Genomic DNA, 115,343 nt, shown 5'->3' on the forward strand with positions numbered 1-115,343 from the left:
GCCTGCACGTTCTGCGATACGGATTTCATCGGCATGGACGGCGAGGGCGGCGGGCGCTTTTCGACGCCGGAGGCGCTCGCCGACGCCATCGCCGCCACCTGGGAGGGCGGCGCGTCTCACCATTACGTGGTCTTCACCGGCGGCGAGCCACTGCTGCAGCTCGACCCCGCACTGATCGCGGCGGTGCACGCGCGCGGCTTCGAGATCGCGGTGGAGACAAACGGTACCCTGGCGGCCCCCGAGGGGATCGACTGGATCTGCGTGAGCCCGAAGGCCGGCAATGCCCTGGTCCAGACCACCGGGCACGAGTTGAAGCTCGTCTACCCCCAGGACGACGCGCGTCCCGAGCGCTTCGCCACCCTCGACTTCCGCCACCACTGGCTCCAGCCCATGGACGGGCTGGACCGCCTTGCCCATACCCGAGCGGCGGTGGAGTATTGCCGCCGCGACGCGCGCTGGCGGCTCTCGCTGCAAACCCACAAGATCATCGGTATCCCGTGACCCCCTTCCGTGACCTTGTGCCGGTCAGTTCGGCGCGCGGAGAACCTCAGAGTCGACTCTCATGAAGATCACCCAGGCCTTCACCTTCGAGGCGGCGCATCGCCTGCCCAACGTGCCCGAGACGCATCGCTGCCACCGGATGCATGGGCATTCCTACCGGGTCGAGCTGACGATCTCCGGCGCCGTGGACCCGGCGACGGGCTGGGTGGTGGACTTCTTCGACGTGGAGCACGCCTTCGCGCCGATCCTGGCCCAGCTCGACCATTACTGCCTCAACGAGGTCGAGGGGCTGGAGAACCCCACCGCCGAGCATATCGCGGCCTGGATCTGGCATCGGACGAAGCCCGCCCTGCCCGGCCTGTCCTCGGTGAAGGTCATGGAGACTCCGATGTCCTGGGCCGAATACGAAGGCGAAGCCTGACCATGAGCGACGACGGTGCCCTGGTCCTGTTCTCCGGCGGACAGGATTCCACCACCTGCCTCGCCTGGGCGCTGGAGCGCTTTCCCAGGGTGGAGACCCTTGGCTTCGACTACAATCAGCGCCACCGGGTCGAGCTCGACGGGCGGGCGCCCCTGCGCGAGACGATGGCGGCCATGAACCCGGCCTGGTTCCGGCGTCTGGGCCGCGACCACACCATCGCCCTCGATGCCCTGGGCAAGGTCTCCGAGACCGCGCTCACCCGCAGCACCGAGATCGCCTTCGAGGCGGGCGGCCTGCCCAACACCTTCGTGCCCGGCCGCAACATCATCTTCCTGACCTTCGCCGCGGCCCTGGCCTACCGCCGGTCGCTGGGCCACATCGTCGGCGGCATGTGCGAGACGGATTACTCCGGTTATCCCGATTGCCGGGACGATACGATCAAGGCGCTCCAGGTGGCGCTGAACCTCGGCATGGACCGCCGCTTCGTCCTCCACACGCCGCTCATGTGGATCGACAAGGCCGAGACATGGAAGATGGCCAAGGACCTCGGCGGCCAGACCCTGGTGGACCTCATCGTCGAGGGCACCCACACCTGCTACCTCGGCACACGTGGGGAACGCCACGCCTGGGGTTACGGCTGCGGCACCTGCCCCGCCTGCGACCTGCGGGCGAAGGGCCATGCGAAGTTCGTGGCCGAGGCGGTGACGGAGTAGAGTGGGCGTCTGCGCCGTCGCGGACAGCGGGACCCCCTTCGCCGTGCCGGGCTCCCCACGCCATTTCTCGCACGAGACGATCAGCGACATCCGTCCTGTTTCAGGACTGGATTCAGGTTCAGCTCAAATATTCAATCAATAGATCGTAGAAGTCGTGGGATAATTGACAGCCGATTCTTCGTCGGCGAAAAAGGATTCGGCGCCATTGCACGACCGGAGGGTGCCGTGCTGGAAATCATATTTTGGATCTCTGCATTTGTTTCGATTTTTGGCAGCATAGGATTGATCGTTATATTCTTATGGCCTGAGAAGCGGCAGCATATCGAGTGGGACGACAATTCGATCGATTGAATGAAAACCATAAGAATGCTTGTCCCGTAGGATGGATCTTCGGGACAAGCACATCGATTCGGACGCCCGATTTCGTCGAATGGGTCTCGGTTCCAAGCGGACGCGTTGGTCGAGTGCGCCTGGGGCGCGATGTCCGCCTCGGTGACATCGGCCCATAGGATATCGCTGGTATTGCCCGTATCCTCGCTGGGCGAGTTGGTGACCGGCCCGCCGGCGGATCGGCTTGGCGAATGCGTCGACAATCATCCCTCGTCGCCCCGGATTGCCGGAGGTTACCGGGCGCCCTTGGCGCCCAGGACCGCCGAGACCGTTCCCATCAGGATGTAGAGGTCGAGCCACGGCGACCAGTTGCGGATATAGTAGGTGTCCTGGCTGCGTTGGACGTGGAGATCGCCGTCGCTTCTCGACGAGATCTGCCAAAGGCCGGTCAGGCCGGGCGGCACGCTGGTGCGAAGCGCACGGAAATCGGGATCGAACCCGTCCATGTGATAGGCCGGAAACGGCCTCGGGCCGACGAGGCTCATGTCGCCGCGCAGGACGTTCCAGAGCTGGGGCAGCTCGTCCAGGCTCGTGCGCCGGATGAAATGCCCGACCTTCGGCAGGATTCGCGGATCGGCGGAGAGCTTGAAGAAGCGCTGCCATTCCTCGCGGGCCGCCGGGCAGGATTCGAGGTGGGCGTGCAGCCGGCGCTCCGCGTCGGAATACATCGTCCGCAACTTCAGGACCCGGATCGGCCGTCCATGCCGCCCGACGCGGATCTGGACATAGAACGGGCTGCCCGGATCGAGGCTGCGGATCGTTACGGCGAGGATCGCGATCACCGGAAGGGCCACGATCAGGCCGAGGCCTGCGAAGGTGCAGTCGATCACGCGCTTGAGGGCGAGGTTGCGCGGCCGGTACAGTTCTCGCCGGATCTCGAGGCCGATGGCGCTGCCGAGGGGTTGCACCTGCACCCACATGTTCTGCAACTCGTGGATCTGCTGGGCGAGGACCGTGCGTGGAGCGGGAGCCCCGCCCGCCCCCTTGCCGTCATACAGGGCGAGGGTGGCGCAGGACGAGAACAGCAGCACCTCCACCGGCACCGCCGGCATCTCGTCGATCATGCCGAGGATGGGCAGTCCCTCTATCCGCACCGGCTCCTGCCCGCGCTCGGCGAGGAAGCCTACCGGCCGAAACCCGAGTTCCGGCTGGGCGAGGAGCGTGTCGGCCAGGCTGCGCCCGGCGGTGTCGGTCCCCACGATCACGGTGAGAGCCCCCCAGAGCCTCCACCGGATCAGGGCGCTTCGCAGCGCGGATTCGCCATAGAAGCCGATCACCACCAGGAGCGCCGATACCACCCCGATCTCGGCAACGCCCCGCGCCGACGGCCCTTGAGCGCTCACCACCAGCAGGCAACTGATCGCGTAGATGCAGACCCCGAGGACGCGCAATCGCAACCGCTCCGGGGGGCTCGGCCCATAGCTGGAATAGAGCCCGAACACCGCCAGGATGAGCACGACGCCGACAGGGGGAATCGGCACCGAGGTGGAGGGTCCCAACCAATCCGTCAGTGGCGGCCAGCCGGTCAGCAGCCAGGGCACGACGCCGGCAATGCCCGAGAAGAACAGGTCCCCCCCGACCAGAACCGTCGTGACGATGGCCCGCCGCCGTCCGGGCCGGAGTTCGACCTCCACCGGTTTGATCCGCTCGACCGCAGGGCTCGCGAGAATGATGCTGTCGGTGGTGCTCATGGGAAGCCATTCCGAAAGTTCGAGGCCATACCGGCCCTGGAACGAGAGAAGGCGGGACACCGTGGCCACGGGGGCGAGGCCCGGCACGGCCCGGGAGCGGGAATCACCCGGGCCGATGAGGCGGCGGGGCCGGCATCGCCGGAGAGGCCCCACCCCTGATGCGGGAGGCGAACCAGGTCCTGAGAAGCTGCCCGGCAGCGAGCAGCAGGAACAGGGGGACGATCTTCATGTAGCGGGCGAAGAGCCGTTTCGGTTCGCTCACGAGGCGGAACAGCCATTCGAGGCCTCGCTTCTGCATCCAGACCGGGGCCTGCCGCTTGGTGCCCGCCAGGAAATCGAAGGCTGCCCCGACGCCGATCATGACCGGCGCATCGATGCGTCCGAGATGGGAGGCCATCCAGTTTTCCTGCTTGGGGGTACTGAGGCCGACCCAGACGATGTCCGGCCGCGCGGCATTGATCTGTGCCACCACCGCCTCGTCCTCCTCCCGCGACAGGCTCCGGAACGGAGGGCAGCAGGTGCCGACCACGGACAGTCCCGGATTTGCATTCCGGAGGCTGGCGCTCAGCGCCTCGGCCACACCGGGCGCTCCGCCGTAGTAGAAATGGCGATAGCCGCGGGACGGCGACAGGCGCGTGATCGCGCGCATCAGGTCGGGGCCATAGACCCGCTCGGTCGAAGTGTGGCCAAGGAGCCGCGACATCCAGACGAGGGGCATGCCGTCCGGCGTCACGAGATCCGCCGCGTTGTGGATCGCGAGCAAGTGCGGATCGCTTCTGCTCTCGATCACCCCATGGGCCCCGGTGATGCAGACGTAATGCGGCTTGCCCGAGCGGACGAAGGCATCGATGGCCGCAATGGCGTCCGCGAAGGTGATGGCGCTGACGTCGAGCCCGAGAATCTCGGCGCGCGGCAGTTCCCAGCCCCCGGCAGGGGCAGGGGAAGCCCCCGCCGTTTCCGCGCCCGTCAGCTCGACCGCGTGGCGGCGGCGGGTTTCCGGGCGCACGGATCGCGCCCGGCGATTGAGATCGGCGCCACTCGGCGTGAGATCGTCGGTCATCCCGCGACCTGCGTCAGGGGTTCGGAGCGGGCCAGTTCGCGCAGGGCATGAATCGGCGAGCCCTTCTGGATGAGCCGCGCTTCGAAATACGCGATCGTCCGCACCAGACCGGTGTCGAGATCGACCCGCGGCGACCATCTCAGTTTCTCCCGGGCGCGGGAGATGTCGGGGCAGCGCCGCCTCGGGTCGTCCTGGGGCAAGGGCCGGCATTCGATGGTCGAGCGCGAATTGCACAACTGCACGATGCGTTCGGCCAGGGCGAGGACGTTGATCTCGGACGGGTTGCCGAGGTTGACCACGTCGCCGGGCTCCTCCTCCACCGCCATCAGCCGGAGCAAGCCTTCGACGAGATCGTCCACGTAGCAGAACGACCGGGTCTGGGAGCCGTCGCCGTAGATCGTGATCGGCTGATGCGTCAGCGCCTGGACGATGAAGTTCGAAATCACCCGGCCGTCCTGCGGATGCATGTTCGGCCCGTAGGTATTGAAGATCCGCGCCACGCGCACCGACATCCGATGCTGGCGGCGGTAGTCGTGGAACAGCGTCTCGGCGCAGCGCTTGCCCTCGTCGTAGCAGGCGCGCGGCCCGACGATGCTGACATGGCCGCAATAGCTCTCGGGCTGCGGGTGAACGTCCGGATCGCCATAGACCTCGCTGGTCGAGGCCTGGAGGATGCGGGCGTGAAGGCGCTTGGACAGGCCGAGCATGTTGATCGCCCCCATCACGCTGGTCTTCGTCGTCTGGACGGGGTCCCGCTGATAGTGAACTGGAGAGGCCGGGCAGGCGAGATTGTAGATCTCGTCGACCTCCACGTAGAGCGGGAACGTCACGTCGTGGCGAAGGAGCTCGAAGGATTGGTGCGTGAGCAGCTTATCCAGGTTCGAGCGCGCACCTGTCAGGAAATTGTCGACGCAGAGAACTTCGTTTCCCTGCTTGATCAGCCGTCCACAGAGATGAGACCCGATGAACCCGGCCCCACCCGTTACGAGGATGCGCTTCATTGTCGGTGCCCCTCCGGCTCATTCCCAGGACCGACGATCGTCGCGTCCGAGACTGGAACGAGCGTTCCGTCGGTGATCTCGCTCGACCGTCCCCTCGGGGAGGAACTCGGAGCGCCGCCGAACCATGGAGGACAATCATTGCACGCTACAAGTGGCGCATCCGGTGCATAGGGCAGGCTTCATGACCCAATAAGGAATAGTACCATCGAATATTACCGCGACTCGACGCCAAAAATCATCGATTAGATTTTATAGTATGGCCGATATTCGGAAGGATTAACTCCTTGTAGGGCCGGGATCGTCCGAAAGGCGATGCCGGAGCCGGAATTTCCGCGGTTTAGACTATTGGCAATCCTGCGAGATAGGCCTCACCAGACAAGCGGTCGGTTGATCCATGATGAGACAGCATCGACGGACGCGCCTGGCGCGCGTGCCCCACCGCATCGCGGCACTCGCCCTGTGGGTCGCCCTCGGCGGGGCGGCCGGCGCCCAGGATTCCGATTATCGACTCGCGCCCGGAGACCGGCTCGGCTTGTCGGTCTACGGCCAGGCCGAACTCTCGGGCGAGTTCGTGGTCAATGGCAGCGGCGCGTTGTTCCTGCCCCTAATCGGCGAAGTCTCCGTCTCGGCCATGACCTTGCCGGAGGCCCAGAAGCAGATCGTCAGCCATCTGGCCGACGGCTTTCTGCAGCAGCCGGTGGTGAGCCTGCGTATCACGGAGATGCGGCCGATCTACCTCCTGGGCGACGTGCGCGTCGCGGGGAGTTACCCGTTCCGCTACGGGGCCTCGGTTCTCAGCGGCATCGCCCTGGCCGGCGGCTTCGCCTTGCCCGAACAGGCGCAGATCTCCCAGCGCACGGAGTTCCTCAGTGCCGACGAACGGGTCCGGGTCCTGGAGGCGACCCTGCGCCTGCTCACGGTCCGGCGCGAGAGGCTGGAAGCGCAGCGGCAAGACCGTGAGGATTTCACCCCGCCGCGCGGCAGCGAACGCGACGAGGGCTTCACCCGTCTCCTCGCGGAGGAACGCGGGATCCTGAAGGCGCAGCGGAGCGCCTTCGCACAATCCGCCGAGATGCTCCGTGCGCAGAAGCCGCGGATCGAGGCGGAGATCGCCGGCGTCGAGGCGCAGCGCAAGGCGGAGGAGACGCAGCTCCGGCTGATCCAGTCCCATCTCGAGGATTACGAGAAGCTCATCAGCAACGGTCTGGCGCGACGGTACCAGGGGATCGAACTGCAGCGCGAGGAGGCCCGGAACAAGGGGACCATCGCGCGGCTGAACTCCGAACTCGCCCGGCTCGATCTGGCGATCGGCGACCTCGCCCTGCGCGCCCAGGAACTCACCGACACCTATCATCGCCGCCTCCTCGCCGAACTGCAGGACGTGACCACGCGCCTGACGGAAGTGGAGATGCAGTTGCCGAGCGCCCGCGAGATCCGGGAGGCGCGCCTCCAGTCCGGCGGCATGCTCGGTGCAGCCAGCCCCGGCACCCCGGCGCGGAAAGTCTTCATCACGCGCGCCGTGGGCGAGCGGACGGAGACCTTCGAGGCGAACGAGCGTGCGCTCCTCCAGCCGGGCGACATCATCGACGTCCGTCGCGAGCCGCCGACGAGTCCGATCCGGACAAGCCTGGCCCTGCCGGAACCGGGCTCCCTCCCGGCGCGCTGATACGGGAACCGGCACCTCTCCCACGGCCGGCCGCGGCAGACGCCGACGCGGCCCCGGCGTCGCGAGCCCGTCGACGTCCCAACGATCATCCGCCTCGCACTTGCAGGACGCATGTAGGCGCAGGCTCGCCCCCTTCCCCCGCCACGGGCGGACGCGGGAGCCGATCGCCTTGGACACGCCGCTCGGCCTCGGCACCCGGATCGCTCGGGCACATCGCGGAGGTTCAAATGTTACGAATTAAAATACACATCGAAGCCCAAGCTAGTACTTAATATTGTTCTATTTTACTGGAATTTTAATCAATATTCTGCAGAATGCGGCTCTTCGCCACTGTTAATTCCGAGTTCCTTGAAAGTATAGGCGAGATGCTTGCCGGAGCGTCACTAATGAACTCACGACTCCAGCCGCTCCAGGCGCCGTTGGTCGAGAACCGCCTCCTGCGGGCGCTTCCCATCGAAGTCTTCAGCCAGATGCTGCCGCAGCTCGAAGAGGTGGTGCTGACCGTCGGCGAGCGGATCGTCATGGCCAACGAGCCCATCCCGCACGCGTATTTCATCGAGAGTGGACTGGCCTCCGTGACCATGGCGATCGCCGAACGCGGCACCGTCGAGATCGCTGTCGTCGGGCGCGACGGAATGGTCAGCACCGCCCTCGTGCTCGGCATCGAGCACACGCCCCTCACCGTGGAGGTCCGCGTGGCGGGCCGGGCCCTCCGCATGGGCGCGGGCGCCCTGCGTCAGGCGATGGCCCAGAGCAGCGCCCTGCGCGACATCCTCCTGCGCTACGTCCAGGTCGTCATCCTCTGGACCAGCCAGATGGCCCTGGCCAACCGGCACCATTCGGTGGAGGAGCGCCTGGCGCTCTGCCTCCTCCTGGCCAGCGACAGGCTCGACGAGGGCCGCGTGGTCATGACCCACGAGATGCTGGCGCTGATGCTCGGCATGCATCGCCCGCGCGTCACCGTCGCCCTGCACGAGTTGGAGCGCACGCGGATGATCGTGATGCGGCGCGGGCAGATCACGATCCGTGACCGGCTCAAGCTCGTCGAACTTGCCGGCGACAGCTATGGCCTCGCCGAGGCCGAGTACGAGCGGCTGATCGGCCCCTTCATCTGAGACCGTACGGAGGTGAGGGAAACCCATCACCCTTCGCCCGTGCCATGGCGGGTGTCCGCCGAACGCGCCGAGGACGCATGAGTCGGACCCGATTGAAATCGAACCTTCGCGTAAGCGCGGACCCTGGACGACGCTATTCATAAAGCCGTCGAAACCATGAATTTCGAACAACCTCACAATCCATTGGCCAGCCGGAGAATCCCTGCTTAGGTGAAGCGAGGCCGCGTCCCATCGGTGCGCCCATCGACAAGGTAAGAGAGCGGTGCGCAGGCGCGGAGAGCGGGGGCAACACTCGGCGGTGGCGGCCATGATGGTCTTCGCCCTCGCCATCGCGCTTCCCCTCGTGGTGCTCGCCGTCGTTACCACCGACTGGTACGTGACGGCCGAGCGAGCCCGTCTGCAGACCATGGGACAGCTCACCGGAGACCATCTCCGCGAGCGCCTCGACCGCGATCTCTCCGAGATGAGCGCGATGGCCAGGACCCTGGCGACCTCGCCCTCCATCGATGCCGAGGACTGGGCGCGGTTCGATGCCCAGGGGCGGGCACTCGTGGACACCACCGAATTCACGGTGTCCCTCGTCCATGTCGATGGCCGCCAGATCGTCAACACGCGCGTGCCCGTCGGCACGGCCATGCCGTCCTCCCCCCGTCCCGCGCTCGCCGCGTCCCTGATCGCGACCCGGCGCCCGGTCATCTCTCCGGTGATCAAGAGCGTGGTCACCGGGGCCGATATCGTCCTGATCTGCGCGCCGGTCCTGCGCGGCGGCGTGCCGGAGATGTTCGTCTCCATCGCCGTGCGCACGGATCACTTCGCCCGCCTGATTGCACAGGCCGAGATCGACGACCCGTTCTCCGCCGTCTTCGTCGATGGCGCGAAGCGCATCGTCGCACAAACCGACGATGCGCCCGACTCGTCCGGCCTCTCCACGAAAGAGCCCTCCTCGTCTCCGCCCAGGCTCCAGCGTCTGGAGGATTGGGAGAAGGCGGAGGCCAGCGTCATGGAATTCCACCATCGCTCCGGCGTCTCCGACTGGACGGTGGTCACCGGCCTCGACCGGAATGCCTTCGAGGCCTCGCTCTATCGTTCGCTCGCGGTCCTGGCCTTCCTCGCCGTGACGCTGCTGGGCAGCGGCGGGATCGTCGCCTGGATCTATGCCCGGCAGGTGGCCAGGGCGGTGCGGAACCTGAAGCGGGCCGCCGGCGCGGTCGGGCGCGGCGACCCCGTCCACCTTCCCGCCAGCGAGATCCGCGAGGTGGAGCAGATCGGCCGGGCGCTCGTGACGGCGTCCCGCGTCTCGGCCGAGCACCACGCCGCCATCGCGGAGGCCAATGCCAACCTGGAGGTCCGGGTGGCCGAGCGCGGCCGCGAACTCGCGGCGAGCCAGGCGCATTACCAGCTCCTCGCCGAGACCATGACCGACGTGGTGATCCTGCGCCATGCCGACTGGCGCATCGCCTATGTCTCGCCTTCCGGCGCGGCGCTGTTCGGCACGGAAGGGTCGGATTTCGATCCGCGCACGCGCATCCACCTCGACGATCTCGCCGCCTTCTCCGCCGCGGATGCCCGCCTCGCCCCCGACCGGCCGAGCATCGTGTCCCTGTTCCGGATGCGCCATGCGGATGGCCGCTGCATCTGGATCGAGGCGGTCAACGACCTCCTGACCTCCGCCGCGCCTGGGGCGCCCAACGTGATATCGACCCTGCGGGACGTGACGAAGCGGCAGGATCAGGCCGACGAATTGCGCATGGCCCGCGACGCCGCCGAACTGGCCCAGGCCAAGGCCGAGAATGCGAGCCGGGCGAAATCGGAGTTCATGAACCTCATGAGCCACGAGATCCGGACGCCGCTGACGACGATCAAGGGCTTCACCGACCTCCTCGCGCACACGACCGGGCTCTCACCCGATCAGGTCCGCTATCTCGCCCTGGTGGGGGCGGCCACCGACACGCTTCTTGGCACGGTGGACGACGTCCTCGATTATGCCCGGGCCGGGGAGGGCAATCTGCGCCTCGATAGCATCCCCCTCGACCTGCCCGCCCTGGTGAGCGGGACGGCCGATCTCGTGAGGCCCATGGCCGAGGCGAGGGGGGTCGCCATCGACGTGGCCGTTCCCGGCGACGGCTCCCGCCATGTCCTGGGCGACGAGCGCCGCCTGAGGCAGATCCTCCTCAACCTGCTCAACGACGCCATCGGCACGTTGCGCCGGGGCACCGTCACCCTCGCGCTGCAGGGGCCGCGCGGCGCCGAGTCCGCCGAGCGCTGGCGCGTCTTCGTCACCGCCCATGCCGGCGAAGACCCGGAGCAGTCCGCAGCCCGCACCGTCGCCCTCGACGGCAGCGGCCTCGGCTTCATCATCGCCCAGCGCCTCGTCGGACTCATGGGGGGCGGGCGCATCGACCGGAGCACGCCGCTGGGCGAGACGGCGGCCTACCGGTTCTCCCTCTCCCTGGCGCCGGCGCCGGTGCTGACATGCGCGGCGCCGGCTCCGAGCCCGGACGCGCCCGGGGCCGGCCGCATCCTCGTGGTGGAGGACAACCCGATCAACCGGGAGGTCGTCCAGGCGATGCTGAAGCGCCTGGGTTACGGCGTCGACATGGTCACCGACGGAGAGGCGGCCATCCTGGCGGTGCAGGCCAGCGCCTACGACCTCGTCCTCATGGATGTGTCGATGCCCGGAATGGACGGGACCACGGCCATCCGGCGCATCCGCTCCCTCCAGCACCCGGCGCGCCGGGTGCCGATCGTGGCCATGAGCGCCAGCATGATGCCGGACCGGGTCCGGGCCCTCACGGAGGCCGGCGCCAACGGCCATCTCGGCAAGCCGTTCGATCTCCCGACCCTGTCGCGGGTGGTCGGCGACCAGATCTCCTCCATCGTCCTGCGGGAGAGCGACGCGGACGCGCCGATGCCGGAACGGCCGCCGATCTTCGACCGGAGCGCCTTCGATGCCCTGATCGCCCGGATGGGCGAGGAGGCGGCCCGCGAGGACGTGCGTGCCTTCGTCAGGCTCGTCGACCGTTTCGGACCCGACACGGACGGGGCGAGCGCGGAAACCCTCGCCGCCCGGGCCGACAGGACGGGATTCCGCGACCTCGCCAAGGCCTGCCGGACCTTCGGCGCGCTGCCCGCCGGTGCCGCGCGGGACGAGGCCCGCGGGCGCTGCCTCATCGCCCGCGACCTGATGAACCGCATGGTCCACGAGATCACGGGGCCGACCATGCCCGAAATCCGCCAGACTGTGGCCCTGCTCTGAGAGCCATCGCGCCCGGAACCGAGGGGCGCGACCACGTGCGGACGCGGCTCCGCTTGGCGTGCCGGTGCCGCACTGCTATCTCCCGACACGCGTCCACACACCGAAAAGCCGTGCGCCGGGCCCGTCCTTACGCCGACGGACCGCGACCGCGCCGGAGACAGACCCCTCGATGACCACCGTCCCCATCGACAACATCCGTAATTTCTCCATCGTCGCGCATATCGACCATGGCAAGTCGACGCTGGCCGACCGGCTGATCCAGACCACCGGCACGGTGGCGCTCCGCGACATGAGCGAGCAGATGCTCGACTCGATGGACATCGAGAAGGAGCGCGGGATCACCATCAAGGCCCAGACCGTGCGCCTCGAATACCGCGCAGAGGACGGCAAGGACTACATCCTCAACCTGATGGACACCCCCGGCCACGTGGACTTCGCCTACGAGGTGTCGCGCTCGCTCGCGGCCTGCGAGGGATCGCTCCTCGTGGTCGACGCCTCCCAGGGCGTGGAGGCGCAGACGCTCGCCAACGTCTACCAGGCGCTCGACGCCAACCACGAGATCGTCCCCGTCCTCAACAAGATCGACCTGCCGGCCGCCGAGCCCGAGCGCATCCGCGCCCAGATCGAGGAGGTGATCGGCATCGACGCCTCCGAGGCGGTGGCGATTTCGGCGAAAAGCGGCCTCAACATCGAGGCGGTGCTGGAGGCCATCGTCAAGCGTCTGCCGCCGCCCAAGGGAGACCGCGACGCGCCCCTCAAGGCCCTGCTGGTGGACAGCTGGTACGACGTCTATCTCGGCGTCGTCGTGCTGGTGCGCATCGTCGACGGCGTGCTCAAGAAGGGCATGAACATCCGCATGATGCGGGCCGACGCCGTGCACGGGGTCGACAAGATCGGCGTGTTCCGGCCGAAGATGGCCGATATCGGCGAGCTCGGCCCCGGCGAGGTCGGCTTCTTCACCGGCTCGATCAAGGAGGTCGCCGATACCCGCGTGGGCGACACGCTCACCGAGGACAAGCGCCCCTGCAAGGAGATGCTTCCGGGCTTCAAGGACGTGCAGTCGGTGGTGTTCTGCGGGCTCTTCCCCGTGGATGCCGCCGAGTTCGAGACCCTGCGTAGCGCCATGAGCAAGCTCCGGCTCAACGACGCCTCGTTCTCGTATGAAATGGAGACGAGCGCGGCGCTCGGCTTCGGCTTCCGCTGCGGCTTCCTCGGGCTGCTGCACCTCGAGATCATCCAGGAGCGCCTGGAGCGCGAGTTCAACCTCGACCTGATCTCCACCGCTCCTTCCGTGGTCTACCGCCTGCAGATGACGGACGGGACGTTGAAGGAGTTGCACAACCCGGCCGACATGCCGGACGTGATGAAGATCACCGCCATCGAGGAGCCGTGGATCCGCGCCACCATCCTCACCCCCGACGAGTATCTCGGCGGCGTCCTGAAGCTCTGCCAGGACCGGCGCGGCACCCAGGTCGACCTCAACTACGTCGGCAAGCGCGCCATGGTGGTCTACGACCTGCCGCTCAACGAGGTGGTGTTCGACTTCTACGACCGCCTGAAATCGATCTCGAAGGGCTACGCCTCGTTCGACTACCACATCTCGGATTACCGGGAGGGCGACCTCGTGAAGATGTCGATCCTCGTCAATGCCGAGCCCGTGGATGCCCTCTCCATGCTGGTCCACCGCAGCCGCGCCGAGCATCGCGGCCGGGCCATGTGCGAGAAGCTGAAGGACCTGATCCCCCGCCACCTGTTTCAGATCCCGGTCCAGGCGGCGTTGGGGGGCAAGATCATTGCCCGCGAGACCATCAAGGCCCTCTCCAAGGACGTGACCGCCAAGTGCTACGGCGGCGACATCTCTCGTAAGCGCAAACTCCTCGACAAGCAGAAGGAGGGCAAGAAGAAGATGCGCCAGTTCGGCCGCGTGGAAATCCCGCAGGAGGCGTTCATCGCCGCGCTGAAGATGGACGATTGAGCCGGAGCCGGAGCGGGAGCCTCCGTCTCCACCTCCGGTTGTGCTGCGGCATGTTTAACCCTGCATTAAGGCTTGTGGCTTAGACTCCGTGACATGCCCTGTCCCGGCCGGAGAGGCGGGCAACATGGTCTGAACCAGGCACCTCCGGGTGACCTGGGAGGAGATGCCGATGGTCCTGCCGCGCCGATTCGCTCGCAGGTTCCGCTCGGCGCGCACGTGGATCCTCTTCGGAATCCTGGCACCGGTGGGCATGCTCGTCGTGTCCGCCATCATGCTGCTCGACTTGCGCAAGGACGCTTGGGACAAGGCGGAGCAGACCTCGCAGAACTTGCTCCAGATCATCGAACGTGACATCGCCCGCAATATCGAGATCATCGATCTGTCGCTGCAGGGCGTCACCGAGAACCTGAAACTTCCCGCTCTCGCCGATCTGTCGCCGGAGCTGCGCCAGCTGATCCTGTTCGATCGGGCGATCTCGGCACAGGACATGGGCGTGATCCTCGTCCTCGACGAGCGAGGCGACAGCATTCTCGACGGCCATGCCATCCCGGCGCGCCGCACCAACAATGTCGACCGCGACTACTTCAAGGCCCACAAGGCCCGGGGCGGCGGTGGCTTGCTGATCAGCCAGCCGCTGATGTCGCGTCTGACGGGCGCACGCGTCATGGTGCTGAGCCGACGCGTCGACAAGCCGGACGGGTCGTTCGGCGGGGTGGTCCTGGGCACCCTGAAGCTGTCGTACTTCACGCGGTTGTTCGACCGCCTGGGCCTCGGGCGCGACGGCGCGATCAACTTGTACCTGCACGATGGGACGCGCGTCATGCGCTACCCGAACCGGGACTCCGATTTCGGGACGAGCCTCGCCGGAACGGCCAATTTCGAGCGGTTCGTCCGAGAGGGCAGCGGTAGCTTCGTCGGGACCTCCAGCCTTGACGGGGTGGACCGGCACTATGCCTTCACGCAGGTCGGGACCTTGCCGTTGATCCTCAACGTCGCCCTGGCGGTGAACGAGATCGAGGCCGAATGGCGCGCGAAGGCGATCGTCATCAGCGCCATCGTGGTGGTGCTGTGCGGCCTGACCATCGGCCTCTTGCTCCTGTTCGGACGGGAGCTGGAGCGGCGCGGCGCGATGCAGGTCGAACTCGCCCGGCAGTCGCTCACCGATGCGTTGACCGGCCTGCCGAATCGCCGCCGGTTCGAGGAGGCCCTGACCGCCCTGCGGGGGGATGCCGACCAGGCGGCCCGCCCCTTCGCGCTGCTGGTCATCGATGCCGATCACTTCAAGCGTTTCAACGACCGCTATGGGCATGCGGTGGGCGACGAGGTGCTGCGCGGCCTCGCCCGCTGCCTGTTGGAGAGCGTTCACCGTCCCGTCGATCTCGTCTGCCGGGTGGGCGGCGAGGAATTCGCGATCCTGATCCCGGATGGCGACGAGACGGCGGCCCTGCTCATCGCCGAGAGGGTTCATGCCAGGGTGGCGCTCCTGTCGGTGGACTCGGCCGGGATCGAACCCGGATCGGTCACGGTGAGCATCGGCGTCGCGACCATGGGCGCGCCGGGAGCCGACCCCCTCACGCCGTCGGACCTGTTCAGTCTCGCGGACGCCGCGCTCTACGAGGCCAAGGCCAACGGCCGCAATCAGACCCGGTTCGTCGAGCGCCGTCGCGGCGTGGTGGACCGGCGCCAGGCGAGCTTTCGTCTGGCGGGCGCCTGAAGGGCGCGCACCCACGCCTCGCGTACAACCTGTGCGTGGTCGCGTTCCGTGCTTGATGGGCAACCTCAGGTATATATAGTTCGCAGCCTCATGTGAGGGCTGGCGATGGCGATCGATGACGATGCTCTGACTGCGATCATCGCGGAACTCTCGATCCGTCCGGGACATGAGAAGGTCAGGGCGCTGCTCTATCGCCTGCTGATCGAGGCGCTGGGCGCCAAGAGCGAGCAGATCTTCTTCGAGAGAAAGATACCTGAGGTTAGAGGGCGCCTCGATGCCCTGCTCGGCAGGACGATCATCGAGATCAAGTCCGACCTGCGCCGGGAGGCCAGGGACGCCGAGGCTCAGCTCACCCGCTACCTGCCCGAACGCGAGAGTGCCACCGGCCAGCGTTACGTGGGGCTCGCCACAGACGGCGCCAGCTTCGTCGCCTACGAGATGCGGGACGGCGTCCTGGTGCGGCTCACCGAGCACGAGGTGAGGCTGGCGGACGCCCGTGGCCTCACCGCCTGGCTCGAAGGGGTCATCGCGGTCCTCGACTGGCTGCCGGCGGACGCGGCCGGGATCACCAACGAACTCGGCCGCCAGAGCGCCGCCTTCGCGCGGACCCTCGGCCTCCTCGCCAAGGCCTGGGAGGCGCTGGCGGCGGACCCGGAGGCGGTCCTGAAGCGGCAGCTATGGTCGCGCCATCTCGGCTTCGTCTACGGCAAGGCCATCGACGACGACACGCTCTGGCTCCAGCACACCTATCTCGTTATCCTCGCCAAGGCGATTGCCGCCGGAACCATGGGCGCCACCGGGCGCTCGCCCGAGGATCTGCTGTCGGGGCGCGCCTTCCACGAGGCGGGGGTCCACGGAGCGGTGGAGACGGATTTCTTCGGCTGGGTGATCCAGGCGCCGGGCGGGGAGTCCATCGTCGCCAGCCTGGCCGCGCATGCCGCCCGGTTCGACCTCGGCAGCGTCGATGTCGACCTTCTGAAAGTGCTCTACGAATCCCTCATCGATCCGGCGCAACGGCACGATCTCGGTGAATATTACACGCCCGATTGGCTCGCCCGGAAGGTGGTGCGGCGCGCCCTCGACCGGCCGGCCGAGCAGACCTGCCTCGATCCCGCCTGCGGCTCGGGCAGCTTCCTGTTCCACGCCGTGCGCCTCAAGCGTGAGGCCCTGATCGCGGCGGGCGTGCCGCTCACGGAGATCGCGTCGCGCTGCTGCGCTTCCGTCACGGGGCTGGACGTCCATCCGGTGGCCGTGATCTTCGCCCGCGTCACATACTTGTTGGCGCTCGGCGACGCCCTGCCGGGGCGAGGCGGCGACATCTCCCTGCCGGTCTATCTCGGCGATGCGCTGCAATGGAACGTGAAGCGCGACGCGTTCGAGAGCGACCTCGTGGTCGAGGTGCCGCGCGACCCCCGCGAGGGCCGCAAAGGCGCGCCGACCCTGCGTTTTCCCCTCGGCCTCTGTGCCGATCCGCCCCTGTTCGACCGCGTCGTCACCGCCATGCACGATGCCAGCGAGGCCGGCCGCACGGCGGACGCCTTCGCGCGTGGGCTCGCGGGGCTTGGCGTCGCGGCGGAGCAGCACGCGACGCTCGTCACCACCTTCACGATCTACGACCGCCTGCGCCGGGCCGGTCGCGACCATGTCTGGGGTTTCTTCGCCCGCAACCTCAGCCGCCCGGTGGCGCTCTCGGACGGCGCCAGGGTCGATGTCGTCATCGGCAACCCGCCCTGGCTGTCCTACCGCTACATGGCGCCCGCCCTGCAGGCCCTGTTCCGTGATACCGCGCGCCGGCTCGGCATCTGGGTCGGCCCCGACGAGGCGCGGCTGGTAACGCAGACCGATCTGTCGGGCCTGTTCTTCGCACGGGCGGCGGAACTCTATGTCCGGCCGCCGGAGGGCGACCGGCCGGGCGGGCGAGTCGCCATGGTGCTGCCGCTCGCCGCCCTGAGCCGGGGCCAGTTCCGAGCCTTCCGCACCGGGGACTGGACCGAGGTCCGTGTCGCGTTCTCGGACGCCTGGGTTCTCGACAATCAGGCCGTCTCGCCCCTGTTCAGGGTGCCCACCTGCGTCCTGTTCGCCGATGTCACGGCGGGGGAGGCCCGGCCGACGCCCATGCGGGTCACGGCTTTCGCCGGGCGGCTCCCCTTCAAGGACGTGCCCGAGGAGGTGGCGGATCGCTGCCTGCGGCTGGATCGGGCCGATGCACCGGTGCCTGCGAACTTCGAGGCCGGGTCGCCCTATCGCCCGCTCTTCCATCAAGGGGCGACCCTCGTTCCGCGCATGCTGTGTCTGGTGGATCGCGTTCAGTCAGGCCGTCTCGGCGGCAACGCCGCAGCACCTCTCTTGAGAAGCAGGAGGTCCCCACAGGAGAAAGTCCCCTGGCGAGACCTGCCCGCTCAGCAGGGGGCTGTCGAAAGCGAATACGTCCGGCCGGTCTATCTCGGCGAATCCATCGCGTCGTTTCGCGTTTTGAATCCGTTCGAGGGCATCGTGCCCATGACACCCGATGGGAATGTTCTCGACGCGAAACAGGCGAGCGATCATGGTGCGACCCGCCTCGGAGCCTGGATGCGACAGGCCGAGGCAAGCTGGGCGCAACACAGCGCCGGACGCATCACCCTAAAGCAGCGTTGGAATTTTCAACGCGGATTGTCCGCGCAGTTTCCGGTGCAGCCCATTCGCGTGGTCTTCACCAAGACAGGCTCCCGACTGGCTTCGTGCCTCCTCGGTCCCGAAGGAATCATCGACCACAGCCTTTATTGGGCAGCGGTCGAGTCGATGGCGGAAGCACGCTATCTGGAGGCTCTCTTCAACAGCGAAGCCGTGCGTCGCCGCATCGCTCACATGCAGGCACGAGGCGAGCAGGGGCCGCGACATTTCGACAAGCTGATGTTCACGCTTCCGATCCCCCGCTTCGACCCGCGCGAGGCTGTTCATGCGGGGCTGGCGGCGGAAGGCGCGGTGGCGGAGGAGGTGGCGGCCGCCGTCGCGCTGCCCATGGGGGTCTCGTTCCAAAAGGCGAGGGCCCTGGTGCGGGACGCCTTGCGGGAGGAGGGCGTGTCGGCCCGCATCGACGCTTTGGTGGAGACGCTCCTCGGGCCTGATCCGCGCCTCGCCCTGCCGGACGACGAAGCCGTTCCTGCCCGCGACGAGGAAGAGACCGTCGACGCCTGATACCAAGGCCCGGCGGACGAATACCGCCGCGCGGTCGCGCGGACAGGTCTTAGTGAGCCGGACCCGGCGAAGCTCGGTTCGAAGTCGCTACTCGGCCTTGTCGCCGGTTTCCGGGGCGGTCCTATCGGCGGCCGGTTCGGCGGTCGCCACGGCCGTGCGTTCCAGCATCGGCTGAAGGCGGATGGCGAGTTCGCCGCCGAGATGACGGGTATAGGCGACCTTGAAGTAGCGCTGGCCGGTGCCGTTGCCGAAGAGTTGGTCATGGGTGCGGATCATCGCATCCACCTCGGGGCGGCAGAGGAAGCCGATGATCCCCGCCGCCTCGTACCAGCGGCCCGCCCGGGCATGGCGCATGGCCGCTGGGTTGGCCATCACCGTCTCGGCGAAACACTCCGTGGCGGCGCGCTCCAGTGGCGCCATGGCCGCATGGGCGTGTCCGGGTGTGCGGGGCGCCGCGTTCGCGGCACCCGCCGTCGCGACAAGGATCAAGAAAGCGCCAAGCAGCCGAGCTTTCATCGCGCACATACCTCGAGGTCGATCGAAATCGATTCGCCCCAAGTATTCATCGAAGACTTGGACAGGAACAGGGCACGATGCGCCCCGAAACCTGCGATGCGCGATTTCGTGAGCCGACTGTGCCCGGCCGATCACAGAAGCCGGATCAGCCCCGCTTCTCGGCGTTCCAGCGGCCGGAACAGCGGATCATGCCGTTGCTCGACCAGGTGCCGCTGCCGTAGCCGCCGCGATCGAGTTGGCCGACCACGGTGGCACCATCGGAACCGCGCATGATCGTCGCCCGCACGGAGCCGTTGCCGGAGACGCGTCCCCGGATGTCGAAATCGCCGCCGGGATAACTCGCTTCGCCCTTGGCGATCCGGACGCCGTAGCGATAGGCGCGGTCGCAGGGGCCGTCCTGGGTGATGACCTCGATGCTCCAGGCGCCGTCGTAGCGGTTGGGCACCGAGACCTTCCGCGTGGCCGCGTCGGTGGTTCCGAGGGACGTCGTGAGGAGAGCGAGGGAGCCGGCGGCAAGGAGGAAGCGTCGCATCGTAGCCTGTTCTGCAAGGACGTGATCGGGGCTGGAAACGCCCCTGATCGCGTATCGGTTGCGGTTCACGCTCGTGTGGCTTCGCCCAAGGCGGCCTGAAGCAGCGTGAGGAGATCACCTCCCGCGTGCAGATAGGCATCGACCCCCGCGGCTTTGAGCCCCTCCGCGAGATCGCCGGGCTTGCCCGCGAGGTACACGGTGGTCGCGCCCGCTTTCTTCAGAGCCTCGGCCGCCGCGACGGCGTGGGTGGCGTAGAGGGCGTCCGACGAACAGAGGCAGGCGATGCGCGCGCCGGATGCGGCGAAAGCCTTGGCCAGCGCGTCGCTCTCCGAAAAACCCTCTTCGTTCACCGCCTCGATGCCGCCGGCCGCGAAGGCGTTGGCGGCGAAGGTCGAGCGGGCGTTGAAGACCGCGACCGTCCCGAGATTGGCCAGGAACACCCGTGGGCGCCGCCCGGTCTTGGCGAGATGGGCGTCGGACGCATCGCGCAGGGCCTCGTAGGGCTCGGCGAGGCGGAAGGAGGGCAGGGCCTCGCAGGTGGTCGTCCCGGCCCCGTCGAGGGCGAAGGCGGGCGCCACGACATCGGAGGGCGGCAGGTCGAGGACCGTCACCGGCTTCTCGGCGAGGAAGGGGAACTCGCTCGCCCCGGTGAGCGGCTCGCGGCGCGTGGCGACGTTCTTTGCGCGGGTGGCGCGGGTCTCGCCGATCCGGGCCTGGATCGCGCCGGCCTGCAGGCTGGCGACGATGCCGCCCTCCCGCTCGATCGCCTGGAAGGCGGCCCAGGCCGTGGTGGTGAGTTCCTCGGTGAGCGCCTCGAACCCGCCGGCCCCTGCCGCCGGGTCGGCGACACGGGCGAGGTTGGATTCCTCGATCAGGACGATCTGGCTGTTGCGGGCGACGCGCCGGGCGAAGGCGTCGGCGAGGCCCAGCGAGGCGGTGTAGGGGATGACGGTGACGGAATCGGCGCCGCCGAGCCCGGCCGAACAGGCGGCCATGCCGGTGCGCAGGATGTTCACGAACGGGTCGTTCCGGTTCATCATCCGCCACGCGGTCTCGGCATGCAGGCGCAGGGGCTTCGGGTCGAGCCCGCAGGCGGCCTCCACCCGCGCCCAGAGGCGGCGCATGGCGCGGAACTTGGCGATGGTCAGGAACTCGTCGGCATCGGCTACGAGGAGAATGGCGACGGCATCGCGGGCGCGGGCGAGGTCGTGCCCGCCGGCCTCCAGCATGCGCAGATAGGCGACGGCCGTGGCGAGGGTGGCGGCGAGTTCCGCCGCCTCGCTGGCGCCGGCCTCGTGATAGGGGCGCCCGTCGGCGAGCATCGCGCGGCCCGTGAAGCCGGCCCCGTCGAACTCCGACAGAAGCGCCGAGACCGCTGCGCCGATCTCAGGGATCGTCGCGTCGAGGCGGCCGGTGGCGGCGAGCGTCCCGATCGGGTCGAGGCCGAGATCGAGGTCGAGGCTGCCCAGATCCTCGTTGCGGTGCGCCGCCAAAGCCTTGACCAGACGGGCGGCCTCCAGCCCGCGCCCGCCGGCATCGAGCCGTGTCGCGATGAGGGACAGCATCACGCCCGACAGGGCGGTGTCGAGGGCCGGGACGTCGTCGACGGCGAGGCCGAAGCCGCGCGCCGAGACCGCGCCCGCGAAGACGAGGTTCAGCGCATCGGCGCCGCCTTCGAGATCGGCCATGGCGAGATCGTGGGCGGCCTGCGCGTCCGGGTGGTCCACCCGCTGGGCGATGCGCCAGGGGCCGGGCGCGCGCATGGGCTGCGCCACCGGCGCGGCGGGCTCATAGAGCGGTTCGATCCGGATGCCGTCCGCCGTCTTCGAGACCAGGCGCTTCTCGAAATCGCCGCCCTTGAGCACGCCCTCGACCAGGCCGAGCCACCGCTCGCGCGTGGGCGTGGGGAACAGGTCGGCGAGGGGGCGATTGTCCATCGTCAGGGCCTTGGCGCACGCTTCCGCCGGCCGCGCATGGCCGGACGCTGTCGGCGACAGCCCTCGCACGGCGAGGCTTGCCGGGCAACACGCCGGACTCATCAAAGAAATCAGCGCGGACTCAAAGAAAAACGAAGGCCGCCGCCGCGTCGCGAGCCCCGGCGTGCGAGGCGGGTCCGGGGCCGCGAGGCGGGTGCGTCAGCCGAACAGGATCAACCCCGCGAAGCCGAGCGAGCCGACGATGATGCGCCACCACGCGAACAGCCGGAAGCCGTGGGAGGAGACGTAGTCGAGCACGGTGCGGACCACGACGAAGGCCGAGAGGAAGGCCACGACGAAGCCGATGGCGATCAGGCCAAAATCGTCCTGCGAGAGGTTCTTGTAATTGTCGAGGAGGTCTTTGGCGAAGGCCCCGGCCATGGTGGGGATCGCGAGGTAGAACGAGAACTCGGTGGCCGAGCGCTTGTCCGCCCCCATCAGCATCGCGCCGACGATGGTGGCGCCGGAGCGCGACACGCCCGGGATCATCGCGATGCACTGGAACAGGCCGATCCTGAAATCCATCGGCAGGGTGAAGTCGAAGACGTCACGCTTCTTCACCTCGAGGTCGGTCTCGTCGAGGACGAGGAGGACGAGGCCGCCGGCCACCAGGGTGGCGCAGACGATCCACGGGTTGAACAGGTAGAACTTGATGTATTTCGAGAACAGGCCGCCGATGATCGCCGCCGGCAGGAAGGCGAGGAGGATGCCCAGGACGAAGCGTCTCGCGTTCGGATCGCTCGGAAACGCCACGGCGATTCCGAGGAGGCGGCGGAAATAGACGGCCAGGATCGCCAGGATCGCGCCGAGCTGGATCAGCACCTCGAACGTGTTGTTGGGCGATTGAAAGCCGATGAAGTGGCCGACCAGGAGCTGGTGGCCGGTGGAGGAGACCGGGATGAACTCGGTGGCGCCCTCGACGACGGCGAGCACGACCGCCTTCACGATGCTCATGGCATCCATCATGTCTCGCCTCGGTTGTTGTGGGGTGGGAGCGCGGGTCGCCGCACGGTGTCGGCGATCAGAGTTGACGAGCGGTTACCGGAACATGTCCAGCGTGTTAATGAGGCGGCAATGATCGGGCAATAAGTCTCGACCGGCGACCCTCACCCACCGGCGGTCCCGATACGGCGCGTCCCGCGGTTCCATCCCCTTCGAAACGGCCTCTATGGCGACGCTTCACCACTCCCCCTTCTGTCCGCATTCGCGCTTCATCCGTCTCGTGCTCAGCGAGATGGGCATGGAGCCCGCGCTCGTGGAAGAGCGGGTCTGGGACCGGCGCGAGGCCTTCCTCCTCATCAATCCGGCCGGGACGACGCCGGTCCTGGTGGAGGAGACCGGGCTCGCCGTGCCGGGGGCCGGCATCATCGCCGAGTATCTGGACGAGACCCGCGGCCTCGGCCTGTCCGGGCGCCGGCTGCTGCCGGAGGCCACCGCCGATCGCGTGGAGGTCCGCCGCCTGCTCGACTGGTTCCTGGTGAAGTTCGACGCAGAGGTGACCGGCTATCTCGTCACCGAGAAGATCTCGAAGCGCTTCATGACCAGCGCCAATGGCGGCGGTCCGCCGGACATGCATGCCATTCGTGCGGCGCGCACCAATGTGCGCTACCATATGAAGTATATCGGCTACCTGATGTCCCGCCGGAAATGGATCGCCGGCGACCATCTGACCTATGCGGATCTCGCGGCCGCGGCTCACCTCTCCTGCGTGGATTATCTCGGCGACGTGCCATGGGACGAGGACGAGACGGCGAGGGACTGGTACGCGCGGCTGAAATCGCGCCCCTCCTTCCGGACGCTGCTGGCGGACCGGGTTCCGGGCATGGCCCCGGCGGATCATTACGCGGATCTCGATTTCTGAACGCCCCTTCGGGCCAGTTCCGGGCAGAGGGCAAGCAGGCCGCCGGCCGCCGGGAGCAGCGCAAAATTCTCTCCGGCGATGCCCTGAGGCAGGCGCTCGAGGCCCGCGCCCGGCATCTCGGCTTCGACGCGGTGCGGGTGACCACCCCCGATGCGGTGCCGGCCCTGCGCGAGCGGCTGCCGGCCTGGCTCGCCGCCGGGCATCACGGCGAGATGGAGTGGATGGTGGAGCGCGCGGACCAGCGCGCCGATCCGTCGGTTCTCTGGCCGGGCGTTCGCAGCATCGTGATGCTGGGCATGAATTACGGCCCCGAGGCCGATCCGCTCTCGCTGCTGGCCCTGAAGGGTCGCGGCGCCATCGCGGCCTATGCCCAGCGCCGCGACTATCACGATGTGGTGAAGGGCAAGCTGAAGGAGCTCGGCGGCTACCTCTCCGCCAAGGGCGACGTGCGTGTGAAGGTCTTCGTCGATACCGCGCCGGTGATGGAGAAGCCGCTCGCCGCCGCCGCCGGCCTCGGCTGGCAGGGCAAGCACACGGTCCTCGTCTCGCGCGAGCACGGCAACTGGCTCCTGCTCGGGGCGATCTACACCTCCGCCGATCTCGTGCCGGACCTGCCCGAGGCCGACCGTTGCGGCTCGTGCCGGCGCTGCCTCGACATCTGCCCGACCGCCGCGTTTCCCGCCCCCTACCAGCTCGATGCGCGGCGCTGCATCTCCTACCTCACCATCGAGCATGAGGGGCCGATCGCGCCCGAATTCCGCGAGGCCATCGGCAACCGCGTCTTCGGCTGCGACGATTGCCTCGCGGTCTGCCCCTGGAACAAGTTCGCCGTCGCCGCCTCGGAGGCGCGCCTCGGCGCGCGGGCCGACCTCGCCGCGCCTCCCCTCGCCGAACTGGCGCGCCTCGACGATGCGGCCTTCCGGGCGCGGTTCGCCGGAACCCCGGTGAAGCGGACCGGGCGCGACCACTTCCTGCGCAACGTCCTCATCGCCATCGGCAATTCCGGCGATCCGGCGCTCGCTCGGGAAGCCGAACGCTGCCTCTCCGATCCGTCGCCCCTGGTGCGGGGCATGGCGGTCTGGGCATCGAGCCGCCTCACCGACGGGGCGGCGATGCGCGGCCTTTTCAACAGCCACGCCATCGGCGAAACCGATGCCGAGGTCGGCGCCGAATGGCGCGCGGCACTCGATCACGCGGGAAACACGTCGGCATGAACCTCTTCGTCTTCGGTCTGGGCTTCACGGCGCGCCGCTTCGTCGAACGCGCGGCGGAGCGGTTCGGCGAGATCCGCGCCACCGTCACCGACCCGGCCCGGCCGGGTGCCGGCCTCGGCGATGTCGCCCTGCGCGGCTTCGGTCCCGAGACGGATGACGCGCGGATCGCGGGCGACCTCGCCGATACGGACGTGCTGCTGGTGTCCGCCCCGCCGTCTCGCAATGGCGACACGGTGCTCGCCCGCTACCGGGACGCCATCGCCGACAGCCGGATCGGCTGGATCGGCTATCTCTCCACCATCGGCATCTACGGCGACCAGCAGGGCGCCTGGATCGACGAGACGACGCCGCCCAACCCCGCGAGCGGGCGCTCGCATGGCCGCATCGCCGTGGAGAAGGCCTGGCTCGCCTTCGGGCAGGAGACCGGCAAGGCCGTGCAGGTGTTCCGCCTGTCCGGCATCTACGGGCCGGGCCGCAACCCCATCGTGAAGCTGCGCGAAGGCAAGTCGCAGCGCATCATCAAGCCGGGTCAGGTGTTCAACCGCATCCATGTGGACGACATCGCCACGACCCTGCTCGCCTCCATCGACAGGCCGAGGGCGCAGGCGATCTACAACGTCACCGACGACGAGCCGACGCCGCCGCAGGTGGTGACCGAATACGCCGCCGGCCTCGCCAACCTGCCGCTGCCGCCCGAGATCGATTTCGAGACGGCGGATCTGAGCCCAATGGCGCGCAGCTTCTACGGCGAGAACAAGCGCGTGCGGAACCGCCTGATCCGCGAGGAGCTCGGCGTCGATCTCGCCTATCCGACCTACCGCGAGGGGCTGGCGGCGCTGGTGGCCGACGCCAGGGCCTGAGGCTCTGGCCCAGTCCCTTGGCGCGAAAAACGGCTTTTCGGTCTCTTCTTTCAGCTGCGATAGACGTGATGTGGCGGGATGCCGGTTATGTCAGTGGCATTTATACTTAAAACCATAAGTGATCTGAGTCGATAAAAGTTATTTTATAGTGATCGAGTGATTTTTTTGATCGCCAAAAAATGCGTTTCGGCGGAGATAGGCTATCGATTTCGGATGGATAGTGGCGAATGTTGTCAATAAGGGTAAAAAATAACTTATATGAATTTTAAAAACTGTATTTATACTAACTATAATTGAAACTACGTAGTGGAATCGTTCTGTTCGTGTCTTTGATTTCTCGGAGCCACATGTGCGTCTAGTCTGCGATCGATTCCGACGACATCGTCGCTGTACCAGCATACTTTCATCGTCGATGGATGGTGTCTCGACGATCTGGCCGGGAGACAAGGGTTAAAGGTCAAAAATGGTATATATGTACCGGTAAAATGCTGGTTTGTTGCGGTATCTCGCCATAAAGCGCGGTGCGGCAATTTGAATGCAGTTCGATCCGGTTTGCGCCTCTCACTCATTGACTTTCCATTAACGGACGCTTCGCATAACGATGCTTGAAGTCTGAGGTGTGCCGGCTGATTCTGGCGGTCTGCGCAAGTATCGCCATTCGAATGGGAAAGCGGGTCGTGACGGCAAACGGTTCACGGTCACTGCGGAATCCACTCAACCTGCAAGATCGCTGGCGATTGCAGCGCCCGCGTCGAGCCTGCCGATTATGAGCTGGGCGAGGTCGTCACTGAAGGTGGCCGCGTGGCTTCGAACGATCGTCAGGCGGATGGGCCTCGCCGCAACCGATGCCGGGGATCCGCGGACAGACATGCCCGGCCGGACTCAATCCAGCTTCCGTGTCTTCTCCGGCGCGGGTGCCGGACGAACCGGCGTCCGCATCGATCCGGGGGGCTGGTTGAAATCCGTGCGGGCGTCGCGCACGAGCGAGTCGAGAATGCGGCTGAGCGAGGAGCGTCTGACGCTCGCCCTCGATAGCGGCGTCGAGGGGGTCTGGGACTGCAACTTCGCCGACCGATCGATCTGGATCTCCGAGCGCTGGCTCGCCCGTCTCGGCTATGCCACCGACGCCATCGAGGCCAGGCAGCCGATGGATCACATCGTCGACGCGGAGCACCGCGAGCGCCTGACCCTCGCCATGGTCGCGCACGTCAAGGGCCTCGCCCCTTCTTACGAGTGCGAGCATCGCGTCGTCTGCCGCGACGGCACGTCGTTCTGGGTTCTGACCCGTGGGCGAGTCGTGGAACGAGACGGCGCGGGCCGGGCCGTGCGCGCGGTGGGGACCCAGATCGATATCACTCACCGCCGGGAAGCCGAGGCCCGTGTCGAGTACTTGGCCCTGCACGACGACCTGACGGGCCTGCCCAATCGCCGCTTGCTTCGCCAGCGCCTCGACCGGGCCGTGATGCGCGCTCGGGACGGCCGGTTCACCGCGGCGGTGCTCGCCTGCGACCTCGACGGCTTCAAGGCCGTCAACGATACGCTCGGCCATAGCGCCGGCGACCGTCTCCTTCGCATCGTCGCCGGTCGCCTGCTCGATGCCGTGGACGCCGGCGATACCGTGGCCCGGCTCGGGGGCGACGAGTTCGCGCTCGTGCTCGAAGGACTCGAGGGGCCGCACCAAGCGGACGCGGTAGCCAAGCTTGTGATCGCGGTTCTCGGTGCGCCCATCGAGATCGACGGCATGGTGGTCGAGATCGGTGTCGGTATCGGCGCGGTGATGGTGCCGAACGAAGGGATCACCGCCGACGACCTGCTCCGGCGTGCGGACATCGCGCTCTACGAGGCCAAGACGACCGGCCGTGACACGTATCGCCGGTTCGAGCCTGCTCTGGCCGCGCGCCATTCCGCGCGCCACCTCCTCGCCTTCGACATGAAGGACGCGATCCGGCGGGGCGACTTCTACCTCGTTTACCAGCCGGTCATCGACCTGGCGGCGGAGACGGTCACGAGCTTCGAGGCGCTGATGCGATGGCATCACCCCGAACGGGGCCTCATCTCGCCCATGGAATTCATTCCGGTGGCGGAGGAGACCGGGTTGATCGTGGCCCTCGGCGCCTGGGCCCTGGCCGAGGCGTGCCGCGAGGCGATGGCGTGGCCCGGCGAGATCCGCGTCGCCGTCAACGTCTCGACGTTGCAGTTCCAGCACGACCTCGAACGCTCGGTGTCGAGCGCACTCGACGGGGCGGGCCTGTCGGCGGATCGGCTCAAGCTCGAAGTGACCGAGAGCGCACTGATGCGGGACCCGGAGGGCGTCGTGGCGACGTTGCACCGCCTGCGGGCGCTGGGCGTCAAGATCGCGCTCGACGATTTCGGCACCGGATACTCGTCGCTGAGCTATCTCCGGCGGTTTCCCTTCGACAAGATCAAGATCGACCGCGCCTTCATCAAGGACATCGCCGAGCCGGATGCGGCGGCCATCGTGCGGGCGGTGGTGGGCCTCGGCGAGCGGCTCGGGATGGGCATCGTGGCCGAGGGTGTCGAGACCGCGGAACAGCTCGATCTCGTCAGGAGCGAGGGCTGCGACGAGGTCCAGGGGTTCCTGTTCAGCCGGCCGCTCCCCGCCCATGAGGTCCAGGCGTTCCTGCGCTCCCGCCGAGCGAGCGCGGCGGCATAAACGGGATCAGGCCGCGCGCTTGTTCGCGGCCGGGCCGAAATGGCCGATGTAACGGGCGGCGATGGCCGAGACCGGCAGGACCACGAACACGTCCGTGGTGCCGAACTGGTGGTCGATGACCGCGCCGTCGCCGAAAGTGGCGCCCACCCGCAGGTAGCCCTTGATCAGCGGCGGGAGCGACTGGAGCGCGGCCTTGGCATCCACCACCTCGCGCGGCAGACGGTCCATGGCCACGTGCCGTCCCGGCAGAGCCCTGGCGCACCAGGGCTCGGGCGCGCGGGCATGGTGGTGCAGGAAGCTTAAGCCCAGGGCGAGCCTGTCCGGGTCGGTTCCCTCCAGGCTGGCGCAGCCCAGCATCGCGTCGATGCGGTGGTGCTGGACATAGGCCCAAATCCCCGCCCAGAGCAGCTCCACCGTGCGCTTGGTCCGGTAGGGTTTCAGCACGCAGGACCGGCCGAGTTCGAGGAAGCGCTTGCCGGGATGCGCGGCGAGCAGGGGCGCGATGTCGTATTCGCCGGCGGTGTAGAAGCCGAAATTGCGGTCGGCCGCGTCCTGGCGCAGCAGGCGGTAGGTGCCCACCACCTTCGGCCTCGGGCGGCGGAAGGGTTTCGCCTCCGTCGCCGCATGGTCGATCACCAGGAGATGGTCGCAGACCGTGTCGTAATCGTCGATGTCCCGCCGGGACAGCAGGGACATGCCCGAGGCCACCGCCGACATCTCCTGGTAGAACACCCGGTAGCGCAGGCGCTGGGCGCGGCGGATCTCCGAGACGGTGGTGGCGAGGCGCACTTCGAGGTCGCCGATGCGGCCGAGCACCGGGTCGAGCCCCGGAGCGGCCAGGGGCTTCTTCAGGCGCGGCTTGAACCGGATCGGCGTTCCGCCCGGCGGGATCAGGGACCGGCCACCGGCGCCGGGAAGGCTCGCGAAGCCCGGCAGGCCGGAGAAGCCGGCATGTCCCGCCTCGAGGCGCTTCTGCTTGAACCGGGCGAAGGGCGCGTGGACATGGGCCTCCCAGCCGTTGAGCCAGGCCGTGGACGCATCACGCGCGAAGTTCGGGACCATCGTCCATTCCGCTCTGCCGGACCCGCGAGGCCGGCTCCCGATGGAGCCTGGAGCCTCATATCCGCGAGGCCACATCATCACGAAGCCCGAACGCTTTTATGACAGGCTTTTGCGTGAATCCAGAGACGGTTAGTGTCACGCCAAAATGGTTCGCCGGCGACCTGTCCATGGGTAGCCGCCGAACCTTTCCCATTCTCCTCTTTTCCGGCTCAGGCAACGGGGAAGAGAGGGCAGCCGGACCGGTCTCAGACGAACTGGTTCAGGCCGGGGATCGAACCGACGATCGGCCCCATCACGTCCTCGCCGGCCTTCTCGCGGCCGAAGGCGAACAGTTCGGCGCCCAGCGGCTGCATCTGTCCCATGGGAACGCCGGCCGCCATCAGCTTCTGGCCGAGCGCCATCACGCCCCCGCCCATCATGCCGCCGAGCATGCCCATGAGGCCGCCGCCGCCCTCGCCCTCGTTCGCCTGGGCCGCCGCCGCGTCCGCACCGGGCATCGCCGCGAAGAGCTGGGCGACCTCGGTGGCCGGGCCTTCCTTCTGCAGGAAGGCGAGGATGTGGCCGATGGCCGTCTGCGCCGTCGCGGCGTCGAGCCCGGTCTTGGTGGTGACGCGGGCGATCAACTCTTCCATGTAACGATGCTCCAACGCATGAGTGTGCGTAGTCCATCTGGTCTGTCCGCGATGAAATCAAGCGCCAGGTGCGGTGCTGCTGGAAAATGCGTCCCCCGGGCGTCATAACCCCAGGGTCGCTGCGCTGGGCGCGACGCGAAGCGGTGGATTCAGGCGATCATGCAGAGCGACGGCACCATCCTCGTCGGCAAGAGCGGCACCAAGCCGGAGGCGCTCACCCTCAGGCTCGCCGACCGCCATGGCCTCGTGGCCGGCGCCACCGGCACCGGCAAGACGGTGACGCTCCAGGTCCTGGCGGAGGGGTTCTCCAATGCCGGCGTCCCAGTCTTCGCCGCCGACATCAAGGGCGACCTCTCTGGGCTGGCGGCGGCGGGCGAATCGAAGCCGGTCTTCGTCAAGCGCGCGGAGGAACTCGGGATCGCCTACGAGCCCGACCGTTTCCCCACCGTGTTCTGGGACCTGTTCGGGGCGCAGGGGCACCCGATCCGCTGCACGGTGATCGAGATGGGGCCGCTGCTGCTGGCCAGGCTGCTCGAGCTCAACGACACGCAGGAAGGCGTGCTCAACATCGCCTTCCGGGTGGCGGACGACAACCAATGGCCGGTCCTCGACCTGAAGGACCTGCGCGCGCTGCTGCTCTACTGCACCGAGAACCTGAAGGAGATCTCGGCCAAGTACGGCAACGTCTCGGCCGCCTCCGTCGGGGCGATCCAGCGGCAATTGCTGATGCTGGAGAACCAGGGCGCGGACCAGTTCTTCGGCGAGCCGGCGCTCGACCTCAACGACTTCATGAAGCGGGACCGCGACGGGCGCGGCATCGTCAACATCCTGGCCGCCGACAAGCTGATGCAGCGGCCGCGCCTCTACGCCTCGTTCCTGCTCTGGATGCTGTCGGAACTGTTCGAGCAGCTGCCGGAGGTGGGCGACCTCGACAAGCCGAAGCTCGTCTTCTTCTTCGACGAGGCGCATCTCCTGTTCGACGACGCGCCAAAAGCCCTCCTCGACGCAGTGGAGCAGGTGGTCCGCCTGATCCGCTCCAAGGGCGTGGGTGTCTATTTCGTGACCCAGAACCCCCTCGACCTGCCGGAATCGGTGCTCGGCCAGCTCGGCAACCGTGTCCAGCACGCGCTGCGCGCCTTCACCCCCCGCGACCAGCGGGCGGTGAAGGCCGCCGCCGACACGTTCCGGCAGAATCCCGGCTTCGACGTCGCCTCCGCCATCACCGAACTCGCCGTCGGCGAGGCTCTGGTGAGCTTCCTCGAGGCAAAGGGCACGCCCTCGATCGTGGAGCGCGCCCTCATCGCCCCGCCGCAGGGGCGGGTCGGCCCGCTCACCGAGGCGGAGCGCGCCGAGCTGATCGCGAAAAGCCCGCTGCGGGGGAAGTACGACGAGGCGGTGGACAATGAGAGCGCCTACGAGATCCTGGCCCGGCGCAAGGGGCTCGATTCCGCCCCAGCCGAGGCGGCGCAGCAATCGGAAGGTGGCTTGAGCGGCATGCTCGGTGGGCTGCTGGGCGGCGTGCTCGGCTCGAAACCCGCCGCCAAGGGCGGTCGCCGCCCGCCGCAGAGTCTGGCCGAACAGGTCATCGGCAACGCCGCTCGCTCGATGGCGCGGACGGTGGGCACGCAGGTGGGGAATGCGATCCTGCGAAATGTACTCGGCGGGTTGATGAAGCGGTAGAGGCGTCTGAGCTTCAAGTAAACTGGAAAAATTCCGATTCTGTTGGGCTATTGCTTTGATCGTGACCATTGATGAACTTGATTTCGATAATGTCTGGATCGTTGTATCGTCGGCGAATTCATTTGATTCTGAAAATATAGAATAATTTTCTCTGGATTGATAATGCCGACCGGTGTTTCGCGAAAAAAACTGAATTAACGTGATGTTGATGTATGTAATCGAAATCTATCGCCCTCTCTCGAGGGCTGCGGGTCATGCTTGGACGTCTCAAAATCATCTACAAGTTGGGTCTCGCCATCGGGTTGGTCTGTGCCGTCCTCGGTACCTGCGTCTGGTACACGACCGGACGCCTCGTCGAGATCGGTGGGGATTATGGACGGTTCATCGCCCATGAAGCGAAGGGGGCGGCCAATGCGCGGCGCGCCAACCGGTTCGTTTTCGAGATGAACCATGCCCTCTTCCGGGCCATCACCGAGCCGGATGCCGAGGCCAAGAAGCGCTATCTGGCGCAGATGGATCAGGCGTATCCCAGGCTCAAGCAACTGATGATCGACCTGCCGAAGGAGACACCGGCTTTCGCGGCCCGCGTCCAGGCGATCGCCGCTCAGATCGACCGTCTGATCGCGGACAGTCTCAAGGTGCGTGCGCTGGTGGAGAAGGGCGAGACCGCCAAGGCCCTCGACCTGATGCACGAGGCGGTCGATCCGAACTTCAAGGAGATCTACACCGCCTGTGGCGCGCTCTCGAACGATGTCGCCAGCTACATGGATGCGGGGGCCGCCTCCCTGGCGTCGCTGACCGAGTCGACCCGGTCCGCCGCTTTGGTGGCGAGTGGGCTCGGCATCGTGCTGAGCCTGGTCTGCGCGGGACTGATCTCGATCTTCGGCATCACCCGGCCCATGGGCAACCTCGTCGCCGTGCTTCAGCGCATGGCCGGAGGCGCCACCGATATCCGCATCTCCGAGGCCGCGCGCGGTGACGAGATCGGCGCGATCGGCAGGGCCGTCGACGGGATCCGGACCATGGTCGCCGCCAAGGCCGCCGAGCAGACGGAGATCACGCGCATCGCCGACGAGGCCGCGGCCACCGAGCGCCGCCGCGGGATGATCGAACTCGCCGATGGTTTCGAACTGGCGGTGGGTGGAATCGTCGGCATGGTCTCGTCGTCCGCGACGGAACTGCAGGCCACCGCCTCCACCATGACGGCCACCGCCCATGAAACGGCCAGCCAGTCGACGACGGTCGCGGCGGCGGCCGAGCAGACCGCGACCAATGTCGGCACGGTCGCGGCGGCGGCGGAGGAGCTCGGTTCCTCCGTGCAGGAGATCAGCCGCCAGGTCGCTGGCTCCGCGACCCTCGCCCTCACGGCGGTCGGCGAGGCGGACCAGACCGCCCGCCTCGTGAACGAACTGAGCCTGGCGGCCAGCCGGATCGGCGACGTGGTGAGCCTGATCTCGACCATCGCTGGGCAGACCAACCTCCTCGCCCTGAACGCGACGATCGAGGCCGCGCGGGCCGGCGAAGCGGGTCGCGGCTTCGCGGTGGTCGCCACGGAGGTGAAGGAACTCGCCAGCCAGACGGCACGGGCGACCGAGGAGATCTCCAGCCAGATCACACGGATCCAGGGAGCGACCGGCGATGCGGTTCATGCCATCGGTGGAATCTCGACCCGCATCCGCGAGATCAACGCGGTGGCCGCCACGATTGCCGCGGCCGTCGAGGAACAAGGCGCGGCGACGCAGGAGATCGTTCGGACCGTCGCCCAGGCGGCCGTGGGCACCAACGAGGTGACGAGCAACATCTCCGGAGTGGCGGGCGCCGCTGAGGAGACCGGAGCGGCCGCCTCCCAGGTACTGTCGTCGGCCTTCGAGCTGTCGCGCCAGTCCGAACACCTGAGAGCCGAGGTCGGCCGGTTCCTGGCCAACGTGCGCGCCGCCTGAGCGGCGCTTGACGCAAAGGCCGGTCCATTCATTGACAGGCGGGCGAAACCCGACTAGCTGACATCCGCAACGCGCGGCTTCCTCGACGAAGTCCGCGCGTTTCGCGTTCGCAGCATCGCTCGAATCGGTGTCGCGGATGACCTGAACAAGAAGACGGTCCAGGCTCGCAAGGCTGGAGGCCGGCAGAGAACACGAAGAGAGAACGATGTTCGCAGTCATCAAGACGGGCGGCAAGCAGTATCGCGTTGCCGCCAACGACACCATCACGATCGCCACCGTCGAGGGCGAGCCCGGCTCGGCCGTGACCTTCGGCGAAGTCCTCCTGTTCGCGGACGACGCGGGCGCCACCCAGGTCGGCGCGCCGCTTCTGTCGGGCATCAGCGTCGCCGGCGAGATCGTCAGCCACGGCCGCGACGCGAAGGTCATCGCCTTCAAGAAGCGCCGCCGTCAGAACTCGCGTCGCAAGCGCGGTCATCGCCAGCACCACACCGTGGTGCGCATCACCGGCATCAGCGCCTGACGTTCTGATCGAGACATTCGGAGTCAACCACAATGGCCCATAAAAAAGCAGGCGGCTCGTCCCGCAACGGCCGTGATTCGGCCGGTCAGCGCCTCGGCGTGAAGAAGTTCGGTGCCGAAGCCGTCATCGCCGGCAACATCATCGTCCGTCAGCGCGGCACCAAGTTCCACCCCGGCGTCAATGTCGGCATCGGCACGGACCACACCCTGTTCGCCAAGGCGGACGGACGCGTGCTGTTCCAGGTGAAGCGCGGCCGCGCCTTCGTCGCCGTCGTGCCGCACCAGGAAGCCGCGGAGTAATCCACGGCCTCCCACCGCGAGGCGGCGCCCGCACCGGGCATCCCGTCATCGACGATCGTCGGACATCGAAGGGAGGATGGTGCGCCATCCTCCCTTTCGTCGTCTGCGCGGGGCTCCGTCGTCCGGACGGTGTCGCCCTCGGAAGCGGAGCCGCGATGACGCAACGCACGCTCGTTCTGGCGGCCCTCGCCGCGACCGGTTCGGTCGCGGTCGCCCTCGTGCTTCTGGGTGGCGGAGGGGAGCCTCCCGCGACCCCGGTCGCGGACATTCAAAGACCGTCGCCACGGAGCCCGACGCTCTACTGCGAATTCTACAACTTCGTCGGGCGAAGCCCCAAGGTCGGCTTCACCTTCGCGATCTCCGACCATGACGAGCGGCCGGTCTTCGCCCAGGTGAGCCAGTTCGAGATGGACGGGACACGGGCCGAGTTCGGCTCCGATTCCCGCCCGATCTGGGCCTTCGACGACGCGCAGGTACCGGCGACCCTCACCTCGCCGGACGGCGCCATCGTCATCAATCTCTACGCCTACGACCGGACGAAGTCGGGTGGGGCGTGGTTCGAGGCGGGCCTGCGCAGCGTGCAGTACCTGAACCTCGACGGGAAGTGCCGACAAGGCGCAGCCTGAACCCGAACCCGCATGTGATTCGCCAAGGTCCGGAGCCGGTAGGCCCCGCGCTCGGCGAATGAACGACAGAGACGAGAACACCCGTGAAATTTCTCGACGAAGCCAAGGTCTATGTGCGCTCCGGTGACGGCGGCGCCGGCTGCGTCGCGTTCCGGCGCGAAAAGTTCATCGAGTTCGGCGGCCCCAACGGCGGCGATGGCGGCCGGGGCGGCGATGTCTGGGTCGAGTGTGTCGACGGCCTCAACACGCTGATCGACTACCGCTACCAGCAGCATTTCAAGGCCAAGAAGGGCGAGCACGGCATGGGCTCGAACCGCCACGGCGCCAATGGGGCGGATGTGGTGCTGAAGGTGCCCGCCGGAACCGAGATCATCGCCGAGGATGGTGAGACCCTGATCGCCGACATGACCCATATCGGGCAGCGCGTGCGCTTGGCCAAGGGCGGCAATGGCGGCTTCGGCAACGCCTATTTCACCACCTCGACGAACCGCGCGCCAAAACACGCCAATCCGGGCCTCGAAGGCCATGAGCAGTGGATCTGGCTGCGCCTGAAACTCATCGCCGATGCCGGCCTCGTCGGCCTGCCCAATGCCGGCAAGTCGACCTTCCTCGCGACGGTGACGGCGGCCAGGCCCAAGATCGCCGATTATCCCTTCACCACCCTGCATCCGGGCCTCGGCGTGGTCCGCTCGGACGAGCGTGAATTCGTGCTCGCCGACATTCCCGGCCTGATCGAGGGCGCGCATGACGGCGTCGGCCTCGGCGACAAGTTCCTCGCCCATGTGGAACGCTGCCGCGTGCTGCTCCACCTCGTGGAAGCCACGAGCGAGCATGCCGGCAAGACCTACAAGCTGGTGCGGAAGGAACTGGAGGCCTATGGCAACGGCCTAGCCGACAAGCACGAGATCGTGGCCCTGTCGAAGTCCGATGCCGTCGATCCCGATACGCTGAAGGAACAGGTGGCGCGACTGAAGCGGGCCTCCAAGTCCAAACCGCTGATCCTGTCTTCGGCTACCGGCCTCGGCGTGCAGGATGCTCTGCGCGCGATCACCCGCGAGATGATGGAAGCCAAGGCCGCCGAGGCCGAGGCCCAGCCGGCGGAGGCTTGGCAGCCTTGAGGGCATGGGCATGTAGCGCTAAGCTACGTGCTGCCGTCGGTGGAGTTCGAGGATGACGAAGCAACTGAATGTGAGGAGCGACGTCGCCTACGAGATCGCACATTCCCTGGCTCGCTCCAGCAGGACATCCATCGCCGATGTGGTCGAAACAGCCTTGAGGGAATTCAAGGATCGCCGGTCCCAGGCTTGGGACGTGCTGGCCCCCGAGGAAGTGGAGCGGAGATATCAGGAATTGCGGGCCTTGTCGGCTCGGAGCGCGGCCACCAAGCTGCCCGGCGCGACGTCTGACCATTCCGACATGTACGACGAGAACGGCCTGCCGATTTGATGACTGCGGCGGATCATACGATCGCCGTCGACACCTCGGCCCTCGTGGCGATCTTCTTGCGCGAAGACGGCCCCGTCGATTACGGCCGCGTTCTCCACCGTTCCATCTGCCTGATCGGCACGCCGACTCTTGCGGAGCTTCACCGTGTCATGACGGTGAAGACAGGACGCGACGATCAGTGGACACTCGTCGAGTATCTCGATGAGCAGCCCAACATCCGCGTCGTGGCCTTCGATGCGATGCACCTCCGACTGGCCACGGAGGCCTTCCTGCGCTTCGGCAAGGGACGCCATCCCGCGGCCCTCAACTATGGCGACTGTTTCGCGTATGCCGTCGCGAAGGCGGCGGGCGTGCCGCTCCTGTTCAAGGGCAACGATTTTTCACGAACGGACCTCGCCTGCGCCGTGCAAAGCTCCCGATGATGACCTCTTCTCACCAAAACGCTTCTTCGCAGATCCCCTCCCTTCAGGATTTCCGCCGCGTCGTCATCAAGGTCGGCTCGGCGCTGCTCGTCGACCGTGCGCGCGGTCGCCTGCGCCATGCCTGGCTGGCGGCGCTCGCCGAGGACATCGCCGATCTGCATGCGCGGGGCGTCGACGTCCTCGTCGTCTCGTCGGGTGCCATCGCCCTGGGGCGGACGGTGCTCGGCTACGCGCCCGGCACGCTCCGGCTGGAGGAGAGCCAGGCCGCCGCCGCCGTGGGGCAGATCGCGCTCGCGCGCTACTGGGCCGAGGCGCTCGGCCATCACGGCATCGCGGCGGGCCAGATCCTGGTGACGCCGCAGGACACCGAGGAGCGCCGCCGCTACCTCAATGCCCGCGCCACCGTGCTGAAGCTCCTCGAAGTCCGTGCCGTACCGGTGGTCAACGAGAACGACACGGTGGCCACCAGCGAGATCCGCTACGGCGACAACGACCGTCTCGCCGCCCGTGTCGCCACCATGATCGGGGCCGACGTGCTGGTGCTGTTCTCCGATATCGACGGTCTCTACACGGCGCCCCCCGCAAGCGACCCGAACGCGCGTCATCTGCCCCTCATCGAGCGGATCACGCCGGAGATCGAGGCCATGGCGGGCGGGCCGGCCTCGGAACTATCGCGGGGCGGCATGCGCACCAAGGTCGAGGCGGGCAAGATCGCCGCGAGCGGCGGCACCCACATGATCATCGCCGACGGGCGCGAGAAGAACCCCCTGCGCACCATCCTGCAGGGGGGGCGCTGCACCTGGTTCCTGTCCGGCTCGAACCCCGTCGCCGCGCGCAAGGCCTGGATCGCCGGTTCGCTCGAGCCGCGCGGTATCCTCGTGGTCGATGCCGGGGCGGCCCGCGCCCTGCAGGGCGGCGCGAGCCTGCTGCCCGTCGGTGTCACCGGACTGTCGGGAAACTTCGGGCGCGGGGACGCTGTGATCATCCGGGACGTGCAGGGCCGCACCCTCGGGCGTGGCCTCGTGGCTTATGACAGTGCACAGGCGGCACAGATCATCGGTCGCCCGAGTCGGGAGATCGCAGAATTGCTTACTCATCCCGGTCGCGCTGAAATGGTGCATCGCGATGACCTCGCAATGGCGGGAGAATAGGCTCGACTATTATGCAATGTGCTTGTTTTGCCGCCTCGACGCATGGCATGAGGGCACAATCGATATGCCGCCATCGCCTTGAACGGTGAGCTGCGAGGAAACAGACCGTGCCCGTTCTGAACCTGAGATCCGATTTCGCCGCCGCCCCCGATCTCACCGAGCAGATGCAGGAGATCGGCCACCGCGCCCGCGCGGCCGCCCGCAAAATCGCCCAGGCCTCGGCCCAGGCGAAGGATGTCGCCCTGCGCCAGGTGGCCGAGTGCCTGAGGGCGAGCCGGGACGCGATCCTGGCCGAGAACGCGCGCGACGTCGCCGCCGCGAAGGACAGCGGACAGACCCAGGCGCTGATCGACCGTCTCACCCTCGACGAGGGCCGGCTCGCCGCCATGGCCGATGCGGTGGCCAAGATCGGCGCGCTGCCCGACCCCGTCGGTCGCCAGCTCGCGGCGTTCGAGCGCCCGAACGGGCTGCTGATCGAGCGGATCGCCGTGCCGCTCGGCGTCGTCGGCGTCATCTTCGAGAGCCGTCCCAACGTCACCGCCGATGCGGGGGCCCTGTGCCTCAAGGCCGGCAATGCCGCTATCCTGCGCGCCGGGTCGGACAGCCACCGCACCGCCATGGCCATCGCGCGTGCCATGCGCGAGGGGCTGGAGGCCGCCGGTCTGCCGGCGGACGCGGTGCAGATCGTCCCCACCCGTGACCGCGCGGCGGTGGGCGCCATGCTGTCGGGCCTCGACGGCTGCATCGACGTCATCGTGCCCCGTGGCGGGCGCGGCCTCGTGGAGCGCGTCCAGTCCGAGGCCAAGGTCCCGGTCTTCGCCCATCTCGACGGCATCTGCCACGTCTACGTGGCGGCCGGCGCGGATCTCGACATGGCCCGCACCCTGGTGATCAACAGCAAGATGCGCCGCACCGGCATCTGCGGCGCCGCCGAGACCCTGCTCGTCGATGCCGCCGTGGCGGAGACCCACCTCGCCCCCCTGGTCACGGCGCTGATCGAGGCCGGCTGCAGCGTCCGCGGCGATGAGGCGACGCAGGCGGTGGATGCGCGGGTCACCGCCGCCACCGAGATCGACTGGCGCACCGAGTATCTCGACGCCATCATCGCCGTGAAGGTGGTGGACGGGCTCGACGCGGCGATCGCCCATATCGAGGCAAACGGCTCGCACCATACCGACGCCATCGTCACGGCCGACGCCGCCGAGGCGACGCGCTTCCTCGCGGAAGTCGATTCGGCCATCGTCACCCACAACGCCTCGACGCAATTCGCCGATGGCGGCGAGTTCGGCTTCGGCGCCGAGATCGGTATCGCCACCGGGCGCATGCATGCGCGCGGTCCGGTGGGCGTCGAGCAGCTGACGACCTTCAAGTACCGGGTCCATGGCCGCGGGCAGACGCGTCCTTGACGCGGCCTGCCTGATGCGGCGTGTCGGCTCCACCCGTGCGGCTTGAGGCGGAGGGGCTCGTCCGGCTGCCTCCCGCCGTACCAGGTCTGCGGATCGGCCTTTATGGCGGGTCCTTCAATCCGGCCCATCTCGGCCATCGCCACGTGAGCCTCGTGGCGCTGAAACGGCTGCGGCTCGACCGCATCTGGTGGATGGTCACCCCCGGCAACCCGCTCAAGGACCGCACGGCTCTTGCCCCCCTCGAGACGCGGATCGCGGTGGCATCCGCCGTCGCCGACCATCCGCGCATCGCCATCACCGGTTTCGAAACGCAGATCGGCGCCTGCTACACCCGCCAGAGCCTCGCATACCTCCAGGCCCGCCACCCCGCCGTGCGCTTCGTCTGGATCATGGGGGCCGACTCTCTCGCGGCATTTCACCGCTGGCGCGATTTTCGTGCTATCGCCGCCACGATGCCGATTGCCATCATCGATAGGCCGGGCTTCACCCTGACGGCGCCGAGCGCCCGAGGGGCGCAGGCGATGGGACGATGGCGCATCGACGAATCGGATGCGGGTCTCCTCGCCGATCTCGAACCCCCGGCCTGGGTGTTTCTCCATGGCCCGCGCTCGACCCTGTCGTCCACGGCCCTCCGGGCCGGACGATGACGAGCGCGTCGCGACTCTTGAAAACGGAGAGTGATCGTTCCACTCTCTCCAGACTATAGATTGTTCAGGTAAAATGACCGCCGTCACTTCGGGAATCGAGACACTGACCGATTCGCACCCTTCCGGGACCACAGGTTCCGACCACGCCACCGATCAGCGCATCGGCGATCTCAAGGCGCTCGCGCTCGATTGTCTCGAGGACATGAAGGCCGAGGAAACCATCGAGATCGATCTCGCCGGTCGGACCTCGCTCGCCGACACGATGATCATCACCTCTGGCCGCTCGCAGCGCCATGTCAGCGCCATCGCCGACCGGATCCTGCAGGAAATGAAGTCCAAGGGCTTCGGAACGGCCCGTGTCGAGGGCTTGCCCGCATGTGATTGGGTGCTGATCGATACGGGCGACATCATCGTCCATATCTTCCGCCCGGAAGTCCGCGGCTTCTACAATCTCGAAAAGATGTGGGGCGCCGATCGTCCCACCACCGACCTCATGGCCGGCTGAGCACCGGCCCGATGGCGCGGGGCGCCTGACGCGTGCGTCTGCTCGTGACGGCGGTGGGCCGCCTCAAGCCCGGTCCCGAGCGGGATCTGGCTTCGCGCTATCGTGAACGGGCGGTCCAGCTCGGTCGCGGATTGGGTCTCACCGCCTGCGACGTGGTCGAAATCCCGGAGAGCCGGGCCCGGCGCGCGATCGACCGCAGCGTGGAGGAGGGGGCAATGATCCTGTCCCATGCCCCGGCGGCGTCGAGCGTGCTGCTGGTCTATGACGAGCGCGGGCGCTCCGACTGGACCAGCGAGCGCATCGCCGAGCGGATCGCGTCCTGGCGCGACGCGGCCACGGCGACCCTGGTCGTCGCCATCGGCGGCGCCGACGGGCTGGCGCCTGCGGTGCGCACGCGCGCCGACCTCTCCCTCGCCTTCGGGGCGGCCACCCTGCCTCACGGCCTTGTGCGCGTGCTGGCCCTGGAGCAGGTGTACAGAACGCTGACGATCCTTGCGGGACATCCCTATCACCGGGGCGACATCGACGCATGAGGGGCGGATACGCGCGGCGCGGGCCTGACGGCGGAGCGATCCGCATCGCTGCCTTCGCGGCGATGGCGGTGCTGGCGCTCGGTCGTGCCCAGGCCCAGGACAGCGCGAAACAACAGGACGCGCCGAAACCGCAGGATGCCGCCGCCGCCGACGCGGTGCAGCGCGCCATCGACGAGAAGGCCCGCCGCGCCGAGAACCTGAAGCGGATCGAGGAGCAGCTTGCCGCCTCCACCGGCGCGCGGGCCAAGCTCGAGGCGGAGATCGCCTCGGTCGCCGGAGACCGGGCCAAGCTGAATGCCGCCCTCCTCGATGCCACACGCCAGGCCCAGGCGACGGAGGACCGGATGAGCCGGCTGGAGGAGCGCCTGAAGACGCTCACCGCCAGCGAATCCGGCATCCGCCGCTCCCTGGAAGCCCGCCGGGGCGTCATCGCCGAAATCCTCGCCGCCCTGCAGCGCATGGGCCGGAGGCCGCCCCCGGCCGTCTTGGTCCAGCCGGAGGACGTGCTCGCCGTGATCCGCACCTCGATGCTGCTCGGGGCCGTGGTGCCCGAACTGCGCGGCGAGGCCGAGACCCTGGCCGCCGACCTCACCGAGATGGTGCGGCTGAAGGGGCTCATCGCCGCCGATCGCGAGGGCCTGCAGAACGACCTCACCGGCTGGGCCAGGGAGCAGCAGCGGATCAACGCCCTCATCTCGGCCCGCCGCACCCGCCTCGCCGAGGTGGAGAGCGGGCTCGTCACCGAGCGCGCGCGCACGGCCGAGCTCGGCGTCCAGGCGAAAAGCCTGAAGGAGCTCCTCGACCGGATGGAGAACGAGGTCGCCTCGGCCCGCCGGGCGGCGGAGGAGGCCCGCGCCGCCGAGACGAAGGAGGCGCGCGCGACCCAGGAGCGCTTCGCGGCGGCCGGCACGCGCGATCCCGCGCGGCTCGCCCCCAAGATTCGCTTCGTCGACACCCGCGGCGAGGTGCCCAAGCCCGTGAGCGGCGCGACCCTGCGCGGCTTCAACCAGCCCGACGGCAATGGCGGAACGACCCGCGGCATATCGCTCGCGACCCGCCCGAAGGCGGTGGTCTCGTCTCCGTCCGATGGGTGGGTGTCGTTCGCCGGGCAGTTTCGCTCGTATGGACGACTCTTGATCATCAATGCCGGCGATGGCTACTATCTGCTGCTGGCCGGTATGGATCAGATCAGCGTCGAGGTCGGACAGTTCGTGCTTGCGGGGGAACCGGTGGCGGCCATGGGTGAGGGCGGCCAGGGCACCGCTCCGGGCGACCGTGACGGGCCGGTTCTATATGTCGAGTTCAGGAAAGACGGCGGCTCCATCGATCCGGAGCCGTGGTGGGCGAAGAGCCCCAGCGAGAAGGTTCGCGGATAATGCGCAAGATTTCCCTAGTCCTGGCCGGCGCGTTTCTTGGCGTCGGTTCCTCCCTTCTCGCGACCCAGACGCATCTGCTCTCCGGGACCAGCGCGGTGGCGGCCTCCGCGGAGACCTATCGCCAACTCAGCCTGTTCGGCGACGTGTTCGAGAAGGTGCGGACCGACTATGTCGAGAAGCCCGACGAGGCCAAGCTGATCGAGGCGGCCGTCAACGGCATGCTCACCTCGCTGGACCCGCATTCGAGCTACATGGACTCGAAGAGCTTCCGTGATATGCAGGTGCAGACCAAGGGCGAGTTCGGCGGCCTCGGCATCGAGGTCACGATGGAGGACGGCCTGATCAAGGTGGTCAGCCCCATCGACGACACCCCCGCCTCCAAGGCCGGCATCCTCACCAACGACATCATCACGCAGATCGACGAGGACCAGGTTCAGGGTCTGACCCTGAACCAGGCCGTCGACAAGATGCGCGGTCCGGTGAACTCGCCGGTGAAGCTCAAGATCTCCCGCAAGGAGTCCAAGGATCCCATCGACGTCGTGCTCAACCGCGACGTCATCAAGATCAAGCCGGTGCGCTCGCGGGCCGAGGGCGGCGATGTCGGCTACATCCGCCTGACGCAGTTCACCGAGCAGACCTATGACGGCCTGCGCAACGCCATCGACAAGCTCTCCACGGAAGTGGGCCAGGACAAGCTGAAGGGCTACGTCCTCGACCTGCGCAACAATCCGGGCGGCCTCCTCGATCAGGCGGTTTCGGTCTCCGACGCGTTCCTCGACCGGGGCGAGATCGTCTCCACCCGAGGCCGCAACCCGGACGAGACCCAGCGCTTCTCGGCCAAGTCCGGCGACCTCACCAAGGGCAAGCCCATCGTCGTCCTGGTGAATGGCGGCTCGGCCTCGGCCTCGGAGATCGTGGCCGGCGCCCTGCAGGATCACAAGCGCGCCACGGTGCTCGGCACGCGCTCCTTCGGCAAGGGCTCGGTCCAGTCGATCATCCCGCTGGGCGGCAGCGGCGCCCTGCGCCTCACCACGGCGCGCTACTACACGCCGTCGGGCCGCTCCATCCAGGCCAAGGGCATCGAGCCGGACCAGGAGGTCCTGCAGGAGATCCCCGACGAGCTGAAGGGCAAGGACGAGACCAAGGGCGAGGCCGGCCTGAAGGGGCACCTCAAGCAGAAGGATGTCGAGGAGCGCGGCGGTTCGTCGGCTTACGTCCCGCCGGACCCGGCCAAGGACAAGCAGCTCATCGCCGCCGTCGACTTCATCCGCGGCATCCAGAAGGGCGCGGCCAACACGCCGAAGGCCGCCGTTCCGAACTGACGGTCCCGGCACTGTCCTGAAACGCGACTCGTGTCGCCGGATTTAAACAAACATTAACCAGCGCGGCCCGCAATGTCGGTGAGAACCGACTCTGCGGGCCGCTTCGTTTCTCGCATCGTGCGCGCCCAGCATCCGTCGGTCGCGAGCCTTCAGGGAAACGGCTGACCGTGGCCACCGACGACATCCTGACCCGTCCGCTGGGGACCAAGAGTGCTGCGGCGTCCCGCACGCTCGGCCAGCGGTTGCGCGGCGTCTCGATGCCCCGGATGAGCCCGGCGGCCGTGGTCGCCATGGCGGTGGCGGGCCTCGCCATCGGCCTCACCATCCTGGCGATGGTTGGCGACCCCCAGGGCGGCGAGCCGTCCGCCGTCGCGACGATCACCCTGCGCGAACCGGCGGCTCCTCCCCCCGTGGCGAAGGCCCCCGAGCCCCCGCCATCGGCCCCGCGCTCGGCCGGCGAGGTCGAGACGGCATCGGGCGTCCGTGTGGTGCGGCCCGCCGGCACGGAAGCCCCCACCGAGGCGGTGATCATCCGCGTGCCCGATAGCGAACCCGTGCGCCTCGCCGGTCCCGATCCCCGGCTGATGGAACGAGGCCGTCACGGCAACGTGCCGAAGATCGGCGACGGTCGCCGCCGGCCCCTCGACGTCTATGCCCGCCCCGATCCCGGCGCGGGGGCGCCGGGCGCGCGCATCGCCATTCTCGTCACCGGCCTCGGCGTCGGGCAGGCCGCCACGGCGGGCGCCATCGCCAAGCTGCCGCCCGCGATCAGCCTCGCCTTCTCGCCCTATGGCGGCGACCTCGAACGCAGCGTTGCCCGCGCCCGCGATTTCGGCCACGAGATCCTGGTCCAGGCGCCGATGGAGCCGTTCGACTATCCCGACAGCGATCCCGGCCCGCAGACCATGCTGACGAGTTCGCGACCGCCGGAAAATCTCGACCGGCTGTCCTGGGTGATGAGCCGGTTCGGGGGCTATGTCGGCCTCGTGACCTTCATGGGAGCCAAGCTCGAGGGCGATGCGGCCGCCTTCGAACCGGTGCTGCGCGAGATCGGCGCCAGGGGGCTCGGCTTCGTGGATGACGGCACCTCGTCGCGCTCCCTGGCGACGTCTCTCGGCGGCAAGCTGAAGATTCCCGTCGCCCGCGCCGAAATCGTCCTCGACGCCATGCCCCAGGCCGAGGCGATCGACCGCGAACTCGCCCGGCTCGAAGCCCAGGCCAAGGCCAATGGGTTCGCGCTGGCCTCGGCCGGGGCGATGCCCATGACGATCGAGCGGATCGCCCGCTGGTCGCGCGACCTCGAAACCCGTGGCATCCGCCTCGTCCCCGTCAGCACCGCCCTGCGAGGGACGCCGCCCGCGCGCCTGTCGAGCGCGGGGCCGTGAGAGGGGCGGCGGCTGAGTTATTCGGCTGAGCTGAGCGACCGCGTGCGGTCCGGGCGTGAGCATCACCTCGCCCCGCCTGCGGGGAGAGGGACGCGTCTCCCTCTCGTCGGGGAGCGCGTCGAGGCGGTAGCCGAAGGTGAGGGGGCTCGTCCGGGGTGAGGCTCATTCGGAACCGCCCCCTCACCCTCGCTCCGCTCATCACAGGCACGACAAGGTGCCTGTGATCCTCTCCCCGCGCGCGGGGGGAGGGGAACCCGCTCATCCGTATGCGCTAGCGCTGCGCCAGAGTCTCTATGATGGCCGGCGGGGTCGGGGCCGGCATTTGTCCGGTGAGAGAGGCCGAGAGGATCGTCGGCAGGGTCTGATCGTAGCGCGTGACGAGGACGGCGAAGCGCGACGGCGCCTGCTCGTAGGCCGGCTTGAACCCGCGCACCCGCATGAGCGCGGGAACCGAGGCCGCCACCATCCAGCGCGACCAGACCGCCTCGGCGACGAGAATCGGGCGGCGCTGGGCCGGGATCACGATCACGTCCTGGCCGGCATAGGCCAGGGCCTCGGGCCGGCTCACATCGCCGAGGGAGACGCCCTTGGCGGAGAGGGCGGCCCAGAACGGATGCTGCGCGCCGTCGGAATAGGTGGTGCGCACGGCGGCACTCCCTTCCTCCACGAGGCTGGCGATGCGCGCCTCCTCCTGCACCCGGCGCGCCGTCACCAGGGATTCGAGGGCAGGGTCCTTGTAGGGGAGGAAGGCGTAGCGGCCGGCGGTGACGGTGACGTTGGGCTCCTCGCCCGTCGCCTCGAACCGGTCCGAGCCTTCCTTGAGCTGGCGCCAGAAGGCGATGTTCGGGTCCGTCCGGTAGCGGGCCATGTTCGCCGCATTCATCCGGAACGGGTAGGACTGGAACTGGAACGCCGCCTGACCGCCGGCGAAGGCGTCGCGGGCGATGGCGTAGATCTCGCCGACCACCTGATCGGTCATGGCGAAACACCCCATGGACGAGCAGACGCCGTGGACCATCACGGCCGAGCCGGTGGAGCCCTGCGCACGGTCGTAGGCGTTGGGGTAGCCGACATCGAAGGAAAGATAGTAGCTCGAATTCGGGTTCATCTGGCGCGGGGGCACCGAATAGAACCCTTCCGGCGTCTGCCGGTCGCCGGTCTTGCGCTTGGGGCCGAGCTGGCCCGACCAGCGGCAGATCGGAAAGGTCTTGATATGGACGAAGCGCCCGCCGGCGGCCTTCTTCCAGACCTCGATCTCGGATTCCTTCTTGTAGGCCCTGAACAGGACCGGCGCCGAGGCGCTGGTGCCCTTCTGGCTCATCAGCGCGAGGGTCGCCGCCGGGATCGGCGCGGTGGCCTTAGCCGATTGCGCCCGCGCGATGCCGGGCACGGCGAGCGCCAGGGCGAACAGAAGAAGCCAGGCGGCGCGGCGCTGTACGACTGGCGAGGGTAGAACGACCATGCCCGGCCCTGGAGAGGGATGCACCGACCGACCGCCGGCACCGTGCAACAGGGTGCACGAAGCCTTGCTTATCCCATCCCAATGGGGCGGCAATAGGGGAAGCGCCCCCGCCTTCCTTCTTTGGTCGACCGACGATCACTGACGCCGATGGAAATGCGGAGTTCTGCGGCTCGAGGGATGCTCTGTCGCGAAGATCACATCGGAGAGACGTATCGTCGGCCTGGCATTCGTGGGCCGTCGCCCCATGCCGGCAATGGAGAAGCGAGATGCTGCGACCCATCAATCCGCCCGGTCCCTCGATACCCGGCATCTCGCAGGCGATGCTGGTTTCAGAAGGCCGATTGCTCATCCTCTCGGGCCATGTCCCCTTCGACGGCACCGGCGAAGTGGTCAGCGGGGATCTGGCAACCCAGCTCGATCGGGTGTTCCAGAACATGCAGGCGACGCTTCAGGCGGCGGGTGCCGATTTCAGCGCCGTGGCGCGTCTCACGATCTATGTCCGGGACTATGATCCAAGCCAGCTACCGGTCATCCGGGCGGTGCGCGATCGCTGGATCAACGCCGAATGCCCCCCGGCCAGCGCATTGATCGGCGTTGCGGCGCTGGCATTCCCCGACATGTTGGTCGAGGTGGATGCGATGGCGTTCCTGCCCGCCTAGCCACGCCACTGTTGAGCGGCAGCGGCAGCGGCGTGGCGAAGCGGACCAACTGGGAAAAGCGGCGACGAGGAGGGGCGTCTCACGGCCCGGTCAGGCGGCCAGTACCGTGTTGCGTTCCACATGCAGCACCGCGCCGAAGGGATCGTTCGCGTCGAGGGTGTCGGCACTCGGCAGGCAGACGATGAGGCCGCGACCGGCCCTCGCCGCGCGCAGGCTGGCGAGGCGCTCCCGGATCTCGGCGGACTTGCCGTCGTCGAGGGCGATGGCGACGACGACGATGTCCGGCTTGCGCACGAGGCAGCGGGCGAGGTCGATGCCGATGCGCTCGCGCGAGCCGATGGCGTTCTCCCCGAGGCTCGCCCCGCCGCCGCCCATGCCCGGCTCCACACGGCTGGCGAGGCCGAGCCGGTAGACGGCGGATTCAAGATGCTGCTGGACGAGGACGCGGCGCACCAGCGCCCGCACACGCTGTTCGGCCCCCGCCTCCTCGCCGTTGATCCGGCCGAACAGCAGGTTCTCCTCCAGGCTGGCGGCCGGGTTGAGCCGGGTGGGATCGTAGAACTCGACGCTCGCGCGCAGGCTCTGCGGCATCAGCCGGGCGAAGGAATGGCGCGCGGCGACGATGCGGTCCTCGAAGGCGGCGTCGATCAGGCCGAACCGGTGCCGGGTCTCGCTGTAGCGGAGCGCCAGCCCGATCAGGCGCTTGCGGTCGCGCTGGCCCGCCGGTCCCCGGCGCCAGCCCTTCGCTTCGGGCTGGCGGCTGACGAGATCCTCGAAGAATCCGCGCTCGGCCGCGGGAAACAGTGAGAACGCATCGAAGAGGGGGTGATCGTCCGGAAGGTCGGCGAAGATCTCGATGGTGCTGCGCGCCACCTGCAGCCCGATCTCGGTGAAGGGCCGGGTCAGGTCCTCGGCCTCCAGCACCGCGCGCAGGTAGGGATGGGCGGCGATATGGCTGCCGGAGAAGGCGGAACCCACGGCCTCGCCGAACAGGATGTTCTCGCCCACCGTCGCCTGATGGTTGTAGCGGGCGGGATCGAACGGCTCCACCAGCCGCGCCGCCTTGTCCGCCACCAAGGCCTCGCGCACGGCGTGGCGGGCGGCGACGATCGTCTTCGCGACGGCCGGCTCGGCCGCCGGATCCACGGTGCCTTCGAGGCCGCGCGCATAGACGAAGGCGTCGAGCCCGGTCAGGCGCAGCACCTCGATGAGGTCCGTCTCCGAGGGACGCTCTTGCCGCGCCGCGCCGTAGAGGATGTTCTGCTCCAGCGTGCCCTCGATCAGGATCGCCTCGGCGCCCGCCAGGGCGATGTGGCTGGCCCGCTCGGCCGGATCGAGGCTGCGCAGGTCGATCCCGTCATAGGTCACCGACCCCGCCGTGGGTTCGAGCTGGCCGGCCAGCAGGGCGGCCAGCGCCCGCGCGCCGCTGCCGCGTTCGCCCACGATGGCGAGATGAGAGGGCATCGCCACGGTGACGTCGACACCGGTGAGGCGCTCCCCGCTGGCGGGATCGTAGACGCCGACCCCGGACGCGGCGAGCGTCCCGCCCTTCGGCAAGGCGGCGAAGGGCCCGGGCCTGTAGCCGCCGCGACTTTCGAGGGAGACGAGGGTCGCTGCGAGATCGCGGAAGACCGGGGACACCCCCTCGTGGATCGAGCGCAGGCGCAGGGTCACCGCCAGGGCGAGGACGGCGAGGGCGAAGCCACCGCCGGCCGCCACCAGGGCGCCGGGCGCCACGGGAGGCGCCGTGCCGCTCTCGCCGCGCCACAGAGCCACGGCCAGCATGATGGCGGGCAGCAGGACGCCGAGGGCGAGGGAGGGCGCCCGCGCGAAGGCGAGGGAGGATTCGGCGGACGCGAGGGCATCGCGGATCGCCGCCCCCCTGGCCGCGAGACGGTCGCGCTCGAACGCCTCGGCCCCATGGGCACGCACCGCCGGGACCCGCCGGATGAGGTCGGAGAGGAACCGTTCCGCCGAGACGCCGGAACTGAGGCGCAGGATCGTCCGCTTGCGGGTGCGGCGGAGGATCAGGAGGCGGGCGAGGGCGGCGGCGAGAAGACCCACCGCCACCGTCGGCACCAGCCTCGGGGCAGCGAGGCCGGCCATGGCGAGGGCCAGGATGATGGTCGCCAGAGCGGTGACCGGGACGACGATGCCGAGGCCGAACAGGGTGTCGAGCCGCGCCAGCATCGCGCCCACATGCTGCGCCAGGCTGCGGGCCTCGTCCCGTGCGGCCGTGGGGGCGTGCAGGATCGCCGTGGTCACCCGTTCGTTGAGGAGACGGATCGTCCGGGACTGGGCGGAGAAGCACAGGCGCGCCACGATCCAGCCCAGGGCCGCCGCGAGCATGGCGACGGCGGCGAGGCCGGTCAGCGCCCACAGGATCACGTCGACGGGCGGAAGGGGCCAGCCGGAGACGGCCACCAGGGCCGGCTCACCGGCCGCGTTCCAGGGCCGTTCCATGGCGATCCGGAGGAAGGGAACGGTCTGCGCCGGTGCCTGGACCAGGACGCTCACGAGATCGCGCAGGCAGAGCAGGGCGAACAAAGCGAGGGGAAGGCCGATCCCCAAGGTCAGGGCGATGGCGGAAACCTGGAGTGTCCGCGCCGACTTCCAGGCGAAGGCGATCGGATCACGATCCATCGACGTTTCCCTCCGGCGGCCCGCGCCGGGTACGGTCCATCATCCGAGGTCGGCTTAGAGGATCGCCGCCGGGCAGGGAAGGCGCGAGTCCGCCGGTGAGGAATCTTGTCGTGTCGCCCGGCACATGCGCCTCCGCGGTTGTCGGCCGTGCCAAACACTCCTAGGTTTGTGTCTCCCCGGCGTCCTCGGCGCCCGCTCCCCCCACAGCCCGCTTTCTCGTCGCAAGCGCATCGCCAGAAGCTGCAAGATTTTCCATGTGCGAATTGCTCGGCATGAGCGCGAACGTGCCCACCGACATCCGTTTCTCCTTCGCGGGCCTCGCCCGGCGCGGCGGGGAGACCGGGCCTCACGCCGATGGATGGGGCATCACCTTCTACGAGGGGCGGGGGGCGCGCGCCTTCCACGAGCCCGAGCCGAGCGCGCGCTCGGTTCTGGCCAAGCTCCTGCGCGACTACGCGATCAAGAGCCGGATCGTGATCGCGCATGTGCGCAAAGCCAATCGCGGCCGGGTCGGGCTCGAGAACACCCATCCGTTCAGCCGCGAGCTCTGGGGACGGCGCTGGACCTTCGCCCATAACGGCCAGCTCAAGGGCGTGAAGAAGTGGCCGCTGACCTGGTTCAAGCCGGTGGGCTCCACCGACAGCGAATACGCTTTCTGCTGGATGCTTGACAGGCTGCAGGCCCGCTATCCGAGCCTGCCGAGCCCGGCGCGGCTCGACAACGCCGTCGCTGAACTCTGCGCCGAGTTGCACGGGCTCGGCGTGTTCAACATGCTGCTCAGCGACAGCCGGACGCTCTATGCCCATTGCGGCAAGCGCCTGTGCTACCTCACCCGCTGCGCGCCCTTCGGCACCGCGACCCTGATCGACGAGGATTGGCACGTGGATTTCGCGCAGGAGACGCGGACCGACGACGTGGTGACCGTCATCGCCACCAAGGCGCTCACCCGCGACGAGTGCTGGACCGATGTGGAGCGCGGCCACATGCTCTCCCTGCGCGACGGCATCGTCCGCATCGTCAAGCCGGGCGCGCAAAAGCCGGTGCGGGTTCCGCCGCCGTGCTCCGGCGTCGGGCGTCCCGACGGTCAGACCGGCCAGGCCGCCTCGCGGTAGGCCCCGTCCCAGAACATCCATTCGAGCTGGGTCGCACGCGTGAAGGCGCGGTGCATCCGCTCTCGCAGCGAGGGCGAGACATCCCGCGCGGCGGCGTCCGTGGCCGCGATCATCTCGGCGACGGCGGCGCCGAATTCCTCGCCCGCGTAGGTGTCGATCCAGGCGGCGTAGGGATTGCCGGCGCTCGCCCGCGACAGGATGTCGGTGCCGATTTCGGCATAGATCCAGAAGCATGGCAGCAGGGCCGCGACCAGCACTTCGTAGGGTTCGCCGTAGGCCGTGGCGAGGAGATACGAGACGTAGTGGTCGCAAGGGGGCGACAGCGGCGTGGCGGCGAAGGTCTCCGCCGAGATGCCGTAATCCCGGAAGAAGCCGCCATGGAGGGAGCGCTCGACCACGATGGCCGTCTCGGCGGCTTTTGCGAACTGCACGATGCCCTCGGGCTCGGGCGATTTCGCCGCGGCCAGTGCCAGCGCCCGGCCGAAGCCGATGAGGTAATGCGCGTCTTGCAGGATGTAGTGGCGAAAGCGGGCCTCGCCGAGGGTGCCGGCGGCGAGTTCGGCATTGAATGGCATCGTCCGGATGGCCTCGTAGGCCGCCGCGTTCCGTGTCCAGGCTTCGGCCGAGAAGCCGTTCTCGTCGACGGGGCGGATCATGAGCGCGGACCTTCCAGGGTGAGGCTGACCCCGTGGCGGGCACGCTGGCCGGGGGCGATGAGGCGCTGCGAATCCCGGCGGGTCAGGTCGCCGTCGAAGCCGGCCCAGTCGGCGTAACCGGTCCAGCATTCCAGGGACAGGAACGGCGCGGTGGGCTTCGTCCAGATGGCGAGGTGCGGGAAGTCCGAGACGTTCATGCGGATGGCGCTGCCATCGGGCGCGGTGAAGCGCATCCGCGCGCTCGCCGCATCGCGCAGGACGATGGCCTCGGCGAAGAGATCGGGATCGAGGGGCAGGATGCGACCTTCGAGGGGGAACGGGCGTTCCTGGCGCAGGAGCAGGCCGCCATCCCCCACCTCGGGCGCCATCGCCCGTTCGGGGTGCTCGAACTCCACCGCGTAGCCGCCTCCGGCCTTGCGCTCCCCGCCGGCGAAGGGCCAGGGGAAGGCCGGGTGGAAGCCCAGGGCGTAGGGCAGGGCCGTCTCGCCGGTATTCTCGATCCAGATCTCGAAATCGAGATGGGCCGGGCCGACCCGCGTGGTGATGTCGAGCTGGAACGGATAGGGGTAGCGGGCGCGCGTCGCCTCGCTCTCGGTGAGGCGCAGGGTGACGGTGTCGTCGCTCTGCGAAACGATGGCGAAGGGCAGGTCGCGGGCAAAACCGTGCTGGCCCATCGGATAGGCCGTGCCGTCCACCCGGGCCACGCCGCCGGACGAGGCGCCCACCACCGGGAAGAGCCAGGGCGCGTGCCGGTTCCAGTGCGCCGGATCGCCGTTCCAGAGATACTCCCGGCCGCTCACCTGCCAGGAGACGGGCTCGGCACCGGACGACGAGATCACCGCCACGGTGCCGTCGCCGGCCTTGAGAGTGATGCGGTCGCTCATGTGGTCTTCCTCGCTGCTGTCACGCTCGGGGCTTTCACGCTGACGCGGTTGTGGCCGCAGGCTGAGCGCCGGTCCAGCCTCAACCGGGACGATTGAGCGTTCACTGTCGCGGAGAAATCCCTGCGCCGTGCGAAATTACCGATACGACCGCCCCGGCAAGTCAGGCATACAGTATTACGGTCAAGCTGATTCGGTCGGCCAAACCGGTTCCGTCTGGCTGAAACGTTCCCCATGGCCGACCTCCCGTCATGACGCTCACATCCCGTATCGTCGCGCTGGTCGTGCTCGCCCTCGTCCCCGCCATCGCGGTCCAGAGCTTCAACGAGCACGCGCTGCGCAGCGCCCGCGAGGATGCCGTGACGGCCTCGGCCCTGCGCAACGCCCGCGCGGTGGCGGAAGACCTCACTCAATTCGCCGGCGGCATGCGCCAGCTCCTCGACATCCTCGCGGAGGCTCCGTTCATCCGCGACCAGGAGGCGGTGGGGTGCACCAGCTTCCTGCGCTCCATCATCCGCAAGCTGTCGGGGGCGACGATCCTCATCCTCGCGGATGCCGAGGGTCGTCTGGTCTGCAACAGCCGCGGGATGGAACGGGGCGCCTATTCCATCGGCGACCGGACCTATTTTCAGAAGGCCATGGTGTCGGGCGTGCCGGTGATCGGCGAGTACGTGCTCGGTCGCGGCAGCGGGGTTCCCACCATTCAGTTCGCCTATCCGATCCGGGATTCCGACGCCAAATCCTCCGGCCTGCTCATCTTCGGCTTCGATCCCGCCTGGCTCGGTGACCGCCTGGCCCATGCCGGCCTGCCGAAGGACGCCGCCGTCACGGTGGCCGACCGGAGCGGCACCATCATCGTCCAGAATCCCGACCTCGGCACCTGGGTCGGCAAGGCGCTGCCGGCGGCCTTCGCGTCCAACCTGAGCAAGGCGGATTCCGAAGGCAGCGTTGGGGAGATGCCCGGTCTCGATGGCGTGCGCCGCATCACCGGCGTGGTCCATCCCGGCGGCGCCCTCGACGGGATGACCGTCGCCGTGGGCCTCGCCCGCGACACCGCCTTCGCCGATATCGACGCGGCGACCCGGCGTGGGGTGATCCTGATCTTCCTCGGGACGCTGGTTGCCATCGTGGCAGCCCTGATCGGCGGTCGCGTCTTCATCCGCAAGCCGGTGCGGCGGCTGTTGAAGGCGTCCCGCGCCTGGCGTTCGGGCCAGCTCTTCGCCCGGTCGGGCCTGACGGGCCGCTCTGAATTCGGCCAGCTCGGCCAGGCCTTCGACGCCATGGCCGCTGGGCTGGAGAAGCACGAGGACGGCCTGCGGGCCGAACTCGAACGCACGCGCAGCCTGCAGGAGCAGCAGGTGACGATGATGCACGAGCTGAACCACCGGGTGAAGAACACCCTCGCCACGGTGCAGTCCCTCGCCCGGCAATCGCGCGGCGGCGAGGAGCAGGCGGCGCAGCTGGAGGGCCGTATCCTCGCTTTGTCGAAGACCCACGATCTCCTGACCCGCGACGACTGGACCGGCGCGCCGCTCCGCGCCGTGCTCGAGAACGAGCTCAGCCCCTACCGTAGCTCGGCAGACCACATGGAACTCGTCGGCCCCGATATCGACCTGCCGCCGCGCTACGTCCTGGCCCTGGGGATGACCGCCCACGAACTGACCACCAACGCGGCGAAGTACGGTGCCCTCTCCGGTACTCAGGGCCGCCTGTCGGTGATCTGGCGCGTCACCGAGGACGGAATGGGCGGTCGCCGCCTGGAGATCGAGTGGCGGGAGCGCGGCGGCCCGGCCGTGGCGCAGCCCAAGCGCCGCGGCTTCGGCACCCGGCTCATCACCGGTGGCATCGCGCGCGAACTCGCGGGCTCGGTCGAGCTCGATTTCCAAGCCGAAGGCCTGCGCTGCCGCATCGACGTCCCCATCGAGACCGCGCCGATCACCCGCTTCCACTGAACTTTCGAGACCAAGCCTCGATGCGCCCAACCCATGGATGGGGCTCATAGAATCCCCGTTAACAGAGCTTGCTTGATCGGATTTCTCGGCGGATGCTCATGCCGGAGTCGATCATCCAATCAGCCCCCTCATCCTGAGGCGCCCGCGTCAGCGGGCCTCGAAGGAGCCCTCCAGTTATCGTGCGATCCCTGGAGCCCTCCTTCGAGGCCGCTACGCGGCACATGAGGATGAGGTAAGGCCTTGGACAAACACTGCAAACAGACTTTTGGCGAACCCTACTTGGCGGCGTTGGGGATGCCCTCGATCGGGCATTCCGGCGTGCCGAGATCGGGGCGGGTGATGGCGCGGACCGCCTCGCGGGTGCCGGCCGGGTCCTCGATCCAGCGGCGATAGAAATCGTAGGGACAATCGGCCTTGCCGGGCTCGTTTTCTTTCGAGTTGATCATGCCCGTATAGCCACGGTGCAGCAGCTTGAAGAGGTGGTTCTCCGACTGCATGTTGGCGCGGGCATCGCGGATGAGGAACTTCGAGAGGGCGGCATATTGCACGCCCATCTCCTCGGTGCCGCATTCGCCGAGCGTCCGGCCGTCGAAGCCGATGATCGCCGAATGGCCGAAATAGCTATAGACGCCGTCGAAGCCGGCCGCATTGGCCACGGCGACATAGGTGTTGTTGGCGAACGCCATCGCCTTCGACATCAGGATCTGCTGTTCCTTGGCCGGATACATGTAGCCCTGGCAGCGGATGATGAGCTCGGCGCCGCGCATGGCGCAGTCGCGCCAGATCTCGGGGTAATTGCCGTCGTCGCAGATGATAAGGCTGATCTTGAGGCCCTTCGGCCCGTCCGAGACATAGGTGCAATCGCCCGGATACCAGCCCTCGATCGGAGTCCAGGGCATGATCTTGCGGTATTTCTGCACGATCTCGCCCTGATCGTTCATGAGGATGAGGGTGTTGTAGGGCGCCTTGTTCGGATGCTCCTCGTGGCGCTCGCCGGTCAGCGAGAACACGCCCCAGACCCCCGCCTTCCGGCAGGCCTCGGCGAAGATCGCCGTCTCCTCGCCGGGCACGGCGGAGGCGGTCTCGTACATTTCCTTGCCGTCATACATGATCCCGTGGGTCGAATATTCGGGGAAGATCACGAGGTCCATGCCGGGCAGGCCGGACTTCATGCCCACCACCATGTCGGCGATCTTCCGCGCGTTCTCCAGAACTTCTACCTTCGTGTGCAGACGCGGCATCTTGTAGTTGACGACCGCGACGCCGACGCTGTCGTTGCTCGAGGAAATGTCGCCGTGCATCATGGGTGGGTTCTCCTGTTGTGTGCGTCGCCTCTCCCCGCTCGCGGGAAGAGGGCTCGGCGACCAGCCCTTAGTGGCTGATCATCCAAGGCCGCGCGTTGGGGAAGCTCTTCGCGGCCGCGGGTTGCTTGGTCTTCGAAGTCCCCGAGCAGCAGCCGCAGCCGCCCCCATGCCCGGACGACTTGCGGGGCGCGTGGGCGCTCCGCTCATTGACCGCATGCGCCTTGCGCCGGCCCGCATCCATGGAGGCGAGGTTGGGCGCCGTGAGGAAGGCGCGGCCGCAGGACGAGCCGCAATCGGGGCAGTCATGCGGGTCCTTGAACTGAGCCATGGGGCGCAGCACCGTGAAGGGCCCGCAGGCGTCGCAGGCATAATCGTAGACGGGCATGGGGGCCTCTCGAAGGATCGACAATGGGCGACGCGACGGGGGCGACGTACTTCCCCCTCAAGGGCAGTCGGTTACACACGTCGCGCGCCTACCCCCCCCCTTGTGGGGAGGGATCGAGGGTGGGGGTTGTTGGGTGACCCTCGACCTCTGGAGGCTGGCGGAGCCACCCCCACCCCCACCCCTAACCCCTCCCCACAAGGGGGAGGGGGACGCGCTCGACTGAAGGGCAGAACCGCCTCTCACAGATCCGGCGAGAGCGGCATCTGGATCGAGCCGTCGATGTGCTTGATCGGCCCGTCGGCGCCGGGGTTGATGTCGAAGTCGAAGATCTTCGTGGGAATCCAGAGCGTGGCGCAGGCGTTCGGGATGTCGACGACGCCGGAGATGTGGCCCTGGACCGGGGCGGTGCCGAGGATCGAATAGGCCTGGGCGCCCGAATAGCCGAACTTCTTCAGGTATTCGATGGCGTTGAGGCAGGCCTGACGGTAGGCCACGGTCACGTCGAGGTAATGCTGCTTGCCGTATTCATCGACCGAGACACCCTCGAAGATCAGGTGGTCGTCGAATTTCGGCGTCATCGGCGACGGCTTGAAGATCGGGTTCTTGATCCCGTATTTCGACATGCCGTCCTTGATGAGGCTCACCTTGAGATGGACCCAGCCCGCCATCTCGATGGCGCCGCAGAAGGTGATCTCACCGTCGCCCTGGCTGAAATGCAGGTCGCCCATGGAGAGGCCGGCGCCCGGCACGTAGACGGGGAAGTAGATCTTCGAGCCGCGCGACAGATCCTTGATGTCGCAATTGCCGCCATGCTCGCGGCCCGGCACCGTGCGGGCGCCTTCCGCCGCGGCCTTGTCCTTCGCCTCGCCCTTGAGCCGGCCCATATGGGCGGTGGGACCGAAGGGCAGCGTGGCGAGTGCCGGCACCCGGCCGGGATTGGTGTCGTAGAGCGCCTTCTCGCGGGTGTTCCAGGTCTCCAGCATCTTCGGATCGGGCAGGCAGCCGATCAGGCCGGGATGGATCAGGCCGGGGAAGCGCACGCCGGGGATGTGGCGCGACTTGGTGAACATGCCCTCGAAGTCCCAGATCGACTTCTGGGCCTGGGGGAAGTGTTCGTCGAGGAAGCCGCCGCCGTTCTTCTTGGAGAAGAAGCCGTTGAAGCCCCACTGGCTCTCGGGCTTGGCGCCGATATCGAGGAGATCGACCACCAGGAGATCGCCGGGCTCCGCGCCCTCGACGCCGATGGGGCCGGACAGGAAGTGGACGATCGACAGGTCGATGTCGCGCACGTCGTCGGCGGAATCGTTGTTCTTGATGAAGCCGCCGGTCCAGTCATAGGTTTCGACGATGAAGTCGTCGCCGGGCTTGACCATGGCCACCATCGGGATGTCCGGGTGCCAGCGATTGTGGACCATGTCGTTGTCGTAGGCCGACTGCGTCAGGTCGACCTTGATCAGGGTCTCAGCCATCTTTTGCGCTCCTCCAGAAAGTGGACGGCCGCTCGCATCGCGTATCCGGCGTTGCCCGGCCGCTCTCGTGAAAGCCTCAAGTTCCGCGCGTGCCGGAACGTGCTCTCCTCCCCCTTGCGGGGAGGAGCCGGAGGTGGGGGTGGTGCAGGATCGAGCGTCACGGTGCCTTCTGCACCACCCCCACCCCTACCCCTCCCCGCAAGGGGGAGGGGAAACAGCGCCCCTTCTTCAGACCGAGAGGAAGCGGGCGACCTGCGCCTCGTCGATATCCGCCCGCATCGCCTCGTGGACGATGTTGCCGTTCTCGATGACGAGGACCCGGTCGGCGACGTCGAGGGCGAAGCTCAGCACCTGCTCGGAGACGACGATGGAGAGGCCGCGCTCGTCGCGGATCTTCTTCAGGGTCCGTCCCATCTCGCGGATGATCGAGGGCTGAATACCTTCGGTGGGCTCGTCGAGGAGGAGCACCTTCGGCCGGCTCGCCAGCGCCCGTGCGATGGCGAGTTGCTGCTGCTGGCCGCCGGAGAGGTTGCCGCCGCGCCGGCCCTTCATCTCCAGCAGCACCGGGAACATCGTGTAGAGGTCCTGCGGGACCTTGCGTTCCTTGGTGACGGTCAGGCCCGTCTCGATGTTCTCCTGCACCGTCATGGCCGAGAAGATCATCCGGCCCTGCGGCACGTAGGCGAGGCCGCCCGCCACGCGCTGGTGGCTCTTGAGGGCGGTGATGTCCCGGCCGTCGACCGTGATGGTGCCGGACTTCACCGGGACGATCCCCATCAGGGTCTTCATCAGCGTGGTCTTGCCCATGCCGTTGCGGCCCATCACGGCGACGATCTCGCCCGGCGCGATGCTGATGTCGAGGCCGTGCAGCACCTCGCTCTGGCCGTAGGCCGAGTGGAGGTCGCGGATCGCCAGCATGGGCTGAGCCCCGAGGGCGGGCGCCGGCTGGAGGGTGGCCGAGGCGGAACTGGTCTGAAGCATGGCGCCGGTCCTGTTCAGTGGCCGAGATAGACTTCGATGACCTTCGGGTCGTTCTTCACCCGCTCCATCGAGCCTTCGGAGAGCACCTTGCCCTGGTGCAGCACGGTGACCCGGTGGGCGATGTCCTCGACGAACTTCATGTCGTGCTCGATCACCAGCACCGAGCGGCCGACGATGATCTGGTTGAGGAGTTCGGCGGTCTTGATGCGCTCGCCGACGCTCATGCCGGCCACCGGCTCGTCGAGCATCAGGAGTTCGGGGTCCTGGATCAGCAGCATGCCGATCTCGAGCCATTGCTTCTGGCCATGGCTCAGGAATTCGGCCCGCTCTTTGAGCTGATCTTTCAGGAAGATCATGGTCGCGACTTCGTGGATGCGGTCGCGGACCTCGGCATCGCGTTTGAAGGTCAGCGCGCCCCACACCGTGCGACCGCGGGGGAAGGAGATCTCCAGATTCTCGAACACCGTGAGATCGTCATAGATCGACGGAGTCTGGAACTTGCGGCCGACGCCGGCCTGGACGATGGCGCTCTCCGAGATCTTGGTGAGTTCCTGGCCCTTGAACTTGATCGAGCCGGCGCTGGCCTTGGTGCGCCCGCAGATCAGGTCGAGCACCGTGGTCTTGCCGGCGCCGTTGGGGCCGATGATGACGCGGATCTCGTTGGGATCGACGTAGAACGACACGTCGTTCACCGCCTTGAAGCCGTCGAAGGAGACGGTGAGGGCTTCCACCGAGAGGAGGAAGTCCTTCGCGTCGGGGGATTCACCGATGATCGGCGAGCTCAGGATGGCGGCGTTCATCGTCAGTCTCGCTCCTATTCGGCGGGGGTGCCGTGGGGGACGGGTCCGCCCGCCGGCGCCAGTGCCTTGACCTTGCGGGTCAGGCGCGGCTCGACGTAGCTGCGGTAGATGCCGGCGAGACCATTGGGGAAGGCGAGCACGACGGCGATGAACAGGGCGCCGAGGCCGAAGAGCCAGAGTTCGGGGAAGCTCTCCGAGAAGGTGGTCTTGGCCCAATTGACCAGAAGCGTGCCCCAGACCGCGCCGAACAGGGACAGGCGCCCGCCGACGGCGGCGTAGATCACCATTTCGATGGAGGGCACGATGCCGACGAAGGACGGCGACATGAACCCGACCTGCAGGGTGAACATCGCGCCCCCGATGGCGGCGAAGCCGGCCGCGAGGCAAAAGGCGAAGACCTTGAATCCGGCCACGGAATAGCCCGAGAACCGGACCCGGTCCTCCTTGTCGCGCATGGCGAGGAGGATGCGCCCGAGCTTGGCCTTCTTCACGTATTGCGCCGCCAGGATGCAGCCGAGGAGCAGGCCGCCATTGACGAAGTAGAGGATGAACTTCGCGCTGTCGGTGCGGATGTCCCAGCCGTGCAGGGTCCGAAGGTCGGTGATGCCGTTGATGCCGCCGGTATAGCCCTGCTGGCCGACGATGAGGATCGTCAGGATGGCGGCGATGGCCTGGGTGATGATGGCGAAGTAGGTGCCGCCGACCCGGCGGGTGAACATCGCGAAGCCGATGATGAAGGCGAAGAACACCGGCACGGCCACGACGAGGATCAGCGTCAGCGGCAGGCTCTGGAACGGCTTCCACATCAGGGGAAGTTCGGTGATCTGGTTCCAGTCCATGAAGTCCGGGATGCCGGGCGTGGACTGGATCTTGGTGTTCTCGACGCTCGAGGCTTCGAGCTTCAGGTACATGGCCATGCAATAGCCGCCGAGCCCGAAGAACACGCCCTGCCCGAGGGACAGGATGCCGGCATAGCCCCAGCACATGACGAGGCCCAGCGCCACGAAGGCGTAGGTCAGGTACTTGCCGACGAGGTTGAGGCGGAACGCGTCGAGGGTCGCCGGCAGGACGAAGAGGATGAGGCCGGCGAGCAGCGCGAGGCTCACCCACTCCATCGGCTTCATGAAGGGATTGTCGTTCACGGTGAGCGACTTCGACAGGGTCTGGACGGGGCTTGTCATCGGGATGGCCTCCTCAGCGCCGGACCTTGAGGGTGAACAGACCCTGCGGGCGAACCATCAGGATCCCGACGACGGCGAGCAGCGTCAGAACCTTGGCGGTGGAGCCGGACAGGAAGAATTCGAGGGTCGACTGAGTCTGCGAGATCGAGAAGGCCGAGGCGATGGTGCCGAGGAGGCTCGCCGCGCCGCCGAAGACGACGATCAGGAAGGTGTCGACGATGTAGAGCTGGCCCGAGGTCGGCCCGGTGGAGCCGATCATGGTGAAGGCCGAGCCCGCCACACCGGCGATGCCGCAGCCGAGGCCGAACGTGTAGCGATCCACCTTCTCGGTATCGATGCCGACCGCGCCCGCCATGGGGCGGTTCTGCATCACCGCGCGGACCTGCTGGCCGAAGCGCGAGCGGTACATCAGCAGGCCGACGCCGACGGTAATGAGGGTGGTGATCGCCATCACGAACAGGCCGTTGATCGGCACCTCGATCGTGTCGGTGACCTGGACCGAGCCGATGAGCCAGGAGGGCAACTCGACGCCGACTTCGCGCGCGCCAAAGATGGTGCGGTAGGCCTGCTGCAGGATCAGCGAGAGGCCCCAGGTGGCGAGCAGCGTATCGAGGGGGCGCTTGTAGAGATGGCGGATGAGCGTCCATTCGACGATCATCCCCAGGGCTCCCGAGGCCAGGAAGGCCAGGATCATCGCCACGAAGAAGTAGACCCCGAACAGGCCGGGCAGGTGGGTCTGGAAGAAGGTCGAACACAGATAGGTGACGTAGGCGCCGAGGATCATGAACTCCCCGTGCGCCATGTTGATCACGCCCATCTGGCCGAAGATGACCGCGAGGCCGAGCGCCATCAGCACGTAGACCGAGAACAGGATCAGGCCGGCGAAACCCTGCATCGCGAAGATCGCGCCGAGATCTCCGAGGGAATAGTCACCGAGCATGTTTTCGACCTTCCGAAGAATCCGACGTCTGCTTTGCAAGCATTGGGCCGATCGGGCGTGGCGCGGTGCGACCCTGAAAGGGCAGGCTCTCTCCCCCCTCGCGGGGAGGGCCGGGGTGGGGGTGGCTCCGCTGGTCTCCGCACCGGGAGGGTCACCCAACCACTCCCACCCCTAATCCCTCCCCACAAGGGGGAGGGGGGCGCAGTGCTACTGGTAGCCCTTCGGGAAGGGGTTCGGCTCGATGAGCGCGGGGCTCTCGTAGACGATCTCGAACTGGCCGCTCGGCAGAGCCTTGGCGACGCGGGTCTTCGACCAGAGGTGGTGGTTCGGGTGGATCTTGACGTAGCCCTCGGGGGCTTCCTTGAACTCGATGTCGGCGGAGGCCGCGACCACCTTGTCGACGTCGAAGGAGCCGGCCTTCTCGCAGGCCATCTTCCACAGGAACGGGCCGAGATAGGCGGCCTGGGTCACGTCGCCGATGACGGTCTTCTCGCCCCACATCTTGTGGAAGGCGGCCACGAACTTCTCGTTGTTGGCGTTCTTGAGCGACTGGAAGTACTTCATGCAGGAATAGGCTCCCGCGATGTTGTCGCCGCCGATGCCGTCGATCTCGTCTTCCGTGACCGAGATGGTCAGCAGGGTCTGCTTGTTGAGGTCGATGCCGGCCGCCTTGAGCTGCTTGTAGAACGCCACGTTGGAGCCGCCGACGACGTCGGTGAAGATCACGTCGGGCTTGGTCAGCTTGATCTTGTTGATGACCGAGTTGAACTGGGTGTGGCCCAGCGGGAAGTATTCCTCGCCGACGACCTTGGTCTTCAGTACGTTCTCGATGTGCTTGCGGGCGATCTTGTTCGAGGTGCGCGGCCAGATGTAGTCCGAGCCGATGAAGAAGAACGTCTTCGCGCCCTTCTCCTTGGTCACCCAGTTCAGCGATTCGAGGATCTGCTGCGTGGCTTCCTGGCCGGTATAGATCACGTTCTTGGACTGCTCCAGGCCCTCGTAGAAGGTCGGGTAGTAGAGCAGGCCGTTATACTGTTCGAACACCGGCAGCGCGGCCTTGCGCGAGGCGGAGGTCCAGCAGCCCATCACGGCGGCGCAATGGTCGTTGACGAGGAGCTTCTTGGCCTTCTCGGCGAAGGTCGGCCAGTCGGAGGCGCCGTCCTCCTGGATGATCTTGATCTTGCGGCCCAGCACGCCGCCCATCTCGTTGATCTGGGCGATGGCGAGCTTCTCCGCCTGGATCGACCCGGTCTCGGAGATCGCCATCGTGCCGGTGGCGGAATGGAGGATGCCGACGGTGACTTCGGTATCGGTCACCGCGAGGCCGGTGGTGTTCACCGCCGAGGTCGGAGGGGCCGCAGCGAAGGCGCTGCGCGGCATCATGGCCATGGCCGGAATGCTCGCCAGACCCATGAGAAGTTTGCGACGGAGGGTCGAGTGCGGTCCGTGCTCGTTGTCGGCTGCCATCCTGCGTGAACCCCTTCCAGGAAATGTCCCGCCGGCTCCTGCATAAGGCGGGCCGTTGCGGATGGCGGAAGCTAGGCGTGATGGCGCGGCGCAGCATATACGCTGTTTTGCGTAGGGAGGGAGGTTGTGCGCCCCGCCTCTCGCCCCCTTCGGAGTATCGTCTTCCCTGTGCGAGGCATGCCTTCCCTGTGGAGCAGGGCCTCGACGCGGCTCTCCTGGTGTACCAATGTCTTCCGGCCCCGCGGCACGGGGATTGCTGATCGACCGCCGTTTGCCCGTGACCCCATGCGGGCCGGCCCTTCCCCCCACGTGACGCCGACCGGGCAGACTGAACGACCCCATGAGCGGCCGCCAGCAGATTCCCCCGATCCGGCGGGCCTATAACCGCTTCGTCGCGGACGAGACCCTCGAGGATTACGCCCTTCGCTTCACCGCCAAGAAGGCGCGGCGCTGGTCGAGCCTGCGGGTGGCGCAGACGGCGCTGGGGTCGCTGTCGTTCCTGGCGCTGGAGGCGATCGGCGGTACGCTCGTCCTGGCCACGGGCTTCACCAACACGGCGGCGGCTGTGCTGTTCGTGGGCGTACTGATCTTCGCCACCGCCGTGCCGATCAGCCTCTACGCCGCCCGCTACGGCGTCGACATCGATCTCCTCACCCGTGGGGCCGGCTTCGGCTATCTCGGCTCCACCATCACCTCGCTGATCTATGCGAGCTTCACCTTCCTGTTCTTCGCCATCGAGGCGTCGATCATGGCGCTGGCGCTGCAACTCTGCCTCGGCCTGCCGCTCTGGATCGGCTATATCGTCAGCGCGGTCGTGGTGATTCCACTGGTCGTCTACGGGATCAGCCTGATCAGCCGGTTCCAGATCTGGACCCAGCCGCTCTGGATCGGGCTCAACCTCCTGCCGCTGGGCTTCATCGCGTGGAAGGGCGGCCCCGCCCTCAGTAACCTCCTGTCCTATCCGGGAGCGTCGGAAGCGGTCGGCCCGATCTCCACATTCATGGGCTACCCGATCTCCGGCTTCGACCTCGCCCAGTTCGGCCTCGCCTCCGGCATCCTCCTCGCATTGCTGGCGCAGATCGGCGAGCAGGTGGATTTCCTCCGCTTCGTGCCGCCGGCCGAGACGTCCGAATCGGGGAGTAATCCGCGCTGGTGGCTCGCCGTGCTCGGGGCCGGGGCGGGCTGGATCCTGCCCGGCATGTTCAAGATCATGCTCGGGGCCTTCCTGGCGGTGTTGGCCCTGGGACAGGGCGTGCCGCACGAACAAGCGGCCGAGCCGACGCAGATGTACGTGGTCGCCTTCGGCCACGTCATGCCCTCGCGGGAGGGGGCGGTGCTCCTCACCGGCCTGTTCGTGGTGATCTCGCAGCTCAAGATCAACGTCACCAACGCCTATGCCGGCTCCATCGCCTGGTCGAATTTCTTCTCGCGCCTGACCCACAGCCATCCCGGCCGCGTGGTCTGGCTCGTCTTCAACGTGGCCATCGCGCTGCTGCTGATGGAGCTCGGCATCGACAAGACCCTCGCCAGCACGCTCTCGCTCTATGCGGTGGTGGTCTCGGCCTGGGTCGGCGCGCTCTCGGCGGATCTGGCCGTCAATAAGCCCCTCGGCCTGTCGCCGCCGGGCATCGAGTTCAAACGCGCGCATCTCTACGCCGTGAACCCGGTCGGCACGGGCGCCTCGGCCCTGGCGCTGCTCGCCGGCTTCCTCGCTCATGCGGGCCTGCTCGGCGCGGGACTCCAGAACTTCGCGCCGCTACTCTCCCTCGTCACCGCTTTCGCGGCGGCGCCCGCCATCGCCTTCGCCACCGGCGGGCGCTACTATCTGGCCAGGCCCGCCATCGCCGATTGGGGCGGCCGTGGGGAGATCCAGTGCACCGTCTGCGAGCATCCGTTCGAAGGCGAGGACATGGCCCATTGCCCTGCCTATGCCGGGCCGATCTGCTCGCTCTGCTGCTCGCTGGACGCTCGCTGCGGCGATCTGTGCAAGCCGCATGGCCGTCTGGAGGCACAGGCCCAGAGCGCGCTGACCCGGATCATGCCGGCCAAGACCGCCGCCTGGATCGGGGCGCCTCTCGGGCGCTACCTCGCCCTGATGCTCACGCTGGTCTCGGTGATCGGGCTGATCCTCGGCATCGTCCATGCGGGCATCGCCACCGCCCAGCCCGAGCATGGCGAGACCCTGCGCGCCGCGCTGACCAGCGTGTTCTTCATCCTCGTGGTCATCCTCGGCATCGTCGCCTGGCTGTTCGTCCTCGCCCAGGAGAGCCGCCGCGTGGCGCAGGAGGAGACCGCCCGCCAGACCGCCCTCTACGAGGCCGAGATCGAGGCCCACAAAATCACCGACGCCAAGCTGCAGCAGGCCAAGGAGACGGCCGAGGCCGCCAACCTCGCCAAGAGCCGCTACGTGGTGGGCATGAGCCACGAACTGCGCACGCCGCTCAACGCCGTCCTCGGCTACGCGCAGCTGCTCGAGGGCGACGACGACATCCCGGCCCCGCGCCGCAACGGCATCCGCGTCATCCGGCGCAGCGCCCAGCACCTGTCGGGCCTGATCGACGGGCTCCTCGACATCTCCCGCATGGAGGCGGGGCGCCTCCAGATTCACCGCAACGAGTTCCGCCTCGCCGAATTCTTGGACCAGATCGTCGACATGGTCCGGCTCCAGGCCAACGCCGCCGGCCTCGAATTCCGATTCTCGCGCCCGCCCACGCTGCCGGCCGTGGTGGCGGCGGACGAGAAGCGCCTGCGCCAGATCCTGCTCAACCTCCTCTCCAACGCGATCAAGTTCACGGAAACAGGCTGGGTCGCCCTGGAGATGACCTATCGCAGCCAGGTCGCGGTGTTCTCGATCCGCGACAGCGGCCTCGGCATTCCCGAAAGCGATCTGCAGCGGATCTTCGGACCCTTCGAACGCGGCTCGCTGCCCGCCGCCCGCAACACGCCGGGAACCGGGCTCGGCCTCACCATCGCGCATCTCCTCGCCCAGGTGATGGGCGGCGAGGTCACCGTGGAGAGCGAAGTCGGTCGCGGCACCTGCTTCAGCCTCCGGCTCATGCTGGCCTCGGTGCACCGCCCGGCCGGTCCCAAGCCCGCCGAGCTATCCGAGCGCGCCGTGGGCAGCCGGCGGGAGAGGCCGGTCCATGACGGGCCGCCGCGCGTGGTGCTGGTGGCCGACGACGATGCCGCGCACCGCGCCCTCATGCGCGAGGTGCTCGAACCGCTCGGCCTCGTCGTGCTGGAATCCCCCGACGGGCCGCATTGCCTGAACCTGGCGATGGAGCGGCGGCCCGACATCATCCTCCTCGACATCGCCATGCCGGGGATGAGCGGCTGGGCCGTGGCCAAGGCCCTGCGCGACGGCGGGCTCACCTCCCGCATCGCCATCATGTCCGCCAACGTCCACGAGATCAGCCCGATCCGGGGCGACGACGCCCCGCATGACGAGATCATCCCGAAGCCCTTCGATCTGCGCGACTTCCTGGAGCGGATCGACCGGCTGCTGGCCCTGGGCCAGCCCGCCCCGCCCGCGCCCGCCTTGGCCGAGGCTCCGCCCCGGAGCGGACAAGGCGGCGAATCCCTGCGCCAGGACCATATCGCCGAGCTGATCCGCCTCGGCCGGATCGGCCATGTCCGCGGGATCGAGGCCAAGCTGACGGAGCTCGAAGGCCAGTCGGCCATGCCCGCCGAGATCGCCGCGCAGATGCGCGGGCTCGTCGCCTCCTACGACCTCCGGCGCTACGTGCGCGTCCTCGAAGGGATGCGCGATGGCTGAGATGCAGCGCGACATCGTCCTCGTCGTGGACGATTCCCCCGAGACCCTGAGCTTCCTCACCGAGGCGATCGAGCGCTCCGGCGCCACCGTCCTGGTGGCGGTGGCCGGCGACCTTGCCTTGGCGCTGGTGGAAGAGATCACCCCCGACATCATCCTGCTCGATGCGATGATGCCCGGCATGGACGGGTTCGAGACCTGCCGCCGCCTGAAGGCGCGCAGCGACCTCGCCCTCGTGCCCGTGATCTTCATGACCGGCCTGTCCGAGACCGAGCATATCGTGAAGGGCCTGGAGGCGGGCGGCAGCGACTACGTCACCAAGCCCATCGCTCCCGACGAGATCCTGGCCCGCATCCGCGTGCATCTGGCGAGCGCGCGGGCCGCGCAGAGCGCCCGGGCCGCCCTCGACACCACCGGCCGCACGCTCTTCGCGGTGGACCGCCAGGGCACCGTCCTGTGGAGCACGCCGCAGGCCGCCCGCGTGCTGGCCAAGCTCGGCGACGGGGGCTCGCGCCTGCCCGAGGCCGGCCGTTCCTGGCTCGCCGAACAGCTGAAGGGCGGCAACGCGGCCTCCGTCACGCTCCCCGATATGGAGGGCGCCGCCCATAGCCTCAGCTTCATCGGAACGACCGGTGACGAGGTGCTGCTGCGCCTCTCCCGCGATGCTTCCGCCAGCGGCATCGAGCGCCTGCGCGCCAACCTGCCGATCACCGCCCGCGAGGCCGACGTGCTGTTCTGGTTGTCGCGGGGCAAGGCGAGCCGCGATATCGGCGACATCCTCGGCCTGTCACCGCGCACGGTGACGAAGCATCTGGAGAGCATCTACGCCAAGCTCGGCGTCGAGAACCGCACAGCCGCCTCGATGATCGCCTCCCGCTACATCGACGATCAGGCCTGACGTCAGCGCGCCGCTTCCGTCCTCGCGGATCGCGGCGGCGTCTCGGCGACGATGTGGAACGCCGCCGGGCGGCGGAACAGGAAGACGAGAGGCGTGTGGCGCACCACCCGTTCGATGGCGAGGGGGACGAGCACGGCGATGAGGGTCACGACGAGGCTGGCCAACCCGATATCGGCGATGGCGCCGGTCTTCACGATCAGCGTCCGGGTCGCCGCCATGGGCAGGAAGAACGCGAGGTAGATGACGATCGAGCGCTCGCCGCAGGCTCTGAGCGCCGCCGTCAAAGGCCCCCCGGCGAGGGTGAGCAATGCGCCGACGGCCACGATGGCGAGCGCCCCGGCCCCGCCGAGGGCGAGGCTGACGAGGGGCAGGCTCGCCAGGGTGGGATAAGTCTCGTGGCCGGTGCCGGTGAAGGCGAAGAGGCCGTTCACCACGGCCCAGGCCGCGAGACCGCCGAGCGCGGCGCGGGGGCGGCGACGGACGAGGTCGGCGAACCGGAAGATCCGGGCCGCGAACAGGTAGCCGGCGACGAACCAGACGTAGCGGCCGCAGAATTCGGTGACGAGATCCGAATATCCGTCGAGGGGAAGGCTCTGGAGCAGAGCGGCCCCGCCGAGGAGCAGCGCCGGATGCAGGCCCCGCAGCAGCTTCGTCAGCACCGAGAACACGGCGAGCAGGTAGATGAACCAGAGGGTGGAATAGGGCTCCACCAGAGCGTGGGCGAGATGGGCGAGAAAAGCCCCCGGCCCGGCGCCATCGACGATCTGGCCGTATTTCACCGCCGATTGGATGAGGACCCAGAGCAGATAGAAATAGGCGAAATGCACCACCCGCCGGTCGGCGAAGAGACGCCAGTCCCGGTCGATCACGCGGCCGACGAACAGACCCGACAGGAGGAAGAAATCGGGGATGCGGAACGGCTTGGCGAAGGCGACCACATTGTGGAGGAAGCCCTCGCCACCCATCTCGTTGCCGGTGCCGAGGGTCGAGTGCATCATCACCACGAGGACGATGCACAGGCCCTTGGCGACATCGACCCAGGCGAGTCTCAGGGCCTCCTCGGCGCCGGGGCCTGGGATCTGGGTCGCTGGGGCCAAAGCTGCACTCCGTCGCAATCCGGGGACGAGCATGGCCGATCCGGGGTCAAGGCCGGCTGCCTGTGATGCAGCTTTCCTTGATCGATGCCGGATGCACGGTCAACGCGACGGTTCGGATGCCGGGCAGTCCGCGGCGGACCCTCGAAGCGAGCGAGGCGCCGGGGGGCGGGGCGTCAGGAAACCTTGCGGCGCGAGAGCTTGCGAGCCCGCGTCATCCGCGTGGCGGCGTGGAAATCGTCCGGCTTGGTGCGCACCCAGGCCAGGAAGCCGCTGATTTCGGGGTCGGCCCGCAGGACCTCGATATCGGCCAGACGCCGGGCGATCTCGGCCTCGCTGTAGCGGGCGTGGATCGCCGAATGGCAGATCTGATGCAGGCGGACGGTGCCGGCCTTGGCGCCGCCCTTCAGCTTGGGCGTGAGGTGGTGCAGGCTCGATTTGGCGCGCGGCGGGATCGGCCGTTCGCAGAGCGGGCAGATCGCGGGGCCGGACGAGCGGTTGCCGGTCTCCTCGTCCTCCCGCCATTGCCGGGCGCGTCGTCCCAAATTCCCGTCTCCCATCCTGCCGGTATCAACGCGGCATTGTCGGAATGGGCTCGGCACTCAGGACGGGACGGAACGTCGCTTCCGCCTCCGCGTCGCGTTGGCCGAGGAGCGAGACGTGATCGCCCGGTACCGCGACGAACCGCGCCCTGGTGCCGGCGAGGGCCGCGAGGTCGCGCCCATGGGCCGCCGGAATGACGGGATCGTCGGTGCCGTGGACGATGAGGATGAGCCCCGCCGCCGCACCGATGCGGCGATCCGAGCGCCAGGTATCGCGCAGGAGCAGCCGGGGCAGCAGAGGGAAGTGTTCGCCGACGAGGCGGGTGAGGGAGACGAACGGGGCTTCGAGATAGAGGCCGAGATGCGGCTCGCGTGCGGCCACGGCGACGGCCACCGCCGCCCCCATGGAATGGCCGTGGAGCAGGATCGGCGCGTCCGGGGCGCGGTCGCGCACGAAGCGGTAAGCGGCCAGCCCGTCCTCGATGAGGCCCGCCTCGCTCGGTGATCCGGTGGAGCCCGGATAGCCGCGATAGGCGATGGCGAGGGTGCCCCAGCCGGCGGCGCGCCAGACCCCGTTCGAGAACCGCGCGGCATGCGGCTCGGGAAACGAGCCGTTGCCGTGGAAGGTCAGCACCACGCCGCGTCCGGGTTCCGGCGCCCGCCACAGGCCGTAGAGGCGGTGGCCGTCGGACGTGGTCAGCGTGACCGCCTCCGTCCCGGCCGGCACCCCGCGCTCGCCCTCGCCGAAACCGGCCCCGAAAGCGCCGGGATAGATGAGATGACGCTGGAACAGGAAAAGGGCGCCGAGGGCCGAGGCGGTAAGCCCGAGGGCGAGGAACAGGAGGACGCGGAGCAGGGTCATGCGGGGCGGGCTTGGCTCACGGAAGAGTGGATGAGAAGCGCCGTCGGGGACGGTGCGCTGTTGAGACCACCACTTTATCGTGTCATGCGCACGAAGCATCCCGCGTTGCGACGGTGCCGCGCGGGGGTGCGCGCGGAGGGAAGGCCGGGATCGTCACCGGCCGCCGCCCGTCCGAGGCTCCATCGGGGGTGAGATGTCGTCAGAGCTTCCGCCAAGCCAAGTTCGCGCCGCGACCCTTCCGGTCGGCCCGAGCGCGAACTTCCTGCTGATCGCCCTGATCTTCCTCGGGACCGGCCTCGCCATCGGCACCGGCGTCGTGGAGGGGTCCGGCGCGGCCTTCGTCTTCGTGATGGCGGGCTGGCTGCTCAGCCTGTGCCTGCACGAATTCGGCCATGCCTTCGTCGCCTGGAAAGGGGGCGATGCGGACATCCCGCGCAGCGGCTACCTCACCCTGGACCCGCGGCTCTACGCCGACGCCCTCTCCTCCATCGTCCTGCCGCTGCTGTTCACGATCCTCGGCGGGATCGGGTTTCCCGGCGGACGCGTATTCGTGAACACCCATCTCCTGCGCAGCAAGGTCTGGATCTCCGCCGTGTCGGCGGCCGGCCCGGCGATGAACGGCCTCGTCCTCCTCGCGCTGGCCCTGCTCTATTCCCTCACGGGCGAGGAGTCCGACACGCTGCGGGCGGTGCTGGCCGTCTCCGCCCTGTTCCAGGGCACCGCCATCATCCTCAACCTGATGCCGCTGCCGGGCCTCGACGGCTACGGCATCCTTCAGCCCTGGCTCCCCGAGCCGGTGCGCCGCGTCGCCGACCAGGCGGCCCTGCACGTCAACCTGATCCTGGCGGGCCTCTTCCTGTTCTCCAGCGCCTTCGGCCCGGCGGTGTTCCGCGCCAGCCTCTCGATCATCGGCCTCCTCGGCATCGCGATCGTGGATGCGCGCGTCGGCTACGGCCTGATCCGTCTCTGGTAAGGCGTCCGCGCCCGGCCTATGAGGCAGGGAGGGCGGTGCGGCCCACGGAGACGGCAATGGCCCTGAAGACGACGTTCGTGGTCCAGACCTTCGTGATCAAGCGCAAGCGCCTCGTGCCCGGCGACCGCGAGGTCGCGCCCACCGAGAGCGGCGCCCTGAAGAAGGCGGAGGCCATGTCCGGCCGCATGCCCGGCACCGCCGCCCTGAAGGTGGTGGCCGACGACGAGACCGGCGAGCTTGAGAGCGCGACGATCCTCGGCCAGTTCGGCGAGGTGCCCGACGATTTCGCCGAGAGTCTCACCGGAGGCTGACAGGCTCACGGGCGGGTGAGGGGCGGGCGCGCGTGAAAACCGCGCAGGCCGGCGCTGCCGGCAACGCACTCCCGGCTCACGCGTAGGTTTGGAGGTTGTTTCCAACCCCTGCAGCGACCGGGAGCCCTCGCCGATGAGACATAAACCCCTGCGCGAGCAGGTGATCGTGATCACGGGGGCATCGAGCGGCATCGGCCTCGCCACCGCCCGCATTGCCTCCGCGCGGGGCGCACGTGTCGTCCTCGCCGCACGGAGCGGGGATGTCCTCGCCGGACTCTGCGAGGAACTCGGAGGCCCCGGCCGGGCCGTCTCCGTCGTGGCCGATGTGGGGTCCCGCGAGGATGTCCAGGCCATCGCCGACGCTGCCATCGCCACCTTCGGCGGTTTCGACACCTGGGTGAACGTCGCCGGCCTCACCGTCTACGGGCCGCTCTCGGCAATCGCCCAGGAGGACCACGAGCGGCTCATCCGGACGAACCTCTGGGGCACGGTGAACGGCTCCCTGATCGCGGTCGAGCATCTGCGCCGGCGCGGGGGAGCGGTCGTCAATGTCGGCAGCATCGCCTCCGACCTCGCTTTCCCGTTCCAGGGCCTCTACGCGACCTCGAAACACGCGGTGAAGGGCTTCACCGACACGCTGCGCATGGAGCTGATCGCGGAGGATGCGCCGGTCACCGTGACGCTGATCAAGCCCGCTTCCATCGACACCCCGCTCCCCGACCGCGCCCGCAACTACATGGACCGGCGCCCGACCCTGCCGCCGCCGATCTACCCGCCGGAAGAGGTCGCCAACGCGATCCTTCATGCGGCGGAGCATGGCCAGCGCGACATCATCGTGGGTGGCGGCGGCAAGCTGTTCGTCATGGGCAAGGACTTCGCGCCCGGCGCCTACGACCGGTTGGCCTCCGCCATCATCGCGCTCCAGCAGCGATCCGAGCCGGCGGAGCATTCCGAGGGAGCCTTGCACGCTCCGCGTGGTGCCGGCGCGGTCAGGGGCTCGCCGCCGTTTCCCGTCATGCGATCGAGCGCCTATACCCGGGCGACACTCCATCCCCTCGTGACCCTGAGCGCGGTGGCGGGCCTGGCCGCCACCGCCGCCCTTCTCCTCGGCCGCAAGCCGTCCCCGCGAAGGCGGTCCTGAGATGGTGGGCGTGATCGACGGCCGGTCCCGGCGGGATGAATCGTCCTCCACGGCGCCGGTCCGGGCGGACAGGCCGCCACGCCGCTTCCTCGACATCCCGGCCGGGCCGAGGATCGCCTACGTGGAAGCGGGGTCGGGGCCGGACCTGATCCTCGTCCACGGCGCAGTGATGACCCTGGACGACATGTGGCTCGGCCCGATGGAGGCGCTGTCGCGGCATTTCCGCGTGGTCGCCATCGACCGCCCCGGCCACGGCGAGAGCGAGCATATCCCCTTCAGCGATGCGTCGGTCTGGCGGCAGGCCGAGATCGTCCGTGAGGTCGCACGGGGCCTGGGGCTCCGGCGTCCGGTCCTCGTCGGCCATTCCTTCGGCGGGGCCGTCTGCCTCGCCTTCGGCATGGCCTATCCCGAGGAGGCGGCCGGCGTGGTCGCCATCTCACCCATCTGCTTTCCCGAGCCTCGCCTCGAGCAGGTCCTGTTCGGGCCGCGCGCCAGCCCGATGGGCGGGGACGCGCTGTCCAAGATGCTCGCCGGCAGCGACGCTCTCCTGATGCCGTTGCTGTGGCGGGCCATGTTCCTGCCGCAGCCGATGCCGGCGCGTTTCGCCGCCGAATTCCCCTTCGGCCTCGCGGGCCAGTCCCGGCGCTTGGTCGCCGATGGCGAGAACGCCAACATGCTGTGGAGCGACCTCTCCCGCAGCGCGCTCGGCTACGCCACCTGCCGCGTGCCCGTGGCCATCCTGTGCGGCAGCGCCGACATCGTCACCAACCCGCTGATGCACGGGCGCCAAGCCGCGCGCCTGATCCCGGACGCGACCTTCCGATGGCTGCATGGCCTCGGCCACATGCTGCACCATTTCGAGGTCGACGCGGTGGTGGAGGCGGCGCTGGACATCCAGCGCAGACGTGGAGACGAGGCGTGAACGGTGCCGCTGGGGAGCGTTGCCCGATCATCGGCCCCCAGCCGCGACCGTCTCCCGGTCGAGGGCGTCGAGGTACGGCGCGGCCGCTTTCTCCGCCGCCGCCTCGATGGCGCGGTAATCGCGGACCAGAACCGTCCCGAAGGCCGTGAGCCGCGCGCCGCCGCCGCTCCTGCCGCCGATCTGCGCTTCGACCACCGGTCGGCCGAAGCCGGTGTTCACCGCTTCGATCAGCGTCCAGGCGCGCCGGTAGGACATGCCGAGGGCCCGGCCCGCCGCGGAGATCGAACCGTGCTCGGCGACCATTTCGAGGAGGCGGATCTTGCCGGGTCCGAGGCGGTTCCCGGGGCCGAGATCGATCCGGATGCTCAACGTCGCCATCTCACCGCCCCTCGCCGGGCCACACCCTGGAATCGTTCCGGTGAGGATCGACGATAGGCCAGGCCGTCGGGCGATCAATCCTTGAGCGACCGGTATGTTCAGATGTATATAGCGGCATGCCGGGACTTTCGTCGATGACGAGGTCGGGCGAGGATGGGGCGGGGTGGCACCGGGCCGCCTCGGCCAGCAGATCGCGGAGAGACGAGCATGTTCACCTGCACCGGCTACGCATCCACCAGCGCGGAAGCGCCGCTCTCGCCCTTCACCTTCCAGCGTCGCGACCCGGGCCCCTCCGACATCGAGATCGAGATTCTGTATTGCGGGGTCTGCCACTCGGACCTGCACACCGCCCGCAACGAATGGGGCGGCACGCTCTACCCCTGCGTTCCCGGCCACGAGATCGTCGGCCGGGTGACGCGGGTCGGCGCGGAGGTCTCGGCCTTCAAGGCGGGCGACCTCGCCGGCGTCGGATGCATGGTCGCCTCCTGTCGCGAATGCGACAGCTGCAAAGAAGGGCTGGAGCAGTATTGCGTGCCCGGCTTCACCGGCACCTATAACGGCCCCGAGCCGCAGACCGGCGGACACACGTTCGGCGGCTATTCGAGCCATATCGTGGTCGACGGCCACTTCGTGCTGCGCATCCCCGAAAACCTGGATCTCGCCGCCGTCGCCCCCCTTCTCTGCGCGGGCATCACCACCTATTCGCCCCTGCGCCACTGGGGCGTGAAGGCCGGGCAGAAGGTCGGCGTGGTGGGGCTCGGCGGCCTTGGCCATATGGGCGTCAAGCTCGCCCACGCCATGGGCGCGCATGTGGTCCTGTTCACCACCTCGCCCGGCAAGGAGGCCGATGCCCGGCGGCTCGGCGCCTCCGAGGTGGTGATCTCGAAGGATCCCGACGCCATGGCGGCACAGGGCGAGACATTCGACTTCATCCTCGACACCGTGGCGGCCGACCACGACATCAACGCCTATCTCGGCCTGCTCAAGCGCGAGGGCACCCTCGTGCAGGTGGGCGCTCCGGAGAAGCCGCTCTCGGTCAACGTGTTCAGCGTGATCTGGCGGCGGCGCAACTTCGCCGGCTCGCTCATCGGCGGCATCGCCGAGACGCAGGAGATGCTCGATTTCTGCGCCGCGCATGGAATCACCTCCGACATCGAGATCATCCCCATCGACCAAATCGAGACGGCCTATGGCCGCATGCTCAAGAGCGACGTGAAATACCGCTTCGTCATCGACATGGCGTCCCTGCCCAAAGCCGCCTGACGATCCGTCCCTGCCTGTCTTCGGGAAGCTCCCCTTCATGCGCCACGCCTTCCGTGCCCTCGTGCTCGCCGGTCTCGTCGTTCTGGCGCCTGCCGCCAGGGCGGCCGAGACGGCCACGGTCTTCGCCGCCGCGAGCCTGAAGAACGCCCTCGACAATGCCGGCAAGGCCTTCACCGCCAGGAGCGGCGTCGAGGTGAAGGCGAGCTATGCCGCCTCCTCGGCCCTGGCGCGGCAGATCGAATCCGGTGCGCCGGCCGATCTGTTCGCCTCGGCCGATCTCGAATGGATGGATTATCTCGGCAAGAAGACCCTGATCCGCCCCGAGAGCCGGGTGAACCTGCTCGGCAACCGCATCGTCGTCATCGCGCCGAAGGATGCCGCGACCGCCGACGTGCCGTTCACCGCGGAGGGCTTCGCCGCCGCGCTCGGACCCGACGGTCGTCTCGCCACCGGAGAGGTCAATTCGGTGCCCATCGGCAAGTACGCGAAAGCCGCCTTCGAGACGCTCGGCCTGTGGGGAGGCCTGCAGCCGCGCCTCGCCCAGGCCGACAACGTGCGGGCCGCTCTGCTGCTGGTCTCGCGCGGGGAGGCGCCGCTGGGCGTGGTCTACGAGAGCGATGCCAAGTCCGATCCGGGGGTGAAGGTGGTGGGCGTGTTTCCGGCGGACAGCCATCCCCCGGTGGTGTACCCGTTCGCCGTCACGGCCGAGGCCAGGGGAGAGGGGGCCGCCAAGTTCCTCGACTTCCTGAAGAGCGCCGAGGCGAGGCCCTTCTTCGAGGCCCAAGGCTTCACCATCCTCGGCCCCAATTCCGCACGGTAAAAGGGAAACACCATGAAGATCAGCGCGCGCAACACCCTCAAGGGCAAGATCGTCGCCGTCGAGAAGGGCGCCACCACCGCCCATGTGAAGATCGAGATCGCCGACGGCACCGTCGTCACCGCCTCGATCACCAACGAGTCGGTGGATGCGCTCGGCCTCACCGTGGGCGGCGAGGCCTATGCCGTCGTCAAATCCTCCGACGTGATGATCGCCGTCGACTGAGCGATCCCATCCGCCTCATCCTGGCCGGCACCTTCGTTCCGCAGGGAGAGGCGGTCCCCGCAGGGGCGGGGGAGGGGAGGTGACGCCGTGGCCTTGAACTTCACCCAGATGGGACCGGCAACCTGGGTCACGCGGATCGATGGCATCCCCTTCTACCTGAGCGACGAGAGCGGCGCGGTGGACCGCGCCCAGGCCGATCTGGCGGCCAAGGTCGCCGCCTCGCTCCCGGCCGTGCGGGACGCGGCCTCGGCCTATCTCGACCTGTTCGTGGACAGGGAGAAAGCCTGCGCCCGCGCGGATGAACCGTGGTGGCTGGACGAGATCGAGTTCCGCGACCCTGCCGGTAAGGGCCGTGCCGCCTACGCGCTCCATTTCACCCTGGACGGTGACGATGGCGGGCTGTGGACGGTCGGGATGCGGGCCTTCGAGGACCAGCACCGCCCTTTCCAGTTCGAGCGACGGCAGGGGTGAGGGGCGGGCCTGTGAACCCCGACAGCCGCGCTTCGGCTAATCCTCGGCGGTCTTGGCCGCGTTCCGCCGGGCGATGAGCCATGTCCCGCCCTCGCCGAGGGCGATGGCCAGGAAGCCGCCGACCCAGAGCGGGACGAGATGCGGACCGAGGGTGTCGCGGAAGGCGAACAGGCCGACGAGGCCGATGGTCGTGGCCGTCGATCCCGCCAGGGTGAGGATCTTCAGCGCCAGCATGGCGATCAGGACGTTCATCGGGCCTCCGTTCGACGAGGATACGACGGGCGGCATCCATGGGCAGATGGACGACACGGCCCGCCCGACATTCCGAGGGGTGGGACTTCCCAAAGTGCAGGACCATGGCCCGTCCGCTCTGTCCAGGCCGGAGCGGCGCGCCGGCGTTAAAGAAGCACGAGGCTGAAACCGCGGAAGAGAGTCCCGGCCGGTGGCAGGTGGGCCAATGTGAGGGAAGGAACGGTCTCTTCCCCCTCTCGCCCCTGCCGCCGAAGACTTTGTGTCGATCGATCTCGAAAATCGAAATTCCATTTCGTTGACATGGGCGGCGCGTGTCTCATGATACGGATGTCATCTTGATTAGTCGCCAAGCGGCATAGTCGAGGGCCGGAACAGACTTCATCGTCGACGGAACTGTAGTTCCGATCATTCCGCTCGATGCCGGGATCACGCCGCTTCTGCGAAGCGGTGATCGATATCCCTTGGCCGATGCCCCGCCCCGTTCCCTTTTCCGGAGCCACCCCATGTCGAACCAGAACACGCCGAACTCGCCCCGGCCCGCCTCGCTTCACCCCGAGACGCTCGCCCTGCATGCGGGCTGGCGCGCCGATCCGACCACGGGCTCGGTGGCGGTGCCGATCCACCAGACCACCTCGTTCCAGTTCCGCGACACGGCCCATGCCGAGAACCTATTCGCCCTGAAGGAACTCGGCCACCTCTATACCCGCGTGACCAATCCCACCGTCGACGTGCTGGAGCAGCGCCTCGCCGCCCTCGAAGGCGGGGCGGCGGCCCTGGCCCTGGCCTCGGGTCAGGCGGCCTCCGCCCTGTCGGTGCAGAACCTCGCGCGGGTGGGCGACAACATCGTCGCCTCCACCGATCTCTATGGCGGCACCTGGAACCTCTTCGCCAACACGCTGGCCGAGCAGGGGATCGAGGTCCGCTTCGTCGATCCGGCCGACCCGGAGAATTTCCGCCGCGCTACCGACGACCGCACCCGCGCCTATTACGGCGAGACGCTGGCCAACCCGAAACTCGCGGTCTTCCCCATCGCGGAGGTGGCCGAGATCGGCCGGGGCTTCGGCATCCCGCTCATCGTCGACAATACGGCCGCGCCGCTCCTGGCGCGCCCGTTCGACCATGGCGCGGCCATCGTGGTCTATTCCACCACCAAGTATCTCGGCGGCCACGGCATCGCCATCGGCGGGGCGATCATCGATGGCGGGCGGTTCGACTGGGCGGCCAACCCCCAGCGCCAGCCCGCCCTCAACACCCCCGATCCGAGCTATCACGGTGCGGTCTGGACGGAGGCGGCCAAGCCCCTTGGGCCCATCGCCTACATCCTGCGTGGCCGGGTCCGGCTGCTGCGCGACCTCGGCCCGTCGGTCTCGCCGTTCAACGCCTTCCTAACCCTGCAGGGGCTGGAGACCCTGGCCCTGCGCATCGAACGCCACAGCCGCAACGCGCAGGCCGTGGTCGATTACCTCGCGGCCCGGCCGGAGATCGAGCGGGTCATCCATCCCTCGCACGCCACCGGCAAGGCGCGCGAGCGGGCGGAACGCTACCTCAAGGGCGGCTATGGCGGCCTCGTCGGGTTCGAGCTCGCCGCCGGGCGCGAGGCCGGCCGTCGCTTCATCGAGGCCCTGTCGCTGTTCTATCACGTGGCCAATATCGGCGATGCCCGCAGCCTCGCCATCCATCCGGCCACCACCACCCACGCGCAGCTCACGCCCGAGGACCAGCGCGCCACCGGCGTGTCCGACGGCTATGTCCGCCTCTCCGTCGGCCTCGAGCACATCGACGACATCCTGGCCGATCTCGACCAGGCCCTGGCCTCGGTCGGGTCCTTCGCGAAGGCCGCTTGACCGTGGCGGCCTCCCCGCTGGCTTCGTGGGCGGCACCGGAATCCTCTGCTCCCGCCGCCTCGATCCCCCGTCTCGACCTGCGCCGGCTGGATGCCGGGCCGGCCGAGCGGGAGGCCTTCCTGGCCGAACTGCGTGATGCCGCCCGCGATGTCGGCTTCTTCCACCTCGTCGGCCACGGCATTCCGGCGGCGGAGATCACGCAGGTCCAGGCCCTGGCCCGGCGCTTCTTCGCCCTGCCTCTTCCGGAGAAGCAGGCGGTGGCGATGGTGCGCTCACCGCATTTTCGCGGCTACACGGCGGCCGGACGCGAGATCACGCGGGGCGCGCCGGATTGGCGCGAGCAATTCGATGTCGGCGCCGAGCGCGAGGCCCTGGCGCAGACCGCTGCCTCGCCCCCCTGGAGCCGGCTGCAGGGGCCGAACCAATGGCCGGTCGGCCTGCCCGACCTCCGCGTCGGCCTGCTGCGCTGGCAGGCGGCGGTGACGCAGCTCGGCATCCGCCTGCTGCGCGCCTTCGCCCTCGCCTTGGGCCAGCCCGAGGACGTGTTCGCCCCGATCTACCAGGGCGCGCCGAACCAGCACATCAAGATCATCCGCTATCCCGGCCGCGAGGCCACGCAGGGAGAGCAGGGCGTCGGCGCCCACAAGGACAGCGGCTTCCTCACCCTCCTGGTCCAGGACGGGCAGAGCGGCCTCGAAGTCGATGGGCCTGACGGTTGGATCGCGGCCGAGCCGGTGGAGGGGAGCTTCGTCGTCAATATCGGCGAACTGCTCGAACTCGCCTCCAACGGCTACCTGCGGGCCACGATCCACCGGGTCGTCACCCCGCCGGCGGGGCGCGACCGTCTCTCCGTCGCGTTCTTCCTCGGCGCCCGCCACGACGCCACGGTGCCCCTCCTCGACCTGCCGGCCGACCTCGCTTCGGAGGCGCGCGGACCGGCGAGCGACCCCGACAACCCGCTCTTCCACGAGGTCGGCCGCAACTACCTCAAGGGGCGCCTGCGCTCCCATCCCGACGTGGCGGCGCGGTTCTACGGCGATCTCGCCGAAACGGCCCCCGCATGATCGGCGCTGCGTGGAAAGCCGTCTCCGATCTGCTTCGCGCGCCGCCGTCGCTTGGCGGGGTTTGCTTTGCCAGGCTTCGGCCCGGTGAGATCCGGCACGGGATCCCGGACGCTGCCCATCTCGGCGGGGTCGCCGCCATGTTCAGCCACGTCGTCTTCCGCACCGAGGTTTCCGAACCATGCTCGCCCCCTTCGCCGCCGAGCCCGACGCCTACCGAGAGGTCCGCACGGCCGACGACCGCTCTGCGGAGAGCTTCGACATAGGCACCCTCGCCCTTCTCCCGTCCCGCCGCTTCGCCATCCATGCAGGCCTGAGTGAGGCCGGCCCGCCCACGCCATCGCTGCGGATCGGGGAGGGGGACATCATGCGACGTGCCTTGTGGCCGATCCGCTCCCGCTCCCGCCGGATGCTGAAACGCAGGCTGCGGAGGGCGAGGGCGTTCCACCCGGCCCTGCTTCGCGAAAGAAATCGGCTCGCGGCCGATGCGTCTGCCGACGAAACGGCTTCTGATTAAATGCGTCCCGCTCAGAGCGCTTTTGATCGGATGCCTCAGCGGATGCTCATGCCAAAGTCGATCGTCTGCGAAATTCGATCATCCAAGCAGACCTCCTCATCCTGAGGCGCCCGCGTCAGCGGGCCTCGAAGGAGGCCTCCAGTTGTCGCGCGATCCCTGGAACCCTCCTTCGAGGCCGCTACGCGGCACCTCAGGATGAGGTAACGCCCTGGACAACAACTCAAACAAGCTCTCAGCCGGGCGCGCCCGCCGCCGGGATCGCCGCGATACCGGCCGAGGCGGCCCAGGCGGTGAGGTCGGATTTCCGGATCGCCGCCGCCATCAGGTCGGGGAACAGGTCCGGCGTGCAGGCGAAGGCGGGCACACCCAAGGCGGCGAGCCGGCCCGCCAGCGCCCGGTCGTAGGAGGGCGCGCCCTCGTCGGACAGGGCCAGCAGCGCCACCACCTGCACGCCCGACGCCACCATCCGCTGCGCGCGCGCCAGGAGCCCGGCCTCGACGCCGCCCTCGTAGAGGTCGGAAATCAGGACCAGGATCGTGTCCTCGGGCCGGGTGATGCGGGATTCGCAATAGCCCATCGCCCGGTTGATGTCGGTGCCGCCGCCGAGCTGGACCGAGAACAGCACCTCCACCGGGTCTTCCAACTCGTCGGAGAGGTCCACCACCTCGGTGTCGAACACGACGAGGCGGGTGGTCACCGCCGGGAGCGAGGCCATCACCGCGCCGAAAATGCTCGAATAGACGACTGAACTCGCCATCGAGCCGGATTGGTCGATGCACAGGATCACGTCCTTGAGGCTGGCGCGCTGGCGCCGGCCGTGGCCGAACCGGGTCTCGGGGATGATGGTGCGGTACTCGGCCTGATAATGGCGCAGGTTGGCCCGGATGGTCCGGTTCCAGTCGATCTCCGCATGGCGCGGGCGCCGGTTCACGCTGGCACGGTCGATGGCTCCGGTCACCGCCTGACGCAGGGGCTCTTCGAGCTTGCGCATCAAAGCGTCCACGACCTTGCGCACCACGAGGCGGGCGGTGTCCTTGGTCTTGCCGCCCAGCAGCCCGCGCATGGAGATGAGGGTCGAGACGAGGGCGACGTCGGGGACCACCGCCTCCAGCATCTCGGGTTCGGTGAGCATGCGCTTGAGGTCGAGGCGCTCGAAGGCGTCGCGCTGCATCACCTGCACCACCGAGGCCGGGAAATAATCGCGGATGTCGCCGAGCCAGCGGGGCACGGAGGGGGACGAGGCGCCGAGCCCGCCCTTCCGGTCGGAATCGTAGAGGGCGCCGAGCGCCCGGTCGATGCCGACATCGCGGCCCGACAGGCCGCAGCCGGTGCCGTCCGCCGCGCCCCCGCCGAGGACGAGGCGCCAGCGGCGCAGGCGCTCGGTGTCGCTCATGGCGTGTCCTCCGTCGTCTCGCTCTCCACAGGCGCCAGGAGGAGGCGCAGGATCGGCAGCACCCTGGCGGCGCGTTCGGCATGGAGGATGCGGCCCGATCCCTCTCCCTCGGAAACACCCGTCCCATGGCGGTTCAAAGCCTCGCCGATGGCGCGTCGCTCGCCCTGCGAGATCGTCGCGAAGGTGCGTCGCAGCAGGGGGAGCAATTCGGCAAAGAGCGTCCCGTCGAGGCCGGCGAGCCATTCGTCGATGACCGCGAGCAGGGTGCCGCCGTGGATCAAGGCCGTGCCGCTCTCCTCCAAAAACCCCTCGATCCAGGCGGCCGCCGCCATCGTGCCCGAGGCGCGGGACAGAGCGAGGCGAAGCCGGTCGCCGGCCTGTTCCGCATCGAGGGCCCGATCATCGAACAGCAGTCGCACGGCGCGTCCGACGACGCGGCCATGCACATGGCTCTGGTCGGCAAGGCCGCGAAGGGCCTCCCGCCAGACGGCCTTCAGGTCGGGCTCCTCCAGGAGGGAGATCGCGGCGTGGACGCCGACGATCCGCGCCTTGGCGGCACTCGCTGCGTCGTCGTCGAGGCTCTGGCAGGCCGCCGTCAGTCCTGCGGCGGCGCGCGGCACGAGCCCGCGCACCACGCCGAGCACCGGCTCCGTATCGGAGGAGCGCACCGAGCCGTAGCGCGCCAGTTCGGCGAGCGGTGGCAGCGCCTCCATCAGGTCGAACACGTCCGCCGAGACGGCGGCGCGGTCGTTGAGGGCGCGGATCACATCCTCCCCGGCTCCGGCGAGATCGGCGTCGAGGAGCGTGCCGATGAGGCCCGACAGTTCCGCGACGCGGGTCGCTTCGTGCGCCCGCCTGCGCACCCGGCTGGCGGCGGCCTCCGCCACCGTGCCGCCATCGGCGGAGGCGGCGACCAGATCCACCACCCATTCGGGCTGCCAGGACAGGAACCACGCCTCCTTGAAGGTGCCGCGCCCGCGTGCCTGCTGACGCCGGCCCCAGGGGATGCCGATGAGATGGAGCCGGTTGAGGAAATGGCTGCGGGCGAGGTCGTTCTCCTTGCGCAGGTCGAGGACGAGGTCGCCCGCGACCGCCTCCGGCTTGAGGCGCAGGCTCTTGCAGGTCGCGGCGAAATCAGCCTCCACCGGCGTGCCGGGACTGTCCGGCGGCGTCGCGCCCAGGCGCTCGCCGATGACGAGCTTGCGCCGGATCAGCGCCATCGGGGCCGGATCGGCAAAGCACAGGGTCGCCTGCGCGGCCTCGTGCAGGTCGTCGAGGGAGGGGCGCGCCCGCCCCCGGAACCCTGCCAGCGCCTCGGCGAGGCGGGCGGCCTCGATCACGGAGGCCGGCGAGGCGTCGAGGTCTTCCGCGCGGAGCAGGGCCGCCGCGCGGGCGAGCCAGCGGGCGGCGACGCGGCCCTCGTGGTTCCACAGCGTGTCGTACCATTCGGGCGAGAGCACCCCGGCCCGGTAGCCGCTGGCGGTGGCGAGGCGCTCGTAGGACCAGGGCGCCCAGGCTGCGGCGACCTTGGTCCGGGGCAGCCCTTTCAAAGTCGCCGCATCGAGGCCGACCTGTCCCTTGGCATCGTGGCGCGCCAGCGCCGGGGCGTGCCAGGCCCCGCAGATCACGGCGATGCGGGCGAAATCCTCACGCGCCGCCTTGCGGAGGCAGGTGCGCATATGCGCCTCGCGCGCCTCCTCGCGAAACGCCTCCCCATCGGTGTCCTGGCCGGGAGCGGTCTCCGCGCCCTCGCGCAGGGCCGTCATGGCCTCCTGGATCGCCGCGAACACGTCGCCGTCCTCGCCCGCGCGGCTCTCGACGAAGGCGTCCCACCAGCGCTCGCCGTCGGGAAAACCCGCGACCTCGGCCAGTTCGCCGAGGGGATCGCGCCGAACGGCGACGGAGGGCGCCTCGGCGGGCGCGGGCGTATCGAGCCCTGTCGGCGCCGTCTCGCCTTCGGGCGCCTCTCCCCTCGTTTCGAACCCGTCGGCGAGTTGGATCGCGTGCGGCAGGTCGATGAAGCGCAGGGTCGCCCCATGGTCGAGTCCATGCCGCATGGCCACCCATTCGGGCGAGAAGGCCGCGAAGGGGAAGAAGGCGCAGGTCTGCGGCCGGTCCGCCCGGTAGACGAGCAGGGCCACCGGCGGCGCCATCGCCGGGTCGGCGACGAGGGGGATCAGGGCGTCGGCATCCGGCGGCCCCTCGATGAGCAGGCAATCGGGCCGGAAGGCGTCGAGGGCCGCGCGCAGCGAGCGGGCCGATCCCGGCCCGTGATGGCGGATGCCGAAGATCCGAACCTCAGGCATCGCGGCCGGGGGTGGTGGGGCGAAGGCTCATGGCACGAACGGTCTCGTGGGTGGAATGATGAGGCAGCGAGGGACGGGCGCCGCCGAGTGAAGACGGGCCACGCCTCTCCCCGCTTGCGGGGAGAGGATCACAGGCACCTCGTCGTGCCTGTGATGAGCGGAGCGAGGGTGAGGGGGCGGCTCAGGATGAGGCACTTTCGGAATCGCCCCCTCACCCTCGGCTGCCGCCTCGCCGCGCCGACGACGGGGTCGTCGCGGCCCTCTCCCCGCGCGCGGGGAGAGGGATGCTCACCCCGCGTCTCGACGCGCGGGTCACGCGCTCTCGCGGGCGGCGCGGTAGAAGTCCTTCCACTCCGGCCGTTCCTTCACGACGGTTTCGAGATATTCGCGCCAGACGATGGCGTCCTGCACCGGATCCTTGATCACCGCGCCACTGATCCCGGAGACGAGGTCGTGGGCCGAGAGGTGGCCGTTGCCGAAATGGGCGGCCAGCGCCAGCCCGCTGCCGACGACGCTGATCGCCTCGGCCGTGGAGAGCGTGCCGGACGGCTGCTTGACCTTGCTCTTGCCGTCCGCGGTCACACCCTCCCGCAACTCGCGGAAGATGGTGACGACGCGGCGGATCTGGTCGGCGCCGGGCGGTTCGGCCGGGATCTCGAAGGCGCGCCCGAGGGCGGCCACGCGGGATTCGACGATGGCGATCTCGGCCTCGATCGTGGCCGGCGAGGGCAGCACCACGGTGTTGAAGCGGCGCTTCAACGCGCTCGATAATTCGTTGACGCCGCGATCCCGGTTGTTGGCGGTGGCGATGAGGTTGAAGCCCCGGGCGGCGGTGATCTCCTCGTTGAGTTCGGGGATCGGCAGGGTCTTCTCGGAAAGGATCGTGATGAAGCTGTCCTGCGTCTCGGAGGGGATGCGGGTCAGTTCCTCCACGCGGGCGATTCTGCCTTCCTCCATGGCGCGCACGATCGGGCTCGCCACCACGGCCTCGCGGCTCGGCCCCTTGGCCAGCAGCAGAGCGTAGTTCCAGCCGTAGCGTATGGATTCCTCGCTGGTGCCGGCGGTGCCCTGCACGATGAGGCGCGAGGTGCCGCAGATCGCGGCGGCCAGATGCTCGCTGACCCAGCTCTTGGCGGTGCCCGGCGTGCCGAGGAGGAGGAGCGCCCGGTCGGTGGCCAGCGTCGCCACCGCCACCTCCATCAGGCGCCGGTCGCCGATGTATTTCGGCGTGACCTCGAAACCGGAGTCGAGCCGCCCGCCCATGAGGTAGGTGACGACCGCCTGCGGCGAGAGCAGCCAGTTCGGCGGACGCGGCCTGTCATCGGCTCCGCGCAGCGCCTCCAGCTCCTCGGCGAAGGCATCCTCGGCGGCCCGGCGCAGCTGCGTCGTCTTGGTTCCGTTGGTCTGGCTCATGCCTCAGGCGAACTCCCGTCGGATGGTGGCGCGCAGCGCGAGGGTTTCGGCGAAATTCTCGATCTGCCGGCGCAGGTTGTCCTCGGCCTCGTCCGGCAGCCGGGCAAGGATGGCGGCGGCGGAGGCCGCATGGTCCTCGTCGGGCCAGGCCCGTTCGGCGAGGCGGGTGAGCAGGTAAGCGGAGGCGAGGTCCTTACGGTCGGATTGCGAGGTCCGCGTCACCGAGGCGAGCCAATCGAGGAGGGCCGCCGTGAAGGCCTCGGACAGGGAGGAGGGCGGCTGCCTCAGAAGGGTCAGGATCGTATCGATCTCCCCCTTGGCGAGCATCTGCGTCACCGTCGCCTCCCATTCCGCAGCGGGAAGCGACCGCACGGCGCTGGCCCAGGTCTCACGGAGGGCATCGCCCGGCTCGATGCCGGCGAGGCGCCCGGCGGCCGCCTCGCCCAGCACCGACACCATCGTCCGTACCCAGTCGAGGTCGCGCTCGCGGCGCGCGGCGGTGAGAAGGCCATCGACGATCTGGATCGGCCATTCGCTGCGCAGGGCCAGTTCGATCCAGAGCCTCGGCGGATGTTCGGCGAAGGCGTGGAGGGGAGCGGCGGCGATGACGCTCTCGAGCAGACCGGCCCTCGCGCCGCCGCGCCTCCGCTCGTAGGCGTTCGGCTCGATCCCGTCCCGGGCGAGCGTCGGCGATTCCTCCGGCAGCGTCACCACCAGAGTGTGTTTCGTCCCGCCGAGGAGCTTCTCGCTGCTCTCGACCATGAGGGCGGTTCGCGCCCTCGCCGCCATGCGGGAGGCGAGGAGCGAGTGGGTGAGGCGCGGCAACAGACTCCTCGCCGCCGCGCGCACGCCGCCCGCGCGGTCGTCCAGGCAGGTTTCGAGAAAGGGCGCATCCGCCTCCGACAGGCCGATCTCCAGGATGTGGACGAGGCGCTCACGCATGTCCGCCTTCTCGGCGCGGAACCCAGCCTCCAGTTCGGCGCGGGCTCCCGCCGGATCGCGCTGGCGGAAGTCGGCGAAGGCGGCGTGGCGTTCGGCGGGGCTCTCCTCCGCGCCGTCCGGGGCCGAAGTCGCCGCCTCGGCGCTTCGGGCGGAACAGGCCGCTTCCAGCCAGGCGAGCTCCTCGCCCGCGACCGCGTCGATGATCTCTTCCCACTCGCGCCGGTAGGGCGCGAGGGCCGGAAGCAGCCACGGCGGCGCGCGCATCCCTGCCGCAGCGGCGAGCTCACACCACTCCCTCAGGCGGCCCCGCGCCTCTGTGCCCCCGGCGAGGAGCAGCCCGAGCCGCGCCGCCGCTGCAGGCGGGCAGGGACGGCCCTTCGCCTCGTAGGGGGGCGCCGGCGTGAAGGCGTCGGGCGGAAAGCCGCTGCCGGCGAGATGGTGGATGCCCGCGACCGCGACCCGCGCCAGCAGGGCCATGCCCGGCTCCGCGCGCGGAAGCACGCCGGCGACCGTCTCGAGGTCGGCGGGGGCGGGAGAGCTGTCGGCCCCCAGCAGGACGGAGACGAGGGCCGACTCCCAATCGTCGGGAGCGGATGCGTCGAGGCTCATCAGGCCGCCCTCACCAGGATCGGCCGGGAATCCTGGGCGGGAACGGCGTAGAGGTGCCCTTCGGCCACCATGGCCAGGGGCGTGAGCGCGAACCCGTCATAGAGCCCGAAAAGATCGACAGGGCCGCCCGCCGCCACCGCCATCAGAGGGGGGAAATGTGCGGAATCGGCGAGGGTGAAACAGCCGGTGGCGTCACCCGCGCCCATGGCGCCATCCGCGAGATGTCCGAGGCGCAGGCCGGACAGCCTGACCGGCCAGCGGTCGATCCATGGCGCCCGCGCCAGGGCCTCGGCGAAACCGTCGAGGGCCTCGGCGACGCTCGTCGCGCCGGGCAGGGCGCCGGACTGCGCCGGTCCGGCGCGCCCCTCGCGAAACACGGCCCTGAGCGGCGGATCGCCGGGATGGAAGGCGAGCGCGCCCGAGAAATCCTGCCCCGCCGCCGGGACCGGCGGCAGCGGCGAGCCGGAGGTGCCGTAATCGACCACCTGGGCCATGGCGCCACTCGTGCGTCCGGCGAGCCAGACGGTGCGGGCGGTGAGCTTGTCCTCGTCCTCCACCGCATGGGCGAGGACGGCCCACTCGTCGACGAGACCCGGACGTGCCGCCATCTCCTCGGCGGTCACGGGATAGCCGATGGCCGCGCGGACGCCCGCTGCCTGTTCGGGCGCGAGCCGGTCCAGACGCCGGGCGGCCCGGGCCAGCAGGGACAGGCGGCCGAGGGCGAGGGCAAGGGTCGCCTCCGGACGTGCGGCAGAGCCGGGCGCGGCCGCGACGAGGCCCGGCATGGCCCGGACCCTGCGGGCGAGGCCCGGGGCCTGTCCATCGACGAGGCGTCCCGCCATGCGGTCCCAGAAGGCATAGGGCTCGCGCCGCACCGTCGCGAGGCCGCGCCGCATCAGGTCGCCGAGCCAGAGGTCGAGTTCGCCGAGGGCCGCCGAGACCTTGTCCTCGCGGGCCTGGCGGCGCTTGGCCTGCCCCTTCTCGTCGACGGGGGCGGAGGCTTGCTGGGACCGCGTTTCGGCCGAGACGGCGCGGCTCTCGCGGCCCCGGATCCAGGCGGCGACCCAATCCGGCGGTTCGGCCTCGGAGATCGGCGCGGCGGCATCCACCAGCATCAGGCCGATTGCGTGCTTGCAGGGAAATTTCCGGCTCGGGCAGGTGCATTTCGAGGCTGGACCGGAGAGATCGGCCACCGTGCGATAGGGGTTCGCTCCGCTTCCCTTGATCTCGCCCCAGACGACGTCGCCCGCACGCCCGAGCCCGCTCCACTTGGCCGCCTTTGCCTGATCCGGCCCGGCCTTGCGGCTCGACGCATCGGGAGCGAGGTCGAGGATTTGCGCGGAGGTGAGGCTCATGCGGCGATGGGACAGCGATTCCGAAGCGGGATGATTCGCCGAAGCCTAACCCGCCGAGGCGGCAATGCAAGCATAAATCGCCAGATCAAATATCTATTAAGAAAATTCTGAGAAATTATATCGAATAACAAGCCTGTACAAATTTCAGACAAGGCTAAAACGCCAGAAATCATAGATTCTCATGGACCATGAGCGTGGTCGAAATTTCGCTCATCCGCGATCGCCGGGCGCGCTGACATCGTTCGACCTCGACAGTTGCTCTCGTTATTCCTGCGGCACGCTCGCTCGATGGTCATCGGCACAACAGGGATGGCAGTTCGGCGCCTCCCACGAAACTCCCGCTGCGGCTTTCTCATCGACAAGAGCGCGGACTTCTGCCCGGAGATGCCCTCGCCCGAGGCTGCCTGTGCCGCGAAGGGACTCATGTCCAGGGCGCCCGGTCTCTCCGCCGGAGGGAGACCATTCCCCATGAGCCGCGACATATGAACCTATCGTCGGCCTTCGCGTTTACAGTCTTCGTGTCAGAGAGGGAGTTGGGATGCGCATCGAGGAATACCGCGAGCCCAGTTGGCCCAGGCCCCGTGCCACGGATCTGAACAGCGCATTGACCGAGACGACCCGGCGGCGTCTCGGCGAGGAATTGCAGGCCCTCTATGAGCCGGTCATCGACGAGCCGCTGGACCCGCGCCTTGCCGAACTCATGAAGCAGCTTGAGGCGGATCGGGACCGGTAGGGCCGGGTCTGATCGAAGGATCGCGGGCGATCCACTCGGCGTGGCGAGGGGCGGATCGTAAAGGCGAGCTGCTCGGTTATTGACTCGGAGCGGCCTTCGATCTCGGCGGGTCACTCCGCTGACTGATCCTACCGATCGACCGTCGATCGTATAGGGCCGGCTGAGGACATCACGAGGATGGGGACACGACGATCCCCGGCGTGGGTTCAATGAATGTCCAGACAGCCCATGTGGGACGGCGATGCCGGTCCGTCGCCCTGGAAATCAGGCGACTACAGTGATCGTCGAGTCATTGTAGAATGACTTTCGCCTTGTCTTGCCGGTGGTCCGCCTCGCATTCATTCCGCGCCGTCGGTCGCATCGCCCCACTCATGCGACACGATCTGCATAGCAGCCCGGCACGCGCGATGGGCGACGGGCGGAGCGAAGGGGAAGACGCCCTGCTCCAAGCGAGCCATCAGCACGCTATCAGGGCCATGCAGATGCGGGCCAAGAGGGCGGCACGTCTCGCTCAATACGGGCTGTCATAGCCCAAGGTTACGCGGCGCATTCCTCAGGCACCGCTACGGGCTCTGCCAGACCTCGGGCATAGAGCTTGGCGACGGCTGCCCAGAAGCTGACCCCGTCTTCGCCTGGAGACATCTGCAAGCGGAGGTCGATGGCCTCCCTCGCCGCCTGCGCCATGGCGGTCAACTCGTCTTCGGCGGCTTCAAGCAACGACGGCATCGCGGCATCCTCATGCTGTGTCGCACCATGTGCAACGTCGGCATTGAACGAAACGATCCATCGGCTGCGCGAAGCGCGTCCGGCGGCCTCACAATTTGCGCGACGACCCAGAGGGTCAGATCAGGCACACCATAAGATAGTACTTAATCGAGCCGCGCTTTTTCTATTCCTGGCGTCTCAGACCTCATTGTATCCCGGCCTTCGCAAAGGCATGTCTGCCAGCCATTGAGCTGAGCCTTGATTGTCGGATGGCAATCCGTGCTCACCTCTCAAACGAATGTCAGGGTAGGCGTCTAGTGTAAATCCAGCCATGATATGTTTTAGGTATTTGATTAAATTTTTGCATTGAAATCGCTCTGAAACAGGAGTTTATACTATGAGTTATGCAGGATTGGCAATTTTTGATGACGGCCGCATCAATGGCGTGATTTTTTTGAGCAATAACGCCGATCCGAACTCAAACAAAGACGCGCCTCTCAAGGTGGGCTTCGCCGGCGGGTTCCTGGGCCTGTCCTTAGGGGGAGCCCCTTCGGTAAAATATACGTATCTAAGTGGTGGCGCCCAAATGAATGTCGCCGATGGGGCCGGACCGTTAATTCTCGCCTATGACGACAGGACTGGCGATTCCGTTCTGCAGGGTGGTAAACTTGGTGACTTCCTATACGGCGGCTCGGGCAATGACGTCTTGAATGGCGGTGGCGGCGACGACACCTTGATAGGCAATCTGGGTACCAATATCATCCGAGGCGGTTCCGGAAACAATACCGCCAGTTATGTGGGATACAGCGGACCAAACGCTCCGGATACTTTGGGCGTTCAGGTTTTTCTTGACGAGCGCGAGGCCTACAACAGGGACGGCTTCGGATTTCATGACACGCTCATCGACATTCAGAATGTTGTCGGCACTCGTTTCCTCGATATCTTGGTCGGTGATGCGGGTGACAATATCCTGGAAGGACACGATGGCGCCGACGTTATCCGAGGTGGCGCAGGTAACGACACGTCGAGCTACGAGACGTCAGCCTTTTCTGTCGATGTGAACCTGACGACCAAGGTCAACGATGGTGGGGCGGCGTGGGGGGATATTCTCGAGAGCATCGAGAACGTTCGCGGAAGTGACTACGCGGATTCTCTGACGGGCGATGCAAAAGCCAATGTGCTCGAAGGCGGCGCGGAAGCCGACCAGCTTTTCGGCGCGGGTGGCAGCGACACGGCGAGCTACGAGCATTCTCTCTTCGGTGTGACCGTCAATCTGACGACGGGGGCCAACACCGGTGGCGACGCTGAAGGTGATATCCTGACCGATATCGAGAACCTTCGCGGCAGTCGATACGAAGACGTTCTGACAGGCGATGCGACGGCCAATGTGCTCGAAGGCGGCGCGAAAGCCGACCAGCTTTTCGGCGCGGGTGGCAGCGATACGGCGAGCTACGAGCATTCCCTCCTCGGTGTGACCGTCAATCTAGCGACGGGCTCCTACAGTGGCGGTGACGCGCAAGGCGATATCCTGACCAGTATCGAGAACCTTGCCGGCAGCCAGAACGCCGATACGCTGACGGGCGATGCGGCGGCCAACGTCCTTGCTGGCGGCGCGGGAAACGACCGGCTTTTCGGAGGTGAGGGCAACGATACCCTGCGCGGGGACGCTGGCTCCGACACGCTGGTCGGGGGAGACGGCGACGATAGGCTGGTGGTTATCGAGGCGCCGACGCTGGTCCAGGGGGATGCCGGCAACGACAAGCTCTTCCTTCAGGGGGCGGAAACCTTCACGTTCATCGACATGAACTTCAAGGAGGTCGAGGCGGTCTATGTGCGCGATTCGCTGACCCTCGATATGTCTGGTGTGAGCACGAAAGTCGCGATCACCGTACAGAATGCCGCAGCGACGCTCGCTACGGTGACGGGCACCAAGGGCAACGACACCATCACGGCCGGTGCGGGTGACACGGTCCTTGACGGTAGCACCGGGAGCGACAAACTCTCTGCCGGCGCAGGGGCTGATACCTTCACTTTCAAAGCGAACTTTGGACGCGACAATGTCTATGGCTTCGAGTCAGGTGCAGACCATTTTGACGTGTCCGCCCTCGGCAACAGCTTCAATGACATCAACATCAGCGGACTGAATGGCGGAGCGAATACGCTCATCACATTCGAGGGCGCTGGGTCAGGCAACAAGATCATCCTTCATGATGTTGCCGCTTCGTCGCTGGATGCGAGCGATTTCGGGTTTCTCCTCACCTAAGTTCAGTTCCCATCCCCTAGCCCGAGACCGGCCGGATCACTCCGTGCCGGGCTTTTTTCTGGCGTGATGCCGGCCGCTGTGCGGCACGTCCCAACGGGCGCGCTCGGAGTCTCACCGGGGATCCGTCGAAGGTACCTGTGGACCTCGCCCGCCAGCGCCGGTGTTCGTCGTCGCGACGGTGAGCGGCGCAATCAGGCAGGTAGGGGCGCCGCAGAAACCACAGAATGACGGGGCGGCGTCCCCACTTCCGTAAACCGGTGCGGGCGAGAAGGCCCAACGATCTCAATGCGGAAATGGCATAAAAGGAAATGGTGCCCAGGGACGGAGTCGAACCGCCGACACTGCGATTTTCAGTCGCATGCTCTACCAACTGAGCTACCTGGGCCTCCGCCGAAGCGCTTGGCGCCGTCGACTGGAGCGGGGGTATAGTGAGGTCGTGTGGCCCTGTCCAGCCTCCTTCTCATGCATCCTGCAATCGGATCGATTCAGGATGAGTGCGGCGGGGCCTCGTCCTCGGTTTCGTCATCGTCGGTGGGGATCGCATAGCGGTCGGTGAGCCAGCGGCCGAGGTCGATATCGGCGCAGCGGGTCGAGCAGAAGGGCTGGAACCCCGCCTGCGCGGGCTTGGCGCAGACCGGGCATGGCTCCGGCTTGCGCTTGGGGGGAACGGTCCCGCTCATGCCATCGCCCCCCAGGCCTGCCGCACGGGAAAGCCCTCGCCGTCGAGGAGGCTGATCGTCTCGTAGAGCGGCAGGCCGACCACGGCGCTATACGAGCCGACGAGCTTGACCACGAAGGAACCGGCAAGGCCCTGGATGGCGTACCCGCCGGCCTTGCCCCGCCACTCGTCCGAGGCGATGTAGCCTTCGATGTCGCGGCCGGAGAGGCGCTTGAACCGCACCCGCGTCTCTACCACGCGCTCGCGGCGGTTGCCCTTGGGGGAGAGCACGCACACGGCCGTATAGACGCGATGCTGGCGCCCGGAGAGCAGGCGCAGGCAATCCGTGGCCTCGTCGGCCAGTTCCGCCTTCGGCAGGACGCGCCGGCCCACGGCCACCACCGTATCGGCCGAGACGATGTAGCTGTCGCGCATGTCGTCGCGACGTCGGGCGGCGTCCCCCGCCACGTCGAGCTTGGTCCGGGCGAGGCGACGGGCGAGTTCGCGCGGTGCTTCGGACCTGTTGGGGGTTTCGTCGATATCGGCGGGCAGCAGGGCGTCGGGTTCGAGGCCCGCCTGCTGCAGCAGCGCCAGCCGGCGCGGCGAGGCCGAGGCGAGAACGAGACGAGGGCCGAGGCGGGGCGACCCGCCGGAGGCGTCGTTCATCGTGGCGTGCGTGCCGCCCTGCGCGGAGGAGATATCCATCGGTGCTTTTTGACAATCCGCATGCTGGGGATGGGCGCCGTGCCGAAGGGGCGAGCCGACCCGGTCGCGCGATGGGCCGGATCAATGGGCCGGACCGGCCATACGCTATCGGAAAGCCCGCCCCTTGGGAACGTGAACCCGCGCGGCACGCCGCGACGAGACCGTGGACAAAGCGGGCCGCTCTGATATGGTCCGCCCCGCTGAAGGGCCGGAACTCGCCTGTCGAGACCGTTTCCGTCTGTCGGCACGCGGGCGTAGTTCAGTGGTAGAACGTCAGCTTCCCAAGCTGAATGTCGTCGGTTCGATCCCGATCGCCCGCTCCATTCCTTTTTCCAGCGTAGACAGGCGCTTGGGCTCTCAGGCTGGTATCGTTCGAACCCCTTGATCCAGCTTGATACCAGCCCAAGGCCGCATTAGGCGCCTCGCGAGGCAGGAAAACGCCCCCGACGTGTCAAACGATTCCCGGATCGGACATCTTGAATCGTTTTACATGTTGGCCGGCCGGAGCGGCCCTTTCGCTTTCAGGCCCCAGCTGGCAGCCTTCCGGTAAGGACGACACCCTTCTCTGTCGACGGCGCGCTGCCCGGGCGGCCGGCTGGCCCGATCCGATGGCGGCGCTGCACAGCGTCGAGCGGGCAATTGGCGGCCAGCCGTCACCGCTACCGCCGGGCCGCCGGATCGCCGCGGTCGGGTATACGACGGACATCGATTGCGGCCTGCCGCATGAGCAGGTGCAAGGGGTCGAGACGGCACGTCCGGAAATCGAGAGCTGCCTGCCACGTTCGCCCGCGATGGCAAACCGGGGGGCTTGCAGGGTGTGAACGTGACGCGGGGCCTGTTCTGGCTCGTGGCGACGGCCGTCTGGATCGCGCTCGTTGCCTGGATGACCTGGGCGAACGTGTCGGACACGGTGCGGGGGCGTTACCAGTTCACCGTCGAGATGCAGGAAGGCGTCTCCAATCCTTTCGAGACGGAGAACATGTCCAAGCCGTTCTTGGAGGTCTTCCGGAAGCCATCCGAGGGTAAGCATCCGCCGCGGTTCGACCGGATCGAGTACCGATACCAGGACGGATTCGATGCGTCGGTGAAGTCGGGTCCCATGCTCTTCGTCGACTTTCCCGACGACACTCTTCTCTACGCGAACACGGCCTTCGACAAGGCGGAGCAGGATCTGGTTGCCAGGAACTTCCGGGGCCGGCGCTGGCCGCGGCGGCTGGATGCCCTCGGCGGGCAGGCGGGTCTCCTACGGCTCGCCCTGGTGCCGCCGCTCCTGCTCCTGGCGATCTGGTTCGCCGGCCGGTGGATCGTGTCCGGGTTCAGGCGAGCGGCCTAGGGAAGGCCTCCGCCTTCACCTTGTGGAGGAGATCCATCGCCAGGTGCATGGCGGCGCGGCCGTCCTGGTGCTTGCCCCCCATTGCAGGAACCAGCGCTCCACACCGGCCTGGATGTCGGCGGTGATGACGTCGGATCCCCGGAGCGCGATCAAGGGCATGCCGCCGTCGAAGGACGCATGGAACATCGCGATCATGGCCTTGGCCAGGGCCACAAGCCCACACCGCTACAGACTTCTGCAGATCATTTCTTGTCGACACAGGTCGAGCCGCATGAGGAATCGTACTTTTCCAGCATCGCTTTCAACAATTCGCCCTGCGAGAGGCCATGTTCGATTGCGACCCGGTTGACGAGGCGAAGCGCTCGCTGGGTCGGAGACCGATCCGCTGCCATGAAGCTCTCAAAATCCCGGCCGATGCGATAGCCGATGAGCGCGCCGATCCCCCCGCTGACGCCGACGGCTATCAGGATGCCGATCTTGAGGTTGATCGACCAGGTCGTGAGGATCGCGCTCATGAACGAGGAGCCTTTGGTTGGTGGAGCGTGACATGCCGTTCCGGGTGCAACGACGTCGGCGTGCTGCGAAAGGCCTTGAGAGATCGGACAATCGAGCGCGTCACGTCTTTGGACGGTATGGTCAGGAGACCGGCGGCTCTTCGCCGGCCAGACGCTCAGACCCAAGAATGTCCGGATCTTTTGAGCGTTTCTCACCGAACTCCTGCAGCACCGTCGAGATCGGATGGGTAGGCCCGGCGATCGACAGTTTTGCGAGATGCACCAAACCGGCATCGGTTCGGCCATGCGGCGCAGGAATACGCGCCTACAATTTCGAGATCAGGGCGCGAAGGCGCTCCTGCGCGAGTTTGAGACGACTTTCGGCCTTGGATCGAGCCTCGCCGAGGCTGGTGAATTCGTCTTCCTGCGTGCTCAAATGAGCGAGATACCTCCGGGCAAGTTCGCTGTCTTCGGGAACTGCACCGAGGTTGCTGCGAATGCGCTCCTGCTCTGTGCTCACTTTCGCGATCCGGTCATTGATCTCCGTGATCTCACGGGCAACGGCTTCGCTGTCGGAGTGGGCATTTGAAAGCGTTTTCAAGGTGTCCGCCAGCTTCGCGTCGCCGGCAAGGGAACTCCAATGCAGGAGCATCGACGCGTCGGCGTCGACGAGCGCGTAAGTCTCGACGTGGAGGCGTTCCAGCACCGCCTGAATCTCGGCCGTACCCGCGGCGGGAACCGAGACCTTCAACCGATAGGCCGTCGGGGTCTCGGTATCGAGCGCCGCGGACGTGAAGGTCCAGCCGCTGCGGCGTGGATGCTCGATCACGACGGTGCGCGGTGCGTCCTGAGCGCCTTTCACCGTGTAGCTCGTCACTTCGCGCGATCGTGTCTTGGCCCGGACCGCGCCGTCGACGACCGTAATCTCCGTCAGCACCTGGTTCGGCTGCGTTTCGGCCTGGACGCGGACTTTCCGATCGACGGCGAAGGCGGCGAAACGCTGTTCGCCGACGGGAGTCGCGGGCAGCCGCGCATCGCCGACATAGCCGAGCTTGCCGTCGTAGATCGTCATGATGCCCGGCGGCAGCGTCGCCGCGGATCCGTTGCGGATCATCAGAACTGCGGTCGGGTGGACGCCCTGTCCTGGTTTCCAGAGCGCGATCCGCGCGGCCTCGATCTCGGTGTCGAGGATGGGCACGGACAATGTGCGGCCGACTCCCAGATCGACGGGGTGGGGGAGCGTGAAGTTCGCCGCCACATCCCCTTCCGTCGCGTCGGCAGCCGCCGCGGCCGGCGCGGCCTCGTAGCGCGCATCCGGTAATGACAGTCGGTCCATTCGCGAAATCGGAGCCGGGCGGGGAGGCGAGGGGGCAGCGATCCCGTCGTCCTGGAACGCCCGCGCGGCGGCCCTGGGCGCGACCGTACCGGGATCGAGGTCGGGCAAACCGACCTCGTCGATGGGAAGCGGGGCCTCCGGACGCTGGCGCCAATAGCGGCGATGCAGACGCTGCCGGAGCGCCACCGGCGATCCGGACGAGAGGGTGACGGCAACCCCCTTCCAATCCTCGCCCAGGGCGTTCTCGATGATCGCCCAGGCCTGAAGGTTCGCCCGCCCGCTTCCGCCATCGACGAGCCGATAGCTCGTCTTCCACACGGGCGCGGGAACCACATAGGTGAGACGCACCTCGCGCTTGCCGGTGCCGACCAGGGCGATCTCGACGCGGCGGGCACCGTCGGCCTTGGCCTTACCGGCCACGTCGACCACCTTCGCGATCCTGTCGACCATGGCGGGATCCCGGATCGTCACCGTGACGCCGTCCTCGACCTTCACGGATTCCAAGGTGCCGGCCTCCGTCAGGACGGAGAGCACGCGCACCGTTCCGGTGTCGGATCCGGCGTCCCGCGTGGACAGGCCGAGCACGCGCCCTTCCAGCACCCGCCCGGAACTCTCGATCCTGATCTTGACCCCCTGCAGCTTGCCCGCGAGCTGCGCGGACGACGAGAGATCGTCTGCGGTGAAGGGCGCGGAGCGCAGGATCTCCTCAACCTGATCCTCCGCGTCCAGCCGAATGGCGCCGACCGAGCCTGCGGGGTCGCGCACCACGAGGCTCTTGAGGATGTCGTCGATCTGATCGGCCTGGACGTCGATCGCGACCGTGGTGTCGCCCTCGACGGACCGGGCCACGGTGACCTCGGCGAGTCCACCGCTCGACAGCGTGACGTCCCGAATGCCGCCCGCCGCCGCCATGAGAGGCGGTGCCGTGGCGAGCATGAGCATCAGGCTTCCGGCCAGCATCAATTGATAGGTCACCATCGCTACCTCCCTTATCCGGTCACGGGCTCCCGCAGGCCCGCCTCGTTCGAATACCGTCTTGTCGTCGGCGTTCCGCGTGACGGTGCCGGAGTCGTTGCTCCAGGTTCCGGCAAGGCCGTCCTCGGGGGGATGCGCAGACTGCGCAAGACGGTCACGCGCCCTGCGATCTCTCCCAGCAGCAGCGCCGCCGGATCCTTGGCACCGAAGCCGAAGACGCGCTCCTGGGCGGCGAGAAAGCGCTTCTCGTCCGTGGTGAGGCGCGCCGCCGCCGTCGCGCTCAAGGTGCGGCGGCGGTCCTGATAGACGTCTGTGAGCTCGGCGTCGGCCTGCGCCGGCGGGACGCTCGCGCAGATCGCTTTCTCGACCTGGGAGGCGGCCTTCGTGCAATCGAAGGACGGTTTCGCGGGCGCCGCCAAGGCCACGGATGGCGCCGACACGGCCAAGGCCGCACCGACGGCAAGGGCCTTCGTTCCGATCGACATCTCCTTCAGGCGCATACTCGTCTGGTCTCTTTCCGGAACGGGAATCGGCCTACGATCCCTTAGAGCTGAGGCATGGCGGGCGGGCGGGGCGGCCGGGGCGGGCGGGCAGGGGCCATCTCGCGCGGCGCGGGCGGGGTGTCCACGCGGGGTGGCGGAACGTCGTTGGGTGCGGAGGCCGGCTGCTCCGTCCGAACCATGGCCTTCGGGGGCTCGGCGGCGGGCGCCCGCCGGTTCGCGGGTGCCGCTTCGCGGACCGTGTCACGAAGGAAATCCTCCGTGGTGGCGGCCCGACCGGTCGGGGCGACGCCGGCCGTTTCGGCCGGCCGGCCGCTGCCGCCGTCGCGCGGAGCCGGTGCCTGCGAGACCGCGGGGGCTTCTCGGCGCCTGCCCTCCGGCACCGTGATCCGGAAGGTGTAGGGGACCGTCGTGCTGTCGCTGAAGGTCACGTCGACGGACAGCGTATCGAGACCGGAAAAATCGGGCCGGGCCGTATAATAGAGGGACATCGTGTCCATCTTCACGTCCTCGCAGCCATCCACCTTCCGGATCGTGGCGCCTCGCTCGTCGATGTTGTTGCCGAGGACTCTCAGCTCCCGCCGTGTTTCGGTGCGTCCGCCGCGCGGTGGGGAGACGAGGCTGACCGAAGCTGCCTTGGAACGGCACCCCTGTTGGGGAAAGTAATACGTGAAGCCCTGGAGGAAGATCCGCTGGCCCGGGCGGGCGGTCTTGTTCTCGGTCTCCGCCTGCGCCGGCAGCACGAAGCATGCCCGAAGAGGCCGGCCAAGCCGGCGAGCGCCAAGGATCGCAAGGCCAAGGATCGCAAGGCCAAGTTCGGGAGACGGTGTTTCATGGGGCTTCTCCTCGGCTTCGGGAGGGCATGTCGTGGCGGACACTCAGCCGGGGCTGGGCCGCTCCAGGACCAGCTTGCCGCCATCCGTGCGGAAGCGGACGGTGTCGGTGCTGTTGGCCGATTGGGCGCTGCAGGTGATGGCCACGGGGCCGGCCATGGGGTTGGGCAACTCGTAGAGACCCTTGGCCTTTCCGACGTCAGGGGCTCGGCGGCCTTCTCGATGTCGACCTTCTTGACGAGATTGAGAGCCGGGCGATCCACGGTTCCCACCGTTTCGCCGCCGGCCGCCACCACGCCGCCGCCGAGGGCAAAGAGAGCCGGACACAAACCCGGCTTCGCACCGGCCGCGACAGGCGCTGCCGACTTCTCGCGGGACCCGGCAGTGTTTGCCTGCGCTTGGCGCTCAGCATCCAAAATCATTAATCTCTCTGGAAACTATTGCCACAAGTTCTGTGCCTATATCAATATATTTTGCAATAATATCTGAGGGTAGATAATTCTTATTATGAAAAGAAACGGATTTTTCCTGCCGCTAGGCATGAGCAAACTTCTAGTCAGGCCTCGGAATTCGATCTAGTAGTGCATATGAGCTATGCCGCGCCCGGCCCGTGATGGGCATGCCGGCCATCAAACGCTTGGCACGGAACGATGGAAGGTGCTCCCAGTGACATGAGCGTACGCGAGATGACGGATCGAGGAGCCGAGACCGTCATCGTCGCTGACGACCATCCGCTGTTCCGCGAAGGGATGAGGCACGTCGCCGAACGCCTCTTTCCGGAAGCGCTCATTCAGGAGGCCGCCACGATGGAGCAGGTTCTGGCGCTCGCCCGCGCCGGGCGGCCGCCGAAGACCTTCATCCTCGACCTGCTGTTTCCCGGCCTCGATCCTCGCTGTTCGATCCGCAGCCTGCGTGAGGAGTTCGAAAAGGCGTCGATCGTCGTCGTCTCGATGATCGACGACGAGGAGCTGATCCGTACCGTGATGGCCGAAGGGGCGGACGGGTTCATCGGCAAGGCGCTGCCCGCCAGCGAAATCGCGCTGGCGATCACGGCGATCGACGAGGGTGAGTTCGTGATCCGGCGAGCCGCGACCTCGGAGATCGCCGTGACGCACAGCCCCCTTCCGTCCCTGACGCAGCGTCAGCGGGACGTTCTGCGCCTCGTCGCGAAGGGACGCACGAACAAGGAGATCGCCAGGGAACTGGACATCTCTCCCTTCACCGTCCGCATCCACGTCTCGGCCCTGTTGCGCGCCCTCAACGTTCCGTCTCGTTCGGCCGCTGCCGCGAAGGCGGCCCATGCCGGGATCTGGAGATGACCGGCCGCGGCCGGGCCGGAACCTGATCGTACACGTGCCCTATGTAGGCTTGGCCGGGATTGTGGCAAAGCCCGATGCCATGATGCGATCCGGTCAAATCGCTGGGCGTTCAGCGCGTCGAAACATGGCGGCTGCCGTGGCCCTGGTGGGATCCGCCGCCGTGACATACGCCCTCGAGCCCCCTCGCTGGCAGCTGAAGGGCGTGGAAACGCTGACTTCACGGATCGGGACGGGAAACGGGAACGGGGATGCACAGGAGGTCGACGAAGCCCGCGGGTCGGTGGTCAGGACGATCAGCCGGAAGGCCTGCTGATGGGACTTCGCCTCAAGTCCTACGGGACGGCAGGGGCGAACGGCTTCTCCTTCCTTCTCCTTCTCCTTCGGTTCCGGGAGATCCCCCTGCATTGGGCGTTCGTCGGCGAGGTTCCAGCCGGTTCCGACGAGATGGCCAACTGCCCGCCTGAGGACGAGGGGGCCTGCCGGTTCGGTGCGAGCAAGGGCCTCCTCGACATCCCGCCGGAGTATTCTGCGGGGCTCCTGTCCTGGCCGCCGATCCGCGTCGCGCTCACGGGCACGGTGAGGGGACAGGATGGAAAGGTGCGCAACGCTACGGACGCGGATGCCCGCGTCTACCGGATCGACGAGGCCGTGGGCGCATACCGCTAAGATGGGCAGGAGGCCGCGGACATCAAAATGCGCCAAACGCTCGTGTCCCGTCTCGTCGAGGAGATTCCAATGCCGAATGGCGAGCCCCCGGCCGCTCATCGCTCTCGAACGACCTTCCGCATGAGCGGATCCCAGATGGGCGCCCCGACGAGGCCGGTCCACCGGTGAGCGCCATGAACCGCGAGCGGGACGAGGATTCCGGTAACGAGAAGGCGCAGGCGTTCATCCGGATCGTCGTGATGGGATGCGTCGACCTGTACGTTCTGACCCGTGTCCTCGCCGGGATCGCCGGCCCCGACCTGAAGATCATCGCCGTTCTCCTGACGGTCCACTGGCTTCTCGCGGTCGCGATGTATCTTTGGATCTCGCGACATCCGGGCAGCAGTCCAAGACGGCGCGGCCTCGCCTTCGCCCTCGACATCGGTGGGATCACCTACACGATGGCCTACGGTGGCGCGCCGTTCCTCCCGCTTTACGTCATCGTCCTGCGTATGATCGTCGGGAACGGGTTGCGGTTCGGTCTGACGGCTCTGAAGATCTCGACGGTCGCCGGGCTCGTCTCGATCGCGGTGACGACCTCCGTCAACGCGTACTGGCGCGACAACCCCTTCCTCGTTCTCACGTTTGTCCTCACCACCATCTTGGTGCCGACCTACATCTATGATCTGCTGAAACGCCTGCGCGGCGCCTACGAACGCGAGCAGGAGGCGAGCCTGTCAAAGTCGCGCTTCCTGGCTCAGGCGAGCCACGATCTGCGTCAGCCGATTCACGCCATCAGTCTGTTCACCGCCTGTCTGCGCAGCGCGAAGCTTGGTGCCGGGGAACTGCAGATGGTCGACAACATCGAGCGGTCTCTGCAAAGCGTATCCCGGCTGTTCAAATCGCTCCTGGACATCTCGACGCTCGACAGCGGCAAGGTGCAGCCTCGCCTCGAACCGGTCGAGATCAACGAGATCATTGACGAGGTTCTGCGCCAGAATTCGCAGGCCGCTCAGATCAACGGGATCGAACTGCGCAGCGTGCCCTGCAACGTCGTCGTCGGGACCGATCGGGCGCTGTTCACGACGATGCTTCAGAACATCGTCAACAACGCGATCAAGTATGCGCCGGGCGGCGCGGTTCTCGTCGCCTGCCGGCGGCGCCGGAATGGCCGGCTCGCCGTCCAGGTCTACGATCGCGGGCCCGGCATCCCCGTCGAACATCAGGCCAAGGTCTTCGAAGAATTCTACCAGGTTCGCCGACGGGGCGATTCTGACATCGAGGGCGTCGGCCTGGGGTTGCCGATCGTCCAGCGCCTCGGCCGACTCCTGGGCGTGGAGGTCGAGCTCCGCTCGATACCGGGGCGCGGAACCTGCGTGACCTTCGACAATCTCCCGATCATCCCCGATCCGGTTGCCGCGAAGGCTTGGCACGCGCTCGATCCGCCTGCGACGCTGCGGGGCTTGCGGGTGCTGCTGGTGGAAGATGACGAGGCCGTCTTGATCGCGACGGCGAGCCTCCTGCGCAGATGGGGGTGCCAGGTGCGAACCGAACTCGCGATCCCGGGCGCCGTCGCCGATCTGGATCTCCTGATCACCGATTTCGATCTCGGACATGGCGTGACGGGAACGGACTGCATCGCGGCGATCCGGACTCTCTCAGGCCGCGACGTGCCGGCCCTGGTGATGACCGGCCACGACCAGGCGTGCGTACGCGAGGATCTGGGGGCGCCGGACATTCCGATCCTGTCGAAGCCGGTGCGGCCCGCCGAATTACGGTCGGTCATCGTTTCGCAACGGATCAGGATGCGTGCGTGAAGGGGCCGGCTGTTCCAGCCAAATGTGAGAAGGAATAGGATATGATCGATAGAGGGTATCTGATCGCCGCGGCGTTTGCATTCGGCTTCGTTCTTTCCGCTCCGGCGTGGGCTCAGAATGCTCCGAAAGGCTATTACGAAGCCATGGCCGAGGCGGGCGGTCAGCTCGATGCCTTAGGAGTGGCATGTGGCAAAATCGATCGGATCACAGCAACGACACATCGCTCCAAACTGCAGCAGGATTTCGCCACCAAGGGGCTGTCGGCGGTGGAATTTGCCCGGATCTATGACAAGGCGTTCGACGCGATGACCGTAGAGACACAATCGAATCCCGCTTCTCTGAAGGCGAGTTGCGACAAGATTTCTAAGATCGTCACCCCCCCGAAGTGATCGCGGTTCGTCTGATGTCATGGCGTCCGGCGGTCGTGCGCTTCCAACGGTGCGGCCGTGCCTATCGGATCTGATCCATGTCGATTGCCGGAGGCCGGCAGGTACGCTCCCAGATCGGAGACCATCGTCGGCAAGAGCAGTGCGACGGCAGGTTCCTTGAGGTCGCGTACAAAATTCTGCGCCGTGCACGTGGTCACAATCGCCCTGCTCAGCCCGGTTTCGTCGCCGGCCTCAGAAGTGGATCGGCCTTGAAGCGTGACCCCGCCTCGAAGTGTGATTCAATGTATAGATCAATGCTTTAAGCTATTTCGCGAGAAGCAAGATCTTTCAGCGCTTATTCTCGCCGGGCGTCCTCGTTGGACAGCCTGCGCCGGTGGGCCACTTCTCAAACCCGCAGGTTCGTCTTCGACGGAACCCGCCCCTGGCGCAGGTCGATGCGGGATCGTTGGGCCGCTTCCCGGGCCGCAGCGACTGGAAGGTCCATGCCCTCCGAGGCGGACCGTCCGGGTCTCCGTCTTGAGGTACCAGGCCCCCCTTGCTTGCCCACGCGCAGCACCAGGCCGCGCTCCCGCTCGTCGGCCCGCTCGTGACCGCGCCCCTCCAACCGGCCTGACGCCACAAGTTTCCGTGCGGCCTCGACGTGGCGTGCGATGAGTTTGGCGCGCTCGCGTGTCCGGGCGTTCGGGGAGGGCATGCGGGCTCCGGGGTCTGATACCAGTCACGCCAAAGCACCCGCGGCAAGGCTCTATGCCTACCCGGTCCAGGGATTTTCCCAGCTCACACAGGGGCTTGGCGAACGGTGGAGAGGATCAGGAAAGGGGGTCGAAAAGGCGCGTCTCAGCTTCCCAAGCTGAATGTCGTCGGTTCGATCCTGATCGCCCGCTCCAGTCCGACGATGTGAAGCCTCGGGCTTTTCTCCGGTACGCTCGACTTTTCGTTCTCCTCTCGGGCCAGCGACCGATCCGTGATCGGCCCCGACTCGGGTCTGTTCCCGAGGATCGAAGGCGACTACACCCGGCTTCCGGCACCGTCACGCACGTGTGGCGGACCAACCCCGACGTCGCGGATTTGGGGGCGGGGCCTTCGACAGGAATCATCGCATGCGGTCCAGCCGAAGATTGTCCGAACGCTGGTTGACGCTCGGGCTCTGGCTCATCGCCTTCCTCTTTGCCTGGTTCCTCATCGGCCTCGGCTCCCTCGTCGTCGGCGACCTGCCGCAGGTGGAGCACCGCCAGACCCTCGAACAGTTCCTCGACGGGCCGACGGACGAGGCGGCGGCCGAGTCCCTGAAGCGGATCCGGCGGGAGCAGGACGACAACCGACGCCGGACCGAGCAGGAGCAACTCGCCCTCGATGCCGCGCGCTCGGCCTCGGAGGCGGCCCGCGAGACCTTCGCCAATTGGCTGAGGACCCGCGACGCGACGCAGCGCGTCGATCAGGATCCCGACCTGATCGCGCGCACGCAGGCGCTCGATGCCTTGAAGGGGGCCGAGCGGACTATCGAGGAGCGGCTGGAAGCGTTGGCCAAGGCCCGGCTCGATCTCTCCGAGGAGGAGGAGCCGCTTATGCGGGCGGAGAGCGAACGGCGTAGGGCGGCCGAGGTCAAGCTCGGCGCTGCGGAGCGGGAGCAGGAGTTGCGCGTCTTCGGATACCGCCTCGCCCTGACGCTGCCGCTTCTGGCGCTGGCCGGTTGGCTGCTGCTCAAGCGACGGCGGAGCCGCAACTGGCCCTTCGTCTGGGGCTTCGCCTTCGCGGCGACCTTCGCGTTCTTCGTGGAGCTCGTCCCCTATCTGCCGAGCTATGGCGGCTACGTCCAATACGGTGTCGGCGTCCTCGTGACCCTCATCGCCGGCCGCGCCGCGATCGGTGCCCTGCAATCCTACAACGAGCGGCAGAAACTCGCGGAAACGCGCCCGACAGAGGAGCGCCGGGGCGAGATCGCCACGGACCAGGCGCTGGAGCGGCTTGCCAAGAAATCCTGCCCGGGCTGCGAGCGGCCCATCGCCCTCGACGATCCGAGCCTGAATTTCTGCCCGCATTGCGGCCTCGGCGCCTTCGAGCGCTGCCCCGCCTGCGACCACCGCAAGAGCACCTTCGAGCGTTTCTGCCGGGCCTGCGGAACACCCTCTGCCCCCGTGGCGCATCCGGTCGCCACGTGACGACAGAGGGCCACCCGCGGTGCGCCCCGGCCTCGGGAAAGGCCGGGGCGCACCGGCGAAAAAATCCCGCTCGGTTCGAAACCCCTCAACGATTGCAACCCACTAACCGTCGAGCTTAAAGGATTTTTTAACGCTGATCGGTATGTTTGATCTCGGCCCGACAGTCTGGAACGCTCTCTCGGCGTGATGTCGAGAACCATCAGCGTGAGATGAGATGAAGAAGTCCGGCTTGAGCCTGATGTCGCTGAAGTCGCTCTATGCCCTGGTGGCGGGAGGCTCCGCGCTCGTCGGCATCGCCGTCGTCGTGGGCAGCATGACGATCTTCGGCCCGGGCCGGACCGACGCGCGCAAGCCCCTCGATGCCGCGCAGACCTCCCAGCGCTTCGCCGCCGCGGTTGATCGCGGGGTCTATGACGTCGTCCAGGATCTCAAGACCCTCGCGATCACCCTGAAGCAGGCGTCCCCGCGCCTCGATGCGGATGAACTGCAGCCGGTGATGAGCGCATGGCTCAGGTTGCGCCCCGATTATGCCGAACTCAACCTCGTGGGCTCGAATGGCCGCGTGAAGGTCGCCGGCAACGATCTCGGATTCGGCCGGGACGTGTCCGGCCGGTCCTGGTTCCTGCGGGCCAGGACCTCCCAGGCCATCGTCGCCGTCCCGTCCCCGGGGGGCAGTGGCCAGACCGTCTTCGACATCGCGCTCCCGGTTTCGGCGACGGTGTCCGGAGGCGACGATGTCCTCGTCGCGCGCCTCAACGAGGCGTGGCTCGGCGATATCGGGGACAAGGTGCTCGGGCCGTCTCGCGGCGCGGGCGGTGCCATGAGCCTGTTCGTCCTCGGCGCCGACGCGCGGCCCGGTTCGGGCCTCATGGCGCAACAGGCGGCCGGTGCACGGGAGGTGGTGGAACAGGCCACGCCGAGCGCTGGATTCCGCGACCTCGGCCCATCGGGCTGGCTCGCCGTGGCGCGGGTGCCGAATGCCGGGCTGCCGCGGAGCCTCGAGGCGGCCCTGCCCGACAACGGCAGCCTGGCGCTGTGGCTGGCGGCGTGCGTTCTCACGGCCTGCGCCGGCTGGGTCGTCGGCGATCGCATCGTGCGGCGGCTCAAGCTGATCGGGGAAAGTGAGCAGGGCGTCTCGTCACCCTCGCGCATCGCCGAACTGGTGGAACACGAGGAGCGTCTCGTCGCGCGGGAGCGCAGCGGCGTCCGCGCCCTGCAGGAGACGCGCTCGGCCCTCTCGCGCATCCGGGAGCGCTTCCGCACCTTCGAGGCCATGTCGGGCTGGACCTACTGGGAGATCGACATCGATGCCGGCAGCGTCACCTGGTCCGATCCCGCCACGCGTTCGGCCCATGCGGTCCCGGACCGCGCCGTCGCCCTCACCGACCTGAAGAGCGGCATCGCCCCGGACGACCGCGACCTCATGGATTTCACGATGCAGGCGGCGCTGGATCAGCCCGGCCCGCACGACGTCGTTCTGCGCACCACCGGGAACCTGGCGGAGAATGGCCAGCGTCGCCTCTTCGTTCGCTTCATCCGCGCCGAGGGCGACACGCAGACGGCCAAGCCCACGATCCTGCATGCGCTGAGCCGCGAATTCGTCGGCGAGGCCGTGAAGGACGTGGATCGCGTCGGCGGTTCACCGGCGGAGGGCAGCGCGTCCCCGATCGATCGTCGTCGCCGGGAGAGCGACGCTCCCGCAGAATCCCGCACCGGTACCGTCCTGCGCAAGGTGGTGGACGGGGTGATCCACGATTTCAACAACGTCCTCACCATCGTCATCGCCAATCTCGCGACCCTTCAACGGCGTCATGACCTTCCCTCGGATCAGGGGCGCCTGATCGATGCCGCCCTGTCGGGCGCGCAACGCGGGTCGAGCCTGACCCGGCGGCTCGTCAACTTCGTGCGCCGTGACGATACCGGCCTTCAGGAGACCGATGTCGGTGTGACGCTGGCTGCCTTCGGCCCGTTCCTCGGCGCCAACGTGCTGCACCAGACCACGGTCGAGACCCGCGTCCGCCCGGGGCTGGCCAAGGTGCTGTGCAGCGAGAAGGTCCTGGAGGCCGTCCTCCTCAATCTCGCCTTCCATGTCCGCGACATCGGGTCGGAAGGGTTCGCCATCGGCGCCGACGAGAAGGTGTTGACGGACGACGAGGGCATCGCCCTCGCCTCCGGCCGCTACGTGCGGATCGTCCTGGCCAGCGGAACGCCGGGTCGCCATGCCGCCGAGATGCCCTCGAGCGACAGCGAGGCGACCAAGGCGGTGTCGGCCCTCCTCACCCAGGTCGGCGGCGGCTTCCGGCTCCTCTCGGATGGGAGCGGCGGCACGGGCTTCCTCGCGGAGCTCTGGCTCCGGGCCGGAGAGGCGTCCTCGGAAACCGAGGCGTCCGAGGACGGTGCGCGGATGCCCGCCCTTCGGGTCCTCCTCGTCGACAGCGACAGCCTCGTGCGCCAGAGCTTCGCCGATGCCCTCGTCGATCTCGGTCACGTCGTCGTCCAGGCCGGCTCGGCCGAGCACGCCCTGGCGCTCATCGACGAGGCGAAGGATTACGACGTGATGATCGCCGACTGGGCCATGCCCGTGGTGAGCGGCCTCCAGCTCGCGGTGACCATGACCAACCGTCATCCCCAGATCCGCGTCATTCTCGCGAGCCCGGGGGGCCAGTTGCCGGCGAGCGCCCGCGCCTTCCTGCATATCGAGAAGCCGTTCCGCTATCCCGCACTCGCTGCCGTCATGCGCGAGGCTGCCCGGAAGGCCCCCTCGGCCGCCGCCTGAGACGGGCCGGCGCCCGCATCGTCCCGTGAGCGCCGGTCGGAGACATCGGCCGGCGTCGATCCGAGGGACGCTTGCCGAGGAAGAGATGGGCCGATGGTCGCCCCCGTCCGGAGCGCGTCGTGCGGATCGCCCGTGCCGAACACCCGGTCCCCGGCCTGCCACCATGTCGACCGGCCGTTCCTGGTGACGCGCGCCATTCGGGGCTGCCGTGAGGCGACGGCGCCCGGTTCGGGGATCGGCCGCCCTGCAACGGATATGTCCGAGTCCGATTGCGGCACGAAATGAAGTCAAGCCGCGCAAGATTTCGGTAAGGTTTCCAGGGGCCGTAAATTCTCGGATTCTGTTAGGTTCCAGTTAACGTTGACGCAACATAAAGGAACCAGCGTCGATGGTAACGGTACCCGCTGAGGGATGCATCCGGGCGCGTCGGGACAACAGGGTCGTGCCGCCATGAACCGCTTTGCAGGTCTTACCGCTGTCCTCATCCCCGCCTTCCTCGGTGGGATGCAGGCGCAGGCTGCGGATTGGTACACGGGTGCCGAGCCGGTCGCCCGCGACGATGCCTGGACGACGGCCGTGGATGCCTCGGCGGCGGTGACCTCGAACAGCTCGGCCTTCGGCTCGGTCACCGGCACCTTCGCGACGGAAGGCACCCTGCTTCAGAGCGGCCCGCGCGTCCGGGTCGAGGCCGTGGCCGGAACCTACAGCTATCCCGGTCAGGGGGTGGGCCAGCGGGTCGACGGCTACCAGCAGGAAGCCGCTCTCAGCGCCGGCTACGAGTGGATCTGGCGCGATGCCGCCCTGGCCGGCTTCGTCGGCTTCAACGTGCGGAGCAACCAGCTCTCGATCCTCGATCCGGGCAACCCGGTGGTCGGAACCGGCGTCGGTGCCAAGCTCGCCGCGAATTTCTATGCCAGACCCTCGGAAAACACGATGGTCTCGGCCTACGGCTCCTACTCGACGCAGTTCAGCGCCTATTACACGCGCTTCCGCGCCGGATACATGGTCGCGGACGGGGTGTATATCGGCCCCGAGGTGATGTTCCTGGGCGACAATTTCTTCACCCAGTATCGCATCGGCGCCCATGTCACCGGCTTCTCCATCGGCCCGATCAAGATGGCCGTCGGCGTCGGCTACGTGAAGGACCGGATCCAGGGCGCCGGCTATTACTCCAGCGTGGAAGCCCGGGCAGCGTTCTGACGTCGCACAGGCGGTGTTCCGTTTTGGTGCACCGCACTCTCGTGCATGGCCGCGGCGTCGCAGCTGGCCGGTCCTGTCCAAAACGACACATTAAAAACGCGATTTCTCTATTTCGAGCCTGGCAAGATAATCGCAACCGGTTAGCCGCACTCTGTGCGCGCGGCCCGCCGGGCTCTGTCGTGTTTCGGGATTTGCGAAGTTAAGCATCCTTCCTCACGACAGCTTCATCCAGCCGCGCGATACTTGCCTACGTCGACCCATTGCCCGCCCCCAGAGGGATACTCGTTTTGAGATCTGCATTGCGCTGGACCGTGTGGCTGGTGTCCACGGTCGCCGTACTCGCTCTGCTGAGTCAGCCGATCAGCACGCAGGATCAGCTCGCCATGAGCCTGTGCGCCATGGCGGCGATGATCGTGCTGTGGATCTTCTTCGACAACCCGCCGGCGCGGTTCGTCTTCCTGGCCCTCGGGAGCCTGGTGGTCCTGCGCTACATGTTCTGGCGCGTCACGAACACGCTGCCGTCCCCATCCGATCCGGTGAGTTTCGGGTTCGGCCTCGTCCTGCTGCTGGGCGAACTCTACTGCGTCTTCATCCTCTTCATCAGCCTCATCATCAACGCCGATCCCCTGCGCCGCAGCACGCCGCCCATGGGCGCGCCCGAGGACCTGCCCACCGTCGACATCTTCGTGCCGAGCTACAATGAGGATGCGGGGATCCTCTCGACCACCCTGTCGGCGGCCAAGCTCATCGACTACCCGGCCGACAAGCTCCACGTCTGGCTGCTCGACGACGGCGGCACCGACCAGAAATGCGCCGATCCCGACCCGGCCAAGGCGCAGGAGGCGATCCAGCGGCGGAGCGAGCTTCAGGCCCTGTGCATGGCGCTCGGCGTCACCTACCTGACCCGCTCGCGCAACCAGCACGCCAAGGCGGGCAACCTCAACAACGGCCTCAAGCATTCCCAGGGCGAGATCATCGTCGTCCTCGATGCGGACCACGTTCCGTTCCGCTCCTTCCTGCGGGAGACGATCGGGCATTTCGCCGCCGATCCGCGCCTGTTCCTGGTCCAGACCCCGCACGCCTTCCTCAATCCGGACCCGATCGAGCGGAACCTGCGCACCTTCGACCGCATGCCATCCGAGAACGAGATGTTCTACTCGGTGACGCAGCGCGGCCTCGACAAGTGGAACGGGTCGTTCTTCTGCGGCTCGGCCGCCCTCCTGCGCCGGCGCGCCCTGGACGAGGCCGGCGGATTCTCCGGCGTGACGATCACCGAGGATTGCGAGACCGCCTTCGAGCTGCATTCCCGCGGCTGGAACAGCATCTACGTGGACACGCCCCTCATCGCCGGCCTGCAGCCCGACACGCTGGTGGCCTTCATCGGCCAGCGCTCGCGCTGGTGCCAGGGCATGTTCCAGATCCTGATGCTCAAGAACCCGCTGTTCAAGCGTGGGCTCCACCCGATCCAGAAGCTCGCCTACCTGTCGAGCATGACGTTCTGGTTCTTCCCGGTGCCGCGCATGATCTTCATGTTCGCGCCCATGCTGCACATCTTCTTCGACCTGAAGATCTTCGTGGCCAGCGTCGACGAGTCGATCGCCTACACGGCGACCTACATCGTCATCAACCTGATGATGCAGAACTATGTCTACGGCAAGTTCCGCTGGCCGTTCGTCTCGGAGCTCTACGAATACGTCCAGGGCCTCTATCTCTTCCGCGCGATCATTTCGGTGATCGTGTCGCCGCGCAAGCCGACCTTCAACGTCACGGCCAAGGGCGCCGCCCTCGACCAGGACCATCTCTCGCCCATGGCCTGGCCCTATTTCGCGGTCTACTTCATCCTGCTCATCGGCTGCGGCACGGCCCTCTACCGCTACCTGTTCGAGCCCGGCGTCACTAACCTGATGCTGGTCGTGGGCCTGTGGAACTTCTTCAACCTCCTCACCGCCGGCGTGGCCCTCGGCGTGGCAGCCGAACGCCGGACCACCGAGGCGAGCCCTTCGCTGGCGATCGACCGGCAAGGACGCCTCGTCTTCGGGGGGCGTGCCCTCGATGTGGCCATCGAGCGCGCCTCGGCGCTCGGCTGCACCATCCGTTTCGGAGCCGAGGGCCTGCCGCCGGGGGCCGGGAGCACCCACCGCATGGGCCAGCTCTCCGTGGTTCCCATCGACGGCGCGCCCGTGCAGGTCCCGCTGCCGGTGGAGATCGGCGAGATCACGCAATCGGGCGATGAGGTGGTGGTCACCCTGCAGTTCCAGCCCCTCGATCCCAAGGGTTACGGGGCGCTGGCGAGCCTGATGTACGGCGATGCCGGCGCTCTCCTGCGCTTCCAGCAGAGCCGCCGCAGGCACAAGAACATCCTTTCCGGCACGCTGCAGCTGATCTGGTGGGGCCTGGTCGAGCCGTTCCGCGCGGCGAGCTATGCCTTCAAGGCCGGGCATGCCTCGACGGAGGAGGCCGCATCCACGGCCGCGAAGGCACCCGCCGTCCTGCCGAAACCGGAGGCGAAGGCCCCCCTCCTGGCCCAGCGCCCGGCGCCCTTCACCGCTCCCGGAGACACGCCTCCCACCCCCCCGCCCGGCCCGTCCGACAATCCCCTCGTCGTCCGCCAGGGATCGAGCCGCATTCCCGGCAGCGAGGCCGCGACGGACTGGGTCCGGCTGATGCTGGAATTCGAGAACGACCGCCTTCTCGAAGGAGCAGGAAAGCAGGCGAACCGCGGGTCCAGCGACCCACTCGTGCGGACGTGAGGGAGATCGCCATGCAGTCCGTTCGCATTCTCGCCTGCCTCACCGCCCTCGGCCTCGTCGTGTCGACGCCTGAGAGCCGGGCCCAGAGTTTTCTCGGATCGGGGCCGACCGAGCGCTTCTCGGTCCCCCCCGTGGGTGATGCCATGCGTCGCCCGGAGGCCCCGCCGCCGCCCCGCGCCAGTCCCCCGCCGGAGGAGGCCCGGCGCGACACGCCCGCCGCCAGGATCGCGCCGGCGCGGCGCTTGGCGGCCACCACCGACGGGTTCCGGATGGAAGGCGAGGAGGCGACGCTGCGCTTTCCCGTCTATCTGACGGAAGCTCAGACGCGGGGCCGCCCGCGCCTGCGCATCTCCTACCTTTCGGCCATCTCGGTGGCGCCGGAAGCCTCGGAACTGACCGTGAGCGTCAACGGCGCCGTGGTCGGCCGCACCAGCATCCAGGCGCCGGGCGCGGTGAAGGTGGTGGAGTTCGAGATACCCGAGGGAAGCCTCAAGCTCGGCTACAATTCCGTCTCCCTGCAGGCGAGCCAGCGCCACCGGGTCGATTGCTCGCTCAACGCCACATACGAGCTCTGGACGCAGATCGACCCGTCGCGCTCAGGCCTCGTGATCGCGCCGGTCGCCGCCGCCAGCCTCGAACTCAAGGATCTCCCCGCCCTCGAACCAGATGACAGCGGTGCCCTGCCGGTCCGGGTGGTGGCGAACGACAAGCCGAACCTGCCCCGGCTCGAACGCATGATCCACGCCGTGGAAGCGGTGGGCCTCATCGGCCGCATCGCTCGCCCCGTGGTCGAGTTCGGGCCGCCCATGACGGGTCGGGCCGGCCTCAACCTCATCGTCGGGACGGCGGCGGAGCTGCGGGAGATGCCCGATCTCGAATCGATCGGCGCCACCGGCGGACCGAGGCTGGTGGTCCTGCCGCCGCGCCCGGACCGGGCGCCGACCCTGGTCGTCAGCGGCACCAGCTATGCCGAGATCGAAGAGGCCATCGCGTCCCTGGCGCGGGGAGGCGAGGTCTACGGCACCCCGGCCGGCCTGAAGGCCGCCTCCCTGGCGCGCGGCACCGTCATGGAGGGCGACGAGACGGTCTCGCTGCAGAGCCTCGGCGTCTCGACCCGCGAATTCTCGGGTCGGCTCCTGCGCACCGCCTTCGACGTCTACCTGCCGGCCGACTTCCTGCCGGCCGACTACGGCAAGGTCATGCTGAACCTGGCGGGCGCCTACGCGTCCGGCCTGACCTCGGAAGCCCGCATCCTCGTGGATCTCAACGGCAGCAATGCCGCCAGCGTGCCCCTGGCCCAGACCCGCGGCGAGGTGTTCGAGAACAACACGATCCCGCTGCCCCTCGCCCGGTGGCGTCCGGGCCTCAACCGGGTCGCGATCATGGCCCAGGTTCCCACCCCGGCGGACGAGACCTGCGGCCTCAACGCCACGGATTCGAAGCGGGAGCGGTTCCTGATCCTCGACCGTGCCAGCCTGTCGATCCCCACCCTTGCACGCGCGGCCAGGATCCCGGACCTCGCCGCGACGACGAGCGGAGCCCTGGCCTTCGTCAAGTCGGAGCGCCGGCCGCGGCTCGTCCTGCCGACCCTCGACAAGGATACGGTGGCCGCCGCCGCGACCCTCGCCGCCAGATTGGCGGGGGCCGCCGGGCGGATGATCGATTTCGAACTCGCCGGCGACCTGCAGGGCGGCTCGTCCGGTCCGACCCTCGTCGTCGGCCCGGTGCGCTCCCTGTCACCCGCGACCCTGTCGGGGCTGGGCCTCGACCCGGACCAGATCAAGTCGATCTGGCAGGCGCGGGCGGAAACGGCGCGGGCTCCCGGTCAGTCGGGCTCGGTGCCGGCGCCGACCCTGGACCGGCTTCGCCGCAACCTGCCGCCGCGCTGCAGCCTTCCCGAACTGATCCTGCGCCCGGCGCCGGTATCGCCCCCTCCCGTGGCCTCGGCCGGAGAGACGCGGCGTGCGCCCCAGGCCAGGCTGTCGGATGGGGATCTCGTGACCAAATGGGACGAGACCCTGCGCGCGCGCCATCCCCTCCTCGAGGCGGCGGACGGCGTCGTCGAGCGGGCGGGGGCCTTGGTCAATTCCCTCGTTGGCGATCCCCGCGCGTTGTTCAGCGCGGCACCGTCGACGCCCGCCACCGTCACCGTCCCCCCCGGCGCCAGCCTGCTCATGGCCCAGGGCTTTCCCTCAAAGGCGGCGGTGCCGAGCGGCTTCGACGGGTCGGTCACCGTGGTCACCGCCCCCAACGCCCTGCTGCTCAAGGCCTCGATGGCCTGCCTCGTGGATCCCGAGGTCTGGTCGCGGATCGACGGGCGCTTCGCGTTCCTCGATGCGTCCGACGGCTCCCTGGAGACGGTGGGAGCCAGGAACGTGGACCTCATCGAGACGAAGACCCGCTCCCTCTCCAACATCCGCCTCGTCACCGCCGGGTGGCTGTCGATGAACCCGGCGATCTACGTGGCCCTCACCCTCGGTCTCGCCCTGCTCCTCGGCCTGACGACGACATCGCTGGTGCGCAATATCGGCCGGAAGAACGGATGACCCGCACCATGCGTCCCCTCCCAGGCCTGGCGCTCTGCGCCGCGCTGACCGTCGTGAGTTCCTGGATCGGTCCCGCGAGGGCGCAGGACGGCGCCTCGCCGGTCCCGCCCGCCACCGCGATCCCCGGCGCCCCCAGCGCGAAAGGCGATGCCATGCCCGGAGCCGCCAAGGCGACAGTTCTCGTCGACTCGCTCAAGAACCCCGATCTCTGGCGCTCCTACCGGTCCCGCTTCGTCACCGAGGCGGGCCGCGTCGTGGACACCGCCAACGGCCTGATCAGCCACAGCGAAGGGCAGGGCTACGGCATGCTCCTCGCCGTGGCCGCCAATGACCGGGTCACCTTCGAACGGCTGTGGGGATGGACCCGCGCCAACCTGATGGTCCGCTCCGACGAGCTGATGGCCTGGCGCTGGGAGCCCGGCAAACGGCCGGCCGTGGCCGATCTCAACAATGCCTCCGACGGCGATGTCCTCGTCGCCTGGGCCCTCACGGAGGCGGCCGAGGCCTGGGACGAGCCCTCGTACCGGGTGGCCGCGCGGCGCATGGCCGTGGAGGTCGCGCGCAAGACCATCCTGTTCAAGGACAAGAACGGGGCGCTGCTGCTGCCGGCGGTCTCCGGCTTCTCCGCCGCGGAGCGCGCGGACGGGCCGCTGATCAACCTCTCCTACTGGGTGTTCCCGGCCTTCGCC

General features: G+C 67.9%; 97 protein-coding genes and 2 tRNA genes (2 of these 99 only partly in view). 58 read left to right on the forward strand and 41 right to left on the reverse strand.

Features of this window, described 5'->3' with window-relative positions:
- The 3 genes from queE to queC all read left to right on the forward strand — a co-directional run.
- On the forward strand, window positions 1–501 hold the 3' portion of the coding sequence (gene queE / locus ASF34_RS09430; protein ID WP_056160715.1) for a 7-carboxy-7-deazaguanine synthase. The gene continues 132 nt to the left of window position 1, outside the view; only the last 501 of its 633 coding nucleotides appear in the window; its start codon lies beyond the left edge, outside the window; the stop codon is at window positions 499–501.
- Window positions 502–562: 61 nt separating this feature from the next.
- Window positions 563–922 carry a 6-carboxytetrahydropterin synthase QueD gene (queD, locus tag ASF34_RS09435; RefSeq protein ID WP_018046133.1) on the forward strand — a complete coding sequence of 120 codons (360 nt, stop codon included), beginning with the start codon at window positions 563–565 and terminating at the stop codon, window positions 920–922.
- Window positions 923–924: 2 nt separating this feature from the next.
- Window positions 925–1,635, forward strand: coding sequence for a 7-cyano-7-deazaguanine synthase QueC (queC, locus tag ASF34_RS09440; protein ID WP_056160717.1), 711 nt, complete (start codon window positions 925–927; stop codon window positions 1,633–1,635).
- A 623-nt stretch (window positions 1,636–2,258) separates the two neighbouring features.
- On the opposite strand, the gene ASF34_RS09445 is transcribed toward queC, so the two are convergent.
- The 3 genes from ASF34_RS09445 to ASF34_RS09455 all read right to left on the reverse strand — a co-directional run bounded on the left by ASF34_RS09445 (window position 2,259) and on the right by ASF34_RS09455 (window position 5,777).
- Window positions 2,259–3,716: a sugar transferase gene (locus ASF34_RS09445; protein WP_244478950.1), complete on the reverse strand. Its 1,458-nt coding sequence runs from the start codon at window positions 3,714–3,716 to the stop codon at window positions 2,259–2,261.
- A gap of 103 nt (window positions 3,717–3,819) precedes the next feature.
- Window positions 3,820–4,776, reverse strand: a complete 957-nt coding sequence (locus ASF34_RS09450) for a WecB/TagA/CpsF family glycosyltransferase (RefSeq protein ID WP_156465687.1) — start codon at window positions 4,774–4,776, stop codon at window positions 3,820–3,822.
- A complete protein-coding gene (locus ASF34_RS09455) occupies window positions 4,773–5,777 on the reverse strand; it encodes a UDP-glucuronic acid decarboxylase family protein (protein ID WP_018046137.1) in 1,005 nt (334 codons plus the stop codon). The genes ASF34_RS09450 and ASF34_RS09455 overlap by 4 nt, the downstream gene beginning before the upstream one ends.
- 394 nt (window positions 5,778–6,171) lie before the next feature.
- On the opposite strand from ASF34_RS09455, the gene ASF34_RS09460 reads away from it, so the two are divergent.
- The 6 genes from ASF34_RS09460 to ASF34_RS09485 all read left to right on the forward strand — a co-directional run bounded on the left by ASF34_RS09460 (window position 6,172) and on the right by ASF34_RS09485 (window position 18,680).
- The gene (locus ASF34_RS09460) at window positions 6,172–7,443 is read left to right on the forward strand and encodes a polysaccharide biosynthesis/export family protein (protein WP_056160721.1); all 1,272 of its coding nucleotides are present in this window, start codon (window positions 6,172–6,174) and stop codon (window positions 7,441–7,443) included.
- 386 nt (window positions 7,444–7,829) lie between these two features.
- On the forward strand, window positions 7,830–8,558 hold the full coding sequence (locus ASF34_RS09465; protein WP_018046139.1) for a Crp/Fnr family transcriptional regulator: 729 nt from the start codon (window positions 7,830–7,832) through the stop codon (window positions 8,556–8,558).
- A 307-nt stretch (window positions 8,559–8,865) separates the two neighbouring features.
- Window positions 8,866–11,814, forward strand: coding sequence for a response regulator (locus tag ASF34_RS09470; protein ID WP_056160723.1), 2,949 nt, complete (start codon window positions 8,866–8,868; stop codon window positions 11,812–11,814).
- 169 nt (window positions 11,815–11,983) lie between these two features.
- Window positions 11,984–13,789, forward strand: coding sequence for a translation elongation factor 4 (gene lepA / locus ASF34_RS09475; protein WP_056160725.1), 1,806 nt, complete (start codon window positions 11,984–11,986; stop codon window positions 13,787–13,789).
- A 169-nt stretch (window positions 13,790–13,958) separates the two neighbouring features.
- Window positions 13,959–15,503, forward strand: a complete 1,545-nt coding sequence (locus ASF34_RS09480; protein ID WP_056161156.1) for a sensor domain-containing diguanylate cyclase — start codon at window positions 13,959–13,961, stop codon at window positions 15,501–15,503.
- Window positions 15,504–15,608: 105 nt separating this feature from the next.
- A complete protein-coding gene (locus ASF34_RS09485) occupies window positions 15,609–18,680 on the forward strand; it encodes an N-6 DNA methylase (RefSeq protein ID WP_056160727.1) in 3,072 nt (1,023 codons plus the stop codon).
- A gap of 87 nt (window positions 18,681–18,767) precedes the next feature.
- Here ASF34_RS09485 and ASF34_RS09490 read toward each other — a convergent pair whose 3' ends face one another.
- From ASF34_RS09490 to ASF34_RS09505, 4 genes are all read right to left on the reverse strand, one after another.
- Entirely contained in the window at window positions 18,768–19,196 is a 429-nt protein-coding gene (locus tag ASF34_RS09490) for a hypothetical protein (RefSeq protein ID WP_026176341.1), read from the reverse strand.
- Between the two features lie 145 nt (window positions 19,197–19,341).
- Window positions 19,342–19,728 (reverse strand): hypothetical protein, encoded by a 387-nt coding sequence (locus ASF34_RS09495; protein ID WP_018046149.1) that lies wholly within the window; start codon window positions 19,726–19,728, stop codon window positions 19,342–19,344.
- A gap of 65 nt (window positions 19,729–19,793) precedes the next feature.
- The gene (locus ASF34_RS09500; RefSeq protein WP_056160729.1) at window positions 19,794–21,665 is read right to left on the reverse strand and encodes a methylmalonyl-CoA mutase family protein; all 1,872 of its coding nucleotides are present in this window, start codon (window positions 21,663–21,665) and stop codon (window positions 19,794–19,796) included.
- Between the two features lie 198 nt (window positions 21,666–21,863).
- On the reverse strand, window positions 21,864–22,667 hold the full coding sequence (locus ASF34_RS09505) for an undecaprenyl-diphosphate phosphatase (RefSeq protein ID WP_056147178.1): 804 nt from the start codon (window positions 22,665–22,667) through the stop codon (window positions 21,864–21,866).
- A 205-nt stretch (window positions 22,668–22,872) separates the two neighbouring features.
- Between ASF34_RS09505 and ASF34_RS09510 the strand changes: the two genes are divergently transcribed.
- The 4 genes from ASF34_RS09510 to ASF34_RS09525 all read left to right on the forward strand — a co-directional run bounded on the left by ASF34_RS09510 (window position 22,873) and on the right by ASF34_RS09525 (window position 28,313).
- Window positions 22,873–23,565 (forward strand): glutathione S-transferase family protein, encoded by a 693-nt coding sequence (locus ASF34_RS09510; RefSeq protein WP_018041671.1) that lies wholly within the window; start codon window positions 22,873–22,875, stop codon window positions 23,563–23,565.
- Window positions 23,566–23,648: 83 nt separating this feature from the next.
- Entirely contained in the window at window positions 23,649–24,779 is a 1,131-nt protein-coding gene (gene queG, locus ASF34_RS09515) for a tRNA epoxyqueuosine(34) reductase QueG (protein ID WP_082494140.1), read from the forward strand.
- Entirely contained in the window at window positions 24,776–25,639 is an 864-nt protein-coding gene (locus ASF34_RS09520; RefSeq protein ID WP_018041673.1) for an SDR family oxidoreductase, read from the forward strand. Before queG ends, ASF34_RS09520 begins: the two co-directional genes overlap by 4 nt.
- Before the next feature lie 868 nt (window positions 25,640–26,507).
- Complete coding sequence (locus ASF34_RS09525) at window positions 26,508–28,313, forward strand: putative bifunctional diguanylate cyclase/phosphodiesterase (RefSeq protein WP_162240034.1); 1,806 nt, start codon at window positions 26,508–26,510, stop codon at window positions 28,311–28,313.
- A gap of 6 nt (window positions 28,314–28,319) precedes the next feature.
- Here ASF34_RS09525 and ASF34_RS09530 read toward each other — a convergent pair whose 3' ends face one another.
- Both ASF34_RS09530 and ASF34_RS09535 read right to left on the reverse strand, forming a co-directional pair.
- Window positions 28,320–29,375: a GNAT family N-acetyltransferase gene (locus ASF34_RS09530; RefSeq protein WP_018041675.1), complete on the reverse strand. Its 1,056-nt coding sequence runs from the start codon at window positions 29,373–29,375 to the stop codon at window positions 28,320–28,322.
- Window positions 29,376–29,620: 245 nt separating this feature from the next.
- Window positions 29,621–30,007 (reverse strand): hypothetical protein, encoded by a 387-nt coding sequence (locus ASF34_RS09535; protein WP_056160734.1) that lies wholly within the window; start codon window positions 30,005–30,007, stop codon window positions 29,621–29,623.
- A gap of 159 nt (window positions 30,008–30,166) precedes the next feature.
- Between ASF34_RS09535 and ASF34_RS09540 the strand changes: the two genes are divergently transcribed.
- The 16 genes from ASF34_RS09540 (at window position 30,167) to ASF34_RS09615 (ending at window position 45,265) form a co-directional block, all read left to right on the forward strand.
- Window positions 30,167–31,687, forward strand: a complete 1,521-nt coding sequence (locus tag ASF34_RS09540) for a helicase HerA-like domain-containing protein (protein ID WP_056160736.1) — start codon at window positions 30,167–30,169, stop codon at window positions 31,685–31,687.
- Between the two features lie 254 nt (window positions 31,688–31,941).
- Window positions 31,942–33,627, forward strand: coding sequence for a methyl-accepting chemotaxis protein (locus tag ASF34_RS09545; protein ID WP_056160738.1), 1,686 nt, complete (start codon window positions 31,942–31,944; stop codon window positions 33,625–33,627).
- A gap of 205 nt (window positions 33,628–33,832) precedes the next feature.
- Window positions 33,833–34,147: a 50S ribosomal protein L21 gene (rplU, locus tag ASF34_RS09550; RefSeq protein ID WP_018041679.1), complete on the forward strand. Its 315-nt coding sequence runs from the start codon at window positions 33,833–33,835 to the stop codon at window positions 34,145–34,147.
- A 32-nt stretch (window positions 34,148–34,179) separates the two neighbouring features.
- Window positions 34,180–34,446 carry a 50S ribosomal protein L27 gene (gene rpmA, locus ASF34_RS09555; RefSeq protein ID WP_018041680.1) on the forward strand — a complete coding sequence of 89 codons (267 nt, stop codon included), beginning with the start codon at window positions 34,180–34,182 and terminating at the stop codon, window positions 34,444–34,446.
- Between the two features lie 155 nt (window positions 34,447–34,601).
- Complete coding sequence (locus tag ASF34_RS09560; protein ID WP_018041681.1) at window positions 34,602–35,072, forward strand: hypothetical protein; 471 nt, start codon at window positions 34,602–34,604, stop codon at window positions 35,070–35,072.
- A gap of 83 nt (window positions 35,073–35,155) precedes the next feature.
- The gene (gene obgE, locus ASF34_RS09565; RefSeq protein WP_018041682.1) at window positions 35,156–36,190 is read left to right on the forward strand and encodes a GTPase ObgE; all 1,035 of its coding nucleotides are present in this window, start codon (window positions 35,156–35,158) and stop codon (window positions 36,188–36,190) included.
- Window positions 36,191–36,242: 52 nt separating this feature from the next.
- Window positions 36,243–36,518, forward strand: a complete 276-nt coding sequence (locus ASF34_RS09570) for a type II toxin-antitoxin system VapB family antitoxin (protein ID WP_018041683.1) — start codon at window positions 36,243–36,245, stop codon at window positions 36,516–36,518.
- Window positions 36,518–36,940, forward strand: a complete 423-nt coding sequence (locus ASF34_RS09575; protein ID WP_018041684.1) for a type II toxin-antitoxin system VapC family toxin — start codon at window positions 36,518–36,520, stop codon at window positions 36,938–36,940. The genes ASF34_RS09570 and ASF34_RS09575 overlap by 1 nt, the downstream gene beginning before the upstream one ends.
- Window positions 36,937–38,091 (forward strand): glutamate 5-kinase, encoded by a 1,155-nt coding sequence (proB, locus tag ASF34_RS09580; protein WP_082494125.1) that lies wholly within the window; start codon window positions 36,937–36,939, stop codon window positions 38,089–38,091. Before ASF34_RS09575 ends, proB begins: the two co-directional genes overlap by 4 nt.
- Window positions 38,092–38,198: 107 nt before the next feature.
- Window positions 38,199–39,497, forward strand: a complete 1,299-nt coding sequence (locus ASF34_RS09585; RefSeq protein ID WP_056160740.1) for a glutamate-5-semialdehyde dehydrogenase — start codon at window positions 38,199–38,201, stop codon at window positions 39,495–39,497.
- A 35-nt stretch (window positions 39,498–39,532) separates the two neighbouring features.
- Complete coding sequence (locus ASF34_RS09590; protein WP_056160741.1) at window positions 39,533–40,144, forward strand: nicotinate-nucleotide adenylyltransferase; 612 nt, start codon at window positions 39,533–39,535, stop codon at window positions 40,142–40,144.
- Window positions 40,145–40,217: 73 nt separating this feature from the next.
- On the forward strand, window positions 40,218–40,649 hold the full coding sequence (gene rsfS, locus ASF34_RS09595; RefSeq protein WP_018041688.1) for a ribosome silencing factor: 432 nt from the start codon (window positions 40,218–40,220) through the stop codon (window positions 40,647–40,649).
- A gap of 32 nt (window positions 40,650–40,681) precedes the next feature.
- Window positions 40,682–41,182, forward strand: a complete 501-nt coding sequence (rlmH, locus tag ASF34_RS09600; RefSeq protein WP_018041689.1) for a 23S rRNA (pseudouridine(1915)-N(3))-methyltransferase RlmH — start codon at window positions 40,682–40,684, stop codon at window positions 41,180–41,182.
- A 62-nt stretch (window positions 41,183–41,244) separates the two neighbouring features.
- The gene (locus ASF34_RS09605; protein ID WP_056161159.1) at window positions 41,245–42,558 is read left to right on the forward strand and encodes a murein hydrolase activator EnvC family protein; all 1,314 of its coding nucleotides are present in this window, start codon (window positions 41,245–41,247) and stop codon (window positions 42,556–42,558) included.
- Window positions 42,558–43,880: a S41 family peptidase gene (locus ASF34_RS09610; RefSeq protein ID WP_018041691.1), complete on the forward strand. Its 1,323-nt coding sequence runs from the start codon at window positions 42,558–42,560 to the stop codon at window positions 43,878–43,880. Before ASF34_RS09605 ends, ASF34_RS09610 begins: the two co-directional genes overlap by 1 nt.
- A 161-nt stretch (window positions 43,881–44,041) precedes the next feature.
- Window positions 44,042–45,265: a divergent polysaccharide deacetylase family protein gene (locus ASF34_RS09615; protein WP_056160743.1), complete on the forward strand. Its 1,224-nt coding sequence runs from the start codon at window positions 44,042–44,044 to the stop codon at window positions 45,263–45,265.
- A gap of 271 nt (window positions 45,266–45,536) precedes the next feature.
- Here the strand turns inward: ASF34_RS09615 and ASF34_RS09620 are convergent, their stop codons facing one another.
- A complete protein-coding gene (locus ASF34_RS09620; protein WP_056160746.1) occupies window positions 45,537–46,727 on the reverse strand; it encodes a L,D-transpeptidase family protein in 1,191 nt (396 codons plus the stop codon).
- A gap of 266 nt (window positions 46,728–46,993) precedes the next feature.
- Between ASF34_RS09620 and ASF34_RS09625 the strand changes: the two genes are divergently transcribed.
- The gene (locus tag ASF34_RS09625) at window positions 46,994–47,386 is read left to right on the forward strand and encodes a RidA family protein (RefSeq protein WP_018041694.1); all 393 of its coding nucleotides are present in this window, start codon (window positions 46,994–46,996) and stop codon (window positions 47,384–47,386) included.
- Window positions 47,387–47,476: 90 nt separating this feature from the next.
- Here the strand turns inward: ASF34_RS09625 and ASF34_RS09630 are convergent, their stop codons facing one another.
- Entirely contained in the window at window positions 47,477–50,029 is a 2,553-nt protein-coding gene (locus ASF34_RS09630) for an ATP-binding cassette domain-containing protein (protein ID WP_018041695.1), read from the reverse strand.
- A 254-nt stretch (window positions 50,030–50,283) separates the two neighbouring features.
- Between ASF34_RS09630 and ASF34_RS09635 the strand changes: the two genes are divergently transcribed.
- Window positions 50,284–51,141 (forward strand): class II glutamine amidotransferase, encoded by an 858-nt coding sequence (locus ASF34_RS09635; protein ID WP_051074292.1) that lies wholly within the window; start codon window positions 50,284–50,286, stop codon window positions 51,139–51,141.
- Here the strand turns inward: ASF34_RS09635 and ASF34_RS09640 are convergent.
- Together ASF34_RS09640 and ASF34_RS09645 are read right to left on the reverse strand one after the other, a co-directional pair.
- On the reverse strand, window positions 51,114–51,797 hold the full coding sequence (locus ASF34_RS09640) for a TenA family protein (protein ID WP_018041697.1): 684 nt from the start codon (window positions 51,795–51,797) through the stop codon (window positions 51,114–51,116). The genes ASF34_RS09635 and ASF34_RS09640 overlap by 28 nt on opposite strands.
- Window positions 51,794–52,681 (reverse strand): aldose 1-epimerase family protein, encoded by an 888-nt coding sequence (locus tag ASF34_RS09645; protein ID WP_056160748.1) that lies wholly within the window; start codon window positions 52,679–52,681, stop codon window positions 51,794–51,796. Before ASF34_RS09645 ends, ASF34_RS09640 begins: the two co-directional genes overlap by 4 nt.
- 248 nt (window positions 52,682–52,929) lie before the next feature.
- Between ASF34_RS09645 and ASF34_RS09650 the strand changes: the two genes are divergently transcribed.
- The gene (locus ASF34_RS09650) at window positions 52,930–54,630 is read left to right on the forward strand and encodes a sensor histidine kinase (RefSeq protein ID WP_056160750.1); all 1,701 of its coding nucleotides are present in this window, start codon (window positions 52,930–52,932) and stop codon (window positions 54,628–54,630) included.
- A gap of 275 nt (window positions 54,631–54,905) precedes the next feature.
- Here ASF34_RS09650 and ASF34_RS09655 read toward each other — a convergent pair whose 3' ends face one another.
- The 8 genes from ASF34_RS09655 to urtA form a co-directional block, all read right to left on the reverse strand.
- The gene (locus tag ASF34_RS09655) at window positions 54,906–55,934 is read right to left on the reverse strand and encodes an aliphatic amidase (protein WP_056160752.1); all 1,029 of its coding nucleotides are present in this window, start codon (window positions 55,932–55,934) and stop codon (window positions 54,906–54,908) included.
- A 67-nt stretch (window positions 55,935–56,001) separates the two neighbouring features.
- Window positions 56,002–56,319 carry an FmdB family zinc ribbon protein gene (locus tag ASF34_RS09660; RefSeq protein WP_056160753.1) on the reverse strand — a complete coding sequence of 106 codons (318 nt, stop codon included), beginning with the start codon at window positions 56,317–56,319 and terminating at the stop codon, window positions 56,002–56,004.
- Between the two features lie 239 nt (window positions 56,320–56,558).
- Window positions 56,559–57,788 carry a formamidase gene (gene fmdA, locus ASF34_RS09665; RefSeq protein ID WP_056146897.1) on the reverse strand — a complete coding sequence of 410 codons (1,230 nt, stop codon included), beginning with the start codon at window positions 57,786–57,788 and terminating at the stop codon, window positions 56,559–56,561.
- A 228-nt stretch (window positions 57,789–58,016) separates the two neighbouring features.
- On the reverse strand, window positions 58,017–58,706 hold the full coding sequence (gene urtE / locus ASF34_RS09670) for an urea ABC transporter ATP-binding subunit UrtE (protein ID WP_026175570.1): 690 nt from the start codon (window positions 58,704–58,706) through the stop codon (window positions 58,017–58,019).
- 77 nt (window positions 58,707–58,783) lie between these two features.
- The gene (gene urtD, locus ASF34_RS09675) at window positions 58,784–59,569 is read right to left on the reverse strand and encodes an urea ABC transporter ATP-binding protein UrtD (RefSeq protein WP_018041704.1); all 786 of its coding nucleotides are present in this window, start codon (window positions 59,567–59,569) and stop codon (window positions 58,784–58,786) included.
- 14 nt (window positions 59,570–59,583) lie between these two features.
- Window positions 59,584–60,750, reverse strand: coding sequence for an urea ABC transporter permease subunit UrtC (gene urtC, locus ASF34_RS09680; protein ID WP_018041705.1), 1,167 nt, complete (start codon window positions 60,748–60,750; stop codon window positions 59,584–59,586).
- Between the two features lie 13 nt (window positions 60,751–60,763).
- On the reverse strand, window positions 60,764–61,690 hold the full coding sequence (urtB, locus tag ASF34_RS09685) for an urea ABC transporter permease subunit UrtB (RefSeq protein WP_018041706.1): 927 nt from the start codon (window positions 61,688–61,690) through the stop codon (window positions 60,764–60,766).
- 207 nt (window positions 61,691–61,897) lie between these two features.
- Window positions 61,898–63,157 carry an urea ABC transporter substrate-binding protein gene (gene urtA, locus ASF34_RS09690; protein ID WP_056160755.1) on the reverse strand — a complete coding sequence of 420 codons (1,260 nt, stop codon included), beginning with the start codon at window positions 63,155–63,157 and terminating at the stop codon, window positions 61,898–61,900.
- A gap of 340 nt (window positions 63,158–63,497) precedes the next feature.
- Here urtA and ASF34_RS09695 point away from each other — a divergent pair, with 340 nt between their 5' ends.
- Together ASF34_RS09695 and ASF34_RS09700 are read left to right on the forward strand one after the other, a co-directional pair.
- A complete protein-coding gene (locus ASF34_RS09695) occupies window positions 63,498–66,932 on the forward strand; it encodes a hybrid sensor histidine kinase/response regulator (protein WP_056160758.1) in 3,435 nt (1,144 codons plus the stop codon).
- Window positions 66,925–67,827: a response regulator transcription factor gene (locus tag ASF34_RS09700; RefSeq protein ID WP_056160759.1), complete on the forward strand. Its 903-nt coding sequence runs from the start codon at window positions 66,925–66,927 to the stop codon at window positions 67,825–67,827. The genes ASF34_RS09695 and ASF34_RS09700 overlap by 8 nt, the downstream gene beginning before the upstream one ends.
- A gap of 2 nt (window positions 67,828–67,829) precedes the next feature.
- Here the strand turns inward: ASF34_RS09700 and ASF34_RS09705 are convergent, their stop codons facing one another.
- The 3 genes from ASF34_RS09705 to ASF34_RS09715 form a co-directional block, all read right to left on the reverse strand.
- The gene (locus tag ASF34_RS09705; protein ID WP_443136530.1) at window positions 67,830–68,957 is read right to left on the reverse strand and encodes an acyltransferase family protein; all 1,128 of its coding nucleotides are present in this window, start codon (window positions 68,955–68,957) and stop codon (window positions 67,830–67,832) included.
- Between the two features lie 140 nt (window positions 68,958–69,097).
- The gene (locus ASF34_RS09710; RefSeq protein WP_187273525.1) at window positions 69,098–69,481 is read right to left on the reverse strand and encodes a restriction endonuclease; all 384 of its coding nucleotides are present in this window, start codon (window positions 69,479–69,481) and stop codon (window positions 69,098–69,100) included.
- A 10-nt stretch (window positions 69,482–69,491) separates the two neighbouring features.
- Complete coding sequence (locus tag ASF34_RS09715; RefSeq protein ID WP_056160761.1) at window positions 69,492–70,325, reverse strand: alpha/beta hydrolase; 834 nt, start codon at window positions 70,323–70,325, stop codon at window positions 69,492–69,494.
- 193 nt (window positions 70,326–70,518) lie between these two features.
- Here ASF34_RS09715 and ASF34_RS09720 point away from each other — a divergent pair, with 193 nt between their 5' ends.
- The 4 genes from ASF34_RS09720 (at window position 70,519) to ASF34_RS09735 (ending at window position 73,672) form a co-directional block, all read left to right on the forward strand.
- Window positions 70,519–71,298, forward strand: a complete 780-nt coding sequence (locus tag ASF34_RS09720) for a site-2 protease family protein (RefSeq protein WP_056160762.1) — start codon at window positions 70,519–70,521, stop codon at window positions 71,296–71,298.
- Window positions 71,299–71,354: 56 nt separating this feature from the next.
- Window positions 71,355–71,609, forward strand: coding sequence for a hypothetical protein (locus tag ASF34_RS09725; RefSeq protein WP_027171111.1), 255 nt, complete (start codon window positions 71,355–71,357; stop codon window positions 71,607–71,609).
- Between the two features lie 133 nt (window positions 71,610–71,742).
- Window positions 71,743–72,750 carry an SDR family oxidoreductase gene (locus ASF34_RS09730; protein WP_056160764.1) on the forward strand — a complete coding sequence of 336 codons (1,008 nt, stop codon included), beginning with the start codon at window positions 71,743–71,745 and terminating at the stop codon, window positions 72,748–72,750.
- 1 nt (window position 72,751) lies between these two features.
- Window positions 72,752–73,672: an alpha/beta fold hydrolase gene (locus tag ASF34_RS09735; RefSeq protein ID WP_056160766.1), complete on the forward strand. Its 921-nt coding sequence runs from the start codon at window positions 72,752–72,754 to the stop codon at window positions 73,670–73,672.
- Between the two features lie 27 nt (window positions 73,673–73,699).
- Here ASF34_RS09735 and ASF34_RS09740 read toward each other — a convergent pair whose 3' ends face one another.
- Complete coding sequence (locus ASF34_RS09740) at window positions 73,700–74,050, reverse strand: winged helix-turn-helix domain-containing protein (RefSeq protein ID WP_018041717.1); 351 nt, start codon at window positions 74,048–74,050, stop codon at window positions 73,700–73,702.
- Between the two features lie 207 nt (window positions 74,051–74,257).
- Here ASF34_RS09740 and ASF34_RS09745 point away from each other — a divergent pair, with 207 nt between their 5' ends.
- From ASF34_RS09745 to ASF34_RS09760, 4 genes are all read left to right on the forward strand, one after another.
- The gene (locus tag ASF34_RS09745) at window positions 74,258–75,313 is read left to right on the forward strand and encodes an NAD(P)-dependent alcohol dehydrogenase (protein WP_018041718.1); all 1,056 of its coding nucleotides are present in this window, start codon (window positions 74,258–74,260) and stop codon (window positions 75,311–75,313) included.
- Window positions 75,314–75,350: 37 nt separating this feature from the next.
- Window positions 75,351–76,133, forward strand: a complete 783-nt coding sequence (gene modA / locus ASF34_RS09750) for a molybdate ABC transporter substrate-binding protein (RefSeq protein ID WP_056160768.1) — start codon at window positions 75,351–75,353, stop codon at window positions 76,131–76,133.
- A 12-nt stretch (window positions 76,134–76,145) separates the two neighbouring features.
- Window positions 76,146–76,355 (forward strand): TOBE domain-containing protein, encoded by a 210-nt coding sequence (locus ASF34_RS09755; protein ID WP_018041720.1) that lies wholly within the window; start codon window positions 76,146–76,148, stop codon window positions 76,353–76,355.
- A gap of 87 nt (window positions 76,356–76,442) precedes the next feature.
- Entirely contained in the window at window positions 76,443–76,826 is a 384-nt protein-coding gene (locus ASF34_RS09760; RefSeq protein ID WP_082494127.1) for a hypothetical protein, read from the forward strand.
- A gap of 36 nt (window positions 76,827–76,862) precedes the next feature.
- Here the strand turns inward: ASF34_RS09760 and ASF34_RS09765 are convergent, their stop codons facing one another.
- Window positions 76,863–77,078 (reverse strand): hypothetical protein, encoded by a 216-nt coding sequence (locus ASF34_RS09765; RefSeq protein ID WP_018041722.1) that lies wholly within the window; start codon window positions 77,076–77,078, stop codon window positions 76,863–76,865.
- A 503-nt stretch (window positions 77,079–77,581) separates the two neighbouring features.
- Here ASF34_RS09765 and ASF34_RS09770 point away from each other — a divergent pair.
- Window positions 77,582–78,922 carry an O-acetylhomoserine aminocarboxypropyltransferase/cysteine synthase family protein gene (locus tag ASF34_RS09770; protein WP_056160773.1) on the forward strand — a complete coding sequence of 447 codons (1,341 nt, stop codon included), beginning with the start codon at window positions 77,582–77,584 and terminating at the stop codon, window positions 78,920–78,922.
- A gap of 2 nt (window positions 78,923–78,924) precedes the next feature.
- Window positions 78,925–79,986 (forward strand): isopenicillin N synthase family dioxygenase, encoded by a 1,062-nt coding sequence (locus tag ASF34_RS09775; protein ID WP_056161161.1) that lies wholly within the window; start codon window positions 78,925–78,927, stop codon window positions 79,984–79,986.
- 746 nt (window positions 79,987–80,732) lie between these two features.
- Here ASF34_RS09775 and ASF34_RS09785 read toward each other — a convergent pair.
- The 5 genes from ASF34_RS09785 to ASF34_RS09805 form a co-directional block, all read right to left on the reverse strand.
- Window positions 80,733–81,893: a VWA domain-containing protein gene (locus ASF34_RS09785; protein WP_018041727.1), complete on the reverse strand. Its 1,161-nt coding sequence runs from the start codon at window positions 81,891–81,893 to the stop codon at window positions 80,733–80,735.
- The gene (locus tag ASF34_RS09790) at window positions 81,890–84,199 is read right to left on the reverse strand and encodes a DUF5682 family protein (RefSeq protein ID WP_056160778.1); all 2,310 of its coding nucleotides are present in this window, start codon (window positions 84,197–84,199) and stop codon (window positions 81,890–81,892) included. Before ASF34_RS09790 ends, ASF34_RS09785 begins: the two co-directional genes overlap by 4 nt.
- Before the next feature lie 312 nt (window positions 84,200–84,511).
- Window positions 84,512–85,612: an ATP-binding protein gene (locus ASF34_RS09795; protein ID WP_056160781.1), complete on the reverse strand. Its 1,101-nt coding sequence runs from the start codon at window positions 85,610–85,612 to the stop codon at window positions 84,512–84,514.
- A 3-nt stretch (window positions 85,613–85,615) separates the two neighbouring features.
- The gene (locus ASF34_RS09800) at window positions 85,616–87,163 is read right to left on the reverse strand and encodes a DUF5691 domain-containing protein (protein WP_056160784.1); all 1,548 of its coding nucleotides are present in this window, start codon (window positions 87,161–87,163) and stop codon (window positions 85,616–85,618) included.
- On the reverse strand, window positions 87,163–88,518 hold the full coding sequence (locus ASF34_RS09805) for an SWIM zinc finger family protein (protein WP_056160786.1): 1,356 nt from the start codon (window positions 88,516–88,518) through the stop codon (window positions 87,163–87,165). Before ASF34_RS09805 ends, ASF34_RS09800 begins: the two co-directional genes overlap by 1 nt.
- Window positions 88,519–89,122: 604 nt before the next feature.
- Between ASF34_RS09805 and ASF34_RS23620 the strand changes: the two genes are divergently transcribed.
- Window positions 89,123–89,251: a hypothetical protein gene (locus tag ASF34_RS23620; RefSeq protein ID WP_274533751.1), complete on the forward strand. Its 129-nt coding sequence runs from the start codon at window positions 89,123–89,125 to the stop codon at window positions 89,249–89,251.
- A gap of 537 nt (window positions 89,252–89,788) precedes the next feature.
- Here ASF34_RS23620 and ASF34_RS09815 read toward each other — a convergent pair.
- Complete coding sequence (locus tag ASF34_RS09815; RefSeq protein WP_018041734.1) at window positions 89,789–89,977, reverse strand: hypothetical protein; 189 nt, start codon at window positions 89,975–89,977, stop codon at window positions 89,789–89,791.
- 376 nt (window positions 89,978–90,353) lie between these two features.
- Here ASF34_RS09815 and ASF34_RS22210 point away from each other — a divergent pair, with 376 nt between their 5' ends.
- On the forward strand, window positions 90,354–92,219 hold the full coding sequence (locus tag ASF34_RS22210; protein WP_082494128.1) for a calcium-binding protein: 1,866 nt from the start codon (window positions 90,354–90,356) through the stop codon (window positions 92,217–92,219).
- 309 nt (window positions 92,220–92,528) lie between these two features.
- Here ASF34_RS22210 and ASF34_RS09830 read toward each other — a convergent pair.
- The 3 genes from ASF34_RS09830 to ASF34_RS09840 form a co-directional block, all read right to left on the reverse strand.
- Window positions 92,529–92,604: transfer RNA gene (locus ASF34_RS09830), tRNA-Phe, on the reverse strand.
- 100 nt (window positions 92,605–92,704) lie between these two features.
- A complete protein-coding gene (yacG, locus tag ASF34_RS09835; RefSeq protein WP_056160793.1) occupies window positions 92,705–92,899 on the reverse strand; it encodes a DNA gyrase inhibitor YacG in 195 nt (64 codons plus the stop codon).
- Entirely contained in the window at window positions 92,896–93,543 is a 648-nt protein-coding gene (locus ASF34_RS09840) for a Maf-like protein (RefSeq protein ID WP_026175579.1), read from the reverse strand. The genes yacG and ASF34_RS09840 overlap by 4 nt, the downstream gene beginning before the upstream one ends.
- 287 nt (window positions 93,544–93,830) lie before the next feature.
- Between ASF34_RS09840 and ASF34_RS09845 the strand changes: the two genes are divergently transcribed.
- Window positions 93,831–93,905: transfer RNA gene (locus ASF34_RS09845), tRNA-Gly, on the forward strand.
- Between the two features lie 494 nt (window positions 93,906–94,399).
- Window positions 94,400–94,915 (forward strand): hypothetical protein, encoded by a 516-nt coding sequence (locus tag ASF34_RS09850; RefSeq protein ID WP_056160795.1) that lies wholly within the window; start codon window positions 94,400–94,402, stop codon window positions 94,913–94,915.
- 15 nt (window positions 94,916–94,930) lie between these two features.
- Here ASF34_RS09850 and ASF34_RS09855 read toward each other — a convergent pair whose 3' ends face one another.
- The 6 genes from ASF34_RS09855 to ASF34_RS23625 form a co-directional block, all read right to left on the reverse strand.
- Window positions 94,931–95,128 (reverse strand): hypothetical protein, encoded by a 198-nt coding sequence (locus tag ASF34_RS09855; RefSeq protein WP_018041760.1) that lies wholly within the window; start codon window positions 95,126–95,128, stop codon window positions 94,931–94,933.
- Window positions 95,129–95,157: 29 nt separating this feature from the next.
- Window positions 95,158–95,595 (reverse strand): hypothetical protein, encoded by a 438-nt coding sequence (locus ASF34_RS23430; protein WP_244478952.1) that lies wholly within the window; start codon window positions 95,593–95,595, stop codon window positions 95,158–95,160.
- Between the two features lie 139 nt (window positions 95,596–95,734).
- On the reverse strand, window positions 95,735–97,723 hold the full coding sequence (locus ASF34_RS09865; protein WP_056160797.1) for a DUF4139 domain-containing protein: 1,989 nt from the start codon (window positions 97,721–97,723) through the stop codon (window positions 95,735–95,737).
- 11 nt (window positions 97,724–97,734) lie between these two features.
- Window positions 97,735–98,220: a lysozyme inhibitor LprI family protein gene (locus ASF34_RS09870; protein ID WP_056160799.1), complete on the reverse strand. Its 486-nt coding sequence runs from the start codon at window positions 98,218–98,220 to the stop codon at window positions 97,735–97,737.
- A 44-nt stretch (window positions 98,221–98,264) separates the two neighbouring features.
- Window positions 98,265–98,963 carry a hypothetical protein gene (locus ASF34_RS09875; RefSeq protein ID WP_056160801.1) on the reverse strand — a complete coding sequence of 233 codons (699 nt, stop codon included), beginning with the start codon at window positions 98,961–98,963 and terminating at the stop codon, window positions 98,265–98,267.
- Between the two features lie 135 nt (window positions 98,964–99,098).
- Window positions 99,099–99,224, reverse strand: a complete 126-nt coding sequence (locus tag ASF34_RS23625) for a hypothetical protein (RefSeq protein WP_274533752.1) — start codon at window positions 99,222–99,224, stop codon at window positions 99,099–99,101.
- A gap of 500 nt (window positions 99,225–99,724) precedes the next feature.
- On the opposite strand from ASF34_RS23625, the gene ASF34_RS09880 reads away from it, so the two are divergent.
- From ASF34_RS09880 to ASF34_RS09930, 10 genes are all read left to right on the forward strand, one after another.
- A complete protein-coding gene (locus ASF34_RS09880; RefSeq protein ID WP_018041766.1) occupies window positions 99,725–100,372 on the forward strand; it encodes a LuxR C-terminal-related transcriptional regulator in 648 nt (215 codons plus the stop codon).
- A 312-nt stretch (window positions 100,373–100,684) separates the two neighbouring features.
- A complete protein-coding gene (locus ASF34_RS09890; RefSeq protein ID WP_056160803.1) occupies window positions 100,685–101,038 on the forward strand; it encodes a hypothetical protein in 354 nt (117 codons plus the stop codon).
- 491 nt (window positions 101,039–101,529) lie between these two features.
- Window positions 101,530–102,834: a hybrid sensor histidine kinase/response regulator gene (locus ASF34_RS09895; protein ID WP_244478953.1), complete on the forward strand. Its 1,305-nt coding sequence runs from the start codon at window positions 101,530–101,532 to the stop codon at window positions 102,832–102,834.
- Window positions 102,835–102,875: 41 nt separating this feature from the next.
- Window positions 102,876–103,223 carry a hypothetical protein gene (locus ASF34_RS09900; protein WP_018041770.1) on the forward strand — a complete coding sequence of 116 codons (348 nt, stop codon included), beginning with the start codon at window positions 102,876–102,878 and terminating at the stop codon, window positions 103,221–103,223.
- Between the two features lie 1,100 nt (window positions 103,224–104,323).
- Window positions 104,324–105,382, forward strand: coding sequence for a zinc ribbon domain-containing protein (locus tag ASF34_RS09905; protein WP_056160807.1), 1,059 nt, complete (start codon window positions 104,324–104,326; stop codon window positions 105,380–105,382).
- A gap of 214 nt (window positions 105,383–105,596) precedes the next feature.
- Window positions 105,597–108,158, forward strand: a complete 2,562-nt coding sequence (locus ASF34_RS09910) for a response regulator (RefSeq protein ID WP_056160809.1) — start codon at window positions 105,597–105,599, stop codon at window positions 108,156–108,158.
- 450 nt (window positions 108,159–108,608) lie between these two features.
- A complete protein-coding gene (gene bcsS, locus ASF34_RS09915; protein ID WP_018041773.1) occupies window positions 108,609–109,358 on the forward strand; it encodes a cellulose biosynthesis protein BcsS in 750 nt (249 codons plus the stop codon).
- 287 nt (window positions 109,359–109,645) lie between these two features.
- Entirely contained in the window at window positions 109,646–112,108 is a 2,463-nt protein-coding gene (gene bcsA, locus ASF34_RS09920) for a UDP-forming cellulose synthase catalytic subunit (protein ID WP_056160811.1), read from the forward strand.
- Window positions 112,109–112,119: 11 nt separating this feature from the next.
- Complete coding sequence (locus ASF34_RS09925; protein WP_056160813.1) at window positions 112,120–114,654, forward strand: cellulose biosynthesis cyclic di-GMP-binding regulatory protein BcsB; 2,535 nt, start codon at window positions 112,120–112,122, stop codon at window positions 114,652–114,654.
- Window positions 114,651–115,343: the 5' portion of a glycosyl hydrolase family 8 gene (locus ASF34_RS09930; RefSeq protein ID WP_056160815.1), read on the forward strand. The gene runs 489 nt beyond the window's last position; only the first 693 of its 1,182 coding nucleotides appear in the window; it begins with the start codon at window positions 114,651–114,653; its stop codon lies beyond the right edge, outside the window. Before ASF34_RS09925 ends, ASF34_RS09930 begins: the two co-directional genes overlap by 4 nt.

Source organism: Methylobacterium sp. Leaf106, from assembly GCF_001422895.1.
GTDB lineage: Bacteria > Pseudomonadota > Alphaproteobacteria > Rhizobiales > Beijerinckiaceae > Methylobacterium > Methylobacterium bullatum.

Coding starts and splice junctions, on each gene's coding strand:
- queD (WP_018046133.1), top strand. CDS start 563: ATGAAGATCACCCAGGCCTTCACCTTCGAGGCGGCGCATCGCCTGCCC.
- queC (WP_056160717.1), top strand. CDS start 925: ATGAGCGACGACGGTGCCCTGGTCCTGTTCTCCGGCGGACAGGATTCC.
- ASF34_RS09445 (WP_244478950.1), bottom strand. CDS start 3,716: ATGAGCACCACCGACAGCATCATTCTCGCGAGCCCTGCGGTCGAGCGG.
- ASF34_RS09450 (WP_156465687.1), bottom strand. CDS start 4,776: ATGACCGACGATCTCACGCCGAGTGGCGCCGATCTCAATCGCCGGGCG.
- ASF34_RS09455 (WP_018046137.1), bottom strand. CDS start 5,777: ATGAAGCGCATCCTCGTAACGGGTGGGGCCGGGTTCATCGGGTCTCAT.
- ASF34_RS09460 (WP_056160721.1), top strand. CDS start 6,172: ATGATGAGACAGCATCGACGGACGCGCCTGGCGCGCGTGCCCCACCGC.
- ASF34_RS09465 (WP_018046139.1), top strand. CDS start 7,830: ATGAACTCACGACTCCAGCCGCTCCAGGCGCCGTTGGTCGAGAACCGC.
- ASF34_RS09470 (WP_056160723.1), top strand. CDS start 8,866: ATGATGGTCTTCGCCCTCGCCATCGCGCTTCCCCTCGTGGTGCTCGCC.
- lepA (WP_056160725.1), top strand. CDS start 11,984: ATGACCACCGTCCCCATCGACAACATCCGTAATTTCTCCATCGTCGCG.
- ASF34_RS09480 (WP_056161156.1), top strand. CDS start 13,959: ATGGTCCTGCCGCGCCGATTCGCTCGCAGGTTCCGCTCGGCGCGCACG.
- ASF34_RS09485 (WP_056160727.1), top strand. CDS start 15,609: ATGGCGATCGATGACGATGCTCTGACTGCGATCATCGCGGAACTCTCG.
- ASF34_RS09490 (WP_026176341.1), bottom strand. CDS start 19,196: ATGAAAGCTCGGCTGCTTGGCGCTTTCTTGATCCTTGTCGCGACGGCG.
- ASF34_RS09495 (WP_018046149.1), bottom strand. CDS start 19,728: ATGCGACGCTTCCTCCTTGCCGCCGGCTCCCTCGCTCTCCTCACGACG.
- ASF34_RS09500 (WP_056160729.1), bottom strand. CDS start 21,665: ATGGACAATCGCCCCCTCGCCGACCTGTTCCCCACGCCCACGCGCGAG.
- ASF34_RS09505 (WP_056147178.1), bottom strand. CDS start 22,667: ATGGATGCCATGAGCATCGTGAAGGCGGTCGTGCTCGCCGTCGTCGAG.
- ASF34_RS09510 (WP_018041671.1), top strand. CDS start 22,873: ATGGCGACGCTTCACCACTCCCCCTTCTGTCCGCATTCGCGCTTCATC.
- ASF34_RS09520 (WP_018041673.1), top strand. CDS start 24,776: ATGAACCTCTTCGTCTTCGGTCTGGGCTTCACGGCGCGCCGCTTCGTC.
- ASF34_RS09525 (WP_162240034.1), top strand. CDS start 26,508: ATGCCCGGCCGGACTCAATCCAGCTTCCGTGTCTTCTCCGGCGCGGGT.
- ASF34_RS09530 (WP_018041675.1), bottom strand. CDS start 29,375: ATGGTCCCGAACTTCGCGCGTGATGCGTCCACGGCCTGGCTCAACGGC.
- ASF34_RS09535 (WP_056160734.1), bottom strand. CDS start 30,007: ATGGAAGAGTTGATCGCCCGCGTCACCACCAAGACCGGGCTCGACGCC.
- ASF34_RS09540 (WP_056160736.1), top strand. CDS start 30,167: ATGCAGAGCGACGGCACCATCCTCGTCGGCAAGAGCGGCACCAAGCCG.
- ASF34_RS09545 (WP_056160738.1), top strand. CDS start 31,942: ATGCTTGGACGTCTCAAAATCATCTACAAGTTGGGTCTCGCCATCGGG.
- rplU (WP_018041679.1), top strand. CDS start 33,833: ATGTTCGCAGTCATCAAGACGGGCGGCAAGCAGTATCGCGTTGCCGCC.
- rpmA (WP_018041680.1), top strand. CDS start 34,180: ATGGCCCATAAAAAAGCAGGCGGCTCGTCCCGCAACGGCCGTGATTCG.
- ASF34_RS09560 (WP_018041681.1), top strand. CDS start 34,602: ATGACGCAACGCACGCTCGTTCTGGCGGCCCTCGCCGCGACCGGTTCG.
- ASF34_RS09570 (WP_018041683.1), top strand. CDS start 36,243: ATGACGAAGCAACTGAATGTGAGGAGCGACGTCGCCTACGAGATCGCA.
- ASF34_RS09575 (WP_018041684.1), top strand. CDS start 36,518: ATGACTGCGGCGGATCATACGATCGCCGTCGACACCTCGGCCCTCGTG.
- proB (WP_082494125.1), top strand. CDS start 36,937: ATGATGACCTCTTCTCACCAAAACGCTTCTTCGCAGATCCCCTCCCTT.
- rsfS (WP_018041688.1), top strand. CDS start 40,218: ATGACCGCCGTCACTTCGGGAATCGAGACACTGACCGATTCGCACCCT.
- ASF34_RS09605 (WP_056161159.1), top strand. CDS start 41,245: ATGGCGGTGCTGGCGCTCGGTCGTGCCCAGGCCCAGGACAGCGCGAAA.
- ASF34_RS09610 (WP_018041691.1), top strand. CDS start 42,558: ATGCGCAAGATTTCCCTAGTCCTGGCCGGCGCGTTTCTTGGCGTCGGT.
- ASF34_RS09620 (WP_056160746.1), bottom strand. CDS start 46,727: ATGGTCGTTCTACCCTCGCCAGTCGTACAGCGCCGCGCCGCCTGGCTT.
- ASF34_RS09625 (WP_018041694.1), top strand. CDS start 46,994: ATGCTGCGACCCATCAATCCGCCCGGTCCCTCGATACCCGGCATCTCG.
- ASF34_RS09630 (WP_018041695.1), bottom strand. CDS start 50,029: ATGGATCGTGATCCGATCGCCTTCGCCTGGAAGTCGGCGCGGACACTC.
- ASF34_RS09635 (WP_051074292.1), top strand. CDS start 50,284: ATGTGCGAATTGCTCGGCATGAGCGCGAACGTGCCCACCGACATCCGT.
- ASF34_RS09640 (WP_018041697.1), bottom strand. CDS start 51,797: ATGATCCGCCCCGTCGACGAGAACGGCTTCTCGGCCGAAGCCTGGACA.
- ASF34_RS09645 (WP_056160748.1), bottom strand. CDS start 52,681: ATGAGCGACCGCATCACTCTCAAGGCCGGCGACGGCACCGTGGCGGTG.
- ASF34_RS09650 (WP_056160750.1), top strand. CDS start 52,930: ATGACGCTCACATCCCGTATCGTCGCGCTGGTCGTGCTCGCCCTCGTC.
- ASF34_RS09655 (WP_056160752.1), bottom strand. CDS start 55,934: ATGATGCACGGCGACATTTCCTCGAGCAACGACAGCGTCGGCGTCGCG.
- ASF34_RS09660 (WP_056160753.1), bottom strand. CDS start 56,319: ATGCCCGTCTACGATTATGCCTGCGACGCCTGCGGGCCCTTCACGGTG.
- fmdA (WP_056146897.1), bottom strand. CDS start 57,788: ATGGCTGAGACCCTGATCAAGGTCGACCTGACGCAGTCGGCCTACGAC.
- urtE (WP_026175570.1), bottom strand. CDS start 58,706: ATGCTGGCGATCCGCGACCTCCACTCGGCCTACGGCCAGAGCGAGGTG.
- urtD (WP_018041704.1), bottom strand. CDS start 59,569: ATGAACGCCGCCATCCTGAGCTCGCCGATCATCGGTGAATCCCCCGAC.
- urtC (WP_018041705.1), bottom strand. CDS start 60,750: ATGACAAGCCCCGTCCAGACCCTGTCGAAGTCGCTCACCGTGAACGAC.
- urtB (WP_018041706.1), bottom strand. CDS start 61,690: ATGCTCGGTGACTATTCCCTCGGAGATCTCGGCGCGATCTTCGCGATG.
- urtA (WP_056160755.1), bottom strand. CDS start 63,157: ATGGCAGCCGACAACGAGCACGGACCGCACTCGACCCTCCGTCGCAAA.
- ASF34_RS09695 (WP_056160758.1), top strand. CDS start 63,498: ATGAGCGGCCGCCAGCAGATTCCCCCGATCCGGCGGGCCTATAACCGC.
- ASF34_RS09700 (WP_056160759.1), top strand. CDS start 66,925: ATGGCTGAGATGCAGCGCGACATCGTCCTCGTCGTGGACGATTCCCCC.
- ASF34_RS09705 (WP_443136530.1), bottom strand. CDS start 68,957: ATGCTCGTCCCCGGATTGCGACGGAGTGCAGCTTTGGCCCCAGCGACC.
- ASF34_RS09710 (WP_187273525.1), bottom strand. CDS start 69,481: ATGGGAGACGGGAATTTGGGACGACGCGCCCGGCAATGGCGGGAGGAC.
- ASF34_RS09715 (WP_056160761.1), bottom strand. CDS start 70,325: ATGACCCTGCTCCGCGTCCTCCTGTTCCTCGCCCTCGGGCTTACCGCC.
- ASF34_RS09720 (WP_056160762.1), top strand. CDS start 70,519: ATGTCGTCAGAGCTTCCGCCAAGCCAAGTTCGCGCCGCGACCCTTCCG.
- ASF34_RS09725 (WP_027171111.1), top strand. CDS start 71,355: ATGGCCCTGAAGACGACGTTCGTGGTCCAGACCTTCGTGATCAAGCGC.
- ASF34_RS09730 (WP_056160764.1), top strand. CDS start 71,743: ATGAGACATAAACCCCTGCGCGAGCAGGTGATCGTGATCACGGGGGCA.
- ASF34_RS09735 (WP_056160766.1), top strand. CDS start 72,752: ATGGTGGGCGTGATCGACGGCCGGTCCCGGCGGGATGAATCGTCCTCC.
- ASF34_RS09740 (WP_018041717.1), bottom strand. CDS start 74,050: ATGGCGACGTTGAGCATCCGGATCGATCTCGGCCCCGGGAACCGCCTC.
- ASF34_RS09745 (WP_018041718.1), top strand. CDS start 74,258: ATGTTCACCTGCACCGGCTACGCATCCACCAGCGCGGAAGCGCCGCTC.
- modA (WP_056160768.1), top strand. CDS start 75,351: ATGCGCCACGCCTTCCGTGCCCTCGTGCTCGCCGGTCTCGTCGTTCTG.
- ASF34_RS09755 (WP_018041720.1), top strand. CDS start 76,146: ATGAAGATCAGCGCGCGCAACACCCTCAAGGGCAAGATCGTCGCCGTC.
- ASF34_RS09765 (WP_018041722.1), bottom strand. CDS start 77,078: ATGAACGTCCTGATCGCCATGCTGGCGCTGAAGATCCTCACCCTGGCG.
- ASF34_RS09770 (WP_056160773.1), top strand. CDS start 77,582: ATGTCGAACCAGAACACGCCGAACTCGCCCCGGCCCGCCTCGCTTCAC.
- ASF34_RS09785 (WP_018041727.1), bottom strand. CDS start 81,893: ATGAGCGACACCGAGCGCCTGCGCCGCTGGCGCCTCGTCCTCGGCGGG.
- ASF34_RS09790 (WP_056160778.1), bottom strand. CDS start 84,199: ATGCCTGAGGTTCGGATCTTCGGCATCCGCCATCACGGGCCGGGATCG.
- ASF34_RS09795 (WP_056160781.1), bottom strand. CDS start 85,612: ATGAGCCAGACCAACGGAACCAAGACGACGCAGCTGCGCCGGGCCGCC.
- ASF34_RS09800 (WP_056160784.1), bottom strand. CDS start 87,163: ATGAGCCTCGACGCATCCGCTCCCGACGATTGGGAGTCGGCCCTCGTC.
- ASF34_RS09805 (WP_056160786.1), bottom strand. CDS start 88,518: ATGAGCCTCACCTCCGCGCAAATCCTCGACCTCGCTCCCGATGCGTCG.
- ASF34_RS09815 (WP_018041734.1), bottom strand. CDS start 89,977: ATGCCGTCGTTGCTTGAAGCCGCCGAAGACGAGTTGACCGCCATGGCG.
- ASF34_RS22210 (WP_082494128.1), top strand. CDS start 90,354: ATGAGTTATGCAGGATTGGCAATTTTTGATGACGGCCGCATCAATGGC.
- yacG (WP_056160793.1), bottom strand. CDS start 92,899: ATGAGCGGGACCGTTCCCCCCAAGCGCAAGCCGGAGCCATGCCCGGTC.
- ASF34_RS09840 (WP_026175579.1), bottom strand. CDS start 93,543: ATGAACGACGCCTCCGGCGGGTCGCCCCGCCTCGGCCCTCGTCTCGTT.
- ASF34_RS09865 (WP_056160797.1), bottom strand. CDS start 97,723: ATGGTGACCTATCAATTGATGCTGGCCGGAAGCCTGATGCTCATGCTC.
- ASF34_RS09870 (WP_056160799.1), bottom strand. CDS start 98,220: ATGCGCCTGAAGGAGATGTCGATCGGAACGAAGGCCCTTGCCGTCGGT.
- ASF34_RS09880 (WP_018041766.1), top strand. CDS start 99,725: ATGAGCGTACGCGAGATGACGGATCGAGGAGCCGAGACCGTCATCGTC.
- ASF34_RS09890 (WP_056160803.1), top strand. CDS start 100,685: ATGGGACTTCGCCTCAAGTCCTACGGGACGGCAGGGGCGAACGGCTTC.
- ASF34_RS09895 (WP_244478953.1), top strand. CDS start 101,530: ATGATCGTCGGGAACGGGTTGCGGTTCGGTCTGACGGCTCTGAAGATC.
- ASF34_RS09900 (WP_018041770.1), top strand. CDS start 102,876: ATGATCGATAGAGGGTATCTGATCGCCGCGGCGTTTGCATTCGGCTTC.
- ASF34_RS09905 (WP_056160807.1), top strand. CDS start 104,324: ATGCGGTCCAGCCGAAGATTGTCCGAACGCTGGTTGACGCTCGGGCTC.
- ASF34_RS09910 (WP_056160809.1), top strand. CDS start 105,597: ATGAAGAAGTCCGGCTTGAGCCTGATGTCGCTGAAGTCGCTCTATGCC.
- bcsS (WP_018041773.1), top strand. CDS start 108,609: ATGAACCGCTTTGCAGGTCTTACCGCTGTCCTCATCCCCGCCTTCCTC.
- ASF34_RS09925 (WP_056160813.1), top strand. CDS start 112,120: ATGCAGTCCGTTCGCATTCTCGCCTGCCTCACCGCCCTCGGCCTCGTC.